The sequence below is a fragment of the Paenibacillus curdlanolyticus YK9 genome (genome assembly GCF_000179615.1).
Classification (GTDB): Bacteria; Bacillota; Bacilli; order Paenibacillales; family Paenibacillaceae; genus Paenibacillus_T; species Paenibacillus_T curdlanolyticus.
In genome coordinates this window covers 171308-282891 of the sequence record NZ_AEDD01000012.1, presented here as the reverse complement: position 1 = coordinate 282891, position 111584 = coordinate 171308, and the positions used below count along the sequence as shown (strand labels likewise).

The 111584-nt window shown below is 53.0% G+C and carries 91 protein-coding genes, 1 pseudogene and 1 riboswitch (1 of these 93 cut by a window edge); of the genes and pseudogenes, 69 read left to right on the top strand and 23 right to left on the bottom strand.

What is annotated here, in order from left to right:
* The 13 genes from PAECUDRAFT_RS26485 to cyoD form a co-directional block, all read left to right on the top strand.
* Nucleotides 1-1213: YhgE/Pip family protein (locus PAECUDRAFT_RS26485; protein ID WP_233516796.1), on the top strand; the 1213-nt coding region annotated here is incomplete at its 5' end.
* Nucleotides 1214-1428: 215 nt separating this feature from the next.
* Nucleotides 1429-2745 (top strand): deoxyguanosinetriphosphate triphosphohydrolase family protein, encoded by a 1317-nt coding sequence (locus tag PAECUDRAFT_RS21175; RefSeq protein WP_006040198.1) that lies wholly within the window; start codon nucleotides 1429-1431, stop codon nucleotides 2743-2745.
* A gap of 250 nt (nucleotides 2746-2995) precedes the next feature.
* A complete protein-coding gene (locus PAECUDRAFT_RS21170) occupies nucleotides 2996-4327 on the top strand; it encodes an extracellular solute-binding protein (protein ID WP_006040197.1) in 1332 nt (443 codons plus the stop codon).
* Between the two features lie 99 nt (nucleotides 4328-4426).
* A complete protein-coding gene (locus PAECUDRAFT_RS21165; protein WP_006040196.1) occupies nucleotides 4427-5317 on the top strand; it encodes a carbohydrate ABC transporter permease in 891 nt (296 codons plus the stop codon).
* A gap of 34 nt (nucleotides 5318-5351) precedes the next feature.
* Nucleotides 5352-6233, top strand: coding sequence for a carbohydrate ABC transporter permease (locus tag PAECUDRAFT_RS21160; protein WP_006040195.1), 882 nt, complete (start codon nucleotides 5352-5354; stop codon nucleotides 6231-6233).
* Nucleotides 6234-6403: 170 nt separating this feature from the next.
* Nucleotides 6404-8317: a cache domain-containing sensor histidine kinase gene (locus tag PAECUDRAFT_RS21155; protein ID WP_006040194.1), complete on the top strand. Its 1914-nt coding sequence runs from the start codon at nucleotides 6404-6406 to the stop codon at nucleotides 8315-8317.
* A gap of 50 nt (nucleotides 8318-8367) precedes the next feature.
* Complete coding sequence (locus PAECUDRAFT_RS21150) at nucleotides 8368-9552, top strand: response regulator transcription factor (RefSeq protein WP_040713770.1); 1185 nt, start codon at nucleotides 8368-8370, stop codon at nucleotides 9550-9552.
* A 133-nt stretch (nucleotides 9553-9685) separates the two neighbouring features.
* Nucleotides 9686-11092 (top strand): glucuronate isomerase, encoded by a 1407-nt coding sequence (gene uxaC, locus PAECUDRAFT_RS21145; RefSeq protein WP_006040192.1) that lies wholly within the window; start codon nucleotides 9686-9688, stop codon nucleotides 11090-11092.
* Nucleotides 11093-11234: 142 nt separating this feature from the next.
* Entirely contained in the window at nucleotides 11235-11510 is a 276-nt protein-coding gene (locus PAECUDRAFT_RS21140; RefSeq protein ID WP_006040191.1) for a hypothetical protein, read from the top strand.
* Between the two features lie 279 nt (nucleotides 11511-11789).
* Nucleotides 11790-12677 carry a ubiquinol oxidase subunit II gene (cyoA, locus tag PAECUDRAFT_RS21135; protein WP_006040190.1) on the top strand — a complete coding sequence of 296 codons (888 nt, stop codon included), beginning with the start codon at nucleotides 11790-11792 and terminating at the stop codon, nucleotides 12675-12677.
* A 29-nt stretch (nucleotides 12678-12706) separates the two neighbouring features.
* A complete protein-coding gene (locus PAECUDRAFT_RS21130) occupies nucleotides 12707-14680 on the top strand; it encodes a cbb3-type cytochrome c oxidase subunit I (RefSeq protein ID WP_006040189.1) in 1974 nt (657 codons plus the stop codon).
* Nucleotides 14680-15300, top strand: coding sequence for a cytochrome o ubiquinol oxidase subunit III (cyoC, locus tag PAECUDRAFT_RS21125; protein ID WP_006040188.1), 621 nt, complete (start codon nucleotides 14680-14682; stop codon nucleotides 15298-15300). Before PAECUDRAFT_RS21130 ends, cyoC begins: the two co-directional genes overlap by 1 nt.
* A 1-nt stretch (nucleotide 15301) precedes the next feature.
* A complete protein-coding gene (cyoD, locus tag PAECUDRAFT_RS21120; protein ID WP_006040187.1) occupies nucleotides 15302-15631 on the top strand; it encodes a cytochrome o ubiquinol oxidase subunit IV in 330 nt (109 codons plus the stop codon).
* Nucleotides 15632-16207: 576 nt separating this feature from the next.
* On the opposite strand, the gene PAECUDRAFT_RS21115 is transcribed toward cyoD, so the two are convergent.
* On the bottom strand, nucleotides 16208-16981 hold the full coding sequence (locus PAECUDRAFT_RS21115) for a class I SAM-dependent methyltransferase (RefSeq protein ID WP_006040186.1): 774 nt from the start codon (nucleotides 16979-16981) through the stop codon (nucleotides 16208-16210).
* Between the two features lie 137 nt (nucleotides 16982-17118).
* Entirely contained in the window at nucleotides 17119-17406 is a 288-nt protein-coding gene (locus tag PAECUDRAFT_RS24970; protein ID WP_006040185.1) for a helix-turn-helix transcriptional regulator, read from the bottom strand.
* Nucleotides 17407-17582: 176 nt separating this feature from the next.
* Here PAECUDRAFT_RS24970 and PAECUDRAFT_RS21105 point away from each other — a divergent pair, with 176 nt between their 5' ends.
* On the top strand, nucleotides 17583-17960 hold the full coding sequence (locus PAECUDRAFT_RS21105; protein ID WP_006040184.1) for a helix-turn-helix domain-containing protein: 378 nt from the start codon (nucleotides 17583-17585) through the stop codon (nucleotides 17958-17960).
* Between the two features lie 77 nt (nucleotides 17961-18037).
* Here the strand turns inward: PAECUDRAFT_RS21105 and PAECUDRAFT_RS21100 are convergent, their stop codons facing one another.
* Nucleotides 18038-19144: a stalk domain-containing protein gene (locus PAECUDRAFT_RS21100; protein ID WP_006040183.1), complete on the bottom strand. Its 1107-nt coding sequence runs from the start codon at nucleotides 19142-19144 to the stop codon at nucleotides 18038-18040.
* A gap of 267 nt (nucleotides 19145-19411) precedes the next feature.
* Between PAECUDRAFT_RS21100 and hmpA the strand changes: the two genes are divergently transcribed.
* Entirely contained in the window at nucleotides 19412-20650 is a 1239-nt protein-coding gene (hmpA, locus tag PAECUDRAFT_RS21095; RefSeq protein ID WP_006040182.1) for an NO-inducible flavohemoprotein, read from the top strand.
* A gap of 1046 nt (nucleotides 20651-21696) precedes the next feature.
* Here hmpA and PAECUDRAFT_RS21085 read toward each other — a convergent pair.
* A complete protein-coding gene (locus PAECUDRAFT_RS21085) occupies nucleotides 21697-22200 on the bottom strand; it encodes a Crp/Fnr family transcriptional regulator (protein ID WP_006040180.1) in 504 nt (167 codons plus the stop codon).
* Between the two features lie 151 nt (nucleotides 22201-22351).
* Between PAECUDRAFT_RS21085 and PAECUDRAFT_RS21080 the strand changes: the two genes are divergently transcribed.
* The 5 genes from PAECUDRAFT_RS21080 (at nucleotide 22352) to PAECUDRAFT_RS21060 (ending at nucleotide 27911) form a co-directional block, all read left to right on the top strand.
* Nucleotides 22352-22747 carry a Fur family transcriptional regulator gene (locus tag PAECUDRAFT_RS21080; RefSeq protein WP_006040179.1) on the top strand — a complete coding sequence of 132 codons (396 nt, stop codon included), beginning with the start codon at nucleotides 22352-22354 and terminating at the stop codon, nucleotides 22745-22747.
* Entirely contained in the window at nucleotides 22720-23592 is an 873-nt protein-coding gene (locus PAECUDRAFT_RS21075; RefSeq protein WP_006040178.1) for a winged helix-turn-helix domain-containing protein, read from the top strand. Before PAECUDRAFT_RS21080 ends, PAECUDRAFT_RS21075 begins: the two co-directional genes overlap by 28 nt.
* A 203-nt stretch (nucleotides 23593-23795) precedes the next feature.
* Nucleotides 23796-25250, top strand: coding sequence for a catalase (locus tag PAECUDRAFT_RS21070; protein WP_006040177.1), 1455 nt, complete (start codon nucleotides 23796-23798; stop codon nucleotides 25248-25250).
* A gap of 216 nt (nucleotides 25251-25466) precedes the next feature.
* Nucleotides 25467-27347, top strand: coding sequence for an S-layer homology domain-containing protein (locus tag PAECUDRAFT_RS21065; protein WP_006040176.1), 1881 nt, complete (start codon nucleotides 25467-25469; stop codon nucleotides 27345-27347).
* Nucleotides 27348-27440: 93 nt separating this feature from the next.
* Nucleotides 27441-27911 (top strand): CcdC family protein, encoded by a 471-nt coding sequence (locus tag PAECUDRAFT_RS21060; protein ID WP_006040175.1) that lies wholly within the window; start codon nucleotides 27441-27443, stop codon nucleotides 27909-27911.
* Nucleotides 27912-28255: 344 nt separating this feature from the next.
* On the opposite strand, the gene PAECUDRAFT_RS21055 is transcribed toward PAECUDRAFT_RS21060, so the two are convergent.
* Nucleotides 28256-29257 (bottom strand): FecCD family ABC transporter permease, encoded by a 1002-nt coding sequence (locus tag PAECUDRAFT_RS21055; protein ID WP_006040174.1) that lies wholly within the window; start codon nucleotides 29255-29257, stop codon nucleotides 28256-28258.
* Nucleotides 29244-30263 (bottom strand): FecCD family ABC transporter permease, encoded by a 1020-nt coding sequence (locus PAECUDRAFT_RS21050; protein ID WP_006040173.1) that lies wholly within the window; start codon nucleotides 30261-30263, stop codon nucleotides 29244-29246. Before PAECUDRAFT_RS21050 ends, PAECUDRAFT_RS21055 begins: the two co-directional genes overlap by 14 nt.
* 246 nt (nucleotides 30264-30509) lie before the next feature.
* On the opposite strand from PAECUDRAFT_RS21050, the gene PAECUDRAFT_RS21045 reads away from it, so the two are divergent.
* The 3 genes from PAECUDRAFT_RS21045 (at nucleotide 30510) to PAECUDRAFT_RS21035 (ending at nucleotide 32617) form a co-directional block, all read left to right on the top strand.
* The gene (locus PAECUDRAFT_RS21045) at nucleotides 30510-31484 is read left to right on the top strand and encodes an ABC transporter substrate-binding protein (RefSeq protein ID WP_006040172.1); all 975 of its coding nucleotides are present in this window, start codon (nucleotides 30510-30512) and stop codon (nucleotides 31482-31484) included.
* Between the two features lie 152 nt (nucleotides 31485-31636).
* The gene (locus PAECUDRAFT_RS21040) at nucleotides 31637-32092 is read left to right on the top strand and encodes a MarR family winged helix-turn-helix transcriptional regulator (protein WP_006040171.1); all 456 of its coding nucleotides are present in this window, start codon (nucleotides 31637-31639) and stop codon (nucleotides 32090-32092) included.
* A 27-nt stretch (nucleotides 32093-32119) separates the two neighbouring features.
* Complete coding sequence (locus PAECUDRAFT_RS21035) at nucleotides 32120-32617, top strand: glutathione peroxidase (RefSeq protein ID WP_006040170.1); 498 nt, start codon at nucleotides 32120-32122, stop codon at nucleotides 32615-32617.
* A gap of 161 nt (nucleotides 32618-32778) precedes the next feature.
* On the opposite strand, the gene PAECUDRAFT_RS21030 is transcribed toward PAECUDRAFT_RS21035, so the two are convergent.
* On the bottom strand, nucleotides 32779-33360 hold the full coding sequence (locus tag PAECUDRAFT_RS21030) for a hypothetical protein (protein WP_006040169.1): 582 nt from the start codon (nucleotides 33358-33360) through the stop codon (nucleotides 32779-32781).
* Entirely contained in the window at nucleotides 33361-33891 is a 531-nt protein-coding gene (locus PAECUDRAFT_RS21025) for a hypothetical protein (protein WP_006040168.1), read from the bottom strand.
* Between the two features lie 210 nt (nucleotides 33892-34101).
* On the opposite strand from PAECUDRAFT_RS21025, the gene PAECUDRAFT_RS21015 reads away from it, so the two are divergent.
* The 5 genes from PAECUDRAFT_RS21015 to PAECUDRAFT_RS20995 are packed head-to-tail and all read left to right on the top strand — an operon-like array spanning nucleotide 34102 to nucleotide 41255.
* Entirely contained in the window at nucleotides 34102-34557 is a 456-nt protein-coding gene (locus PAECUDRAFT_RS21015) for a DUF6385 domain-containing protein (protein ID WP_006040167.1), read from the top strand.
* Between the two features lie 47 nt (nucleotides 34558-34604).
* Nucleotides 34605-35456, top strand: a complete 852-nt coding sequence (locus PAECUDRAFT_RS21010; RefSeq protein ID WP_006040166.1) for a DUF6385 domain-containing protein — start codon at nucleotides 34605-34607, stop codon at nucleotides 35454-35456.
* Between the two features lie 25 nt (nucleotides 35457-35481).
* Nucleotides 35482-37773, top strand: coding sequence for a glycosyltransferase family 2 protein (locus PAECUDRAFT_RS21005; protein WP_006040165.1), 2292 nt, complete (start codon nucleotides 35482-35484; stop codon nucleotides 37771-37773).
* Nucleotides 37724-39709: a tetratricopeptide repeat-containing glycosyltransferase family 2 protein gene (locus PAECUDRAFT_RS24965; protein WP_006040164.1), complete on the top strand. Its 1986-nt coding sequence runs from the start codon at nucleotides 37724-37726 to the stop codon at nucleotides 39707-39709. Before PAECUDRAFT_RS21005 ends, PAECUDRAFT_RS24965 begins: the two co-directional genes overlap by 50 nt.
* A gap of 4 nt (nucleotides 39710-39713) precedes the next feature.
* Nucleotides 39714-41255, top strand: coding sequence for a tetratricopeptide repeat-containing glycosyltransferase family 2 protein (locus PAECUDRAFT_RS20995; protein WP_006040163.1), 1542 nt, complete (start codon nucleotides 39714-39716; stop codon nucleotides 41253-41255).
* Between the two features lie 556 nt (nucleotides 41256-41811).
* On the opposite strand, the gene PAECUDRAFT_RS20990 is transcribed toward PAECUDRAFT_RS20995, so the two are convergent.
* The 3 genes from PAECUDRAFT_RS20990 to PAECUDRAFT_RS20980 are packed head-to-tail and all read right to left on the bottom strand — an operon-like array spanning nucleotide 41812 to nucleotide 45218.
* A complete protein-coding gene (locus PAECUDRAFT_RS20990) occupies nucleotides 41812-42936 on the bottom strand; it encodes a glycosyltransferase family 4 protein (protein WP_006040161.1) in 1125 nt (374 codons plus the stop codon).
* Nucleotides 42937-42945: 9 nt separating this feature from the next.
* Complete coding sequence (locus tag PAECUDRAFT_RS20985; RefSeq protein WP_006040160.1) at nucleotides 42946-43671, bottom strand: glycosyltransferase; 726 nt, start codon at nucleotides 43669-43671, stop codon at nucleotides 42946-42948.
* Between the two features lie 38 nt (nucleotides 43672-43709).
* Nucleotides 43710-45218, bottom strand: coding sequence for a hypothetical protein (locus PAECUDRAFT_RS20980; protein ID WP_006040159.1), 1509 nt, complete (start codon nucleotides 45216-45218; stop codon nucleotides 43710-43712).
* A gap of 253 nt (nucleotides 45219-45471) precedes the next feature.
* Nucleotides 45472-45547, top strand: a riboswitch (cyclic di-GMP riboswitch).
* A 138-nt stretch (nucleotides 45548-45685) separates the two neighbouring features.
* Between PAECUDRAFT_RS20980 and PAECUDRAFT_RS25975 the strand changes: the two genes are divergently transcribed.
* The 7 genes and pseudogenes from PAECUDRAFT_RS25975 to PAECUDRAFT_RS24960 all read left to right on the top strand — a co-directional run bounded on the left by PAECUDRAFT_RS25975 (nucleotide 45686) and on the right by PAECUDRAFT_RS24960 (nucleotide 57141).
* A complete protein-coding gene (locus PAECUDRAFT_RS25975; RefSeq protein WP_040713625.1) occupies nucleotides 45686-54136 on the top strand; it encodes an RHS repeat-associated core domain-containing protein in 8451 nt (2816 codons plus the stop codon).
* A 15-nt stretch (nucleotides 54137-54151) separates the two neighbouring features.
* Complete coding sequence (locus PAECUDRAFT_RS20970; protein WP_040713618.1) at nucleotides 54152-54523, top strand: hypothetical protein; 372 nt, start codon at nucleotides 54152-54154, stop codon at nucleotides 54521-54523.
* Between the two features lie 130 nt (nucleotides 54524-54653).
* A pseudogene (locus PAECUDRAFT_RS26600) lies at nucleotides 54654-54770 on the top strand (RHS repeat-associated core domain-containing protein); the annotation flags it as partial.
* Nucleotides 54771-54782: 12 nt separating this feature from the next.
* Complete coding sequence (locus tag PAECUDRAFT_RS26670; protein ID WP_158306261.1) at nucleotides 54783-55628, top strand: polymorphic toxin-type HINT domain-containing protein; 846 nt, start codon at nucleotides 54783-54785, stop codon at nucleotides 55626-55628.
* Nucleotides 55628-55939 (top strand): hypothetical protein, encoded by a 312-nt coding sequence (locus PAECUDRAFT_RS20960; RefSeq protein ID WP_006040156.1) that lies wholly within the window; start codon nucleotides 55628-55630, stop codon nucleotides 55937-55939. Before PAECUDRAFT_RS26670 ends, PAECUDRAFT_RS20960 begins: the two co-directional genes overlap by 1 nt.
* 80 nt (nucleotides 55940-56019) lie before the next feature.
* Entirely contained in the window at nucleotides 56020-56601 is a 582-nt protein-coding gene (locus PAECUDRAFT_RS20955) for an NADAR family protein (protein WP_006040155.1), read from the top strand.
* Nucleotides 56602-56643: 42 nt separating this feature from the next.
* Entirely contained in the window at nucleotides 56644-57141 is a 498-nt protein-coding gene (locus PAECUDRAFT_RS24960) for a HEAT repeat domain-containing protein (RefSeq protein ID WP_006040154.1), read from the top strand.
* A gap of 98 nt (nucleotides 57142-57239) precedes the next feature.
* Here the strand turns inward: PAECUDRAFT_RS24960 and PAECUDRAFT_RS20945 are convergent, their stop codons facing one another.
* Entirely contained in the window at nucleotides 57240-58259 is a 1020-nt protein-coding gene (locus tag PAECUDRAFT_RS20945; RefSeq protein WP_006040153.1) for an aldo/keto reductase, read from the bottom strand.
* A gap of 123 nt (nucleotides 58260-58382) precedes the next feature.
* On the opposite strand from PAECUDRAFT_RS20945, the gene PAECUDRAFT_RS20940 reads away from it, so the two are divergent.
* Entirely contained in the window at nucleotides 58383-59234 is an 852-nt protein-coding gene (locus tag PAECUDRAFT_RS20940; RefSeq protein ID WP_006040152.1) for a helix-turn-helix domain-containing protein, read from the top strand.
* 97 nt (nucleotides 59235-59331) lie between these two features.
* On the opposite strand, the gene PAECUDRAFT_RS20935 is transcribed toward PAECUDRAFT_RS20940, so the two are convergent.
* The 5 genes from PAECUDRAFT_RS20935 to PAECUDRAFT_RS20915 all read right to left on the bottom strand — a co-directional run bounded on the left by PAECUDRAFT_RS20935 (nucleotide 59332) and on the right by PAECUDRAFT_RS20915 (nucleotide 66982).
* The gene (locus PAECUDRAFT_RS20935; protein ID WP_006040151.1) at nucleotides 59332-60612 is read right to left on the bottom strand and encodes a TraB/GumN family protein; all 1281 of its coding nucleotides are present in this window, start codon (nucleotides 60610-60612) and stop codon (nucleotides 59332-59334) included.
* 147 nt (nucleotides 60613-60759) lie between these two features.
* On the bottom strand, nucleotides 60760-62511 hold the full coding sequence (locus tag PAECUDRAFT_RS20930) for a pre-peptidase C-terminal domain-containing protein (RefSeq protein WP_006040150.1): 1752 nt from the start codon (nucleotides 62509-62511) through the stop codon (nucleotides 60760-60762).
* A gap of 214 nt (nucleotides 62512-62725) precedes the next feature.
* Nucleotides 62726-64597, bottom strand: coding sequence for an ABC transporter ATP-binding protein (locus tag PAECUDRAFT_RS20925; protein ID WP_050794406.1), 1872 nt, complete (start codon nucleotides 64595-64597; stop codon nucleotides 62726-62728).
* Between the two features lie 107 nt (nucleotides 64598-64704).
* Nucleotides 64705-66444 carry an ABC transporter ATP-binding protein gene (locus PAECUDRAFT_RS20920; RefSeq protein ID WP_006040148.1) on the bottom strand — a complete coding sequence of 580 codons (1740 nt, stop codon included), beginning with the start codon at nucleotides 66442-66444 and terminating at the stop codon, nucleotides 64705-64707.
* 43 nt (nucleotides 66445-66487) lie between these two features.
* Nucleotides 66488-66982, bottom strand: a complete 495-nt coding sequence (locus PAECUDRAFT_RS20915; RefSeq protein WP_006040147.1) for a MarR family winged helix-turn-helix transcriptional regulator — start codon at nucleotides 66980-66982, stop codon at nucleotides 66488-66490.
* A gap of 184 nt (nucleotides 66983-67166) precedes the next feature.
* Between PAECUDRAFT_RS20915 and PAECUDRAFT_RS20910 the strand changes: the two genes are divergently transcribed.
* The 3 genes from PAECUDRAFT_RS20910 to PAECUDRAFT_RS20900 all read left to right on the top strand — a co-directional run bounded on the left by PAECUDRAFT_RS20910 (nucleotide 67167) and on the right by PAECUDRAFT_RS20900 (nucleotide 70505).
* Nucleotides 67167-68831, top strand: coding sequence for a glutamine--tRNA ligase/YqeY domain fusion protein (locus PAECUDRAFT_RS20910; RefSeq protein WP_040713740.1), 1665 nt, complete (start codon nucleotides 67167-67169; stop codon nucleotides 68829-68831).
* Between the two features lie 242 nt (nucleotides 68832-69073).
* The gene (locus PAECUDRAFT_RS20905; RefSeq protein ID WP_006040145.1) at nucleotides 69074-69850 is read left to right on the top strand and encodes a YveK family protein; all 777 of its coding nucleotides are present in this window, start codon (nucleotides 69074-69076) and stop codon (nucleotides 69848-69850) included.
* Nucleotides 69831-70505 carry a CpsD/CapB family tyrosine-protein kinase gene (locus PAECUDRAFT_RS20900; RefSeq protein ID WP_006040144.1) on the top strand — a complete coding sequence of 225 codons (675 nt, stop codon included), beginning with the start codon at nucleotides 69831-69833 and terminating at the stop codon, nucleotides 70503-70505. The genes PAECUDRAFT_RS20905 and PAECUDRAFT_RS20900 overlap by 20 nt, the downstream gene beginning before the upstream one ends.
* 102 nt (nucleotides 70506-70607) lie before the next feature.
* Here the strand turns inward: PAECUDRAFT_RS20900 and rocD are convergent, their stop codons facing one another.
* Complete coding sequence (gene rocD, locus PAECUDRAFT_RS20895) at nucleotides 70608-71810, bottom strand: ornithine--oxo-acid transaminase (RefSeq protein ID WP_006040143.1); 1203 nt, start codon at nucleotides 71808-71810, stop codon at nucleotides 70608-70610.
* 105 nt (nucleotides 71811-71915) lie between these two features.
* Here rocD and mobA point away from each other — a divergent pair, with 105 nt between their 5' ends.
* The 11 genes from mobA (at nucleotide 71916) to PAECUDRAFT_RS20840 (ending at nucleotide 84753) form a co-directional block, all read left to right on the top strand.
* Entirely contained in the window at nucleotides 71916-72566 is a 651-nt protein-coding gene (gene mobA, locus PAECUDRAFT_RS24955; protein WP_006040142.1) for a molybdenum cofactor guanylyltransferase, read from the top strand.
* A 30-nt stretch (nucleotides 72567-72596) separates the two neighbouring features.
* Nucleotides 72597-73478: a UTP--glucose-1-phosphate uridylyltransferase GalU gene (gene galU / locus PAECUDRAFT_RS20885; protein ID WP_006040141.1), complete on the top strand. Its 882-nt coding sequence runs from the start codon at nucleotides 72597-72599 to the stop codon at nucleotides 73476-73478.
* Between the two features lie 177 nt (nucleotides 73479-73655).
* Nucleotides 73656-74372 carry a sugar transferase gene (locus tag PAECUDRAFT_RS20880; protein WP_006040140.1) on the top strand — a complete coding sequence of 239 codons (717 nt, stop codon included), beginning with the start codon at nucleotides 73656-73658 and terminating at the stop codon, nucleotides 74370-74372.
* A 28-nt stretch (nucleotides 74373-74400) separates the two neighbouring features.
* Nucleotides 74401-75600 (top strand): glycosyltransferase family 4 protein, encoded by a 1200-nt coding sequence (locus PAECUDRAFT_RS20875; RefSeq protein WP_006040139.1) that lies wholly within the window; start codon nucleotides 74401-74403, stop codon nucleotides 75598-75600.
* Nucleotides 75557-77116, top strand: a complete 1560-nt coding sequence (gene murJ, locus PAECUDRAFT_RS20870) for a murein biosynthesis integral membrane protein MurJ (protein WP_006040138.1) — start codon at nucleotides 75557-75559, stop codon at nucleotides 77114-77116. Before PAECUDRAFT_RS20875 ends, murJ begins: the two co-directional genes overlap by 44 nt.
* Entirely contained in the window at nucleotides 77116-78270 is a 1155-nt protein-coding gene (locus PAECUDRAFT_RS20865) for a glycosyltransferase family 4 protein (protein WP_006040137.1), read from the top strand. Before murJ ends, PAECUDRAFT_RS20865 begins: the two co-directional genes overlap by 1 nt.
* Complete coding sequence (locus tag PAECUDRAFT_RS20860; RefSeq protein ID WP_006040136.1) at nucleotides 78267-79436, top strand: glycosyltransferase family 4 protein; 1170 nt, start codon at nucleotides 78267-78269, stop codon at nucleotides 79434-79436. The genes PAECUDRAFT_RS20865 and PAECUDRAFT_RS20860 overlap by 4 nt, the downstream gene beginning before the upstream one ends.
* Nucleotides 79433-80566: a glycosyltransferase family 4 protein gene (locus tag PAECUDRAFT_RS20855; protein ID WP_006040135.1), complete on the top strand. Its 1134-nt coding sequence runs from the start codon at nucleotides 79433-79435 to the stop codon at nucleotides 80564-80566. The genes PAECUDRAFT_RS20860 and PAECUDRAFT_RS20855 overlap by 4 nt, the downstream gene beginning before the upstream one ends.
* 13 nt (nucleotides 80567-80579) lie before the next feature.
* Nucleotides 80580-81947, top strand: coding sequence for a hypothetical protein (locus tag PAECUDRAFT_RS20850; RefSeq protein WP_006040134.1), 1368 nt, complete (start codon nucleotides 80580-80582; stop codon nucleotides 81945-81947).
* Between the two features lie 17 nt (nucleotides 81948-81964).
* On the top strand, nucleotides 81965-83413 hold the full coding sequence (locus PAECUDRAFT_RS20845; protein ID WP_006040133.1) for a sugar phosphate nucleotidyltransferase: 1449 nt from the start codon (nucleotides 81965-81967) through the stop codon (nucleotides 83411-83413).
* The gene (locus PAECUDRAFT_RS20840; protein ID WP_006040132.1) at nucleotides 83410-84753 is read left to right on the top strand and encodes a UDP-glucose dehydrogenase family protein; all 1344 of its coding nucleotides are present in this window, start codon (nucleotides 83410-83412) and stop codon (nucleotides 84751-84753) included. The genes PAECUDRAFT_RS20845 and PAECUDRAFT_RS20840 overlap by 4 nt, the downstream gene beginning before the upstream one ends.
* Nucleotides 84754-84800: 47 nt before the next feature.
* Here PAECUDRAFT_RS20840 and PAECUDRAFT_RS20835 read toward each other — a convergent pair whose 3' ends face one another.
* Together PAECUDRAFT_RS20835 and PAECUDRAFT_RS20830 are read right to left on the bottom strand one after the other, a co-directional pair.
* Nucleotides 84801-85121 carry a hypothetical protein gene (locus tag PAECUDRAFT_RS20835; RefSeq protein ID WP_006040131.1) on the bottom strand — a complete coding sequence of 107 codons (321 nt, stop codon included), beginning with the start codon at nucleotides 85119-85121 and terminating at the stop codon, nucleotides 84801-84803.
* Between the two features lie 139 nt (nucleotides 85122-85260).
* Nucleotides 85261-87732, bottom strand: a complete 2472-nt coding sequence (locus PAECUDRAFT_RS20830) for an O-antigen ligase family protein (RefSeq protein WP_006040130.1) — start codon at nucleotides 87730-87732, stop codon at nucleotides 85261-85263.
* 179 nt (nucleotides 87733-87911) lie between these two features.
* On the opposite strand from PAECUDRAFT_RS20830, the gene PAECUDRAFT_RS20825 reads away from it, so the two are divergent.
* From PAECUDRAFT_RS20825 to PAECUDRAFT_RS20760, 14 genes are all read left to right on the top strand, one after another.
* A complete protein-coding gene (locus tag PAECUDRAFT_RS20825) occupies nucleotides 87912-88712 on the top strand; it encodes an ABC transporter permease (protein WP_006040129.1) in 801 nt (266 codons plus the stop codon).
* 20 nt (nucleotides 88713-88732) lie between these two features.
* Nucleotides 88733-90106 carry an ABC transporter ATP-binding protein gene (locus PAECUDRAFT_RS20820; protein ID WP_006040128.1) on the top strand — a complete coding sequence of 458 codons (1374 nt, stop codon included), beginning with the start codon at nucleotides 88733-88735 and terminating at the stop codon, nucleotides 90104-90106.
* A 47-nt stretch (nucleotides 90107-90153) separates the two neighbouring features.
* Entirely contained in the window at nucleotides 90154-93300 is a 3147-nt protein-coding gene (locus PAECUDRAFT_RS20815) for a glycosyltransferase (protein ID WP_006040127.1), read from the top strand.
* A gap of 2 nt (nucleotides 93301-93302) precedes the next feature.
* Nucleotides 93303-94535: a glycosyltransferase gene (locus tag PAECUDRAFT_RS20810; RefSeq protein WP_006040126.1), complete on the top strand. Its 1233-nt coding sequence runs from the start codon at nucleotides 93303-93305 to the stop codon at nucleotides 94533-94535.
* Nucleotides 94495-95502: a glycosyltransferase family 2 protein gene (locus PAECUDRAFT_RS20805; protein WP_006040125.1), complete on the top strand. Its 1008-nt coding sequence runs from the start codon at nucleotides 94495-94497 to the stop codon at nucleotides 95500-95502. Before PAECUDRAFT_RS20810 ends, PAECUDRAFT_RS20805 begins: the two co-directional genes overlap by 41 nt.
* On the top strand, nucleotides 95502-96332 hold the full coding sequence (locus PAECUDRAFT_RS20800; RefSeq protein ID WP_006040124.1) for an Ig-like domain-containing protein: 831 nt from the start codon (nucleotides 95502-95504) through the stop codon (nucleotides 96330-96332). Before PAECUDRAFT_RS20805 ends, PAECUDRAFT_RS20800 begins: the two co-directional genes overlap by 1 nt.
* Before the next feature lie 23 nt (nucleotides 96333-96355).
* Nucleotides 96356-96952: an adenylyl-sulfate kinase gene (cysC, locus tag PAECUDRAFT_RS20795; RefSeq protein WP_040713611.1), complete on the top strand. Its 597-nt coding sequence runs from the start codon at nucleotides 96356-96358 to the stop codon at nucleotides 96950-96952.
* A gap of 60 nt (nucleotides 96953-97012) precedes the next feature.
* The gene (locus PAECUDRAFT_RS20790; RefSeq protein WP_006040122.1) at nucleotides 97013-97756 is read left to right on the top strand and encodes a sugar phosphate nucleotidyltransferase; all 744 of its coding nucleotides are present in this window, start codon (nucleotides 97013-97015) and stop codon (nucleotides 97754-97756) included.
* Nucleotides 97757-97783: 27 nt separating this feature from the next.
* The gene (gene rfbC / locus PAECUDRAFT_RS20785) at nucleotides 97784-98341 is read left to right on the top strand and encodes a dTDP-4-dehydrorhamnose 3,5-epimerase (RefSeq protein ID WP_006040121.1); all 558 of its coding nucleotides are present in this window, start codon (nucleotides 97784-97786) and stop codon (nucleotides 98339-98341) included.
* A 5-nt stretch (nucleotides 98342-98346) separates the two neighbouring features.
* Nucleotides 98347-99369 (top strand): dTDP-glucose 4,6-dehydratase, encoded by a 1023-nt coding sequence (rfbB, locus tag PAECUDRAFT_RS20780; RefSeq protein WP_006040120.1) that lies wholly within the window; start codon nucleotides 98347-98349, stop codon nucleotides 99367-99369.
* Nucleotides 99366-100238 carry a dTDP-4-dehydrorhamnose reductase gene (gene rfbD / locus PAECUDRAFT_RS20775; protein ID WP_006040119.1) on the top strand — a complete coding sequence of 291 codons (873 nt, stop codon included), beginning with the start codon at nucleotides 99366-99368 and terminating at the stop codon, nucleotides 100236-100238. The genes rfbB and rfbD overlap by 4 nt, the downstream gene beginning before the upstream one ends.
* Before the next feature lie 138 nt (nucleotides 100239-100376).
* The gene (locus tag PAECUDRAFT_RS20770; protein ID WP_006040118.1) at nucleotides 100377-101345 is read left to right on the top strand and encodes a glycosyltransferase family 2 protein; all 969 of its coding nucleotides are present in this window, start codon (nucleotides 100377-100379) and stop codon (nucleotides 101343-101345) included.
* A gap of 127 nt (nucleotides 101346-101472) precedes the next feature.
* Nucleotides 101473-102888, top strand: a complete 1416-nt coding sequence (locus tag PAECUDRAFT_RS20765; protein ID WP_006040117.1) for an undecaprenyl-phosphate glucose phosphotransferase — start codon at nucleotides 101473-101475, stop codon at nucleotides 102886-102888.
* Complete coding sequence (locus PAECUDRAFT_RS20760) at nucleotides 102878-103825, top strand: glycosyltransferase family 2 protein (RefSeq protein WP_006040116.1); 948 nt, start codon at nucleotides 102878-102880, stop codon at nucleotides 103823-103825. Before PAECUDRAFT_RS20765 ends, PAECUDRAFT_RS20760 begins: the two co-directional genes overlap by 11 nt.
* A 165-nt stretch (nucleotides 103826-103990) precedes the next feature.
* Here the strand turns inward: PAECUDRAFT_RS20760 and PAECUDRAFT_RS25965 are convergent, their stop codons facing one another.
* The 3 genes from PAECUDRAFT_RS25965 to PAECUDRAFT_RS20750 all read right to left on the bottom strand — a co-directional run bounded on the left by PAECUDRAFT_RS25965 (nucleotide 103991) and on the right by PAECUDRAFT_RS20750 (nucleotide 106292).
* A complete protein-coding gene (locus PAECUDRAFT_RS25965) occupies nucleotides 103991-104137 on the bottom strand; it encodes a hypothetical protein (protein WP_006040115.1) in 147 nt (48 codons plus the stop codon).
* A 63-nt stretch (nucleotides 104138-104200) separates the two neighbouring features.
* Nucleotides 104201-105433 carry a nitrate/nitrite transporter gene (locus PAECUDRAFT_RS20755; protein ID WP_006040114.1) on the bottom strand — a complete coding sequence of 411 codons (1233 nt, stop codon included), beginning with the start codon at nucleotides 105431-105433 and terminating at the stop codon, nucleotides 104201-104203.
* A 304-nt stretch (nucleotides 105434-105737) separates the two neighbouring features.
* Entirely contained in the window at nucleotides 105738-106292 is a 555-nt protein-coding gene (locus tag PAECUDRAFT_RS20750) for an ANTAR domain-containing response regulator (RefSeq protein WP_006040113.1), read from the bottom strand.
* Nucleotides 106293-106663: 371 nt separating this feature from the next.
* Here PAECUDRAFT_RS20750 and nirB point away from each other — a divergent pair, with 371 nt between their 5' ends.
* The 5 genes from nirB to PAECUDRAFT_RS20725 form a co-directional block, all read left to right on the top strand.
* Nucleotides 106664-109111 carry a nitrite reductase large subunit NirB gene (gene nirB, locus PAECUDRAFT_RS20745; protein WP_006040112.1) on the top strand — a complete coding sequence of 816 codons (2448 nt, stop codon included), beginning with the start codon at nucleotides 106664-106666 and terminating at the stop codon, nucleotides 109109-109111.
* A gap of 117 nt (nucleotides 109112-109228) precedes the next feature.
* The gene (nirD, locus tag PAECUDRAFT_RS20740) at nucleotides 109229-109561 is read left to right on the top strand and encodes a nitrite reductase small subunit NirD (RefSeq protein WP_006040111.1); all 333 of its coding nucleotides are present in this window, start codon (nucleotides 109229-109231) and stop codon (nucleotides 109559-109561) included.
* Between the two features lie 32 nt (nucleotides 109562-109593).
* Nucleotides 109594-110526: a uroporphyrinogen-III synthase gene (locus PAECUDRAFT_RS20735; protein ID WP_006040110.1), complete on the top strand. Its 933-nt coding sequence runs from the start codon at nucleotides 109594-109596 to the stop codon at nucleotides 110524-110526.
* 158 nt (nucleotides 110527-110684) lie between these two features.
* Nucleotides 110685-111278: a TetR/AcrR family transcriptional regulator gene (locus tag PAECUDRAFT_RS20730; RefSeq protein WP_006040109.1), complete on the top strand. Its 594-nt coding sequence runs from the start codon at nucleotides 110685-110687 to the stop codon at nucleotides 111276-111278.
* Between the two features lie 6 nt (nucleotides 111279-111284).
* Nucleotides 111285-111584, top strand: partial view of a DMT family transporter gene (locus PAECUDRAFT_RS20725; RefSeq protein ID WP_006040108.1) — the 5' portion only. 120 nt of this gene lie beyond the right edge of the window; the window shows 300 of its 420 coding nt (coding positions 1-300); the start codon lies at nucleotides 111285-111287; its stop codon lies off the right edge, out of view.

The following is a 111584-nucleotide window of genomic DNA, read 5'->3' as shown; positions in this document are numbered from 1 at the left end:
GCTGCCAGCGCTGGCCGCGCAGCTCGAAGCGGCCGCCGCCGCGGGCAAGCCGCTGCCGGCGGCGGCGCTCGCGAAGCTGCGCGAGCGCTCGCGCCTCGCGGCCGATGCGCTGGCTCAGCTGTCCGACCGCTATGCGTCGGACATCGCGCCAGCCGTGCGTGAGGCGCTCGGCGAGGCCGCGCGCACGGCGGCGAGCGCGCAGCAGCTGCTCGCCAAGGCGGCAGCGGAGCTGCCTGCCGTCGGCGATGCGCTCAGCCGAGCGGCGAAGGCGCTGGACGCCGGCGCGAAGGAAGCCGCCGCCATCAAGCGCGCATTCCCGAGCGCGAAGGCGAAGCTGCTTCAGGTGAATCATGATATTCGCGAGCTGGAGAAGAAGGCGGATATTCAGACGATTATCGATCTGCTGCGCAATGATTACGCGAAGGAGAGCGCTTTTTTTGCCGAGCCTGTCATTTTGCAGGAGCATAAGCTTTTCCCGATTCCGAATTATGGCTCGGCGATGTCACCCTTCTTCTCGACATTGTCGCTATGGGTGGGAGCGACGCTGCTCGTATCGCTGCTTTCCGTAGAGGCGCACGATGCAGGCGGGCACGGAGGCAGCGAACACGCTGAATCAGCTCGTAATCCGTCTTCGTCCGTCTCCAGCTTATCTGCGGAACCAACGCCGTCCCGTCCGCGCCCAAGGCAGGTGCGGGCAGCTAGATGGCACGAGGACAGCATCGTGTTTCTCGGACGGTTTCTAACCTTCCTTACGATTGCGCTCGTTCAGTCTGCGCTCATTACGATTGGCGACCTCTATCTGCTCGGCACTTACGCGGCGGATCACCTGATGTTCATTTTGTTTGGCTTGTTCATTGTAACGGTGTTTATGTTAATGGTTTATACGCTTGTGTCGGTATTCGGCAACGTCGGCAAAGCGATGGCGATTATCTTGCTGGTGCTGCAGCTGGGGGGCTCCGGCGGAACGTTTCCGATTCAAGTCGCTCCGCCGTTCTTCCGCCACATTCATCCCTATCTTCCGTTCACTTACGCGATCAGCATGATGCGCGAAGCCGTGGGCGGCGTGATATGGGATGTCGTGTATCGGGACATGCAGCGGCTCGTCATCTTCGTAGCGCTGTTCCTTGTCATTGGACTGGTGCTCAAATCGCCTGTCAATCGGCTCGCGAAGGGGATGCTAGAGCGCGCGAAGCGGGGAGGCCTGCTCCATTAGCTTCATTAAAGGGCATCTTGATTCGGCTATTGCTTGCGTCGAACAGTCGCTTGTATTTGCACAGTCTCCCCGCGTTCATTTTATATGGAGGAATGCCCTTCGCGATGTTCGGAAATCGCCTCCTCCGCACCTTTGACAATGTGAACATTAATAACATAGAGTAGATGAAACAAGATGAGACCACACTGGGGTGGCAGAGGCGGGAGGCGAAACGCATGGACTTGCGGAAGCTGCGGTTGGATGAGCCGGCAATCGGTACATTCAGCGAGGAACGAGAAGAATTTGAGAGAGACTATGCGAGATTAATTCAATCCCCGGCATTTCGCCGGCTGCAGGGCAAATCGCAAGTGTTCGGCGCTGGCTCGGGCGATTATTACAGGACCCGATTGACTCACTCATTGGAAGTGTCCCAGATCGCACGGGAGGTTTCGAGGCGGCTCGGCAAGCAGTACCCGTTTCTGGACCGTCGCGAGCATCCGGGGCTATTGCTGGAGCCGACGGTGGTGGAGTGCGCGGCGCTGGCCCATGATTTTGGCCATCCTCCGTTCGGACATAAAGGGGAAGAAGTGCTGCATCAGCTGCTCTCCGAGTCGTATGGGATGAAATATGAAGGAAACGCGCAAAACTTCCGCATTCTGATGTTTCTTGAAAAGCGCGCAGGCAGCGGAAGCGGTCTTGATCTGACAGCATCGGTGCTGCTCGGCGTTAATAAGTACCCGTACTGCATTGATGATACGGGACGGCTGAAGGGTGTATATAGCGAAGAATGGGCGCGCATCAGCTATATCCGCGAGCTTTGGGAAATGCCTGTAGGCTGCTCGACGCTCGAGGCCCAACTGATGGATTTATGCGATGACATTGCGTATTCCACCCATGATATCGAAGACGGGATACGCGCGGGTAAAATTCAAATGAATCGGACGTTTTTCGAGGATGAGCGGCTGATCGACCATCTGATGCACGAAATTACGGTAGATCAGGGCAACAGCGAGCTGCGTTGGCATGAGGTCGACATGCGCGCGATGTGCCGCAAAGCGATGGATGATTACCTTGAGCAATGGGAGGAGCTCTATCTGCAATGCGAGCGCGAATCCTCCCGAACCAGACGAGAGATGAAGGCAAGATGGGTCAGCACATTCGCCGGGAGAGTCGGCATTATTGATGATGCTGCGAAAGGCTGGAAGCGGGTGACGTTCGTGCGCGACGGAGCGGAGGATCTTGAATTGCTGCGAACGATGGAAATTTTGAAAAAGCTGGCATGGGTGACGTTAATTAAAGATTTTCGTGTACAAAGGCTCCAAATGCGCAGCGAAATTATGATTCGCCGATTATGGGACAGCTTCCAAGATCCAGATCGCGGGCGATTAATATTGCCTCCCGATTGGATCGAAAGCTTCGAGCGGCATGCGGCACATTGGTCCTGGCCAAGGTTTATTGCTGATTACATCTCCGGGATGACGGATGCTTACGCTTCCAAAGTGTACAATGAATTATATGCTAGCAAGACGGGCTCCATCTATGAAATGGATTAGTTCCAAAAGCCCGCAACCCTTAGAGCGTCAATGGTTCCACGGTCAGATTCAGCTGACTGAGCGGGACCTTTGGCGCTCTTTTTCTGTTCGCGTGATTCGGCTTTATTTTGCATCAAGTGTGCCATTTCGTATGTAAAATCTAGATTTCACCACCTTGAAAACACAAACCTATGTCCTTAAGTTCGCACATTGTATGCCATTAGGGCTAAAAGGCATAATAAAGACACACCAAACAAGGGGGAATCAACAAATGCGTAAAAGCTTGAAATGGATGAACCTTGCACTAGCCGGCGCCCTGACGCTGAGCCTCGCAGCTTGCGGAAGCAGCTCGAAAGAAGACGAAAACAAAGGTACGGAGACGGGTACGGAAACGACGCCTAAAGCTGAGAACGTAACGATCACGTTCCAGAATATCTACCCAGACCCAGAAACGCCTTCGTACAAAATCATGAAACAAATCGTGGATCAGTACACGAAGGATCATCCGAACGTGAAAATCGAGCTCGACTCGCTGAACACGGACCAACAAAAGCTGAAGCTCAAAACGCAAGCCGCTTCCAAAGAAGTTCCGGACATCACGATCGTGAACCCGGCAGCTCAAATGAAGCCTTTCGTTGACGCTGGCCTGTTGGCGCCATTGAACGACATGCTGGAAAAAGACGACCTCAAAGGTACGTTCCAAGAAGGCATCCTCGACTTCTACAGCTTCGACAACAACACTTACGCATTGCCAGACGGCAACAACGTAGCGGTAGTGTTCTATAACAAAAAACTGTTCGAGCAAGCTGGCGCTAAAGTGCCTACAACGTTCGACGAGCTGCTTGCAGACGTTAAACTGCTCAAAGACAAAGGCATCACGCCACTCGTTATCGGTGAAAAAGATACGTGGACAGGCTCGTTCTTGTTCATGAACACGCTGCTCCGTACGAACGGCGGCCCAGGCTTCCTGAAAGACGTAGTTGACGGCAAGAAAACGTTCAACGACCCAGCATTCGAATCCGCTGTAGCGAACTTCGAGAAACTGGTTCAAGCAGGCGCATTCCAAGATGGCGCAACGTCGATGGACTACAACGCTGGCGAGAACTTGTTCAAAACCGGCAAATCGGCAATGTACTTCATGGGTACGTGGGCAACGGGCGCAATCGACGCATCCTCGGTTGGTCCTGACGTAGGCGTGTTCCAATTCCCAACTGTTGATGGCAAAGGCGACCCTAACGAGTACATGCTTGCACCAGGTTCCGCATTCGCAATCTCGGCTAACAGCAAACACCTGCAAGAAACGAAAGACTTCCTGCATTACTTCATGCAGCAGTACCCTAAAGTATCGTTCGACATGAAAAATGCAGTTACGGTTGCACAAAAAGTTGACGGCGACTTCAAAGCGGCTGGATACTCGGATCTGCAAATGGAAGTAGCAGCACTCAAAGGCAACGTTAAAGGCGGCGACCTGTCGTTCGATAACACGATGAACCCTAGTACGTCCCAGGTTCACTTGACGAGCATCCAAAACCTGTTCGTACAACAAGTTGATCCTAAAGCAGTAGCTAAAGAACACCAAACGGCGTTTGAAAGCAACAAATAAGTGACGGAGTAATCCGCACTCGCATAGACGCTTGCGAAAGGGAGCGCTAGTCGTTCCCTTTCTTCTATGCGCAACACTTGATTCAAGGAGGCGAACCCCATGAATGCGCTCAAGGTGCCCGCACGGACAATCGCCGTATTCGTGCTCCCATGCTTACTGATTTACGTGAGTCTTGTATTTATCCCGATAGCCGTTAACTTGTATAACGGTACGTTGGACTGGAACGGAATCGGAGCAAAGAAATTTGTCGGTATGGACAATTTCGTAGAACTGTTTACTAAAGACAAAGTGTTCTGGCCAGCAATACGCCATACGCTGTTGTTCTCGGTATTCTCCATGCTTGAGATTCCATTCTGCTTAGGATTGGCTATCCTGCTCAACCGCTTTATTAAGAAGCCGAATTTCTTGGTTTCGAGCTATTTCGTACCTGTTATTTTATCTGTCGTCATCATTGGTCAGCTTTGGAAAACGATTTACAACCCGGCTTCACTCGGCGGTATGATCAACCAAACGTTAGATTCGCTCGGCTTGCACAGCTGGACGCACAATTGGCTCTCTGATCCGGATTTCGCGATGTATGCTCTTTACTTCGTTGCTTTGTGGCAATACCTGGGTTATCACTTGCTCATTCAATTTACAGGTATTCAAAACATTCCGTCTGAAATTTACGAGGCAGCCAAGATTGATGGAGCGGACGGTTTCAAAGCAGACCGTTACATTACGTTCCCATTGGTGGTCCCGATATTCAAAATATCGATTATCCTTTCTTTCATCGGTTCCCTTCAGTCCTTCGATATGATCATGGTCATGACGGGCGGCGGTCCAGCGCATGCGACGGACGTAATCGCAACTCATATGTACAACATGTCCTTCCTGTCGATGAGATACGGTTACGGCAGCGCAATTGCAACAGTGCTTGTTCTCGTATGCTTAATTGCTACTGTTGTCATTAACCTTCTGTTCCGCGGAATTGAAAAAAAGGTTAGCTAACGCCAAGAACCGCTCGTGAAAGGAGTTATGTATTATGGCTGAAGTGCTCAAATCGGCTGCGGCTAGCCCAGCATCCGCTGGTACGCGCAAACGGCGCGTAACGGTCGGCAAAGCGATTGCCTTCGCACTATTTGGCATCCTGCTCGTGACGCAACTGTACCCACTATTGTGGCTCGTCATATATTCCTTGAAAAACAATGAGGAAATATTGTCCGGGAAATTTTTCTCGCTGCCTCACACGCTACAATGGGGCAACTATAAGTCTGCAGTCGAAGCGCATTACTGGGACTACCTGAAAAACTCGGTTATCGTCACTGTCGTAACGATGGTTTCGGTTATCGTACTTAGCAGCATGGTCGCTTATGCGATCACTCGATTCAAATGGAAGTGGGGCAATGCGGTGCTGCTGATCTTCCTCGCAGGCCTGACGCTGCCGCTTCAATCGACATTGCTGCCGCTGATGATCATCTTCAAAAACATTCATATTCTGAATACGCGTTGGGCGCTTATCTTGCCTTATGTGGCTTATCAAACGCCAATTGCCGTATTCATTCTGACTGGCTTTATGCGGACGATTCCGCATGAAATTGAAGAATCGGCACATATGGATGGCGCTTCGGTTTATAAGACATTCCGCAGCATCATCTTGCCAATCACGGTTCCTCCGATCATGACCGTATGCATTCTGACGTTCATTACGATCTGGAACGAGTACATCCTTGCTGCGACGTTCATCTCTTCCGAGAAGCTCAAAACGTTGCCGTTCGGTGTAAACAGCTTCGTTAGCCAGTACTCGGCGAACTATGGCGCAATTGGCGCTTATCTCGTACTGGGCGCATTGCCTGTTATCATCATGTACTTCATTCTCTCCGAGAGAATTACGAGCGGCATGGTTGCAGGCGCAGTAAAAGGTTAATCTTTATTCGCAATTTGATTCCCCAATCGAATCGTAATTCAAGCCTCCGGGTCGCAGCTTTTGCTGCGTCCGGAGGTTTCCTGCTGTTCGGCAGGGCGCATAAGCGCCTATTATTTTTCTGTTCTGTGATATGATGAAAGCAATGTTAACTAATTCACGGGGGAAATGTCATGATCCGCGGTTTTCGTTCCATACGCACAAGACTGTTTATTTTACTGCTGGTCAGCATGGTGAGCTTGCTTTCCGTTGTCAGCTACTTATATTATCAGCGCGCTACCGACCAGTATCACGATAAGGTAACGGAGATTGCCGAGAAGAATGTGCGGCAGACGATGCAGGTGTATGATCTGCTGCTAGACAGCTATAACAGCCTTTCCAAGTCGCTAATCGGCAACTCCGATCTGCTGCGGAAGCTGCCGGAGACACATGAAGACAATCCCGCATTGGCTTTCATCAACGAGCGGGCAATAACCAACATACTAGGCACTTTATTTTATTCTCGAGAGGATATCGTATCGATTCACGTGTTCTCCCCATCGGGCGCCGTCTATAGTTACGGGAATTACATGAATACGGTGGACCCTTATTTTAGCTATAGAGACTGGTATAATCGCATTAAGAAATCGGATGGCGATATGGTTTGGCTTGGCGTGTTTAAGCATTCGTTGACCGATCAAACGGTGAATCAGCCTGTTTTCGCATTCGGGCGCCAGCTGTATGATCTGACCGAGCACAAACCGATTGGCGTACTGCTGTTTCAAATGAACGTTCAACCGGTTGTTTCTGCATTAACGAATATGCGGCTTGGGCCGAACAGCGAAACCTACATTTTATCCGAGGATGGTCGACTGCTAGCTTCTGATAATCTTGAAACGGCGGCAGAGGTGCCATGGAGCATCCATGCGGAGATCGGGACGCGGACGCCGAATTCCTCGGAAGCCGCGATAGCGCGTGCTGCCGATTCAGGCACAGGCGCGGAGACGGATAATTATACGACGGCAAGCGAAGCAATTGAACTGCTTGCGACGATGCATAATAATATTAATGCCGGGGAAGTTGCTTTTGAGAATCGCAAGCAGGATCTTGTCGTCGCTTCCAAAGCGACCGAGGTTGATTGGACTTTCGTTAGCCGGACGCCGAATAAGGATTTGAACGTCGAGCTCGATCAGACCAAACATTATTTTGTGATCGTCGTGTCGGTGCTTGTCATTGTCTCGATTGCGATAGCAACCTTCATCTCGCGCACCATTACATCGCCCGTGAAGCGGCTTGTTCAGGAAATGCGGCAAGTAGAGGTCGGCAACTTCCGAGGCTCGGTGAAGGCAAAGTCCTCTTATGAGGAAATTGACATTCTTGTTGCGTCCTTTAACCAAATGGTGCATCGTATGGACGACTTGATCAACCGGGAAAAAGAAACCTCGGCGCGCGAGAAGCAAGCCCAGCTGCAGGCGCTTCAATCGCAAGTGAATCCGCACTTCTTATATAACACGCTCGATATGATTTATTGGATGCTGGACGAGCAGGAGAACAACCGATTAGGCAGTATTGTGCTTTCGTTGTCCCATATGTTCCAGTACAGCAGCCATTGGAACGAGGATTTGCCTACGACGCTCGGGGAAGAATTAGAGCAAATTCGGCATTATCTCACGATCATTGAAGCTCGGCTGGAGGATCGGTTGACGGCAGAGATTGAAGTGGGCAACGAGTGGCTCGATGTGCCAATGCCGAAGATGACGCTTCAGCCAATCATCGAGAATGCGGTGAAGCATGGTCTGGAACCAGCGCTGCGGCCTGGAAAGCTGACGCTTCATACAGAGGTTGATGGTCAGCGATTATATATTACGATTGCAGATAATGGCGTAGGCATTGAGCATAACGCACTGGTTCAGCTGCAAACAGCGCTTGGGCAAGAAACGAATAACGCCTCGGCAGTCGCGTCCAAAGGACGAAGAGGAATTGGCATTGCGAATGTGCATCATCGGCTCGTGCTTATGCATGGAGAATCGTACGGCCTGACCGTAAATAGCGTACTGGGCAAAGGTACGACCATTAAAGTGACCCTTCCGCTGCCGCCGCGCGCCTAAGAGGTAAGGAGCAGCAGCACGCGTAGGATAGGAAAGGATGAATGACGGCGATGAATATTTTGATCGTGGACGATGAGAACATCATAAGAAGCGGTATAAAGCGAACAATACAGAACCGTTTCCCTAACTACCGGATCTGGCTCGCTGCTTCTCCTGATGAAGCGGTGCAGCAGCTGCGTAATGAATCCATCGATCTGGTGCTTAGCGATATTATGATGCCTGGCATGACGGGGCTTGAGCTCATGAAGGTGTCGAAGCCGCAGCATCCGCATGTACGATGGGTGTTTATTTCGGCCAAGTCAGAGTTCGCTTATGCACAGGAAGCGCTTCGACTAGGGGCGCGTGACTATTTATTAAAGCCGATCGGCAAGGAACGTGTAATCGAGCTAATCGAGCTGGTAGGCGAAGAGCTGCGCCGCGATTCGGAGCAGACGCGCGAAGCAAGGGAGCTGGGCTCAAACATCAAGTATTTGCGAGAGGCTGTGTTCCAGCGTTGGGTAGCGGGCTTGGACATTGGCAACTTCGATATGAAGCCGCTCTCCGACGAGTATCCGTCCTTTAATCTCATCATGGTGAAGATGGATGCGGATCGCCAGGTTCACTTGGAGCATTTTATTATCGAGAATGTGATGTCGGAGCTTATTGAGCGGTTCGGTCACGGGTTTGTCGTCAGCTATGACGCACAAAGCTTAATCGGCGTAGTCTCAATGGCGGACGATAATAATCTTTCGCCGCTTCTAACAGAGCTGAAGACGCATCTTCGCAAATATTTACGTGTTCCGTTCCAAGTGATGCACTCAGGACTGATCCTCGACTTCCGCAATGTGCCAGCAGAGATTCGCCGGCTTCGCCAAGCGTCCGATACGCAAGTGTACGAGCAGGATGAGCGTGGCAGTGATCGAGCGATTGAGACAGCTATCCAATATATCAAGTCCCATTTCCGAGAGGACTTATCGCTGGAGAAGGTGGCATCAGTCGTCTTTCTTAATCCGGTCTACTTCAGCCAACTGTTCAAGCAGAAAACGGGTCAGGGCTATAAGGATTTCGTCATTCAGCTGCGGATGGAGCAGGCCAAGCGGCTGCTGCACAATCCGAGCCTGAAGCTGGCCGAGGTAGCAGAACGAATCGGCTATCAGGACATGCGCCATTTTTCCCAGCTGTTCCGCAAGCGGTTTAATGTGACGCCAACCGAGTTTCGGCAGCAAGAAATCGTTCAGGGGGAGCCGATTCAATAGTTTCCCGCAAAAGCCTCAGCAACGCGATGGCGAAGCAGAGGCTTTTGATTATAACTAAATAACAACGTTGTTATTTATCAGTGAATAAGGTACACTAGCATCAATTAATGATTTAGAAGGGACGGCATATATAATGAAGCCTTTCTTGAACGAGCAGTTTTTGCTCTGTACGGAGACATCAGTTCGGCTTTACGAGCAGCATGCCAAGGCGTTGCCCATCATCGATTATCATTGCCATCTGAGTCCGCAAGAAATTTTTGAAAACAAGCGGTTTAACAACCTGACCGAGGCCTGGCTGAACGGAGATCACTACAAGTGGCGTGCGATGCGGGCGAACGGCGTGTCTGAGCATCTCGTAACGGGCCCGGCTGACGATTACGAGCGTTTCCTGGCGTATGCGGGCACGGTTCCGATGGCAATCGGCAACCCGCTGTACCACTGGTCTCATTTAGAGCTTCAACGATACTTCGGCGTTCATGAGCTTATTAATGAGAAGAACGCGCCAGCAATTTGGCACAAGGTGAATAAACAGCTTAGCGGCGACGGCTTTGGCGCTCGCGACCTGATTCGCAAATCAAAGGTTAAAGTAATCTGTACGACGGACGATCCGGTTGATTCGCTGGAATACCATATTAAGCTGCGGCAGGATGGCGACTTTAATGACGTGAAGGTGCTGCCTTCCTTCCGTCCGGACAAAGCACTGGAGCTGAATCGCGACTCATTCATCGGCTGGATCAGCCAGCTGTCTGATGTTGTGGGCAGTCCAATCGAGTCGTATGAACAGCTGCTGGGTGCATTGGATGCGCGAATCGCCTTTTTCCACGAAACAGGCTGCCGCGTTTCCGACCATGCGATTGATGTGATGATGTATGCCGACTCCACGCTGGAGGAAGCGTCAGCGGCTTTCGCTGCTGCACTGCGCGGGAAGCAGGTAAGTAAGGAAGCCGAGGCTCGCTACAAAACGTTTACGCTGCTGCACATCGGTCGGCGGTATGCCGAGCATGGCTGGGCGATGCAGCTGCATATTAACGCCGCGCGCAACAATAATCCACGCTCGTTCCGCCAGCTAGGGCCGGACACGGGCTTCGACTCCATTAACGACAGCTCCGTCGCTTATGGGCTCGTGCATCTGCTGGGCGGTCTAGCTGCAGACGACAAGCTGCCGCGCACGATTTTGTATTCACTCAATCCGAGCGATTATTATCCGATCGGCACGATTATGGGCAGCTTCCAGGGCGGCGGCATCCCGGGCAAAATCCAGCTTGGCGCCGCATGGTGGTTCAACGATTCGAAGGATGGCATGAACGAGCAGATGAAGACGCTGGCCAACCTAGGATTGCTTAGCCGCTTCGTTGGCATGCTGACCGATTCGCGCAGCTTCCTATCGTACACACGCCATGAATATTTCCGGCGTATACTATGTGATCTGCTCGGCGAGTGGGTTGAAAACGGTGAAGCGCCGGATGACGATGAGCTGCTTGGCCGTATTATTCGGGGGATTTGTTACGAAAATGCCGTACAATACTTTAATTTTGAGTAATGATCGCATTGAACTGGAAACCGCTCCAAAAACTTTGTCTGAACTTTGATCAAATATTGAACAAAATATGAACACTTTTTCCGATTATGTGGTATACTACGAGTAAGTAAGCACTTTCATTCGGATTAGGAGCGTGTTCACCATGACGACGAAGAATGCATCGATCTCAAGCCATAAGGCAACGGAACGCGGGTTCCGCCCACTTGTATGGCTGATGACAGTCGCCGCTTGGGCCGCACTGACCGTAGGCGTTGTTCTTTGCTTGATGTACCTGCAGCCGTTCAATGACCAGAACTGGGGATTGATGATCGGCATTGGATTCCTGGTAGGTAGCGTCAACATTTATGTTATTCGCACAGCGATTCATCTTGTGAACGAGCGTCGGGAGCAGAACGCTAACGACCAGATCGACCGTTAACGGGCGATTTCGTCATAATTTGACCAAGCCAACGGTTTCATAACCTTAGCGGTTTTCCTTTTAACCCCTCGCATGAGGGGTTTTTTGTTTGCAAATAGTAAACAATCGTCAATCTCGTGAACTTTGTTTTACAGATTGGAGAATAATAATTGACGTATTTGCAAACATAGGTTTAAAACGCAACGTTATCTGCTATCGTATGGATACGGATACGAACGACTCGGAAAAGTCCTCCGAACGAGGACGGGTTCGGGGCGGATGAAGGAGATGAAGACTAACATGCGGAGAAAACTAACCAAATACGCGGTTCCGCTGCTGTTCATGATGATGATGATCCTGTTATCGGGATGCGACACGTCGATGATGGTGCTGGATCCAAAAGGGCCGGTAGGCGCTGATCAACGGGATTTGATCGTCATATCGACGGTATTGTGCCTGATCGTGCTCGTGCCGGTGCTCATTCTGACCGCGTGGATCGTATGGCGTTATCGTGATAAGCCAAACAATAAAGCGGCTTACATGCCGGTCTGGTCGCATAACACGAAGGCCGAGGTAATATGGTGGGCGATTCCGATCATCATTATCGGCGCGCTCGCTGTTGTGACGGTCAAATATACTTATGCGTTGGAGCCATCCAAGCCGCTCAAGTCGGACAAAGAGCCATTGGTGATTCAAGCAACATCGCTCGACTGGAAATGGCTGTTCACTTATCCGGAGCAAGGCATTGCTACGGTTAACTACATTGAAATACCTGAGGATCGTCCGATTCGATTCCAATTGACGTCGGACGCGCCGATGAACTCGTTCTGGATTCCACAGCTGGGCGGTCAAATGTACACCATGTCCGGCATGGACATGACGCTTAACCTGCAAGCCGATGAGCCGGGCGTATACTTTGGTTCCGGCGCTAACTTCAGCGGCCCGCAATTCGCAGACATGCGATTTGAAGTGAAGGCGACAAGCGATGCCGACTTTGACCAATGGGTCAATGAAGTGAAGAGCAAAGGCAGCGAGCTGACGCTCGAAGGCTATGAGAAGCTGGCTGAGCCATCTTCGTCGGATCGTCAATACTTCTCCTCGTTCCCAGAGGGACTGCATGAGAAAATCGTTAACAAATATGTCGTCGGCAAGGGACATCACCACGGCGGCAGTGAAGAATCCAAATAATACGGACTGAATGAAAGGAGGCGGCAACTATGTGGGGGAACTTACACAGTTTCTCGGATTTCTTCGTAACCGGAGACCCAATGATTCTCGGTGCGCAGGTCAGCATAGCGCTCGCCATGATCGCGATCGTATTCGTCCTCACCGTTTTCAAAAAGTGGGGATGGCTCTGGCGCGAATGGCTCACCTCGGTCGATCATAAAAAGATCGGCATCATGTATATCATTGCATCGATTATGATGCTGTTCCGCGGCGGTGTCGACGCCTTGCTCATGAGGCTTCAGCTCGCAATGCCGAATACGGAATTCCTGCACGCAGAGCACTATAATGCGATATTTACGACCCATGGCGTCATCATGATTTTGTTCATGGCCATGCCGTTTATGTTCGGTTTGTTCAATATCGTCGTACCGCTCCAGATTGGCGCGCGCGACGTCGCTTATCCATTCTTGAACTCGTTAAGCTTCTGGCTGTTTTTCTTCGGTGCAATGCTGTTTAACGTATCGTTCGTTATCGGCGGTTCGCCGGATGCAGGCTGGCTCGCATACCCGCCTTTATCGGAGCTTTCACATAGTCCGGGCGTCGGCCAAAACTTCTACATTTGGGGGATTCAGATCTCGGGTATCGGTTCCCTTGCAACAGGCATCAACTTTGTCGTCACCATTCTCAAAATGCGCGCGCCAGGCATGAAGCTGATGAAAATGCCGATGTTCACATGGTCGGTATTGTCCAGCTGTCTCATGATCCTGTTCGCCTTCCCGATTCTGACGGTAACGATGGCGCTGCTATTCCTGGACCGGTTCCTGGGCGCGCACTTCTTCACCTTAGATGCGGGCGGCAACCCGATGATGTACATCAATATGATATGGATGTGGGGCCATCCGGAGGTATATATCGTCGTCGTACCGGCGTTCGGCATATTCTCGGAGGTTGTCGCCACGTTCTCCCGCAAGAAGCTATTCGGTTACGGCTCTATGGTATTCGCCATGATCGGCATCGCCGTACTGTCCTTCTTCACCTGGGCGCATCACTTCTTCACGATGGGCTCTGGCGCAGACGTAAATGCCTTCTTCGCCGTAACAACGATGATTATCGCGATTCCGACAGGGGTCAAAGTATTCAACTGGCTATTCACGATGTTTAGAGGGCGTATACGCTTCACGACGCCAATGCTCTGGACGATTGCTTTTATTCCATGCTTTATCGTTGGCGGTATGACGGGCGTGTTGCTGTCGGTCGCGCCAGCTGACTTCCAGTTCCATAACAGCTACTTCCTGATCGCTCACTTCCACCAAGTGTTGATCGGCGGCGTAGTGTTCGGCTACTTCGCAGGCTTGTACTACTGGTGGCCGAAAATGTTCGGCTTTGCGCTCGACGAGCGTCTTGGCAAATGGGCGTTCTGGCTCTGGAACATTGGCTTCTATGTGTGCTTCATGCCGCAATATTTCCTCGGCCTGGATGGTATGACTCGCCGGGTGTACACGTACGACTTCGATATGGGCTGGGGACCGCTTAACCTGGTTTCGACCATTGGCGGCTTCATCATGGGTATCGGCTTCATCTTCCAGGTGTGGCAGATCGCTTACAGCATCAAGGTGCACAAACGGGATACGACGGGCGATTACTGGGATGCTCGTACGCTGGAATGGTCGATTCCATCGCCAGCTCCATTGTATAACTTTGCAACAGAACCAACGGTGAAGGATGTCGACGATTGGTGGGAAACGAAGCAGAAGCTTGCTAAAGGCGAGAAGCTGCCGGCAAAACCGCCGCTCGAACCGATCCATATGCCGAAAAACTCGGCTATTCCGTTCATTATGTCGGTATGCTGGTTCGGCGCAGGCTTTGGTTTCGTATGGGATTGGCTGTGGATGGCCATTCCTTCGATGGTCGGCGTTGCAATCTGCATGCTAGCAAGATCGTTCTCGTACGATACGGATTACTATATCCCGGTCGATGAGATCAAACGAACGGAAGAAGCGGCAATGAAGGGAGCGTCGGTCTAATGGCAAATGCGAATTCGCACGCGCATCAAGCGGGCGATCACCACGATCATGGCCATCATGATCAGGAATCGCTTAAGACGCTAGGTTTCTGGATTTTCCTTATGACAGACGTTATCATCTTCGGTTGTTTGTTCGCCGTCTACGTCGTATTGCGCAACAATACGGCAGGCGGGCCAACAGCTGAAGAGTTGTTCAAAATGCCAGGCGTTATCGCTGAAACCTTCATCCTGCTGACGAGCTCGTTCACGAGCGGGCTCGCGGTACTCGCGATGCATGCTGGCAAGAAAAATCAATTGATCACTTGGCTCGGCGTTACCGCCGCGCTGGGTGCAGCGTTTATTTTCCTTGAAGTATACGAGTTCGTCGACATGGTCAACCATGAGGGCGCAACGATTGCAACAAGCGGCTTCCTGTCGGGCTTCTTCACGCTCGTCGGAACGCACGGCTTGCACGTTTCGATCGGTCTCGTATGGATGATCGGCCTTATGCTGCAGCTTCGCAAACGCGGCATTACGCCAGTTACCAAACGTAAAGTTGAAGTGCTCAGCCTGTACTGGCACTTCCTCGACGTCGTGTGGATTTTCGTCCTGACGGTCGTTTACTTGATGGGGGTGATGTAAGATGGGTCAACATCACGATCATGGCGCAGGCCACGAAGGCGGCCACGGCTCGCTGAAGTCTTACGTCATCGGCTTCATCATGTCGATCGTCCTGACGATCATTCCGCTCGTCGTCGTTATGAACGACATGATGAGCAAGAATGGCACGATTGTGCTCATTCTCATTCTCGCTGTGCTTCAATTTGCGGTGCAGCTGTGGTTCTTCATGCACTTGAAGGAAGGCGAGAACGCCAAGTGGAACATCGCAGCGTTATTGTTCGCCATCTTGATTCTCGTTGTCGTCGTAGCCGGTTCGATTTGGATTATGGCTTACAACACGGTTGCGAGTTAAGGCATATCAGTTTATTGCAAGGGGCTGTCCCGAAAGTCGTTTCCAATGACTTTTGGGACAGTTTTTTATTGTTCAATATGTGAACATGCGCCGTATGATGCGGTGGTCCTGCATGCTGCTGCATTTTGTACAACGGGAAAGGCAGGAATGGTCTGCGTCGAAGGTTCCCATTGCAGTTCGTGCAACGAGATGCAGTCTAAAAGGCTACGATGTCCCCAAAACATGGAAAGCCGCCTTTTCCGCTGTACGAAATGCAATGATGTCCTCTTACTCCCGCGCTCGCGTTGTTTCTATTGTATAAACTGCAATGAGCAGGCGGATGCACTTCCTCAGCCAAGGCGAGAAAGTGACGTTCCACGCAGCTGACTGTGCAATTCTAGTGCCGAAAAACCTGTAGCGCATCGTTGATGCAGGAGGTGGTAGGCGACAGAACGGCAGAACTGTGTCAATTATTAATCCGTACGCGAAAGGGCTTCCTGCTGTCAAGGCAGGCCACGTGTTCCAATTGAATCCGAAGGCAGATCGGGTATAGAAGAAGAGGCTCTGGCAGCGATTCGTCGTTTGCTGGAGCCTTTTTTATTGTTTTTGGCATACAAATATAAACTCATGACCGGCTTCGACAGGAGAGCCGTCATACCAGCCGTATTCTTCGATAATCGTTAGTCCGGCTTGCTGAATAAGGGCGCGCAGCTCATCTCCGTAGAAGTATCGCAGCCTCAGGCTGTCATGGAACGCCTCTACGGCGCCGTCCTGCTTATGCAGGCGATAGATAAAGTCTGTATACAGCAAGCGGCGGTCGGTGTCGCATGCCTTCTTAATGGAATGCCGCGTTACTTTCTCACGGGTAGGAAGGTAAGATTCAAAATCCAGCTGTTCTTCCCGTTGAATCCAAGCGTCGCTGATCTCCCCGTATGGCCTGAACACGTTCAGAATGAATTGTCCGTTGTCGGCAAGATGGCTGACGACGGCATGGAGGCATTGCAGCGCTTGTTCATCGGTTTCTAGCAGCTGAAAGCTGCGGAAGGGGATGAAGATGAGCGAGAAGGATTCGGACAGTGAAAAGCTGGTCATATTTCCTTGCGCGATGCGGATATGCTGCTTCGCCAGATCGGGCTTTGGCTGAAGCTTCTCTTGCAGAACCTCCAGCATTTGGGGAGAGTAATCGAGCTCGGTGACTGAAATGCCTGCTTCTGCGAGCGGAATCGTAATTCTGCCGGTGCCGCATGCGAGCTCAAGCACTTGACCGCCAAGCTGCTGCGCTCTGGCGATGTAGAATGGAATATCCGCTTGGAAAACGGCCCGATTATCGGCATCATACCATTGGGCTGTACTTGCATATCGGTTATCCATCGAACCACCTCGCGACATTTTCTTAGCATAATATATCGGCAATCGAGAGGGTGTCAACTATATATTGGAAATTGTGTTGAGTGTGGGAAAACAAAGGGCAGGCACTTATGTAAGTGTCCGCCCTTTGTTTGACTTAACTAACGTTTCATGGAAGATACGCTTTCCAATGATTCATTGAGGGAATCGATCAAGCGATCGCGATCCGCTTCCAATAAAGGATTGAAGAAGATGTCTCCGATTGGTAACTGGAAAAAATCAGAAAGCTTGCGAATCGTTTCTGCACGTGGGGAGTACCGGCAAGTTTCAATCTGAGAGAGGGATGCGCGATCGATGCCGAGTGCATCAGCCAACTGTTGCTGCGTAATGCCACGATGCTTGCGGATGCGAGAAATGCGATTGCCGATCGCGGCTTCTTGAGTAGACACATAATCACCGCCAAATTTAAGTAGTAAACGTCATTAGTTCCATAAATGCCCATGTGTATAATATACAGGAATTTGTGTTGAATGACAACACGTTTGTTTCGAAAATGGGCACATGTTTTGCTGATAGGATTGTGTTTTGTAAAACAAAACATGTAAGATAATGGTGGGTGATTGATTTGGGCGAGTTGAAAGATAAGAACAAGCTTGGACAGACGATTCGGCTGCTGCGGCTGACGAACAACTTATCGCTTCGGGATTTGGCCGAGAAATCCGGCATCAGCTACTCGTTCATTAGCTCGGTGGAAAAGGGCAGATTCGCTCCATCCCGAGAAACGACGATTGCGCTTGCAGAGGCTTTGAAGGGCGCTGACCTGAACGAGCTGCTCATGCTTGCGGGCTTTGCCCCGATATCGGGCATGGTCAAGGAAGAGAATGCGCTTTACGAGCCGGAGGTGCAGTTCATCCTTCGTGCGAAGCGGGATTTGTCTCCTAAGGCGTTCAAGACGTTCATGCGCATTGTAGAGCAGACGAAGAAAGTATTGGAAGACGAATAAAGGGCCGTTCCTCCTAGCAGGCTGCTAGAGAGAAACGACCCTTTATTTGTTTTGCGCAATAGCATTGCGACTTGAGATTACCCTTTAATGGTAATGGTTCCCGTTTTGGAATCCTTCGTCACGTTTAGTTTTAGAATAGTGCTGAAGAAATCAACGGGTACATAAATCGTTCCTTTGAATTGGTTAGGAGCAGCACTCAGCTTAATCGGCGCCATTTTATTGAGCGAATAGCTGTTTTTATTCAGGGTGACAGAAGTCCACTGCGCGTCGCGTGAGACCTCGGCGCTACGCGTTTTGCTGTTCCAAGCAACTTTGTAGCCAAGGCTTGCTGCCGTTTGACGCAGAGGGACGAGCACCGCGCCGCCGTTGCCAGGAACGAACTGTTTGCTGGTGATCGATACCGAAGGGCCGGCTGCCGCCTTGTCGGTCACTGCAATTTTGAGTATTCCGGCAGCGTATGGGGCAATCTCATATTGTTGGAAAACAACATGGACGATTCCTTTCTCGATGAAGAATGCTTGATCTGCAGATACGCCTTGGAAATCCACGATTTCATTGTAAAAGAACATGTCCGGATTCGCTTGAATTTGCTGGCGGACGGCATTGTTTGCTTTGGCTAGCCCTCCTTTGCCAAGCGCTTGCTCCAGCGTAATGCGCGTCGCTTGCGGAGTGGCCTTCACGTTATAGGAGGTAGCTAGCGTACCGCCGTGCGCGCCGCCGGTATATTGATACGTGTAGGTGACCAGCGAGAGCACGCTGCCAGCTGCTGCGCTGCCATCCGATTTCACTTCATATGAAAATTCGAGATCGTAAGGACGGAACTCATAACCGCTTTCCTGCGCGAATTTCTGGTCCTCGGCCGCTTGCTTCTTCAGCTTATCGATATCTGCCATCGCGCGTCGCTCGATGTTGCCGTTAAGCGCGGCTTGATAGTTCGTATCGAGCATGCCTGCTATGACGGGGATGCTCAGCTTAACTGTTAACGTGTCGGATTTTTCTTCCACGAGCTTGGCCGTGACCGTAATGTGCTGGGACTGAGCGGTACTAGCGGTCGGTGCAGCAGCAGCCGTACTAGCGTTGACCGTATAGGGATCAGCGGTTTGCGCCAATGCAAGAGGAGCGGAGATGGCGAGCAGGCAGGAGCCGGCAACTGCGAGCGTGAGCATTTTGAATGGGGATTTCATTAGGGTAACCTCCCGAATTAGAACTAATTTCGTTATGACCTCATCATAGACGACGGACCGGGTGAAGAAGTTACAAAATAGTTAAAGACTTGGGCGATGCCACGCGGCATGCGTGACGAGTGGTGCTGGATGCGGATGCACTTCGAATTGTGAGTATTGTCACATGGCGTTCACGGCTGGTGTGATTGTAATCACAACGGGAAGCAGGGCAATAGCGTTATACTTCGGTTAGCAATTCCAAATTGAATCGGTAGAGGAGCGGGATTTATGTTATCTGAACAAACCATCGCAACGATTAAGTCGACAGTGCCCGTGCTGGCTGAGCATGGCTTGGCAATCACGCAGCAATTTTATAAACGATTGTTCCAGCAGCATCCAGAACTGCTGAATGTGTTTAACCAAGCGAATCAAAAGCAGGGCCGCCAGCAGCAGGCGCTGGCTAACGCGGTATATGCAGCCGCCGCGCATATTGATAACTTAGGAGCGATTCTGCCAGCTGTTCGCGTCATTGCGCATAAGCACCGCAGCTTGGGCATTCGTGCCGAGCATTATCCGATCGTCGGCGAGAATCTGCTGGCGGCGATCTCGGAGGTGCTGGGCGATGCGGCAACGCCGGAAATTTTGGGCGCATGGGGAGAAGCGTATGGCGTCATCGCCGATGCGTTCATCGGCGTAGAAGCGGAGATGTATCGCGAAGCAGAGGAGGCTCAAGGAGGATGGGAGGCGTTCCGGCCTTTCGTCGTCGAGCGCAAGCAGCCGGAGAGCGACATTATCACATCGCTGTACCTCGTGCCGCAGGACGGCGGAGCGATTGCGGCGTTCAAGCCGGGCCAATACGTGACGGTGAAGCTGGACATTCCAGGCTACCCGTATACGGTAAACCGGCAATACAGCTTGTCGGGTGAACCGGGCAAGCCGTACTATAGGCTGACGGTGAAACGCGAGGATAGCGTTGTCGATGGTCCGAAGGAAGCGGGCATCGTATCGACCTATTTCCATGAGCGGCTGCAAGCAGGCGATGTGTTAGAGCTGTCGGCGCCTGCGGGCGACTTCTATATGGATCGTGAAGACAGCCGTCCGGTCGTGTTGATTAGCGGCGGCGTTGGATTAACGCCGATGGTCAGCATGCTGCATGCAGCGGCTGCCGATGCGGAGAGCGGGCAGCATCCGCAGCGAACCGTTACGTTCCTGCACGCGGCGGTGAACGGCAATGTGCATGCGTTGAGGGACGAGGTGCTGGAGACAGCTAAGCGGCTGCCTGGCGGCGGAGCGAAAGTGCGCTTCGTATACGAGCATCCGACGGCAGAGGATCGGGCAGAGGAGCGGTTCCATCATGAAGGCCGGATTGACGCGGCGTACTTGGCGGCGGAGGCGCCGGTCGATGGCGTGTTCTACATTTGCGGGCCGGTAGCCTTCATGCGATCGATTGTCGAGTCGCTGCGGGCGCAAGGCGTGGCGGATGAGCGGATTCGGTACGAGTTTTTCGGTCCGGCTGGACAGCTGTAACGATAGGGCGAAGCGGGGAGCGAAGCAGAGAGGGGCGAAGGCGAGATGCGCTCTCTGCTTCGCTCTTTTTTGTTGCGGATACGTTCGAACGTGAGCGCCTCATTGCAAAATGTGCAAGCAGAGCGGCGTTTTGACGGTGGTTAGGGATGCGTCGTTGTAGTCTGTACAAGGACCAAAGGTTGATTATACGAGTTAGCTGAAGCGAGGGCTCTAATTGCGTCGTGTCATTGTACGAAATACAATGGCAGATTGCTTAAGCGCACCAGTTGGGCGTTACCGTTGTACAAAGTGCAACGGCGGGCGGGTGAGCGAGCGGGTGGGAGCCGAGGATATTCCGCAACGCGGGCGCCGCGATGGCACGAATTGCCCCCGGCTCGTGGTGTCATCGCGACAAGTAGTGCCGCCGCTGTTACGCTCTTTTTGTTTGCGGACACGATCGAACGTGAGCGCCTCATTGCAAAATGTGCAAGCAGAGCGGCGTTTTGACGGTGGTTAGGGATGAGTCATTGCAGTCTGTGCAACGACCAGAGGTTGATTATACGAGGTAACTGGAGTGAGAGCTCTAATTGCGTTGTGCCATTGTACGAAATACAATGGCAGGTTGCTTAAGCGCAGCAGTTGGGCGCTATCGTTGTACAAAGTGCAACGGCGGGCGAGCGGGGGTGAGTGCGGGGGATATTCCGCAAAGCGAAGGCCGCGATGGCACGCGGTGTCAACGCGGAACGAAGCGCTACCGCGGAACGCGGTACTATCGCGGAACGCGGTGCTATCGCGGAACGCGGTACTATCGCGGAACGCGGTGCTATCGTGGAACGAGGCGCTATCGCGGAACGCGGTGCTATCGCGGAACGCGGCGCTATCGTGGAACGAGGCGCTATCGCGGCACGCGGTGCTATCGCGGAACGAGGCGCTACCGCGGAACGCGGTGCTATCGCGGAACGCGGTGCTATCGCGGGCCGCGACGCCATTGCGGCCCGCGGCGCCAAGTCTCACGTCGGCGATCAAGCCGCGCTATCATATAGCTCGACCTGCACGCCAGTACGGCTTCAGCCTTGTCCGCCGCGCAGCAGGCGATTGACAGTTTCGCGGCGGATCGCGAGAAACTGCCCAATTTCCTCCTGCGTGAGCAGATCCGTTATTGCCGTATCCGGCGGCAAATAGGCTGCGATCCAGCTGCGGAAGGCATCGAGCTTCTCGGCAGGACTGCTCATAGCGAGCTGATCGATGCGCTCCTGCATCATGCGCAGCTTGCTCTGGAGCAGGCGAGCCACCTCTAGCGCTGCGGGGGCATCGACGGCAAGCCGCGCGTACCATTCGGCGGCAGCGACAGGCTCGACCTGGCAGGTTGTGAGCGCGATTGCGGTGCCGTGATAGGCTTTGGGCGAGATCAGCGAGTGGTGAGGAATCATTTCTCCGGGAACGATGAAATTAAGCAGCAGCTGCTTTCCGTCCTCTTGGACGCGTACGATTTTGAGCAAGCCGCTTTCCATTCGATAGAGGGGGCCTGTCTCCCCTTGCCTGAACAGAATATCATTGCGATGAAGCAGCACGTTGCAGCACCTCCGCCTTTTAGCATAGCATATCCTGCTTTTACCGGGCAGCGTCCGCGATAAGAGAATTGACTTGAATTGATTCTAATTTTATAATAATTATAAATTAATACTTAGTTCAACTATTAACAGCAAAGGATGGCGCTCAATCATGAAACTGAATCTGACAATCCAACGTAAGGCGGTGCTCGACATTGTCCAGCATGCGGATGATCACCCGACGGCAGCGGACGTCATGGATCGTCTGAAGTCGAATGGTTATGCGTTCGCCTATGGCACTGTATATAACTCGCTGCGGTATTTGACGGAGGTCGGACTGGTCAAGGAGCTGAAGCTTGGCGAGGCGGCCTCCCGCTATGACGCGCGGACGGAGGATCATCACCACATCGTATGCGTGCGCTGCGGCCGCGTGGATGAGGTTACAACGGAGCTGCCTGCCGATTGGCTTGGCAAAGCTGCGCAAGAAACGAACTATCACGTGCATCACGCTTCCGTGGTGCTAGAAGGAGTGTGTGCGGCATGTACAGCAGCTTCGAGCAACGAATAAAGACAGCGGCCGGCGCAGGCTTCCTCCCCGAACGGACGGGGCAGCCGAATCGGCGAATGATGATGGTGTCCAAAAATACGGCCGGCATCCACGAAGCTGTGACGCTGCTCATGGACGACGGCTTTGACGTCTATCTGTCGCAACAGCTTCCTAGCCGCGAGCAGGTCACGCAGCTCGCGATCGAGCTGCTGATCTGCGACTTGTCGCCGCAGAAGGCAGCGGCTGCCGATGCCGTGGCCGCTGCTGCGCAGCTGCTCGTCGACGCAGGCGTGCAGGCGTCCCGCATCCTGTTCCTCGTCGCTGAGCCGACGCTTGCCGACTGCTTAACGGCAGGCATATCAGCGGAGATGCTCGTATGGCCGGGCCATGCGCGAGAGGCGCTGCTGCATGCTCGCCGTTTGATGCGCAGCGGAGCTTCGAGCGAAGCCTCCCTTGCTCAGACAAGCGAGGCGAGGCATGTAGATAGCGGTGGAAATGCGGCGGCGGCCAACGGTGTGCGCCAGTTTAAGGATTTGGACATCGACTTGGGCCGAATGGCGGTGTATCGGGATAATCGACAGCTTCGCCTGACGCGGACGGAATACGAGCTGCTGCTCGTGCTTTTGAACGCTGATGGCAGCGTGCTCACGCGCGATGCGATTACGGAGCGCATCTGGGGCTGCGCGATGTTCGGCAACAGCAATACGGTGGATGTGCATATCAAAACATTGCGTAAAAAGCTCGGCGACAACGCCATTTTTCCGAAGTATGTCGCAACTGTCCGAGGAGCGGGTTATCGGCTAGCCGATGAACGCCCAGGCCAGCAGCCTCGTTATTCAGCGCCAGCGAGCGCCGTTTCCGTCTAACGGAAACGGTGCTTTTTTTATTGCATTGCACGGTCATGAAAACTTCATTGGATCTTCATCGGACGTTTATGGCAGGCTCATGCAGGGCCGAAGGCGCCGCCCTATACTTGAATTAGAAGCAGTCTAAATCTAAATCAAACATAGAGCGAATAAGCGGCCGAATTGCCGCATAACCGTTAGCGAAACGAGAGGAGAAGATGACGATGAGCGATCATTTGACAACGAACCAAGGGGCGCCTGTAGGCGACAACCAAAACAGCCGGACGGCGGGGCAGCGAGGGCCGACCGTACTGGAGGACTACCATCTGATCGAGAAGCTCGCGCACTTCGACCGGGAGCGCATTCCGGAGCGGGTCGTACATGCGCGGGGAGCGGGGGCGCACGGCGTATTCGTAACCGAGCATGCGATGGGGGCTCACACCAAAGCACATTTCCTGCAAAATGCGGGGCAAGAAACGCCCGTATTCGTCCGGTTCTCGACCGTTATCCATGGCCAAGGCTCACCGGAGACGTCGCGCGATCCGCGCGGCTTTGCCGTAAAGCTGTACACGCAGGAGGGCAATTACGACATCGTGGGCAACCATTTGCCGGTTTTCTTTATTCGCGATGCGATCAAGTTCCCGGACATGGTGCACGCGCTCAAGCCGTCGCCGGACACGAATCTGCAGACGCCGAGCCGCTATTGGGATTTCATGACGTTGACGCCGGAGTCGACGCATATGCTGACTTGGCTGTTCTCGAATGCTGGCACGCCAGCGAATTATCGGCAGATGGACGGCTTCAGCGTGCATGCGTTCAAGTGGATCAATGCGGAGGGCAAGCTGACCTACGTCAAATATCATTGGAAATCGAAGCAGGGCGTCGTGAACTTCACGCCGGACGAAGCGGCAGAAATGCAGGCGCGCGATTTCAGCCACGCGACGCGCGATTTGTACAGCGCGATTGAACTGGGCAGATTCCCGCAATGGGAGCTGTACGTGCAGCTGCTTGCGCCGGAAGCGGAGGATACGCTGCCATTCGACTCCCTCGACCCAACGAAGACATGGCCGGAGGATCAGTTCCCGCTCGTGAAGGTCGGCACGATGACGTTGAACCGGAACCCCGTCAACTATTTCGGTGAAGTCGAACAGTCGGCCTTCTCACCGAGCGCGCTGGTGCCGGGTATCGAGCCTTCCGAGGATAAGCTGCTGCAGGGCCGCCTGTTCTCGTATCCGGATACGCAGCGGTATCGGCTTGGAGCCAACTATTTGAATATACCGGTCAATTGCCCGTATGCGCCTGCGCGGAACCATCAACGGGATGGCGCGATGACGATCAATCCTGATCCGTCCTCGGTTAATTACGAGCCGAACAGCGATGCGTCCAGCCCGAAGGAGGCGCCGGCCTATGCGGATAGCACAGCGCCGCTGCAAGGGTCTGTGGCCCGGCAGAAGATAACGAAGACCGATGACTTTACGCAAGCCGGAGAGCGATATCGCTCGCTGCCCGAAACCGAGCAGGAGTGGCTCGTGCGCAATCTGATCGGCGAGCTGCAGCAGACGCCGGAGCAGACGCAGCTGCGTGCGGTGTGCAATTTCTTCCGGGCGGATGCAGGGCTAGGAGCAAAGCTTGCGACAGCGCTCGGCGTTGACCTTGGCGGACACGCGCCGCGAGAATAATTTTATGATAAAAGCAGCAGTGAAAGCGGTGCAGGAATCCCCTGCACTGCTTTTTGCTATTGGGCGAACGGTATGACGTTCTGATGAAGCCGTACAGGCATGCACTGCTTAATTGGAATTCACTAGGAGGAAAATGGCTGTTGCTGTCGAATGGGAGCAGTAACGACTAGGATAAGGATCTGGAATCGGATCCATTGAAAGGATGTTCAGACTTCCGTGACACGCCAACTTAACAAGCCGTGGATGCTCCTGCTCGCCTGTCTAATGATCGCGCCGGCGATGACAACGGCGGGAGCCCCGGTACACGCAGCTGCGAACGATGTCCAGCAGTTAACCGCAAGCCGTACGAAGCAGCAAATCGTTGACCAGTGGCTGCAAGACCGTCCGATGGCCACCGGCCATTATTACATGCCGTCGACTAGCATTTACGCTATACAGCCTAAGCTGACGGCCCCCTATGCCGCGGGCAAGCTGAAGCCAGCTTATATTGAAGACGGCATCAACGCCGCGAATTTTGTTCGTTATTTGGCGGGGCTTCCGAATGATCTCGCCGCAGATTGGACGCTGGAGCAGCAGGAGCAGACGGCAGCGCTCGTCAATGCCGTTAACGATCAGCTGACGCATTTTCCGAGCAAGCCGGGCGATATGGAGCAGTCGATGTTCGAGCTGGGGTACGAGGGCGCAAGCACGAGCAACCTGTTCAAAGGCAGCCCGACGTTCTATGATAATGTGCTCGGCTATATGTCCGACAGCGATCCGAGCAACATCGATCGCGTAGGGCACCGCCGCTGGATTTTGAATCCTGCAATGAAGAAGACGATGTTCGGCATGGTATATGCAGGCGGCAATAACGACTACTCGCCGCCCTACGCGTCGATGTATGCATTTAATCGGGAACGTGCCAGCTCCGAGGTGAGCTATGACTATATCGCTTGGCCGTCGGCAGGTTATTTCCCGGAGGAGGTGTTCGCGCCTTCGGACGCATGGTCCATTTCGTTAAATCCGGCCCGTTATGATAAAGCGAGAACGGAAGCCATACGCGTGCAGCTGACGCGCGAGCGAGACGGCAAGTCATGGACGCTGGATCAAGAGGATCGCGATCGGAGCGGCGAATATTTTAACGTGGAGACGGGCGGCTACGGCATTCCGTTTGCGATCATTTTCCGTCCCGGCGGCATCGAGCAGTTTAAGCCGGAGGATACGTTCCGCGTTCATGTGAACGGGCTGTATGCCGCAGGCGGGCAAGAAACGGCGATAGATTATCGAACAACCTTCTTTAATCTTTTGCCTGATCCGATCGCGCGATATGCCATTCAGCTTCGCAAAGGCGAGACGCTTCCGATCGGGCTGCGGGCGGGCGCCCAGACGAAAGGCAACACGTTTGTTAGCGGCAACGCCGGGGTGGCGGCCATCGACGGGAGCGGCGTTATTCGAGCGGTAGGCAAAGGGAGCACATGGGTATCCGTAGACGATTATTTGGGCAGCCGGCAATCGATCAACATACGCGTTGTGGACGCTGACCCAGCTGATCGAGTGAGCAAATGGGCGATCGAGGATTACACGCTGGCCAAAAGCAATGGATTAGTCGACGCATCGTACGACCATTCGTATTTGAAGCCGATATCGCGGTATGATTTTGCCGGATTGGCTGTACAGATGGCCGAGACGATTATTGGCCGCAATCTCTATAGCGATGACGTCGCATACGGCAAATCGCCGTTCCGGGATGTGGATGATTGGCGCGTCACATGGGCGAATCGGAATGGGATTATTAAGGGCACCTCGGCGAATACGTTCTCGCCTTATGATACGATCACCCGAGAGCAAGCGGCGATGCTGCTGTTGAACCTGTACAATAAGCTAGGCCAGCTGACGGGCCAGGATGACAAGCAGGCTGCCGCGGGCGGCAAGGGCAAAACAACGCTGTTCGAGGACGACAAGCGCATCTCGGCTTGGGCGAAGGACAATGTGTATAAGGCAGTTGCGCTGTCCTTGATGGATGGCACGGGCTACAATCAGTTCGGGCCCAAAGGCAAGCTGACGTATGAGCAGACGTTCGTGCTGCTGGAAAAAGCGTTCGAGGTGATTGAGCAATAGCGCTCTCGCTTGCAGCACACTGGGATTTCAAGTACGATAAATTTATTCGTGCAAATCGGACTAGTACGTTCGCAGGCGGAGGGGGAGTCAGCGTTGCTGGCATCGGCACAGTTGATTAAGTATGGATCGTTATTGATGTCAATCGTCGTAGGCGCGGCGGTCATCATGGTGAGAATGAGGGCATCGAAGCAGCCGACGACGCTGCGCAAAATCATCATGCCGCCGATCGGCATGTCGACGGGCTTTCTCATGTTCATTTCGCCGCTGACGCGCGTGCCGTTCACATGGGCGCTCGGTGCGTTAGCCGCGGGCATGCTGCTGTTCGCGCCGCCGCTTATTGCGACCTCGAACTTTGAGCGGGTAGGCGATGAGGTGTTCCTGCGCCGTTCGCGCTTGTTCATTTACATCATCATCGGGCTGTTCATCGCGCGTATCGCGCTTCATGATGTCGTGGAACGTTACGTCAGCGTCGCGCAGACAGGCGCACTGTTCTTCCTGCTGGCATTCGGCATGCTGGTGCCTTGGCGGTTGGCGATGATGCAGCGGTATCGCCGGTTGCTTTGAGAAGGCGAATAGATAGGGCAGATTTTTCTGCCCTATTCGCGTGTGACGGCGTCGGGGGTGAGAATAAGGCAGGTTTTTCTGCCCTATCCGCATGTGACGGCGTCGAGGGTGAGAATAGGGCAGATTTTTCTGCCCTATCCGTGTGTGACGGTGTCGGGGGTGAGAATAGGGCAGATTTTTCTGCCATATTCGCGTGTGACGGCGTCGAGGGTGAGAATAGGGCAGATTTTTCTACCCTATTCGCCGCGTATGACGGCGGCTTCGAGGGCCGCATGGGCAGCGACAACGAAAAAGGCATTCCCCATCGCGTAAGCGACTGGCGGAATGCCTTTTTGTGTGAGAGCTTAGCCCCTGACGCCGCCGCGCTTGGCGAGCAGCAGGTAGAGGAAGAACGGCGCGCCAATCGCGGCTGTGAATACGCCGGCCGGAATGTCGCTCGGCAGAAACAGCGTTCGTCCGGCGAGGTCCGCAACGAGCAGCAGCAGGGCGCCGACCAGCGCGGCGATTGGAATCAGCCGGCCGTATTTCGGGCCGACGATCCGGCGCGCGATATGCGGCGCCATCAGGCCGATGAAGCCGACGCCGCCAGCCATGCCGACGGCAGCGCCCGTCAAGCCGACGCTGAGCGCGAGCATCAGCAGCCGAGTGCGCTGCACCGGCGTGCCGATGCCTACGGCCAGCTCGTCGCCGAGCTCCAGCACGTTCAAATAACGAGACAGGTAAATGCTCAGGAAGAGCAAGATGACAGCCCATGGCATGAGTGTCCATACATGCATCCAGGATGAGCCGTAGAGCGTGCCGGTCATCCAGCCGAGCGCTTGCACGGCGAGATAGGCCGGGCCCGTCTTCAACGCGAATGTCGTCAACGCGCTCATCGCTGTCGCCAGCGAGATGCCGATGAGGACGAAACGGAGCGGGGAAACGCCCTTGCGCCAAGCCGCCGCGTAATTAATTGCCGCGGTAATGAAGGCGCCGACGATGGCGACGAGCGGAATCCATTGAATGCTGAACCTGCCCGCCGAGAAGGTCAGGAACAGGACGGATGCAACGGTTGCGCCGCCGGAAATGCCGACGAGATCCGGCGATGCGAGCGGGTTGCGCACAAGCCCTTGCAGGATAGCTCCAGCAGCAGCGAGCGATGCGCCGACGAGCACAGCCAGCAGGATGCGAGGGAGCCGGAGCTTCAGAATAATAAGCGACGATTGGTCATCGCCCAGCCCGAGCAGTGTTAGCGCAACTCGGCCTACCGGAATATACGTGCTGCCGATCGCCGTGCAGACGACGACAGCAGCGAAGACGAGAACCGTTAACAGCGAGAGCATCGTGGTGAATTTAAGATTGCGCATAGCTTCTCCTTCTCGCGACATAGATGAAGAATGGCACGCCTACCAGCGCGGTCGCTACGCCGACAGGCAGTTCCTCTGGCTGCAAAATAAACCGGCTGACCGTGTCCGCCACCAGCAGCAGAATGCCGCCGAGTACGATGCAGTACGGAATAATCCAGCGGTAATCATGGCCGACTAAGAACCGGCTGAGATGCGGAATAATGACGCCTACGAACGCGATTGGGCCAGCGATTGCGACCGAAGAGCCGGCGAGCAGCACGATGAGGACCGCCAGCAGAAAACGAACGAGACCGATTTGCTGTCCAAGGCTGCGCGCGGTATCTTCGCCCATGCTCAGAATGTTCACCGACTTGGTCATCAGCAGCGATCCTGCCAACCCGATGAGCGTATAAGGCAGAATCGCTGTTAGATGATGCATGTCCCGTCCAGAGACGGAGCCGACGAGCCACAGCAAAATGTCGTCGAGCATTTTGTCCTGCTTCAGCAAAATGCCCGACGTCCATGCGGAGGCGAACGCCGCTACCGCGGATCCGGCAAGCGTCACCCGAATTGGCGTTTCGCCCTGGCTCTTGCCGATGTTGCCGAGCGTGAAGACGGCGAACGCCGTGATCGCTGCGCCGACGAAGGCAATGAGAATAAGCTGCGCGCTGGAGAAGACGCTGCCTGCCGCGGCAAGGGCAATAACGACAGCGAGCGCTGCGCCTGCGTTGATGCCCATGACGGACGGCGATGCGAGCGGATTGCGCGTCATCGCTTGCATGAATGCGCCGGCGATGGCCAAGCCGGCGCCTACAATAGCTGCGATTGCCATGCGGGGCAGCTTGACGTTCCTTATAATGAGAGCTTGGTTTGACCCGTCGAAGTGGGCAAACGCTTCGTATGCCTGCGCCGGCGTGTACGATTTGCCGCCGAGCAGCAAGCTCGCGGCCGCTGCGAGCAGCAGCAAGACGACGCCAAGGACGAGGAAAGCGGCCTTTTGGCCGGGGCTTTTGAGATAATGGTTCATGAGACGGTTGCTCCTGCCTTATAGAATAATGTCGATTAATCGAACCGAACATGCTGCTTTCATTCTAGGGAAAGATAGAAGCGGCGTCAATGAGGGTGAGAATCATTTTCACAAAATCGTTGACAGCGGCAAAGCAGGTGTACTATGATACGGGGGTCGGTGAAAATGAGAATGGTTATCACTCGATTGGCATGTTTTCTAATTTTTGCTACATACAACTAGAAGTGAAGGGGACGAGATTCTACAATGAAAAACAGCAGAAAACTTTGGCTCAGCATGTTCGCGATGCTGCTCGTATTCTCTATGGTAGTAGCGGGCTGCGGCTCGAAGGAAGAGAAGAAGGAAGACGGCGGCGAGGCTTCGACGGCAACGAAGTCGGAGGATGTGCGTGAAGTGACGCATGCAATGGGAACAACGAAAATTACAGGTACGCCGCAGCGCGTCGTTATTTTGACGAATGAAGGAACTGAAGCGCTTCTTGCTATGGGCGTTAAGCCGGTAGGCGCAGTGAAGTCGTGGACGGGCGACCCATGGTATGCACATATCAAGGACCAAATGGAAGGCGTTGAAGTCGTAGGCGACGAGTCGCAGCCGAATATCGAGCTGATCGCAAGCCTGAAGCCGGACCTCATCATCGGAAACAAAATGCGCCAAGAGAAGGTTTACGGTCAACTGAGCGCAATTGCGCCGACGGTGATGTCCGAGACGCTTCGCGGCGACTGGCAGATCAACTTCAAGCTGTATGCGGAAGCGCTCGGCAAGAAAGCGGAAGGCGATCAATTGCTCGCAGACTTCAGCAAGAAAATCGAGGACGCGAAAGCAACACTCGGCGACAACCTGAAGAAGAAGGTTTCGATCGTTCGCTTCATGCCTGACAAAACGCGTATCTACTATAACGAAACGTTCTCCGGCATGCTCTTGGACCAGCTCGGATTCGCTCGCCCGGATGCGCAAACGAAGGACGGCTTCGCAGATGACGTGAACAAAGACCGCATTCCAGACATGGACGGCGACATTATGTTCTACTTCGAATACAACCCGGACAAAACGGATGCGGTAAGCAAGCTGGCAGAAGAGTGGATGAACGATCCGCTGTGGAAAAACCTGTCGGTTGCAAAAGCAGGCAACGTTCACCTCGTTGACGATGCGATCTGGAATACGGCTGGCGGCTACATTGCCGCTAACAAAATGATCGACGAGCTGCTTACGTATTTCAAATAAGTAGGATGGAAAGACTGCTTGTGCAGAGATGCGCAGGCAGTTTTTTTATGCGGTTTGACACTGTGCGCTTAACTATGGTATCGTTAGTCCATAAAGATTTTATACAATTTAATTGCAGGCGTTCTATCGATGCAAGGAGGTGAGGATCGGGCGTGACGGATTATCCGGTTCAACTTAAGCTAGAACATCAGATCTGTTTTGCTCTGTATGCATGCTCGCGGGAAATGACAAAGCTGTATCGGCCGTTCCTTGATGAGCTAGGCATTACGTATACGCAATACGTAACCCTGCTCGTTCTGTGGGAGCGCGACAATGTCAGCGTGAAGCAGCTAGGCGAACAATTATTGCTCGATTCCGGAACGCTCACGCCATTGCTGAAGAAGCTGGAGGCTATGGGTCTTATCACGCGGGTGAGAGACGCGAAGGATGAACGAAGCGTATTAGTGCAACTGACGGAGGAAGGGAAAGCGCTCCGCGAACAAGCGGTATGCATTCCTGAGAAAGTATATAGCCTGACGGGGATGGACCTTGAAGAAGGACAGCAGCTCCGCGAACGGCTGCAGCAGCTTGTCCAAGACATGCAGCGGCTGCAGGGCAGTTCATTTTAATTCATCTATTATTAGGAGGAATCAGTAATGAGCGTATACGATTTCACAGTGAACAACGTTAAAGGTGAACCAGTCAGCCTGTCCGCATACAAAGGCAAGGTGCTCGTCATCGTCAATACGGCAAGCAAATGCGGTCTGACGCCGCAATATGAAGGGCTTCAAGCGTTGTATGCAAAATATCAATCGCAAGGACTCGAAATTCTCGGCTTCCCATGCAACCAGTTCAATGAGCAGGAGCCGGGCTCGAACAAAGAGGTAGAAGCGTTCTGCAAGCTCAACTACGGCGTGAAATTCCCGCTGTTCGAGAAATGCGACGTTCGCGGCGAAACGGCGATTCCGCTGTTCAAATATTTGTCCGCTGAGGCGCCATTCGAGGGCGAGTCGGATGCAGCCGAAGTCGACAACGATCCAAAATGGAACTTCACGAAATTTATCGTCAGCCGTGACGGACAAGTCGTCGACCGCTTCGAGCCGCGCGATGAGCCAGCCGTGATGGAAGCGACGCTGGCGGAGATGCTGAAGTAAACAAATGAGAAAAAGCGTTAGCAGAGGGATGCCCTGCTAACGCTTTTTTTGTGCTGTGCGGGGGGAATGGTCGGGAGGAGTACCCAATTACTGTTGGCAGCCTGTGTGGGAGCGAATAGGGCAGGGAATTCTGCTCTATTCCCATACACGCTGATCGCCCCTTAAACCTCCCACCACACCACGCTCGCCGTGGTGGATAGCACGCCCGCCACGGACAGCGCGGCGCTGACGTTCATCGTGTAAATCTGGTTGGGCGGCACGATCAAACCGCCCTGAAACGGAAACTCAAACAAGCCGGGACTGAGGGCGAAGGACATGAACGAGGTCGCGCCCGACGGCGCGGAAGTGGAGGAGCGGGCGGTCATGCTGCTCGTCGCGGCGCTGCCGAATTTGGCGTTAAACGGGGTGAGCGTCGAGGGCGAGGTTAACGTGCCTCCCCGATACAGCGTCACGCTGGCGCTGAAGCTGGACAGCAGGCTGAGCGAGACGCTAACGCCGCCGATAATGTCAGCTATGTACATCGTTCGGCCGCTGCCCGACGGGTTGCTGATTTGCAGAGTGAGGTTAACCGTACCGCCTAGAATGCCAAGACTGGACGAGTTGCTGGCACTGGAAATGAAAGACCGATCATTCGTTGCAGCGCCCGCGTCCGTTGGCGCTACGATACCGGGATCGCTGTACACGTTCGTGAGCCTGCCATAGAAGGAGCTGTTTGACCGATCAAAAATAAAATGGTTAGGCATCTATACCTCCCACCAAACAAGGTTAATGGAGGCCGTCAATGAACCCGTGCCGACGGTAACGGACAACGTTTGATTCGCTGGCACAATAAGGGCTCCCTCGAAATCGACGCTATAGAGGTCTGACGCCATCGCTGTGAAAATCGAAACCGGGCCGCCGCCGAGCGTGCCGGTATTTTGCTTTGTGGTTACAACGGTCGCGGTGGCGCTGCCCAGGTAGCCGTTGATTGGCGTTGGCGTGGTGCCTCCTGTGATCGTCCCGCCGGAATACACCGTAAGCGTAATCGAGTTCGAAGCGCCTCCGGCAATTCGGGAGATGTAGATCGTTCGGCCGCTGGCGTTTGGGTTGGTGATCTGCAGCAGAAGGCTGGAGCCCGAGCCGATGCTTACATTGCCTGTTGTCAGATAGAACAAGCGTTGGCTGCCTGCGGCATCGTATTGGGAAGGCGCTACGATAGCCGGCGCTGTATAGCCGTTGTTCGCCTGCATGTAGACGGGGTTATTTTCATTGTTAAACACAGAGTAGTTGGTCATGGCGGATGATTGCTCCCCTCTCGGCCTGCCTATGCCTTCTAGTCAATCGATACAAGCTAGTCATACAGCTTATGCGCACCAACCGGTCAGGTTGAGGGCTCGGACGGATGCCGAAGCGAATCGGGCCAGAGCGGGGTCCGACAGACGCCGTTACAAGCGGCGAAAGGAGCTCATACACTATCGGAGCATGGACGCCGAGGGGAAGATGGTATGACGATCGCATCAAGCCGCGGGCGCAAGGGGAGGAAGCCATCATCGTGCCTTTCCCCGAAGCCCCGCAAGCGCCGAGACAGCTGTCGACCGAAAAAGCATTGCCATAATAACAAGCATCGGCAAAAGGGCCGGAGCCTTTTTATCGAGCAGCTTTATTCCAATGTGCACACGACGGATACGTTGACGCCGCTCCCGACCCAGGTCACGACTCATCTGACTGTTTACTCCTATGCGGTAATTAACGAAGGCGATGCGCCGGCAGTCGTGCAAGTGCAGGTCGGCCCCGACGGGCAGCATTTTGCTAAGGATGTCGAGGAGACGATTCCGCCTGGCGAGACGGGCGTCATTGTCGTTTCCCGATTTTTGCGCTTCACGCGGCTGGCTGTTCGTTCCAAAATCGAGGATCGGCCGACGGCGCTTACGGTCTATTTTCAGGCACAGGCGTTACGTTAGAGGCTTCCCGGATGCTCCGTCGGATTTTAAGGTAAAGGTGATGAGACATGCCAAACTTTTCGTCGTTTAACCCGAACCCGGACAATTTGCGTACGCTTATTTTCGGCCGGGATGCAACGTTGGAGCCGCAGGCGCTGGCGACAGACACAAGCGGAAATTTGTTAAGCGTCATTATGGACGGTACGATCAGCAACATCTCGATTCAAAGCGCGACGATTACAGCAGGTACGATCACGAGTGTCATGGGAGCGACAATCACGGCGGGAACGATCAACAGCGTGCTGGGAGCGACGATCACGGCGGGAACGATCGACAGCGTGCTGGGAGCGACGATCACGGCGGGAACGATCGACAGCGTGCTGGGAGCGACGATCACGGCGGGAACGATCAACAGCGTGCTGGGAGCGACGATCACGGCGGGAACGATCAACAGCGTGCTGGGAGCAACGATCACGGCGGGAACGATCAACAGCGTGCTGGGAGCGACGATCACGGCGGGAACGATCAACAGCGTGCTGGGAGCGACGATCACGGCGGGAACGCTTAGCAGCGTGACGTCCATTTCGCAAAAAAGCTTTACCGAAATCAGCAACGCCGGACTTGTGACAGCTGATGCGTATACCCCCGTGGCGACGGTTACGACGAGCGTGTTCGGCACATACTCCTTCTTTGTATACAACACGGGACCGGGGACTAATAGGGCGGATGCCCGAGTGGAAATCAGCGCGAACGGCACGAACTGGTACACCGACACGACCACGACGACGGGCATTGCGGTGGGCTCGGTTGATGTGCTGGTACCGCAGCGTTTTCTGAAATATACACGGCTGTCGTATCGTTCAAGCTTAACGGGCAACCCGACGACGCTAGACGTGTTCTTCAACGGACAGGGCACTTAATCGCCAACAATGAAGGGGTGACGGCATGCTGCTCGGCGTTCATCTAATCGTACGGAACGAAGCGGAACGGCTAGGCGGTTGTCTGGACAGCGTTTGGCCATGGGCGGATGAGCTCGTCATCGTGGACACAGGCTCTACGGATGCGACGGTCCAACTGGCCGCGTCTTATGGCGCTCGAATCGTGACGTCGGCGTGGGCGGACGATTTTGCCCAAGCGCGCAACATTGGTTTGGGACAAGCGCGCACACGTTGGGTGCTTGTGCTGGATGCGGATGAGCGGGTCGGGGCAGAGACGGATTGGGCGAATGTGCGCAAAATGCTGCTGGCCTCCGGCGAGACGGCGTATCGCGTCATGATCGAAAATGCACTGGGCGGCGCAGAGGGAGACGAGCAGCCGCTGCTGCGCAGCGAGGCGATTCGGTTGTTTCGCGCGGATCTGGGCTATCAGTATGTGGGCGCCATTCACGAGCAGTTGGCTGCAATGGACGGGTCCGGCAGGCTGCGTGACGTGGACGGCCCGTTAGCTGCGATTCGCCTCATGCATACGGGATATTCACCAGCGCTTATGGCACAAAAACGAACCGCCGAACGCAACGGCCGAATCATTCGCGAGCAGCTTGTCGAGCGGGCGGACGACCCTTTTTATTGGTACAACTTAGGCGTAACCTGCTGCCAGCAGGGGGAAGCGGCGGAGGCATCCGTCGCTTTTGCACGGGCGAGGATGCTTGCTGCGCCGGATGCGCCATATCGGCCATCGCTTATACTGGATAGCGCACGCGCAATGCTGGCGCAGGGGAAGGAAGAAGAGGCGCTGGCGTTGCTCGGCGACGGGGTGCAGCGTTATCCCAATTATGCGGATATGCAGCTGCTGCATGGACGGCTGCTGGAGCGTCATGGCGCATGGGATGAAGCGAAGCAGGCCTATTTCGCTGCAATCGCGGCGGGGGCAGGTGAGGGCAGCGAGCCAGAGACTGCTCTAACGGGAGGGCCCGCGGCGATCCGTCCCGCGGCCTATATAACGGAAGCGGGTGCAGGCGGGTATCAGGCGTGCACGGCATTTGCAAACCTGGCGCGCCGCAGGGGCGATCGGCAAACGGCGGCGCACTATTTTGAGCGAGCGCTAGTCGAGCAGCCTGGTTGGCAGGAGGCGTTGGACGGATTAGCGGAGCTGCTGCATGAAGCGGGCGCTGAGGATGCGGCGATCGCCCGGACGATTGTGGCATATGCAGGAGAGGAAGTACAAGCGGCATACGAGGAGTGCCGCGAGCAGCAGCGGGGGCATGGAATGAGCGCTGCCGATGGGAAGCGGACAGAAGCAGGGCATGGTGACATTAGGCGGCAAGAGCGAGCGGCGGCCGTCGCTCAAGCGTTGACGGGAATCGGCGCGTATTCCGCTGCATTGCCGCTTTGGCGTTTGGCTGGCGTGCCTTTCGGCGCGAATGGGGCGGTAGATACGGAGGGGGCAACGGCGGGGGGAAGCGTTGCAGTCGGCGAATCGGCGAAGCAGCCATTGCACGGGGTGAGCAGGCAGGAGCTGTATGCGGCTTGTTTGATTCGTTCGGGACAATACAGGGAAGCAGCGACATGGCTGTATGAGCAAGCTTATGAAAACAATAGGTGCCTGTCGCATAGCTTAGGGTTGGATGCGGCGTTGTGCTGCTGGATGGAAGGCACTCGTCTATCTGAGTATGCAGACTTGTTCCTCGAGGAGGGGACATTGGCGCTGTGCATGCTGGCAGAGCGGGTGCTGCTCGGGCATAGCGAGGAAGCGGGAACGGATATGAGCGGCGGAGAGTCGAATACTGAACTGGCTGAGCTCATGGACCGGGCGGTCTCTCACGGCCTGCTGCGCTTGGCGTTACGCTGGGCGGCAGCGCGGGAGGAGGCATTCGCCGTGTCCTTGCATCGGCACGGTTACACGGAAGCGGCTGCTGAACGGCTGCTGCAACGGATGGCGGAAGGGCGGCTTGCCGCGCCCGGTTACGCCGCCTTGGGCGAAATGTTATACGATCGCAAGCTATACGGCGAAGCGCTCGCTCTGTTCGAGCGTGCGATAGAGACGGCTCCTGCCGATGAACGGGCGAGATTGGGGGCGGCGGCGGCTTGCATGCAGCTTGCGACCGAGGCGCTAATCGAGCGGGAGGCGGACCGTTCTGCCGCTGCTTGGCTGCAGGAGGATCGGCGGCGGCTCGCATCCTCAGCGGCGCGGCTGGAGGGACTGGGCTGGCGAACGGTACGGACCGGAGCCCAAAGGAGGCGAATGCGCAGTGGCGGCGCACACGAAGCTGATTTCCTTATGCATGATCGTCAAGAATGAGGCTGCCTGTATCGCGCGCTGCCTGCGCAGCGCCATTGGCACGGCGGATGAGTTCATCGTCGTCGACACGGGCTCGACGGACGAAACGATCGCCATTGCGCGTAGCTTCGGAGCGAAGATCATCGAAGCGGAGTGGCGAGGCGATTTTGCCGCGGCACGGAATGTCGGGCTGGAGCAGGCGACCGGCGAATGGATTTTGTTTCTTGATGCGGACGAAGAGCTGTCGGCTGGTGCTGCGCAGGAGCTGCGCACGCTGGTGCAGAGTCAGGCGTCGCCGGGCATTTTGCTGCCGATATGGAACCTGCTCGGCGAGGAAGAGGAGACGGCGACCATCAATCCGGTGCTGCGCCTGTTCCGCAACGATCCCCGCCATCGGTTCGAGGGGCGGATTCATGAGCAGATCGCAGCTTCTATTCTACGCGCAGCGCCGGATGCCCAACTGCGTCTAGGCGAAACGGTTATCCGCCATTATGGATATCGACCGTCAACTGTTGCGGAGAAGGATAAAATCGAGCGCAATACGAGGCTGCTGCTTCAAGCGATAGAGGAGGAGCCGGAACAGCCGTTTCATCGGTTTAATTTGGGCGTGGAATATCTCCGTGCGGGAAGGCCTGCTGAGGCGCTTGCTTCCTTTCGCTCGGCGAAGGGCGCTGCGTCATTTGAACGGTTAAGCTACGCTCATCTCGTGTTCAAGTATGAGGTGCGAAGCTTGCAAACGCTGGGGGCGTGGCAGGAGGCGGCTGCTGCTGCACGGGAGGGAGCGAAGCTTTTTGCCGATTATGCGGATCTGTGGCACTGCCTTGCGGAATCACTTTGTTCAGCCGGGCGTTGGCGTGAAGCGATAAGTGGCGCCTGTTCTGCGCTGCGGGCGGGTCCGCCTACAGGGGTGTACCATACGGAGGACGGGATGGGTGCGCACCGAACGGCATTTTTGCTTGGCAGTCTCTATGAGCGGGGCGGGCGTGTGGATGCGGCCGTGCATTGGTACGTGGAGTCGGTGCGGATGAAGCCGAGTCTGCTGCCGCCGCTGCTGCGCTTGTGCCGGTTGCTGCGGGTGAACGGGCGAGGGGATGAGCTTCCTGCACTATTGGAGCGGCGGTTTGCCTTCAGCACGGAGGAAGGATCGCTGAAAATCGCTTCGCTGCTGCTGGATAGCCGCTGTTATGCTGAAGCTGTGCAGTGGCTGCGCCAACGGGCGGCGGGACCGTGTTGGGGGGAAGCGTCGGCGGCGTGGCTCATGCTGGCGGAAGCGGAGCTTGCCGCATCGGAAGGGCGGTTTGCGCAGGCGCGCCGATGGGCGGCTAAGGCATTGGATGACGGGCACGGGTATTGGCATGAACCTGAACCTGAACCTGGACATGGACATGGGCTGGGGCAAGCGGATGGTGAAATGCCGGTGTGGCTAGGGGGACGGCATCCGGAACAGGGAAGCCCGCTTGGCGAGGTGACAAAGCCGGGGGTGGAAAAGTCTCAGACACAGGCGTCTGAGTATGCGAAGGACCGACGGCAGTCGTATTCGATGGGGGAAGCCAAATGTCGACTGAGGCTGCTATATGCTGCGGTGCTTCAGATAACGGAGGGTGCGGAAGCTGCTGCGGCTTTTTGTCAGGGATATGGAGCGGACGTTCGGGGCAGTCTGGCGCAGGAGCTGGCGGCGTGCGTGGCGGGGATTTTAAGGGAAGAGAAAGCGGAACAGGCGGCAAGCAGCGGAGCGTCCGGCGACCGATTGGCACGCGTGCTTCAAGCTGTGGGCGAAAGCATTCGCCATGGTAGCGACGAAGCGGCACACGGAGGCGTCGAGGGGCTGGCTGCTTGGGCGGATGCAAGGCTTGAACAGCTGGAACAGAGCTTACAGTCACGTTCAGCGGGGGCGACGGTCCAGCGTGTTTTGCGCTCGGCGCGGCTGCGGTTAGCGGGTTGTGAGGGGGAGGCATAAGGAGATGGAACTGAGGGAGAGTCCGGGCGTTTCCTTGTGTATGATCGTGCGCAATGAGGAAGCTTTTATTGAGGAGTGTCTCGCTTCTGCTGCCCCATACGTGTCGGAGATGCTCGTATGCGATACCGGCTCGACCGATCGAACGATGGAGATCGCGCACGCATGCGGTGCGCGGGTAGTTTCGATTCCGTGGGACGATGATTTTGCAGCGGCCCGGAATCTGTCGCTGGAGCTTGCGGCGCATCCCTGGATTTTAGTGCTGGATGCAGATGAACGGCTGGAAGCGCCAGAGCCGTCGCAGTGGCGGGAGTTATTGTGCGATGAAACGGCTGCTGGGTATTATGTAAGGCTGATTAGCGTATTGGAGCGGACGGGCGGGGAGCAAGGGAGCGGCACGCTGGTAACGGACGCGGTATGCCGGTTATTTCGCAATGATGCGCAAATTCGTTTCTCGGGCATTATACATGAGGAGTGCGCAACGGCAGTTGCACTCGCGCAGAGAGGGCCTGTGGCGATTGCCCCGGTAACCGTCCGCCATGAAGGCTACCGGGCGAATGTGATCGAAGAACGCCGCAAACCGGAGCGAAACGCGCGCTTGCTTGCGAAGGCGCTGGCCAAGGAGCCGGATAATATAATGCTTCGTTATGCAGCAGGAACGGAGCTGTTTGGAGCGGGGCGTTGGCTAGAAGCAATCGAATGGCTTGCGCCGCTGGCTGAAGGGGAAGGGCTAGGGGAGACATGTGGCTTTGCCTCCGATGTTCGGCTGAAGCTGTCGCATGCTTATCGGCTGGCAGGTCAGCTGGAGGCGGCGATTGCGCATGCAGAAGCGGGCGTGCGGGAATATCCGGATTTTCCGGATATGTGTGAGGCGCTAGCCGCTGCTTATATGGCGCGTGACGATGCGCCATCTGCGCTGCGTGCGTTGGAGCAGGCCATTGCAATCGGGCCGGCAGCTCCATATTATTCGTCCGTCGCTGGCGCGGGCGGCTTCCGTTCGCATTATGCAGCGGGCGCGTCTTGCGAGCGCCTGTACCGCTGGCGCGAGGCGGCGGCGCATTATCGCGCTGCTCTCGGCGAGCATCCTGCCTATGAGGCGGCAGAGATGCGTTTGCGGCTGCTGGCTTGCGGCGAAGCAGGGCTGATGGTGAAGATGGCGAGAGCGATGGCGCTGCGAGCTGCGGGAGCGGAAAGCGATGTAGGTTCGCCCGCAGGTTTATACGACTTGCTGCTGCCAAACGCTCTTGCTGCGGCTCGGCACCTGAAGGCCACGACAGCTACGCAGGCGTTAGCGGTTGGACTGCGAGCCAGCGAAGCTGGCCGTTGGGCGGAGGCGGCGGAGCATTTCGCCGTCGCCCGCAGTGTAGCGGCGTCGCCGGTGCAGGCTCGCGCGGCCGCTGCAGGGCTTGCAGCGGCGTTCGCAGCGCGCGCCGCCGCCGCGCTGGAGGCTCCAGTGACACGCGCCGAAGGCCGTGGCGCGAAAGCGGGGCTCCCGCGCTGCTTTGCAGAGCTGAGGCTCATTGTTCTTGCGGCGATTTATGAGCCTTGAGCGAGAGTATTGCCCGCGCCAGGTAAACAATCGCGGTATGCTGCGCGCCCCCCGGTCGCCTGCCCCAAAAGTGCGCTAACCGCCCGCCCCACGCCGCCGGATGCGAATAGGGAAGGAAAAAGTGCGCTAACCGCCCGCCCCGCACCACCGAGGGCGAATAGAGAACAAAAAAGTGCGCTAACCGCGCGCCCCGCGCCACCGGAGGCGAATAGGGAACAAAAAAGTGAGCTAACCGCGCGCCCCGTGCATCCGGGCGCGAATAGGAAACAAAAAAGTGCGCTAACCACGCGCCCCACACCTCCTGATGCGAATAGGGAAGAAAAAAGTGCGCTAACCGCGCCCCCGCGCCACCGAGGGCGAATAGGAAACAAAAAAGTGCGCTAACCACGCGCCCCGTGCATCCGGACGCGAATAGGAAACAAAAAAGTGCGCTAACCACGCGCCCCGTGCATCCGGACGCGAATAGGAAACAAAAAAGTGCGCTAACCGCGCGCCCCGCGCCGCCGGAGGCGAATAGGAAACAAAAAAGTGCGCTAACCGCGCACCCCCAGCCGCCCTACGCTTCGCCCAGCTGCTCCGCGAGCACCGCCGTCCAACGCGCCCGCCATAGGCTCGCGTCGAACGTTCGCGCGGTCTCGCGCGCGAGCTTGCCGAGCTTGCGGCGCTGTGCGGGATCGCCCAGCAGCTCGCGAATCGCGGCGAGCAGGGCGGCGGAGGCGGGCGGGACAAGCCGCCCGTTCAGCCCGTCGATGATCAGGTCGTTGAGCCCGCCGACATTCGTGGCGACGACCGGCACGCCGCAGCTCATGGCCTCCAGGCATGACAACGACGTGCCTTCGGAGAAAATCGTAGGAATGACCACAATATCGGCCTTCCCATACGCGGCATGCATGCCGTCCATCGGATAGGTCCGCTGTTCGATTCGCTCCTTCGCCGGATGGGTGCCGTACCACAGCCTGAATGCATCCGCGATGTCCGTTCCTTCCACTAGCTCTCCCGCGAATTCAATCACCAGATCGCTGCGCTCGCGCAGCAGCTCGTCAGCAACGAGCATCATCGTAATGACGCCTCGCTCATAGCTGAGCCTCCGCGGGACGAGCACGCGCAGACCGCGCGTGCGGGGTCTGCCGGAGCCATGCGCGGCCGGGAGATAGCGGCTCGTATCCACGCTATTGGGAATACGGATCACTTTGTCCGTATCTTCGTAGACGCATACGGATCTTGCATAAGTCAAAAAATGCGAATCGACCGAGACGACGCGCTCCAGCGAACGCATCGCCTGACGGAGCGCAGCGGCAACGCCATCTTTCGTTTCAGCTGCAATCGCGCAATGATCCCAGTTAATCCCATGGCTGATGCCGATGCTGCCTGGCCGATACTGAATCGGATGCCACAGGCAGCTCGCATAGACGATCAAGCCGTCCGCTTCAGCTGACATCGCGTCGAATGCTTGCCCCAGTTTACCGAGCTCATATGTGTAGCCGATGACCTCCGTCCCCTCGAACATCGTGCGAAACGGTTCGAAGTAAGACAGCTGATGCACAACGGGACGCCACCCCGCCGCATGAATGACGCCGCACAAATCCCGAATATATCGCTCTAATCCGCCGCCGAACAAGCGATTGAACTGCCGATTATATCCGTCTACATAACTGTGGGTCAAAATGCTAACCGTCCGCATCGTCAGCCCTCACTCCTCCTCGATCCACCGAACGAGATTCGGCGCAGGATCCAGAATGGATTCGTATTGGTCGATACTCCCCCAGCGTCCGTCCGGATCAAGTCGTCTATACCGCTCGTATTTGGCCAGCCGATCCGAAGCGTCGCCCGCCCAGCCCCAATGCTTTGCCCGCAGCTCCGTTCGCAGTCCTGGCAGTGCGGCGCAAGTTACAGGGAGCCGGGGGACGTGATGATCCCATTTGGGATAAGCATAGTGGTATCCGGGCAGATAGCGGACGAGCATCATCGTATGCCGCCGATGCAGGTTCCACCACAGGTCGTCGCGATAATGCGTTACCGAACCCCAGAAATCGAACATGCGGAACGCCGCCCAGTCATACTGATCCTGATCGATGAGCTCCCTTAGCTGACGTGCCGTCCGCCGTTCCAAGCACTCGTCCGCATCGATGGCCAGCAGCCAGTCCGGGTCGGTCGAGACCGCCGTCTCCCACAGCAGGGACCGAAGCTTCCACTCCTCGGCAAAAAGGGGGCGGCGCAGCTCCACGAGCCGCACCACCTTGGGGAACGTCCGGCATAGCTCCGGCGTGCCGTCCGTGCTGGCATCGTCGACGATGACGATCTCGTCCGCGAGCTCTGACAGCTGGGCGAGCGACGATTCCAGATAGCGTCCTCGTTCATTGCGAACCTGCATCATAACCGTTAGCTTGTTGCCGGATGCTTTACGCAAGCGCCGCATGGGAACGCCTCCTAATGAAAAATCATCGGCTGGCCTATTCATGAGCCGCCGCCGCCCGGGGTCCCGTCCGCGGCAGCCTTGCCGTCCGAGCCTCGGCTGGGCGCATCCTCGACAGTCCCATTTGCCAGCCTCTGAACCGCAGCGTCGAGCCGAACGAGCTCGGTCAGCGAGCCAATCGCTTCATGCTGAAGCTCTGTCGCTCGGAGCAGCGCGGTGATGGCTCCGCGACGGTTGCCGTCCACCAGCTGTACAATGCTTTGCAGCAGCGCATACTCGCAGCGGTCCTTGACCGACGCAAGCGTCTCCGGCGCGATTCGTTCATAGGCCGCGCGCATCTTTCCCGCTTGCAGCAGGGAGTCCAGCAGCATCCGTTCCGCCAACTCGCGTTTTGCCGCGAGTGCGCTGCTGTAATCCTTACGCCGCACAGTTTGGTTCTCCGTACCTTCTTGAGCCGCATTCCCGCCAGCTGCTAGCGGATGGCTTTCAATCCCTTGGCGCTCCGTCGCAGCTTCGCTTGCCCCTGTCCCTGCTTGTCGCCCTGCTGGCCGCACCGCTCGCTTAATCGTCTGCCCAGCATCCTCTGGCGCATCTGCTGCGGCACGCAGCTCCTTGGCTGCACTATCCCATGTAGCGCATAGCCGTTCCAGCCGTTCAATCGCCTGTCGATGGTCATCGTTCAATCGGAGCAGCGCGGCAGCCGCCATTGCAGTTTCCCCGTTCGCAATCAACTGCCTCAGCTCGTCGGCCTGCATGCGCTCGCTATCTGTCGCAGCGGACGATTCATAGGTGAGCGCCGCTTTCTCTACGTTGCCTTGCGCAGCCTGAATCGCAGATCGGCACCGGTAGACCCCCGCCAAGGCATGGTCTCCGCCACCCAGCACCGCCTGCTCAAATGCAGCGAGCAGCTCCCGCTCGGCTTGCGCCATATCTCCCAGCAGATAGAGATAGACGCTCCGGTAAAAGGCGAGCGTAGCGTCCGCCGCTGTCGCCAGCCGCTCGCGATAAGCCGCTTCCCGCCGCTGCTGCTGCAAGCGGGCAAGCGAGCAGGGATCGGTGCCGTCGGCAGCCCAGAGGACGGCCTGCAAAGCGAACCAATCCGATGTTTCGTCGGCGCCATCGAGCACGAAGACGCCATCTCTACGAAACGATAGGTCCAAATAATAAGGCTCCGATAATGACAGCACGAAGGAGGCTTCTCCTGTTAACACGGCACGCCATTTGGCCGGCAGGCTACCTTCCTGAGCATCGATTGCCATCCATGCGCCGATCAGCCTCGGGCGAAGCGGAAGGGCGGTCACCGTCCAGCACGGATGCAGCAGCATCGCGGACGTCTGGCCCCAAGGCACTTGGTCGAGCTCCTGAAGCGCTAATGCGGAGACGGAGGCGGGCGCCCCTTGAAGCGCAAGCTCAGGCTGGTCCGTTACCCAGAGCAGCGGATGCTTGCTCGCCAGCTGGGCTATTAGCGGCTTGAAGGCAGAGGAGCGCCATGGCGCATCCGGGAAAATAACGACGGCAGAGCGTTCCGCAACGATAGGCGCGGGCTTCATCGGCAGCCTCCTTCTTGCACGCCGCAGAGTCTGGGCGGCGGTGCGTAACCCATCATATGGGCGGATGACCGGATTGGTGCAGGGGCAGGGAGCACATTCATTAGTCATTTATATAGCCCGTTGTTCCTGCGAAGGGATAACGGGTTTTTAGTGTTAAAGTAACAAAATGCGACAATTGACCTATATAAACTTCCAACTTCTGTCGATATAATCCCAGTAAGTAGAAGTGTATTACTAGATTACTTGAAGCTATGACCGATAATGGCAAACTCGTCGCGAGGCGAGGACGCAAAGTCATGGGTCCCTAGATGGATCGCCAGACTGCCGAAGCAGCAGCTGTCTTATACTGCCCACTCTTCCATACGGCTCTGCCGGATGGGGGAGATGGCGCAGGGAGGAACCGCATGCCTGTTTTAGGCATGCGGTTTTTTGTCATTTTGGTCGAAATGAGAGAGAGGTTATGGGGGATGAAGAAACGGTTAGTGAGAGGGATCGCAGCGCTGCTGACAGCCACGATGGTTGCCGGGCTTATGCCTGCGCCGTCATGGCTTGCTATCGGGCAAGGCGCGGCAGAAGCGGCTGGCACCGCAGCGGGGGCAGTCACGCGAGCAGCGGCGAGTACGGCCAATCTGGTCCGCTCCGCGGCGACGACATCAGGCGGTTCCCAGACGGGAACGGTTATTCCTGCTGGATGGACGGATCAAGCTGATGCAACGGAGGCGCCGACGTATTTTACGTTTGACGGCGAGCAGATTTTACAGGGCAAGGCGGATATAGGCGATGCAAAAGGGGGCGCAGGCGGCCCTTATTTGTCGCTCTCAGATACGATGAAGACGATATTCCCGGTCGTCGACGGCAAGCTGGCGATCGAATGGAAGGACCAGCTTGGCCAGTGGATCGCAGCGCAGGACGGCACGGCGATTAACCCGCCGGCAGGCTATAAGGTGACCTTGAAGGTGAAGGATGCCGTCAGCGGACGCGTCTATCCGTTGTTCGAAGACCGCGTGTCCCAGCCGGGGACGAACCGCTATGACTGGAATGGCAAGGATGCTCAAGGGCAGCCGCTGCCGGATGGTTTCTATTATGTGCAGCTAAGCGCGGATGGGGGCTCGGTCTCCTTCAAGGTGGATGCAGCCGACCCTAACGATCCGCCGACGATTGTACCGAAGAGTATTCCGTCGTATTACGGGGAGTTCGTCCGTGTCGCGCTGGACCGTACCGCGCCGGTGCTCGCGGCCGTGCATCCGCTCGGCAACGGCAAGATTGCAATAGAGGCGCGTGACGGCGTAACGGGCGTTAAGCAGTTGGTGGCGACGGGCGGGGCGCAATCGGCGACCCATGCGTTCAGCGATCAGCCGCAGCAGGCGGCCTATGCATTCAAGCCGGGTGACGGCGAGAAGCTTAGCGTGACGCTGATGGACGAAGCCGGCAACAAGCAGACCGAGACGGTTCCGCTGAAGCCATTCGTACCGGATACCGGAAAGCAGGATTATCAGCCGCAGGCGGAAGCAGCCATTGCGGGCCAGACGGTTACGGTTGGCTTGGCTCAGGGCAACGGATATCAAGTATTCCAGGGCTTTACGCAGCAAGGACCGGGCGTTGATCTGGATATCTCCTTTACTTATAACCATCAGAATCGGGTAAACGGGACGCTCGGGTACGGCTGGAGCTTTAATTTGGATTCCCGTTTGCAGAAGTGGAATGACGGCAACGATATCACATGGCTTGGCTTGGATGGCGCGTCGTATTGGTTCCACAAGGAAAACGATAAATTCGTGACGTATGTCGGCGGGCAGAAGCAGGCTTATCCGCAGCTGACGTTCCATCCGAACGAGTCGAATCCGGATGACCTGAACGCTTATGTGCTGGAATGGCCGGATCAGCTTCGCTATCGGTTTAAGAGTGACGGACGGTTCTGGCTCATTCAAGACCGTGACCAGAACGAGGTCTATTTCTCGTGGATTTACTGGCCGACGTCGTATGGTTACGACTACCGGATCCAGCGAGTAAAGGACACGGCGGGGCATGAGGTGACGTTTGCCTATACGCCGGATTCGGGTGACCTTTTCTCGACAACAATTACTGAGCTCGACGGTATCGGCAATAAGCCGGGTACGTTGAAGAAGTTCTTCTTTATGTATAACAGCAAGGGCGAATTCGTCGGATACCGCGATCCGTCCCAGAAAATGACGCGTTTCGTCTATGACAGCGTTCATCGACTGAAGCAAGTGATCGACAACGGCAACAATGTCCGCGAAGAGAGCGGCGAGACGGCCGACTCGGTCACGACGCAGTGGGCGTATGATGCGGACAACCGCGTGACGCGCATCGGCATGACGCGGAAGCAGGACAATGTGCAGGAGTTCGTTGCAGTCGCTTATGGCAACGGCGAAGCCAAGGTAGACCGGCCGTCGGGCAGCTACACGCTGCGCTGGAACGAGGCGTTCCGTCCGACGGAGAAGGTGCAGACGGTCACGACGCCAGATGGCGATAAAGAGGCGGTCACGACCTATGCGTTCAGCGGCAACCTGAAGACGGCAGAGACGGATCCGCTAGGCCGAACGCAGCGTTTCAACTATGACGCGAATGGCCGGAAAACGTCTGAATTGAAGCCGAACGGCTCAATTATGGCCTACACGTACGACAGCCAAGGTGATTTGTTATCGGAATCCGGTCCGAACGGCTATAAGATCGATTACGCTTACGTGAAGAATGGCCGCAACATTCAGAGCGCGACGAAGACGACGCGTGTTAGCGACCCAGCAGGCATTAACGCTCCGTACTCGGTTGTGACGAAGGAGCAGTTCAATGCTAAGGGGCTTCTAACGTCCAGAACAGACGGAGCGGGCAACACGTTTGCCTATGCTTATGATGCTAACGGCTTCGTGATCTCCGACGGTACGGATACGACTTATGAGAACGATCAGAACGGCAATGTCGTGAAGCAGACTGAACTTGCAGGAACGTCAGATGAGGCATCCTCGGTTAGCGAATACGATGCTGTTGGTCGTGTGACACATCGCGAGTCTGCGGCGGGTCTTATTGAGGATTTTGAATACGACATTTATGGCCGCGAAGTGAAACAAGTCCAAAAGGATGACAGCGACGCAGCGCGGGCCGTAACGCGTACGAAAGCTTATAATGACGGCGGCTATCTCGTTCGCGAGTCGGATGGATTGACGGAGACGTCTTATACGGTCGACGGTGAAGGACGCGTCACAGCAACGAAGACGAAGCCGCTGGAAGCGGGCACGTCTGGCGAAACGTTGGTGACGACGGCGTATGATTCGCGCGGCCTGACGACGAAGTCGGTCGATGCACGCGGGCTGGAGACGCGCAGCTTTTATAACGAAGCGGGCGATTTGGTCAAAACGGTCGTATCGCCTGATGATCAGCCGCTCGTGACGCTGAACGAGTATGACAACGCAGGAAGATTGTTGGCTGTTACGGCGCCGGAAGGCGGACGCACGGTATATGGCTACGACGGATTAGACCGCGTAACGACGGAAACAGTGACCGCCAAAGCGATCCAACCGGATACGTTCCCGGTTGCGGTGGGCGAGTTGCCAGACCAGACACTGACGACATCCTCGGTATTCAATACATTGGGACAGCTCGTCCAGCAAACGCGTCCCGATGGTTCGTGGAGCCGCTATGCTTATGATGGCAACGGCAATCGAACAAGTGAATCTTCAGGCGGCCCCATTCCCGTATATGAAGCGGAAGAATTAGGGGACGGTACGCCAGATACGGTCAATGCCGGGCAAGAATTGCTGCGCAAGCGCTCCTTTGTGTTCGATAAGCAGGGGCGGATTACGCGCGAGATGGACGGCAATGATGAAGAGACATCATATAGCTACGATGGCGCTACGACGGAGACGCAAGAGAAGGCGATCGACGAGTCAGGGCAGTTGGTTACCGTTACAACCTCCGAGAAGGTTGATTCGGACGGCAACGTTGTGGAGACGGTGAACGAAGCGGGCGAACGAGCGACTGCTGTGTTCGACGCTTTCGGTATGCAAACGGAAGCTGTGAATGAGGACGGTCAGCGCGTTGCGAACCATTACGATGCATTCAGCCGACTGACCGAGACGATTGAGACGATTGATGCGTCTGGCACAACCCAGACGGTCAAGTACGAGAACGATGCTTGGGGTAATATCGTGCAAGAGAAGCGTCAGCTCGGTGATAACGAGTGGGTGACAACGCAGCTTGAGTATTCCTCAAGTAGGGATTTAGCGCAGATAGCTAGCTCGTCTGGGCTTATTACGCAGTACGCCTATGATGACCAAGGACGTGTGACGGAGCAGACGGAGCGCAATACGCTGCCTGGCGGCGCGCAGCAGGTCCGCACGACCCGCATGGTTTATGATGCAGCGGGTAACGAGATTGAACGCCAGCTTCCGGATGGAAGCTCGGAGCGATATATTTTCGATACAATTGGTAATCGGTTGATCGCGCTGGACGCAGAGGGCAACGCTGCTCGAATGGTCTATGCCAATGGCGCAGGCATGACGGAGCTGATCCAGTATCAGGCAGGCGCAGCGTCGCTGACAGCTGCGAATGAGGCCGCGCACTCCCGGTTCGTGCTGGACGGTCTTGGCCAAGTAGCGCTCATGGAGGATCCGAACGGCAACCTTGTTCGCATGACATATGACGGTGAAGGGCGCACGTTGACGGAGACGCATACGGGCCCTGACCTGCATGGGGATTCCATCACGGAGCGCAGCGAATATGATCCGCGGGGTTTACTGCTCCAGGAAATCGACGGCAATGGGCAGGCGACGAAGTATGCGTACGATTTGAAAGGCCAGCAGGTTCGGGTGACCGATCCTTCCGGCCAATGGACAGCTTATACGTACAGTCCGGGCGGTTATACGACAGCGGAGCGCCATCCGCTTGGACGGGATACGCAGACGACGAACAACTACCGCGGGAATGTATTGGAGGAGCGCGATGCGCTCGGCAATGTTAGCAAGTTCACCTATGACGTGGACGGCAGAAGGCTGACTGAAACGAACAAGGTAGGCGATAAATCGATTTTCCGCTACGACAAAGCAGGCCGTATGACGGAGAAAACGACGCCAAACGATGGCACGCATACGTACCAGTATGATGCAGTCGGCAATACGAAGGTCGAGAATCGTCCGGAAGGGATCGTCGTCCGCAATGAGTATGATCTCCGGGATCGGCTGACAGCTGTTACGGAGCAAGGACCGACCGGTAAGCTCATTACCAAATATACGTATGACAAGGTCGGCAACCGGATTTCGCAGCAGGACCCGAACGGCCAGACGACGCTGATCGAATATGACGAATCCGGCCAGAAAACGCGGGAAATTTACAGCCGTCTGACGTCGCAAGGGTTTGTGCAGGATATTTTCGAATATGCGTACGATCCGAACGGCAACCTGACGATGGAGAAAAAGCCCGGCGGCTTGACTACTGTCTATACGTACGACTTCATGAATCGCAAAACAAGCGAGACGTACGGCGACGGCAGCAAAATTACGTATACGTACGATAAAGCCGATAACGTATTGACGATGACCGGAGCGGAGGGAACTGTCCACTACGAGTATTACGAGAATAACCAACTGAAGAAGACAACCTATCCGAACGGCGACACGCTGGAATACGTTTATGACGAGAACGGCGATGTGAAATCCGAGATCGTTAATGGCAAAACGACGGATGTCGAGCGTGATTCCGCAGGCAGACCGACGAATTATACGGATACGAAAGGCTATAAGTACTCGTTCGTCTATGATGCGGATGGCTACGTGAAGTCGCTTATCTACCCGAACGGCACTGCGACGAACACGACGTTCAAGCCTGGGCATGTTATCGGGATGCGCGAGACGGTGAAGAAAGCGGATGGCGCTGTTCTTCAGACGGCGAAATACGAGCATGACAAGCGTGACTACGTAACGGGCGTGACCGAGAATGACCGTAAATCGGCCTATGGATATGACGCTCGGGAACAGATGGACCGCGTTACCACAGCAGCGGGCGATATTATTGCCTACGAATACGACGGCGCGGGCAACCGGACCGTTCGCAAAGCGATTATTCAAGGCGGCGTGGTAGCCGACAAGCATAAAGAAATTGATATTGAGCAGCTGCTTGAGCTCGTGCTGGGCAAGAAGCTGGAAGATACAGTCGATCCGACTAATCCGACCGATCCGTCTGATCCGGGTGACGGAACAGATCCTGAGGTGCCGGTCTGTACGCCGGATACGGGAAGCAGTACCGATGCCGATCAAGGGAATGGGAAAGGGAATAACGGTAATGGAAACGGTAATAACGGTAATAACGGTAACAATGGAAATCATGGTAATGGGAATAACGGCAATGGGAACGGAAACAACGGAAATAACGGTAACGGAAATGGCAACAGTGGGAATAACGGAAATGGTAATGGCAATGGTGGTAACAATGGCAACGGTAACAGCAAAGATAATGGCAGCAGTGGTAGCGATAGTAGTGGCAATAGCGGTAATGGTAATGGTAATGGTAATGGTAATGGTAATGGCGGAGGCAATGGCAAGGGGAACAACAAGGTTGCGTCTTCTTCGATTGTCGCAGGGCCGTCTAACTATTCGCTAGGCGCAGCCACGCCTCTCAGCAATGGCAAAGGCAGCAGTACTGCTGGAGGCAAAGACAACAACGGCGACGGCCCGGGCAACAATGGTCAAGGCAATGCCAACGGTCATGATAAAGACAAAGGCAACGGCAATAGCAAAGGTAACGGAAACAGCAGCAATTGCAGCAATAACGGCAATGGCAGCAGCAATGGTGAGGGTAACGGTAATGGCAATAGTAATGGAAAAGGCAATGAAAACGCGCTATCCAATGGCAATGGCAAGAAGCTAGGCTTGTATAAGAAGCTTGGCGAGAAGCTCGGCCAAACGTACGGCGAAGAGTATGCAGCAGCCGTGATTGGTACAGATACGACAGGTAAAGAAACAGGACAAATCGAGCATATCCTTGCCGCAATCGACCAAATCGTCAATGGCGAAGTTAATTTGCCGCCGGGCGAGCATCCGAAGCTGTTCAAGCGCATTCGAGAGGTCGGAGCGGGCTACACCATCATTGGCACGAAATGGACGTATAACGCGAAGAATGAAATGGCAACACGCGCCAACCTTATTCGTCTCGAAGACTACACGTACAAGTACGATACTGACGGCAATCTGCTCACGGATGGCCGCAGCAAGTATGAGTGGAACGCTCGCGGTCAATTGACGAAGGTAACATTCCCGGACGGCTTCGGCGAGAAGTACACCTATGACTTGTTCGGACGCCGCATGACGAAATCGCAGTTTAATCACCAAGGCAACATACAAGAAACGACCACTTATCATTACAAAGGCGATACGTGGGTCATTACGGACGAGAAGGATGGCGCAGGCAATACCGTCCTGTCGTATACGTTCAATGAGGAAGGCCGTCCGTTGTCCGTAACGTTCAAGGGACAAACATTCTGGTACGTCTATAACGGACATGGCGATGTCACGGCGCTAACCGATAAGAACGGCGAAGTGGCAGCGCGTTACGAATACGACGACTGGGGTCTCGTCAGCAGGATGTACAACCGCTTTGGCGAGCGAGTACGCGAGGGAATTGGCTGGATCGGTGATCTGGAAAGCGGCAACGGCAGCCCAGGTTCCCTGCAGGGACCGGAGGATAGCAGCGGCAACACCGTGCCGGACTACCATCCGGGCACCGGCAACGCGCCAGCGGACGGAACGACTGCATCGACCGATTCGGTAGAAGCAGCAGTAACGACAGATGTATTGCCATGGCTGGAAGGCGAGTCGTTAGCTGCAACTGAGACTGAGCCGACCGAAGACATCACGACAGAGCTTACGAAAGTTAATCCGTATCGTTATGCGGGCTACTATTGGGACCGCAAAACGCAAATGTACTATTTGCAGGCGCGGTATTATGACCCTCGGGAAGCGCGGTTTATTTCAAAGGATGCTTATGTAGGTGAGATTGAGAATCCTAAAAGTCAAAATGGATTCATCTATGTTGAAAATAATCCACTGTTTTACTTTGATCCTAGCGGGTTTCATAAAGAGATATCCGAGGCGAATGTTAAATATTTGGTAGAGGTTGCAAAGAAAAATGAGGGAGCGTATTACTGGTCATTAAAGCAATTACTAGAAAGTGTTCACTTCTACGGGTCATTTAATCATAATCAACTGAAATACCTGTTAAGAACAGCGACCCAGAATTCCGGTAAAGGTAAATGGGCATTACAAGAACTAATTAAAAACGTAACACAAGTTACGGTTGATGATTTATTTTATCTTTACTATTACTTTGATGATCGAACGGTTGGGGAGAATGATTATGATATTGAGTTAGAGGTTAAGAGAAGGGTCCTTGCTCCAGTATTTAAAGATGGGCCTGCTATATTTGCAGCAGGTGTTCTATCGGGTTTTGAAGCAATAGAATATTTTTATCTAGCAGCAGCAACAATAGCTCAACTTAGATATTATGTTCCAAGAGGGATGGGGAAAATCCCTCAGGGTTTGACGGCAGAAAACTTTATTAATGTATCCTCGATGATTAGACAAAAGGTCGGAGCGATAAGTAACGATATACAAGTACAAGGGAGCCGTGCAAAAGGGACAGCACGACCCGATTCTGATATTGATTTTGCAGTAAGGGTGTCGCCTGCAAAGTTTAATGAACTAGTAAAACAACGGTTTGGAACGCCTAATCCAGGTTCGGCTAAAGAAAAAACTATGCATCATGCTGTTAATACTGGTAAGATTCAAGCTGGAGAAGCGGGATTGAGTGGTTTAAGAAAACAATTAGAACAGGAACTTAATATCAAAGTGGACATTTCAATAATTAAGATAGGTGGATCTTTTGATAAGGGTCCATATATACCTATAAACTAGAGTTGGGGTGATAACGTGCCTTTAGATGAGATTGATCTATTTTGTAAAGTGTTCATTGATACAGATGCTAGTTACGAAGAAATTGCTCATTATGTGTCGAATAGTATAATTGGGACTGTAGAAAAATGGAATATTTCGAGCCCTTACTGCGCTATTTACTTGAGGGAAAATGATGAATTTGATGAATTCAAGCGATTAGAGAGTGTAGGTGGATTTCTGTATTCAAGGTATTACCTTGATATTGAACCAAATGATGGGGTGGATTCAAGCCAGTATATATCTTGTATTTCAAAACTGTTGACTGACTTGTGGGACGGTCGATATACAGCAGTCGCCGCATGTGATTTTGAGCAAATGTTGCCTAATAAAGATCAAGGTATATCATGAGGCTCTTTTGAAGTAAACAAGAATCAATGGACAGCCATCGACCGCCTTGCTAATGTAATCGCAAGGCGGTCTTGGTGTTTAAATATCCGGATTCTTTGGAACGCAAATGTACTATTAGCAGGCGCGGTATTATGACCCTCGGGAAGCGCGGTTTATTTCGGCCGATAGCTACCGCGGCGAAGGCGAGCATCCGCTGAGCTTGAACCTGTATACGTACGCGCTCAACAACCCAGTAAACTTCGTTGACCCGACGGGTCATATGAGCTGGTGGCAGGTCGACGACTTGGCGAAGGGCATTTTGTCCTCGCTAGGCGATATTTCAGGCCTGTTCAGCTTCAAGACACTCGACGCGTTGTGGAAGACGGGCAAAGCGATTGCGAAGGGCAAAATCTCGTTCAAAGATATTGCACGCTCATTCATATCCTCGGTAACGGGACCGTTTATGTACCTCTACAACAATTCGAGATACGTATGGAAAGGAGATCCGAGCAACCGAGAGGTGAAAGAGTACGGCAACCAGCTGGGCACGGCGCTGCAGATGGTCGTCGGCAACGGCGGTGCAATGAAGGCGGTTCTCCGTGTCATACCGAAGCTGGAGAAGCTGCTGAGCAAGATTAAGCCGAAGAAGAGCAGTAGTAATAGTAGTAATAACCACCGGAGCAAGGGATGTAACTGCTTTACTGCAGGTACCTTGATCCTAACCGATAATGGAGATAAGCCAATCGAAGAAATAAAGATTGGAGATAAGGTTCTTTCACGGAATGAGAATACAGGTGAAGAAGCTTATAAACCTGTCATTCGTTTATTTGAGAGGGAAGCTTATGAAATTTATAATATCCATGTTGGCGATCAGGTTATTGAAGCAACAGGTAACCATCCTTTTTGGGTTCAGGGTGAGAAATGGGTACTGGCAGCGGAGCTAGAGGTTGGAGACTCGCTTCTTCAGACGGGCGGTCGTACATTAAAGATTGATTCTATAACTATTGAGAAGCGCCAAGAAACCGTTTATAACTTCGAAGTGGCCGAATTCCATACTTACTTTGTAAGTGGGTTAGGCGTATGGGTTCATAATGAAACTTGTCCTCGACCGGGATCTTATACTTAATGGACTACCCTTTATACAAGGATAAGTTATTAGATTTATTGCCAAGCATTTGTATGGCTGCCCATGCGGATAAAAAGGTGGATATTAAGCAGCAGGAAAAGTTGTTTGGATTATTAAAAGAGATTGCTAGGACGTATCATTCGGAAAGCTGGATCCCTAAAAATATTATTGCTACGTTGTTACAAACTTATCTAATGATAGAGCCGGAAATACAATATGCTCAAGGAACAGATAAGGAATTTTTAATAAAGTTTTGCTGGGAACTACAAGAAAATATTATGAATATACTAAATGCTAGCTTAATTAGATAGTTATGTGCTGTGCTTAACCTTGAACGGCTGGTGCTGTTCAAGGTTTTTTAGATAACCCATAAAAAAAGGAGCTGTCACACATGACCCAGATCAAATTTTATGAGACAAACAAACCCTACGGCTGCTTTTCTAATTTCTCGAAGCATCCCATTGAGCTGAACAATAAACGATGGGCCACTGTTGAACATTATTTTCAAGCGATGAAATTCGAGAACACCAGCTTTGAAGAGGAAATAAGATTACTGCGAACGCCTATGGAGGCAGCTATAGCAGGCCGCGATAGAAACAAGCCGCTCCGGAAAGATTGGGAAGAAATGAAAGAGATCATAATGCGGAGAGCGATTGAAGCCAAATGTGAACAACATGAAAGCGTAAGGGATATCCTAGTTTCTACTGGAAATTGCCTGCTAATCGAACATACCAAAAATGATTCTTATTGGGCTGACGGCGGGGATGGCAGTGGCCAAAACAAACTGGGTCAATTGCTTATGGAGGTAAGAAGCGAACAACCAGAGTTTAATGGAGTATTTTATCCTCCTTTGCAGTGCATGGAGCATGTTGCTGATAAAGAAGCTTATTTAAGCGAACAACAAAGCTGGTTGATGAGTTTAAGTGAGGAAGCACGAAATGAATATTCCCGTTATTTTAAAGAAAATAGATAGCAGAATCGTAGATGTTGGTGCAGGGAGCAGGTCAATGTTGCCATGAAAAATGATGACAGAGAATTGGTCAAGAAGCTAATGAGACAGTCCATTTCTAAGGCTGAATTCAATGGCTTGTTTAGCGAAAATATTGAAGAGAACCCTAAGTACATCATTCAACTCTTAGAAGAGGCTTATGAGAATCGAGAAGCGGATGATGTAGATTATGCTTTATTTGTTGGTTTCACGTTTGACGTATTTACAGAAGATGTTGTAGCGGTTTTATGTAAGCTTATCGAGTCTTCCTGGCATTATCAGCATGAAAATATAGCGATGATTCTTCAAAGGTTAAAATCGCCGGAAAGCATTCCGTACCTTTATCGTACCGCATTGATGAAATTTAATTATTTGGACTTTGATGAAAGCTATGCTTTAGCTGTGAAATGCATCTGGGCATTAGGGGACATCAACACTATAGAGTCGCGGGAAAAACTACAGCTGCTCGCGCAATCAGAAAACGATGTTATTCGGTCCAATGCTACTAAACAGTTAACAAGATAGTGTTCACCGACCGGCCAAGAGGGGACTTTTGCTTACGAACAGCAAGAGTCCCCTCCTCCGTTTCGGCGGAAGGGATCGTTTCAGCTTCCAAGCTGCTTTTATTTGAGAGCCTGCACAACCTGCGGATCTAGCAGCATGTCTGTAAACCAGTTTGGATAAAGGGGCTGAGGACGGGTCAGCAGATTAAGCTTTGCAATTTCCTCTGTTGTCAGCTCGAGCTGTGCAGCTTGCAAATTGTTCGTTAGCTGAGAAGGATTGCTGGCTCCGATCAATACACTGCTCACATGGGATTGAGCCAACAACCATGCGACGGACACTTGGGCAGCTGTTGCTGCATGCGCTTTAGCAATTTCTTGGACGGTATCTAGGACGGTGAAGCCCCATTCTTTGTCATGGGGGAGAAAATCAAAGCCGCTCAGTCTATGACTTGGATCTTTCATATTTTCACGCGTATACTTGCCGCTCAGAAAGCCGCCAGCCAACGGACTCCATACCGTAAGGCCGATTCCGTTACTCTGCATGAAAGGCGTTATTTCGTGTTCAATATCCCGTCCAATCAATGAATAGTACATTTGACCGTTTATAAATGCAGCCCATCCACGGTCCTTTTGCATTTGAACGGCTTGAGCAGCCATCCAGGCAGGCCAGTTCGAGTAGCCGATATAGCGCACCTTTCCTTGACGAACAACATCATTTAATGCTTCCAATGTTTCTTGGAGCGGGGTGAACGGGTCGGTTTTATGAACAATATACAGATCAATATAGTCCGTGCCTAACCGAGTCAAACTGTCTTCTACAGAGCGAATAATGTGCTTGCGGGATAACCCGGTTTGGACAAGTCCGGAGCCGACGCGGTTCCCGACTTTGGTAGCGATGATGGTCTCATGTCGACGCGAACGAAGGAGGCGGCCTAGAATGACTTCACCCTGTCCGTCAGCATACGCATCTGCTGTATCAAAGAAATTAATGCCTGCATCCAGCGCTTGGTCAACCATTGTCTGTGCTTCATTGTCCGCTACTTTGTAGACACTTGGGATATTGCCTGAACCGAAAGTCATTGAACCGAATGCGAGCTTCGATACGATTAAACCCGATTGTCCCAGTTGGGTATATTTCATTTCTTCCAGCCTCCATTATTAACTTTATGTGGTAAAATCATTTTATAGGAAAACGGCGGTTTATTTCTTGTTCAAAGCAATCAGAAAGTTGTACAAAATGCGCTAACCATTGGAGGGTTTCACTTGCCGGATACTCCGATTATTGCTAGCAGTAGCTTTGGTTCGTCTTCTATAAAATTGTCGGGCTGGAGAGACGTATCGCCGCAAGAAGCGTTTGAACCGGCGCTATCCGATCATTTGATCGTTATTCATACGACACCCAAAGCGGTAAGGGTCTTGGAGAAAGCGGATGGGTATCATCAGGAAGGGGTAGCGAAGCCTAATGATATCAACATTTTTTCTGCTGGCGATATGTCGTTCTGCAGATGGGAAGAAGACCTCTCCTTTCTCCGCCTCGATTTGCCGCCGTCGTTGATCGAAAAGGTGTCTAATGAGCTCGAGCTTGCTTCCAGAGGTGCTGATGTCGATTTTGGAAGGCATATTCGGTTAGGCGATGAGCGCGTCGTTCAGTTAGCCCGGTGGTTGTTTGAGGATTTGAACAATGGCAGCTCAGGCCAAATATATGTCGATTCGCTTATTCATATGCTGGTTGTCCATTTGCTTCAACAGTATGGAACCGCCTCTGTGAAACAGAGCGCAAGCCCGCAGCAGCTCGCTCGCAGCCAAATCGATCGGGCTTTAGATTTTATACATGAAATGCTAGAGCAAGATATTGCTTTAGAAGATATTGCAGCAGCTGCGAATGTCAGCCCCTCTCATTTAGTGCGGCTTTTTAATAAGGCTACAGGGCTCCCGCCGCATCAATATATCCTTCGAGAAAAAATACGCAGGGCGCAAAAGCTGCTGCTTAGCGGGAAATCGGCTCACGAGGTTGCTGCATCGCTTGGCTTTAGCGATCAGAGTCATTTGCACCGCCATTTTAAACGTATTGTGGGGGTAACCCCTCGCGCGTATGTCCTTCAATTCCGATCGTAGGCGTAATATGCAAAAAAGGTACCCACATGCTAAACACTTTTAAGTGTCCAGTGTATGGGTACCCGCTTAACGCCCTTATTCTTTGGTTTTCCTCACGTTAGTAGTTCTCCACCGTAAATCCGCCAGCGCGCAGCTTCGTCACGACGCCGTCCTGACCTAACATATGGAGTGCTCCCACGACAACAAAGTACGTCTTTTTGTCCGGACTGTTCAGGAAACCCGTTACTTTCTCCGCCATGCCGGCATTGCGATCCGCCAGCATCGCTTTGTAGTACTCCTCGTTTGAGGATATCTGCTGGGCTAGCGCGGACAGCGTGTTCTCGTCGCCCTCTTTCCACATCTCCGTTAGCTGATCGATTCCGCTCTCGTCTGTGCTCGGATTGTTGTATTCAGCGATCGTTTCATTCAACTGGCTTTCTTGAAGGCCGTCCGAGAAGCTGGCGAACATCTGGATTTGCTGCTCGTATGTCTCCAGTCCGATAATGGGCTTCTTCGTCTGGATTGCGTTGTTTAAGAAGTATTGGTCGATGCCGAGGGAAGGATCGTACCCCTCGTCACTTGTTTGGAACGTCGAAAAGATTTGGCTTACGACCCAAGGCTTGTAGGTGTCGAGCGCATTTTCCTTAATATTGCGGGATTTCAGAATGGCGGTCACTTGCTTGTATAAATCGGCCGAAATATGATCCTTCAGCGTCGTGCCGTCCGTATAGACGCCATATTTGGTGATAAGGCTGTTAGCTGTCGCCTGATCGACTTGGGTCAAATCAACCTCAAGGGCGAGGTAATCCGCAGCTTTGAAAGCTTCCTCATATTCCTTGCGCAGCGGATACATCGCTTTGTCGGCAACATGGATGGAACCAACGAGATAAACGGTGTTTCCGTTGTTTTGGACTTTCCACATGAAGCCTTTGCTTGCTTCGGCTTGCGGTACCTTGGAGGTCAGTGTAATCGTATTCGTCGATTGGGACCAACCAACGGCATATCCGGTAGCTTCCCCAACGAACCGGAGCGGTACGAAGGTTGTGCCGTTTACGATGCGCGGGGCGGCGGTCAGTTGGACGGCGTTGCCATTTACGTTGGCGGTGGTGCTGCCGATTTTCAGCGCGATGGTGAGGTCGCCTTTAATGCCGGTTAACGTTTTGGCGGAATTGTTCCATTGGAGTGCGATGTGCAGCTCGTTAAACAGCGGCTTCAGCGGAACGAAAGAAGTGCCTTTGTCGACGAACGGCTGCTCCCCGCTGATCTTGATGGGGTTGCCGTCTACCACGACGGTGGCGGAAGGCGCTGGTTTCGTAGGGGCGGCGAAGGCGGAGGTGGCGAAGGAAGACAGGATGAAAGCGACGGTGACGAATAAGGCACTGAGTTTCTTGAATCTCATTGCAGGCATACGCTCCTTGTTCAGATATTGGTATAAGGAAACAATTCGAGGAATACCCATAAATCCCTTTTAATAGGCGGTTATTATTTTGCAAAAAAGCCGCCAGGACATCGTGCCCTGACGGCTTTTCACTTACTATAAGCTTGGTTACGATTCTTTCCCGTACTTCACCGCAATCTTGCCGCTCTCTTGCAGCCCTGCGCTCGTTAATGAAACGTACAGCTCGCCGCCAATGCTGCTTAGCGCAGTAAGCTTAAGCGTAGCTTTCGTTCCCGATGCAACAGTCGTCTGGCCGAGCAGCTTGCCTTGCTTGCTGTACGCTTTGATGACGTCGCCCTTCTTGATGCTGGAGACGGTCACGGTGTCGCTGGACGCGCCTTTTTTGTTTACAATCGTTACTTGCTTCGTGCTCAGCGGAAGCGTAGCGGCGTTCACTTTAAACTTGTAGTCGCCGGCATTGCCGCTGAAGGTGAGGTAGTAGGTTCCGGCAGCGAGTGTTGTTTTACCGCTCGACGTATCGAGGTAATTGCCCTTGCTGTCCAGCAGATTGAGGTATAGGCTCTGGTCGGCGTACCCTTTAATCTGGCCAATCGAGATCACCGACCGGGAAGTCAGGGTGAAGCGGTAGTAGTCATAGTCGCTATAGTGCTGGAGACCCGACTCATATAGCTTGTTTACGGCAATAGGCGTAGCTGCTGACAGCTTGTCATTGTTTTCTTGCTCATAGGTGCTGCCTGGCGTGAATTTCAGCGTTAGCGAGTAAGGCGAGCCGCTCACATTGCCGTCGTAACGGCTGATTCGCACATAGTATTCGCCGGCAGGAAGGCCGACGTTTGACACGGTATTGCCCTTCGCGAGTTCACTGTAGTTGGTATAGCCATACCAAGGGAATGCGTTGCCTTCGCTGTCATACAGCTGATAGCGCCAGCTGATGCCGCTTACGTTCGGAATGACCAGGGAAAGCTTGCCGCTTTGCGCCAAATTGAACTTATAGAAGTCGACGTCGCTATAGTACTGCAATGCAGTGTCATAGGTTTTATTCACACTGACAGACGTGGCTGTCGACAAGGTATCGTTGCCTTCCTTTTCGTACGTGTCGCCGGCCGTGAATTTCATTTGAAGCGTATACGGCGCGATATCCACGTTGCCGTCATAGCGGCTGATGCCTACGTAATAATCGCCAGCCGGAAGGCCAACGGTCGAGATGCTGTTGCCCTTGGCAAGCTCGTTTGACTCGGTATAGTTATACCAAGGGAACGCGTTGCCTTCGCTGTCATACAGCTGATAACGCCAGCTGATGCCGCTTACGTTCGGAAGAATAATCGATGCTTTGCCGCTCTTCGTCAGGCTGAACTTGTAGTAATCGACATCGCTATAGTACTGCAAGCGGGACTGGTAGTTTTTGTTGACCGAGATGATCGTCGCAGTCGAGAGCGTGTCATTGGCTTCTTTCTCGAACGTGTCGCCCGGCGTGAATTTCAGCTGAACGCTGTAAGGCGTCTTGGTTAAGTCGCCATCGTAACGGCCGATACGCAAGTAGTAATCGCCAGCTGGAAGGCCCACGCTGGAAACGGAATCGCCTTTGGCCAATTCGCTATAGCTGGTATAAGCATACCAAGGGAACTCTTTGCCTGTGCCATCGTAGAGCGAATAACGCCAGCTCTTGCCGCTGACGTTCGGCATCGTAACGTCGAGCTGTCCGGCCGTATCCAAGCGGAAATGATAATAGTTTGCATCATTGTAGTCCGATAGAAGACCGGCATACGATTGATTCACTTGGATGTGTTGTGCCTGTTCGATGGAATCGTCGCCCTTATCGGCGAAAGCAATGGCTTGCGTCTGCAGCAGGCCGATGATCGCGAGCAGGCTGAGCAGCTTGTAAAAGGTTTTTCTGGACAAAACAAACGCACCTCCGACTAATAAATGGAATAAATGAAAATAAATCAAGCTGTTTCGTTGCTTTTGGACTAAGTCGATATTCCTAGATCGCGTCGATCATTATACTTGGAGAATTATGGGGTTGTCCATTAAAATTTTGCCAAAAAAACGGTCCGCCTTCCTCTAAATAGGGGATGGCGGACCGTTATCGTTAAATGCAATATGGATCGGAATGCTAGATCGCTTCCGTCTGTTTCTTCGATGCAGCGAATTGGCTTTCGTACAGATCAGCGTAGAAGCCCCGCTGCGCGAGCAGCTCCTCGTGGGAGCCTTGCTCGATGACCGCGCCTTGGTTCATGACGAGGATGCGGTCAGCGTCGCGAATTGTAGATAGCCGGTGCGCGATGACGAAACTGGTGCGGCCTTCCATCAGCGTGTTCATCGCCTGCTGGATATGCACCTCGGTTCGCGTATCGACGCTGCTCGTTGCTTCGTCAAGAATAAGGATTTGAGGATCGGCAAGAATAGCTCGCGCGATCGTAAGCAGCTGCTTCTGCCCTTGCGAGATGTTCGACGCTTCTTCATTGAGCACCGTATCGTAGCCGTCCGGCAGCGTACGGATGAAGTGGTCGGCATAAGCCGCTTTCGCTGCCCGCACGACATCGGTTTCCGATGCCCCAGTGCGGCCATAGGCGATGTTGTCGCGGATCGTGCCGTTGAACAGCCATGTATCCTGAAGCACCATGCCGAAGCTGCTGCGCAGCTCGGCGCGCGACATTTGCGTAATGTCGGTGCCGTCGACGGTAATTCGACCGCCATTCAATTCGTAGAATCGCATGAGCAGATTGATGAGCGTCGTCTTGCCGGCGCCCGTAGGACCAACAATGGCGATCGTTTGGCCGGGTTGAACGTTGATGTTCAAATCGTCCATGAGCAGAGCATCGGCTTTATAGCCGAACTTCACATGCTCGAAACGAACCTCGCCTTGCGAAGCGGATTTTTTGTGCAAATCCACGCTGCGCTCTGTTCCCGGCACTTCCTCTTCTTCATCCAATAGCTCGAATACGCGCTCGGCAGAGGCGATCGTCGATTGGATGATGTTCGCGATTTGCGCGGTCTGCGTAATCGGCATCGCGAATTGGCGCGAGTAAGAGATAAATGCTTGCACATCGCCGATCGTGATCGCTTTATGCAGGACGAGAATGCCGCCGGCAACGCTGACTAGCACATAGCCGATGTTGCCGATGAAGCCCATAAGCGGCATGATGATGCCGGAGATGAATTGGGCGCGATAGCCGGATTGATAGAGACGTTCGTTCACCTCATCGAACTTGGCGATGGACGTCTGTTCGCGGCCGAACGCTTTGACGATCGGATGGCCGGTGTACATTTCCTCAACGTGTCCGTTCAATTCGCCAAGCGCCTTCTGCTGTCCGGCAAAATGCCGCTGCGACCGCTTCGCAATCATCTTGATGACAACAAAGCTGAGCGGTAGCGTGATGATCGTAATGAGCGTCATCAGCGGACTGATCGTCAGCATCATGACGACAACGCCGATCAAGGTGACGATGGCCGTAATGAATTGGGTTAAGCTTTGCTGGAGCGTACCGCTAATATTATCGATGTCATTGACTGCGCGGCTGAGCACCTCGCCATGGGAGCGCCCGTCGTAAAATTTCAGCGGCAGCTTCGCGAGCTTCGCATTGACGTCCTCGCGGATGCCGTACACGGTACGCTGGGCTACGCCAGCCATAACGTATTGCTGAATGTAGCTGAACACCGCGCTAATGACATAGAGCACGACGAGCGTGAGCAGAATCTTCCCGATGGCGTCGAAGTCGATGGCTGCGCCTGCGATGCCATTTTTTTTGGCCATCAAGCCCTCGAACAGCTTCGTTGTGGCATTGCCTAGAATTTTCGGGCCGAGAATCGAGAACACCGTGCTAAGCACGGCAGTTAGCAGAACGACGAGCAGTGCGCCGCGATGCGGATGCAAGTACCGAATGAGACGGCGGAACGTTACTTTGAAGTCCTTCGCTTTCTGTCCTGGCCCCATCATGCCGCCTGGGCCGCCACGCGGGCCAAAGCCCATCGCGCTAGGATTCATGCCGCCGCCGGGAGGTCCGCCGGGACGAGGGCCAGCGCCGCCCGGGCGGGGTCCGCCTTGGCCTGCGCCTTGATCAGCCGCCATAACAGGCATCTTCATCGATTTGCTCATGCGATCTCCTCCTCTGACAGCTGTGACGTGACGATTTCGCGATAAATTTCGTTATTCGCCAGCAGTTCGCGATGCGTGCCAATGCCGGCAATGCGGCCTTCATCGAGTACGATGATGCGATCGGCATCCATGACGGTGCTTACGCGCTGGGCAACGATGAGCAGCGTTGATTCGGTCGTCTCTGGCCGAAGGGCGGCGCGCAGCTTCGCGTCTGTTTTGAAGTCGAGCGCGGAGAAGCTGTCGTCGAACAGATAAATTGACGGCTTCCGGACGAGGGCGCGGGCGATGGATAACCGCTGCTTTTGCCCGCCGGAAACGTTGGTGCCGCCTTGCGTGATGAGCGATTGGTAGCCATCGGGCATTTTGCCGATAAAGTCTGCGGCTTGTGCGACTGTCGCCGCATGCTGAACCTCTTCATCGGTCGCCTCTTCATGGCCGAATCGGATGTTCTCGGCGATGGTGCCGGTGAACAACGAAGCCTTCTGCGGGACGAGACCGATCGCTCCGCGCAGCGCATGCTGCGTCATCTCCCGGACGTCTACGCCATCGATGAGGACCGTGCCCTCGCTGACGTCATAGAAGCGCGGAATGAGGTTGATCATCGTCGATTTGCCAGAGCCCGTGCCGCCGATAATGGCTGTAATCTCGCCAGGGGCAGCGGTGAACGAGATGTCCGACAGGGCGTGCATCTCGGCGCCGGGATAACGGAACGAGACATTGCGGAACTCGATGAAGCCTTTTGCCTCGCCTTGTCCGGCTGCAGCAGCAGCGCGCTTGGCAGGATCGACGATGTTCGGCTGCATATCGAGCACCTCTTGAATGCGTGCCGCGGATGCGGAGGCGCGAGGGACCATGACGAACATCATCGATGCGAAGATCAGGGCGAACATGATTTGCCATGCATATTGGATGAATGCCATCAGGTCGCCGACCTGCATGCCGCCATTGTCGATTCGGATACCGCCGTACCAAATAATCGCGATGCTCGCGAAGTTGACGACCAGCATCATGACCGGCATGAGAGCCGCCATCATCCGATTGACCCGGATCGCCGTATCGGTCAGATTCGTGTTTGCATCTGTGAAGCGAGACTGCTCATGGCGAGTCCGGTTAAACGCGCGGATGACGCGAATGCCGGTCAGATGCTCGCGCAGCACGAGGTTAAGCTTGTCGAGCCGTTTTTGCTGCAGCTTGAAAAGCGGGATCGTACGCATGGAGACGATTAGAATGACCACTGCGATGATTGGAACAAGCCCGATAATGACGAACGAAAGCTTAACATCGCGCGACAGGGCCATAATAATGCCGCCAAAGCACATGAGCGGAGCCATGACCATGACGCGCATCATCATTGTCAGCACTTGCTGAACCTGCGTGATGTCGTTCGTTGTTCTAGTAATTAAGGAAGCGGTGCCGATCTTGTCGAATTCATTGAGCGAAAATTTCTCGACGTGGGCGAACAGCTTGCTGCGCAGGTCGCGCCCGAAGCCGCCAGCCGATTTGGCTGACAGATAGCTGGCGCCGACCGAGCAGATTGCTCCGCCGAGCGCGATGAGCAGCATGAAGCCGCCGATGCGCCAAATATAAGGGGTGTCGCCGGTTACAATCCCTTTGTCGACTATGTCGGCCATTAAGGTAGGCAGATAGAGATCGGACAACGATTGCAGGAAGACGAACAGCAGAACAAGCGTTACAGCAATTCGGTAAGGCTTCAAATAGCGTAATAGCTTAATCATCCTCTGACATTCACCTCATTTTAATAATTGTAGGGGGCCGCCATTAACGCTTAGGCGCAGGGGGCTCATGGTTTTCGGGCGTGCAGGACGCAGCTCCGTTATCGGCATAAAACTGGAAGATATCGTCCAATAGGCCGATCAGTTGCTGGCTCCGTTCCAGACCTAGATGCTCGACGACGCCCCCGATTGTTCGCAGCATGGTCGCTTCGGCATCCTGCGTCATCTGTTCGCCTGCGGCTGTCAGCCGAAGCAGGACGGCACGCCGATCGGAAGGGTCCCGGTGGCGTTCAATGAGCCCCCGAGCCTCAAGTACGTTGACCGTTTGGGTTACCGTAGGAAGCGTCACGTTGAGCGAACGGGCAAGATCGGAGGATTTGAGCCCATGATCGGAGCGCTGCGTGATGTGGCGCACGTGGAATAGGGTCATAATTTCGCTTTTCGTATAACCGCCGCTTGGTTTAAATCCGGTCCAATTCATATTCCGCAGCTGTCGGAATGCTCGGATAAGTTCGCTGGTTGTTTGCTTATGCTCCGACAAAGGCATCAGCTCCTTTATGATTTATAGTTTACTTAGCTAACCTAATTATATGTATGTGAATTAAAAGCGTCAACGCATCCCTGCTTGCACGCCATTGGATTATTTCATGAAGACTATTTATAAAAGGCTAGTAAATTGTGTATTATAAGAGGATAGATATTTGTCGCAGGAAGGGTTGATCGGAATGGACAATAACAAGACATCATCCTCGAATTTTATCCGCAATATCGTCGTTGAGGATTTGAAGAACGGCGCTGTTAGCGAAGTAGTTACGCGGTTCCCGCCGGAGCCCAATGGGTATCTCCATATCGGACATGCCAAGTCGATCTGCCTGAACTTCGAGCTGGCGGATGAATTCAAGGGGCGGACGAATCTGCGTTTTGACGATACGAATCCGCTGAAGGAAGATACGGAATACGTTGATGCGATTAAGGAAGACGTGCAGTGGCTGGGCTTTAACTGGGACGAGCTTCGTTTCGCATCGGATTACTTTGAAGAAATGTACGATCGCGCAGTGCTTCTTATTAAAAAGGGCAAAGCGTATGTATGCGACCTGTCCGCGGAGCAAATGCGCGAAACGCGCGGCACGCTGACGGAGCCGGGTCAAGAGAGCCCGTACCGCAACCGCAGCGTGGAGGAGAACCTCGACCTGTTCGCGCGCATGCGCGCAGGCGAGTTCAAGGATGGGGAGCGCGTGCTTCGCGCGAAGATCGATATGGCTTCGCCTAACATGAACTTCCGTGACCCGGTTCTGTATCGAATTGCCCATGCGCATCATCACCGGACGGGCGATGCATGGTGCATTTATCCTATGTACGACTATGCGCATCCGCTGGGCGATGCCATTGAGGGCGTGACGCACTCGATCTGTACGCTCGAGTTCGAGGATCACCGCCCATTGTACGATTGGACGATCGCGGAATGCGAGATGGAGGCTGCGCCTCATCAGTACGAGTTTGCGCGCCTGAACATTACGAACACGATTATGAGCAAACGATACCTGAAATCGCTCGTCGACGAAGGCATCGTGGACGGCTGGGACGACCCGCGCATGCCGACGATCAGCGGCCTTCGCCGCCGCGGCTTTACGGCTGAGGCGCTTCGCGCATTCTGCCGCGAGATCGGCGTTGCCCGTGCGAACAGCTTGGTCGACGAGCGGATGCTGGAGCATTTTATCCGGGAGGACCTGAAGCTGAAGACGCTTCGCTCGATGGCTGTCGTGCGTCCATTGAAAGTAGTCATTACGAACTACCCGGAGGGGCAAGTTGAGCAGCTCGAAGCGGAGAACAACGCCGAGAACGAAGAGATGGGCACGCGCTTGATTCCGTTCTCCCGCGAGATTTACATTGAGCAGGACGACTTCATGGAAGACCCGCCGGCGAAGTATCACCGTCTGTTCCCTGGCAATGAGGTGCGCTTGAAGCATGCTTACTTCGTAAAATGCGAAGAGGTCATTAAGGATGAGGCAGGGCAAGTGATCGAGCTGCGCTGCACATACGATCCGGAGACGAAGAGCGGCTCCGGCTTTACGGGGCGTAAAGTCAAAGGAACGATCCATTGGGTAGAGGCTACGCAAGCGAAAGCGGCGGAGTTCCGCCAATTCGAGCCGCTGCTCGTCGATGATGAGAGCAATGCGGACAAGCCGTTCCTTGAACGGATCAATCCGAACTCGCTCGAGGTGCTGCAAGGCTTCGTGGAGCAAGGGATGGCCGACGCGGCCGGACAAGATAAGTTCCAGTTTTTCCGCCACGGCTACTTCAATGTAGATCCGAAGCTGTCGGGAGCCGATAAGCTGGTGTTTAACCGGGTTGTATCGCTCAAGAGCTCGTTCGATCCGAGCAAAGCTTAGTATTATAACCGAACAATGCTGGAATTATGGTACGCAATCGTACGATAATTCCAGCTTTTTTTATGGTAAAGACGGCTGGGAAGCCAGCAATTTCTATGGGATTGACGATGTAAATTTTGCAATGATAGAATAGGCTCATATTCGTAGGATCGACAATATGTGTCAAATTAACATTAATTTCTACTATTTTTGGTTAAAAATGGTGTCGACAGCTTGATGATGGGGAATGAGGGACATCGCCAGTGCCGGAAGAGCTTGAATTGCTTGATTATTGGCGCATTTTGCGTCATCGCTTGTGGATTATGATCGTGATGGTCGTATTCGGTGTAAGCATCGCGTTTGGCTATGGCCAATTTATGCAAAAGCCGAACTATGAGGCGAATGCAAAGCTGGTCATTCGACATTCGGTTGACGATGCTTCGGCGCTTGCTTCCGAAATCGATGCGATAGAAGCCAATCTGAAAATGATGGATACGTACAAGGAGTTTATTCGAACGCCCGTCGTTATGGACAAGGTGGTAGCGGAGCATCCCGAGCTGGGGCTGCGTTCGGGCGAGTTAGCAAGCCGAATCAAAGTAAACGCGGGGCTAAACTCGCAGTTGCTTACGATTGTGGCGCATGACGGGTCATACAGTCGCGCAGCACAAATTGCGAATGCGGTGTCGGAAGTATTCCTAAGCGAGGCGAAGCGAGTGTTTCGCGTAAGCAATATGGACTTGTTATATAAAGCGGATCCTGCACCTAAGGATTTGCCGGCTCCTGTCGGGATGAATCTGAAGATGCTGCTCGCGATCGCGTTTATTGTATCGTCGATGCTGGGAGCGGGCATTTGTGTGCTGTTGGCTTATTTGGACCGATCGATTCGCAGCGAGCGAGACATTCAGCGTGTGCTGCAGCTGCCGACGTTCATTGAATTGCCTTTGTACATGGAAAGCAAGAAACGGATGGGCGGTCGGAAAGCAAGCATGCCAAAACGCGGGAGAGCGGGGGAAGACCGGGATGTCCCGTTGGAGAAATAAGCTAATCATGCTTGGCGGCGTAGAGTCGCCCCATATTGATCTGTATCGCTCGCTGCGCGCGCAGCTGGACTACGCCGCATCTGCGTCGCGCAAGAGCATAACGATTGTAGCTGTAGCGGCTCCCCACAGGGGCAATGGCGTGACCGAGACGGTTGCGAATCTGGCAATCGCTTACGCCCAGGCGGGACGGCGGACGCTGCTCGTAGACGGCGATCTGCGAGAGCCCATGCTTCATAAGCTGTTCGGCATCAGCAATCGGGTCGGATTAAGCTCGATCCTGGTCTATGCGAATGAAGCGGATGAGGCGGTGCAGCACGGCGTTCTGCCGAATTTAAGCATCGCGCCGGCAGGGCCGAAAGCGACTGGGGGCGTTGACCTCGTCGCTGCCGGGCAGCTGCAAACGCTGTTTAAGCAATGGCGCGAGGAGTACGACGTCGTCCTGCTGGACACGCCGCCGCTTTTGTCCTCCGCAGCTGCGCAAATGCTGGCGGGGGCATGCGATGGCGCGCTGCTTGTTCTGCGAAGCGGAGTAGCGAAGGAAGAGGATGCGCTGCGCGTCAAGGCGTTGCTGGAGACAGCGGAGGTAGCCGTATTAGGCACAGCGTTGACGCACGGCAAGCACAAGAAGCTTCCGAAGCGGTACAGCCAAAGATAGGCGGCCGCAATGCTTGCCTGGCTGTCGCCCCGTGCGGCAATTGCAAGCGAATTGCCAGTGGCAAGGATTGCTTAAGCCGATGAGGGTATCACGTAGCGCAGATCAGACAAACAGGGCTTCAATGCGCGTAATCGCCCATTCCAGCTCTTTGCTCGAGATAGTCAGTGGCGGTGCAAGCCGGATCGTATGCTCATGCGTTTCCTTGCACAACAACCCAAGCGACATGAGACGTTCGCAATACGGGCGGGCGGGAACGGCTAGCTCAATGCCCACGAACAATCCGCTTCCGCGAACATCGCGGATGAGCGGATGGCTGATGCGGCTAACCGCTTCAAGCAACCTTGCGCCGAGAGCGGCGGAACGGGCGTCGAGCTGCTCATCCTCGATTACGGCGATCGATTCGGCTGCCACGGCACAGGCCAGCGCATTGCCCCCGAACGTCGAGCCATGCGAACCTGGATCGAATACGTCGAGAATGCTGCGGTCGGCGGCAATCGCCGAAACCGGCAGAATGCCGCCGCCGAGCGCTTTCCCCAGCACGTACATGTCCGGCACGACCCCGTAATGGTCGCAAGCGAATCGTTTGCCCGTTCGTCCGAAGCCCGTCTGAATCTCGTCCGCGATAAACAGCACATTATGCGCTCGGCATGCCGCAGCAGCGGCCGCGAGGTATCCGTCAGGCGGCAAAATAATGCCGGCTTCCCCTTGGATCGGCTCGATGAGGAAGGCAGCGGTGTTGGAAGTGATAGCGTCCTCCAGCGCCTCGATGTCGCCGTAAGGGATAATGCGGAAGCCGGGCGTGAACGGCCCGAAGCCGCTGCGGTAGGCCTCCGTGGAAGAGAAGGAAGTGGCAGTCACGGTGCGGCCATGAAAGTTGCCCTCGCATACGATGATTTCCGCTTGCTCCGCGGGAATGCCCTTGTGCATGTAACCCCATCTGCGGCTCGCTTTTATGGCTGTTTCAATCGCTTCGGCGCCAGTATTCATCGGAAGAATGGCTTCTTTGCCTGTATAAGAAGTTAGCTTGGCGCAAAGCCGGACATAAGGCTCGTTATAAAAGGCGCGGGACGTCAGCGTTACCTGCATCGCTTGATCCAGCAGGGCCCGAATGAGGCGGGGATGGCGATGGCCAGCGTTTAAGGCCGAGTAGGCGCTGAGCATGTCCATATACCGATTGCCGTCCGCATCGGTTACCCATACGCCGCTGCCTTCGACGATGACGATTGGAAGCGGGTTGTAATTGCGGGCTTCCAGCGGCAGCACCTGAGCGAGCAGCCGGTCGGTAGCAGTTGGCTGTTGAGCCATAGCTGATCATCTCCTCTTGGAATGGCGGTTTCATAAGAGTGTATGCATAAAGCGGATCGGGATATGTACAGCTGCAGCGGCAGATTAGGAAGGGGGAGGAAATTGATGGAGTCACGGCGAGGAGCGGCTTCACCGTTAACGGAGGCGATTGTGCTTGCGGGCGGAAGGAGCACCCGTATGGGGCAGGATAAGGCGCTGCTGCCTGTCGATGGCCGCCCCCTTCTTGCGAAGCTAAGCTTGGAGCTGCAGGCGCTAGGCATGCAGGTTACGATTGCGGCTGGAAGTGAAGAGCGAGCGGATGCCTACCGCGAGGTTCTTGCTGCATCCGGGATCGAAATCGGGCAAATGCGTTTTGTTACGGATCAATACCCCGATTGCGGCCCCATGGCGGGGCTGCATGCAGCTTTAACGGCCATCTCGCAGAGCGGCTGTCATGATTATGTTTTCGTTATCGCATGCGACATGCCGAGTCTATCGACTGGTTACGCCGCTCGGCTGGCCTCGCAGACCGGCTTCGCCAATGCGCAGGGGGCAGCCTTTATTGGCGCCTCGAGCCAGCCTTTTCATGCGTTGTATCATACGAGGGCAATTCCCATTCTTGCTGCGCTGCTGTCAACAGAGCGTTATCGCATGATGGATTTGCTGGAGCAATTGCAAAGCATCATTATCGAGCCGCAAGGCGCTTCGGAGGAAGCGGCCTTCATGAATGTGAATACACCTGGAGCTTATCGGTATTATCTTGCTAGGGAACTGTAAGCGGGAGCTAAATGAGAAAGGATGTTAATCATGAAAACCATTCGTAAAGCGCTAATTCCAGCAGCAGGGCTTGGAACGCGATTCCTGCCCGCAACCAAGGCGATGCCGAAGGAAATGCTGCCGATTCTGGCGAAGCCAACGATTCAATATATCGTGGAGGAAGCGGTTGCCGCTGGCATTGAGGATATCATTATCGTAACGGGCAAGCACAAGCGAGCGATCGAGGATCACTTCGATAACGCCTTTGAGCTGGAAGAGATGCTAAAGTCGCAAGGAAAGCTGCAGCTACTGGAGCGGGTGCAGCAATCCTCGCGGATGGCAGACATTCACTATATTCGGCAAAAGGAGCCGCTAGGGCTCGGGCACGCGATCTGGGTTGCGCGCAAATTTTTTAATGACGAGCCGTTTGCCGTGCTTCTCGGCGATGATATCGTGCAGGCTGAGGTGCCTTGCATCCGTCAGTTGATTGATACCTATGAGAAGGTGCAAAGCCCGGTGATTGCGGTCAAGCATGTGCCTGATGAGGAGACCAACCGGTACGGCATTGTAAAGGCGAGGAACGAGGAAGGGCCGCTCTATCAGGTGGAGCGCCTTGTGGAGAAGCCGCCGATAGGGCAGGCGCCATCGAATTTGGCGATTATGGGCCGATACATTTTGACGCCGGAAATTTTCGAGCTGCTTGAGCGCCAGGAACGCGGCGTTGGCGGGGAAATTCAATTGACGGATGCCATCCAATCGTTGAATGAGCTGCAGCAGGTATACGCTTATGCTTATGAAGGCACGCGGTACGATGTCGGCGATTTGGGCGGATTTATCGATACGACTTTGGAATTTGCAATGCGCAATGACGAGCTGCGGGAGCAGGCAATCCAGACGATGGAGCGGCTGCTGCGGCAGTATGGAAGAGCGTAGTAGCAGTCAATCGGCTGATAGACTTGCAGATTTGTATGTAGCATAAGGGAATGACAGCAAGGGGCGACACCACGCTTGTTCGGAACCACGAAGAACGGGCTATGCTTTTCTACGTATGTGCAGAAAAGGATAGCCCGTTTTTTTGATAAATAGATAAAGCAGTTGGGAGAGCGAGAGATGACGATAGCCGGCCATACTGAGGGGGACTTAGCTGCCGTTGTGACCGATGAAAGCGGGCCAGGGGGCTTAACCACGGTCTCAACCGTAGACAACACAGCAAGGCGAAGGACAAGGTATCACGCAGTGAAGCGGTCGATGGATTTGGCAGGCGCAGGAATGGGTCTGCTGGTGCTGAGTCCTGTATTTCTCCTGCTCGCCGTTCTCATTAAGCTTGAGGATGCGAGAGGCCCCGTGTTCTTCCACCAGACGCGCGTCGGGAAGGACGAGAAGGAATTTCGAATGTACAAGTTCCGATCGATGATCGCGGATGCGGAGAATCAGTTGGACCATTTACTCGGTGAAAACGAGATTAAAGGCGCGATGTTCAAAATGAAGGAGGACCCGCGCATTACTCGAATCGGTCGCGTTATTCGCAAGACCAGCCTGGACGAGCTGCCGCAGCTGCTTAATGTGCTTCGGGGCGAGATGAGTCTTGTCGGACCGCGTCCGCCGCTGCCGCGCGAGGTCGCGACGTATACCGAGTATGACAAGCAGCGCTTGGCTGTTACGCCGGGCTGCACAGGCCTGTGGCAGGTAAGCGGGCGCAACGGGCTGACCTTCGATCAGATGGTTGAGCTTGATCTGTCGTATATTAAGCGGCGGAGTATATGGCTGGATTGCTGGATTGTGCTGCGTACGGTTGCAGTGTTGTTCGGTTCGAAGAATGCCTACTAAGAAGAACAGACGAGAAGGGTGAACCGCATTGAAAGTTGCAGTCGTACATGATTGGCTTGTAACCTACGCAGGCGCAGAGAAAGTGTTGGAACAAATTTTGCTGCTCTATCCGGAGGCAGACTTGTATTCGTTGGTCGATTTCCTGCCGGAGAACAAGAAAGGCTTCATTCTGAACAAGAAGACGAATGTCTCCTTCATTCAAGACATTCCTTTCGCGAAACGCATCTATCGCAAGCTGCTTCCGCTTATGCCTCTGGCGATCGAGCAGTTCGATATGTCCAAGTACGACCTCATCATCTCCAGCTCCTACGCGGTTGCCAAGGGCATTGTGACCGGCCCGCATCAATTGCATGTGTCCTACGTGCATTCTCCTATGCGTTACGCTTGGGATTTACAGCATCAGTATTTGAAGGAAAGCAGGCTGGAACGGGGACTCAAAGGGTTTATGGCGAAGTGGATGCTTCACCGCATTCGCATGTGGGATTATCGGACGTCGAACGGCGTGGATTATTTCATGGCCAACTCGAATTTTATTGCGAATCGGATTTGGAAGGTATACAGACGCGAAGCGAAGGTAATCTATCCGCCGGTTGATATTGAAGGCTTCGAATACTCGGAGGACAAGCAGGACTACTACATTACGCTGTCGCGGATGGTACCGTATAAGAAGATGGACCTGATCGTAGAGGCATTCGCAACGATGCCTGACAAGAAGCTGATCGTCGTCGGCGATGGACCGGATTATAACAAAATCAAGTCCAAAGCGACGTCGAACGTTGAGCTGCTCGGCTACCAGTCGCAGGAAAATGTACGCAGCCTTCTGAAGCATGCGCGTGCATTCGTATTCGCGGCGGAGGAGGACTTCGGCATCTCGGTAGTCGAAGCGCAAGCGGCGGGGACGCCAGTCATCGCCTTCGGCAAAGGTGGCGCGCTGGAGACCGTGATCGATATCGCTGCGGCTGAAGAAAATGCGGCTGTGCAGCCGACGGGCGTCTTTTTCAAGGAACAGACGGTGGCCTCGCTTGTGGAGGGTGTCCTGCGATTCGAGGAGCATGCGGCGCGCATTAGCTCGCAGGCTTGCTTGGACAATGCGAAGCGCTTCTCGACGGAGCGGTTCGTAACGGAGTTTAAGGCGTATACAGAAGAGCTGCTGCAAGAAGCGCACGGAAGGGAACGGAGCCTTCGTGAAGAGAAATACGATTATCGTCGGAACCCTGACTTTAATTAGTTTGCTGCTCGGCTTCGGCCGAGAGTCCTATATTGCGTATCTATTCGGTGCAACAGATGCGACGGATGCCTATTATGTGGCGATGATCGTACCCGATCTGGTCGCAGGCTGGATCGGCTATACGGTAACCAATGCGCTGATTCCCGTGCTGCGCAAGGAGTGGGATCGGTCGCTGCGGTCAGGAGAGCAGCTGATTACGACCGCCTTCTTGTACGTGGGAGCAGCCTCATTGGCGCTTGCCGCAGGCGTTTATGTGATGGTGCATCAAGTGGTGGGGCTGCTGGCGCCGAATTTTAGTGCGATGCAGCATGAGACGGGGGACGATCTGCTGCGCATTATGGCAATTGCCATTTTATTTTCGGCTTTATCGGGCTTGTTCTCAGGCATTAACAATACGTTCGAGCAATTTGTTTATTCCTCGCTTGTCGGCATTATGTATAACGCGTTCTTTTTCCTGACTTTGCTCGTGCTTTATCGATGGTTAGGCATTCAGGCGCTCGCGTATGGTTTGCTGGCTGGCGTCGTTGGCCGATGCCTTGTGCAAATGGTGCCGCTGCTCCGGTCGCGGAAGCTCAAGCTGGAGCTGCAATTATGGCATCCTTCGATGAAAATCGTCGTGAAGGCGATGGTGCCGATTTTTCTGAGCCAAGCGTTAACGCAAATCAATCAAATCGTGGACCGGATACTCGCCTCGGGGCTGCCTGCCGGGCAAATTAGCAATCTGAACTACGCCTCCAAGCTAGGGCAGCTGCCAACGGGGCTGATTGGCGGGACAATCGCCACGACAATGTACATCCGGTTCGTGCGCAGCCATAACGAGGGCAACCTCGGGGAGATGGGGCGGTTGTATCGCAAAGGCGTGTCATGGATTATCTTCGCAGGGCTGCTCGTTAGCAGCGGGCTGATTTTTTATGGCGATTCGCTTGTAGCGGTGTTCTACTACCATGGCAAGTTTACGCTTGGCGACCTGCATGTGACGGCCTCGCTGCTGCAAATTTACGGCGGGTTCTCATTCTTCTACATGATGCTGCCGATTACCGTGCAGTTTTTCTTCTCCTTCCATGGAGGCCAGAAAATTATCCTTGCTTCTGTAGGCGCAGTCATTGCCAATCTTGTATGCGGTTATGCGCTTGTCCAGTCGTATGGCGTGAAGGGGCTCGTCGTCGCCAATGGCCTATCCGTCGCGGCTAATGTACTCATTTTGTATACGCTCGCGATGCGCAAGCTGCAGGCGGGGGTGTTGCGCCACTCGCTGCAGGTGCTGCAAGCTGTCGCTCCTGGCGGAGCGGTGCTGCTGGCTGCGCTGATCGGCTACGCGCTGGTTGTACCGTCCTCAGTTGAAGCAAGCAAGCTGCTGCTGATGGCAAGGGGCGGCGGAGCGCTGCTCGTTACGGGCGTGCTGGTGCTGCTCGTGGCGAAGGCGATTTTCCGGCACAATGATATTTTATCGACGCTGTTAAAAATGGTTGAACAGGCCGTGAAGCGGCTCATTCCAAGGAAGAAGGTACAGATGTGATGCAGCACAATGCCAACAAGCTGGCGATTATGCGGGGGAGCTCGCAGTATGTCAATCCTCGCCATTATAACGTACAGGAGATCGGCTTGGGCAAAGCGCTTGCCGGGCTCGGCTGGCGCGTCACCGTGTACTCGTCTGGTCCGAAGGAAGAGGTCATTCCGGTACAGGAAGGGCTAGTATGGCATGAGCTGCCCCGCATTGGCGGTCGTCTCACCGGCTGGCCGCACCGTGGCTATGGCAGCTTGCTCCGTGAAGGTGCGGATGTCATTCAATGCCAGGATTTAAGCAACCTCGGGATCGTGTCTGCACATTACGCGGCCAAACGCAGCCGTGTTCCGCTTGTGCTCTCTCTCGGTGAATACGAGTCTAACCGCCGTTTGAAGACATGGCTGACCCAAGGCAACGCAGCGCTTATTCGCTCGCAAGTGCAGGGAGTCCTATGCAAAACCAAGGCAGCGATGCGCTATGCGGGGGAGCTGAGGCTGCAGCCCGCGCATTATGCTCCGGTTGGCATAGATCCGGATGCGTATGACGCGACAATACAGGAAGAAACACGGGAACGCATCTCGGCAATCCGTGCGGCACAAGCCGAAGGATACACGGTGCTGATGCACATCGGGCGAATGGACAAGGAGGACAACTTGTCGTTCTTGCTGGATGTGATGCAGCGCGTCAATGCGCGAGTAAAGCTGGTGCTTGCTGGAGAGCCGAAGGCGTTCGTCGAGGCGCTTCCTTCATACGGGCAAGTGCGTGACCGCGTGTGGCTGCTTGGCCGCGTGCCGAACAGCCAGATTGGCCATTTGCTGCAGGCGTCGGATGCTTATATGACGTGCTCGTCGTATGAGCCATTCGGAATGGCTGCTGCGGAGAGCATCTATCACGGCTGTCCGGTTCTCGGCTACGCCGCGGGAGGCATTGCCGAGATCGTACGCCATGACGAGAGCGGCTGGCTGCTGGAGGAGCGCGATGCGGAGGCATGGGCAAGGCAACTCGATGAATTCATCGAGCGGGGCCAGCTTCGCGCGTGGCGGGACGGCTGCTTTGGCCAAGGTAGGTCGCTGCTCTGGGCCGAGCGCGCGAAGGCGTATCACTACGTTTACGAGGCGTTGCTCGCGCAGCAGCGTGCAGCTGCTGGGAGAGGAGTGAGCCGATGAGTATGAATAGACCGATCAAGAAGGCGCTGTTCGTTAATCAAACGGGCCGCTTCGGCGGCGCGGAGCGGGTGCTGCTGGATTTGCTCCTGCATCTGGACCGTTCCCGTGTGGCGCCTGTTCTGGTTTCGCCTGAAGGCGCCATGCAGCAGGAAGCGATAAAGGCCGGAATTTCATGGATCGAGGCGCGAGAGTTCGAACGGATGGATACGACGCGGGGCAAGCTGAGCGGCCGCGATGCGGGACAGACGATTCGGCTGTTCCGCAAGCTCAACGCAATAATCAAGGAACAGCAGCCGGATTTGATTTACTCCAATTCGGTGAAAGCGCATTTGCTCGTCAACCTCATGCGCCGCAAGACCCCGACGTTCGTTCGGCTGCATGATTTTCCAAGCAGCTTCGGCGGAATGGCTAAGCGCATGTTCCGCTACGCGCTTTGCCATGCGGATCATATCAGCTGCGTATCGCAAAGTGTAGAGAGCGATCTGAGGACGTTCATCAACGATGCAACCGGTGCGAGCATCAGCCATGCGCATAACGGATACGAGCTGAAGCCGGCTGCCTCATCGGTAGCGGAGCAGCGCCATACGGAGGAGAAACGCATCATTATCGCCGGCTGGCTGCTAGCGTGGAAAGGGTTCGACGTATTCGTCGAAGCGATGGAGCGCATTGCGGCGCAGCTGCCCGATTGGCAGTTTGTCATTGCCGGAGCTGCCGCTGAGGACGCGCAGGGAAGCATGGCGTATGCCGAGCAGCTGCGCGCTCGCGTGGCAAGGTCGCCCTTTGCACGGCAGTTCCTTATGTATGGCGGCTACAAGTCGCTGCATGAGCTTGCCTGCTGCGCGGCCCACAGCGTTTTCGTCCATGCATCTATTCGACCGGATCCGCTTCCGACGGTGCTGCTGGAGGCGTCTGGCGCCAAGCTGCCGATCGTCTGCTCCAATCTGGGAGGAAGCCGGGAAATTATTCGCCACGGCTGGTCAGGATTGGTCGTGCCGCCGACAGCGGAGGCGCTGGCAGAGCATGTGCTCAAGCTAGCCCAGAACGAAGCGCTGCGAGTGGGAATGGCAGAGCATGCGTATACGAGCTGCGGCGAGCGTTTTCGGATGCAAGGGTACGTGGATCGAATGACAGATCGCATGATGGCGACGATGGAGCGTGTACGATGAGAGATCGCAGTATCTTATTTATTAATTCCAGCAGCTTGCCGATACCTGCCGCTTCCGGCGGCGCGATTCAGCAGGTGCTGGGCCAAATTGCAGCGGAGCTGGCCAATCGAGGCTGGGACGTCGGGATGATGACGATGACGACCGAGCAGTCGATCGCCCGGCAGCCGTCGTTTGCAGAGAAGCCGCTGCGCTGGCATGCGATCGATACGCCGATTCAGTCGGGGGGCTTGCGCGGCATTTGGAATGCGCGCAGGACGATTAGGCGGCTGCTGCATAACGTGGACCCCGCGCTTTATGCCCATGTGGTTGTGTTTGATCCCTACATAGCGCCGATTGTTCGGCAGTGGAGCGCGGATGCGAAGATCATTTGGAGCGCCCATAACGTGAAGAAAAAGACGAAGCATGCACTTCGGTGGTGGTGCAAACCGATGGATGGCATCATTAGCGTCAGCGCATTTTTGCAAGCGTCGCTTGAAGAAACGATACCGCGCGCGCTGAAGCTTACGCATGAGGTGATTCATAACCCGCTTGGCCAGGAATGGCTGGAAGCAGGCGTTCAAGTAACGCGGCAGCCGAACTCTATTTTATATTGCGGACGGATCGTAGAAGAGAAAGGGCTGCACTATCTTGTGGATGCGCTGGCACAGCTGCCAGAGCCGTTAAAGCAAAGCGTTAAGCTGAGCATTGCAGGCGGTAGCCATTTTCTCGGATCGGCGGACAGCCCTTACATTCAATCGGTCATCCGCCAACTGGAGCAGAGCGGTGTATCGTATGAGTCGCTCGGGTTTATCTCGCATGATCAGCTGATTGCGGTATATGACCGCCATGATGTGCTGGTCATTCCGAGCAACTGGGATGATCCGGCCCCAGTCGTGGCTTCGGAAGGGCAAGCCCGCAACTGCCGGATGATCGCGACGACGGCAGGCGGATTGCCTGAGATCGTTGCCCCCTATTGGCGAGACTACCTCGTGCCGCGCGGCGACGCGCAGGCGCTCAGCTCGTCCATTGCACGGATGCTGGAGAGCAGGCAGGAGGCGGCAGCCGCATCGGAGGTTCGGCTATGGCTGAACCGTGAATTCAGTACACCAGAGATCATACAACAATGGGAGGCCATGCTGTTATCCCGCTAGAGGAGCCAGCCTTATGCTCGAACATTCGCCGGCGATAGGCGCCTATATGCTTAGTATTATTGTGATGCTTATGATGGCGCGCAATCGCCAATCGACCGGCCCGATCAATATTATTTTTATGTTTCTTGCGGTTGGGGAGTTTCTCGGCGTCTTCGTCCGGTTTTTGCTCATTATAAGCGGAACCGATCTGGTTTTCGGACCGACGGGCGATTATTTTCCCGATGGCCGGCTGATTGACCGTTCGCTGCTCTATTTGGCGTTGTTTAACGGGACGTTTACAGCAGGGGCGCTGTTCGTGCAATGGCCTACGCGCATGATTGCCCAGCGGATGAACTACACGCGAGTCGAGACGGGCGAAGCGAGTTCCTACGGCGGCAAGTGGATCCTGCGCATTTTGCTCGTGCTGTCCGGTCCCGGCCTGCTGCTGACGCTCAAGTCGATTGCAAGCGGCAATACGTTGATTGCCAACGCGCAGCTAGAGAACAGTCGCGTAAGCGTAGCGGGGGAAGGGCCGTCGATTATGCTGATTGAGATGCCGTTCGTCAATTTGCTGCTCTGGTACTCGTATCGGAGAGGGCGAGTCGGGCGGCTGTGGTGGCTATCGCTCGTAGGGTTGTTAGGCACGTCTCTCGTCACGGGCAACCGGACCAAAATGGTCACGATATCGCTTATCCTGCTTGCGCTTGTTATTCAGCATAAGGGCTATAAGGTGCTGTATCGCCAGCTGCCGATCTTTGCGATCCTCGGCACGATTGTCTTCTACATCGGATATATGATTTCGTTCGTTCGGGGCTCGCTGCTGCGGCAGGGAGGATCATTCCTATACTGGGCGAAGCAAGCGCTGCTGTCGAACCCGGCGGACATTTTCAATCATATCTATCGCAGCTCATTCAATGGCTATGACGGCTTCCTGTCGGTCATTAATCGCGTGCCGGACGAAATGAGCTACAAGTTCGGGCATTTTTGGTTCGAATCGCTCACCATTCTAATCCCTCGGGCAGTATGGAAATCGAAGTGGGATCTGCCTGTTACGAATATTTTTACATTTGAAGTGTGGGGCTGGAGCAAGGGCGGGATTTTCGTAACCGGACCTGGCGTCATGTATCTCGATAGCGGCGTAGTCGGCATCGCGTTGGGCGGTCTTGCCTTAGGCATGATTTCGATGGCGGGGCTCATGCTGCTGGATCGGTATTTGAGGGATCATCGGTGGGTGTATGGCTTTTGCGTAGCTAGCATGTGCTATTTCCTGGCTCGTTTCTCGTTTGCGGGCGGGTCGAATGACGTCGTATTGATGCAGCGTCTGCTACTGGAATCTTTATTGGTCGGCGTCATTGTTAAGTGGATGGATAAAAAACAGCTGCTTCGCGTAAGAGGCGAATGAGCGAGGGAGGCAACGTCATGCACGTTATTCTGCTTTCTGGCGGTTCTGGCAAGCGGCTGTGGCCGCTGTCCAACGATGCGCGGTCCAAGCAGTTTTTAAAGTTGTTTCGCAACGATGCTGGCGAGCATGAATCGATGGTCCAGCGCGTATGGGGGCAGCTGTCGCAGGCGGGACTCGGACATCAGGCCTATATCGCGACTGGGCGCGCGCAAGTAGAGGTTATCCAAAGCCAGCTCGGCGAGGAGCCAGCCATAATTGTGGAGCCAGAACGGCGGGATACGTTCCCTGCTATAGCGCTGTCAGCGGCCTGCTTGTACGCGGTTCACGGCGTGCCGCTTGATGCAGTCGTTGCTGTGCTGCCAGTCGATCCTTTCGTAGGGGACCATTTTTTTGCGAAAGTCATGGAATTGGAAGAGGCGCTGCTCTCGTCCAATGCGGACATTGGGCTGCTCGGCGTGAGCCCGGCTTACCCGTCTGCGAAGTACGGATATATCGTGCCGATAGCAGATACGCCGGTTGATGCAATCGGCGGGAAGAATAATGATCCAAGTTTGCCCTATCGGCTAGTCAGCCACTTTGAAGAGAAACCTGATGAGGAACGCGCGCTCCAGCTCATGGAGCAGCAGGCGCTGTGGAACTGCGGCGTATTTGCCTTTCGGCTTGGATATATGGTGCAGGAGCTTGAAGCTAGGGGGTTGCCAACCGACTATGACCGACTGCTGGAGCAGTACCAGCAGCTTCGAAAGATCAGCTTTGATTATGAGGTGGTCGAAAAGGCGGAGCGGGTCATCGTGCTACCCTATGCGGGTGATTGGAAGGACCTTGGTACTTGGAATACGCTCACGGAAGAGATGTCCAGCTCATTGATCGGTCATGCGATCAAATGCGACGAATCGCTTAATACGCATGTCGTGAACGAGCTGGACCTTCCAGTGATTGTGTTGGGTGTTTCTAATGCCGTCATTGCGGTCAGTCCGGATGGCATTCTCGTAGCCGATAAAGCGGCAAGCCCGAGGATCAAAGAAGTGATGCAGCATCGCGAATACCGCCCGATGTATGAGGAGCGGCGCTGGGGACGGTATCGCGTGCTTGATTATACGAAGCATCCCGAGTGCGGCGAGGTACTGACGAAGCGCATTCGCATTTCGGCTGGGCGTAATTTAAGCTATCAATATCATACTCAGCGGCGGGAAGTTTGGACGGTTATTGCGGGACAAGGAGAAATGGTGCTCGACGGCAGCTTGCATACGATAGCGGCAGGCGATGTTGTCATTGTGCCGCCGTTGATGAAGCATAGTATCCGTGCAACTGCGGAGCTGGAGATCATCGAGGTGCAGACGGGAACGGAGCTGACGGAAGAGGATATCGTTCGGTTGGCGCTGGACTGGGAAACGATTGTTCGCGAGCATGTCGCGGACGGTCTGAATGAAATGAAAGCGATGGCTGCGGTGGAGGTGCCAAGGTGAAAATTGCGGTAATCGGAACAGGTTATGTAGGACTGGTGTCGGGCGTATGCTGGGCAGAGCTTGGCAACGATGTGACATGCGTGGACAAGCTGCAATCGAAGATCGATCAGCTCAATAGCGGGAAGGTGCCTATTTACGAACCGGGGCTTGAGCAAATGATGAACGCTAATCGAACCGCTGGCAAGCTTCGTTTTACGACAAGCTTGGCAGAAGCGGTGCAGCTGGCGGACCTTGTGGTCATTGCGGTTGGAACACCTTCATTGCCGAATGGCGAAGCAAACCTTTCCTTTATTCAGCAAGCGGCAGAAGAGATCGGGCAGGTGCTTGCAGGCTATGCGATTATCGTGACGAAAAGCACGGTGCCCGTTGGCACGAATGAACGCGTGGCTGCCTGGGTAGGAGCGCATACGTCACAGCCGTTCGATGTCGCTTCGGTGCCTGAGTTTTTGCGCGAAGGCTCGGCAGTGCGGGATACGCTGCACCCTGACCGGATTATTATCGGAACGGATAGCGAGCGTGCAGCTGCTGCGCTGGAGTCGCTTCATCGTCCGTTGACCGACCAGATCGTGAGGACGGATATCCGCAGCGCAGAGATGATCAAATATGCGTCCAATGCGTTTCTGGCGACCAAAATTTCGTTCATCAACGAGATTGCGAATCTGTGCGAGAAGGTTGGGGCGAATGTCGAGGAGGTTGCTACTGGCATGGGGCTAGATCAACGCATCGGAGGCTCTTTCTTGCGGGCTGGCATTGGTTATGGGGGCTCCTGCTTTCCGAAGGATACGCAGGCGCTTATTCAGATTGCGGGCGACGTCGCATACGATTTTAAGCTATTGAAATCCGTCGTCGAGGTGAATCAGCTGCAGCGTCGAAGCGTGCTGGAGAAGTTGGCCGACTCGCTCGGTCATTTGAACGGGAGGACGATCGGGCTGTGGGGACTGGCCTTTAAGCCGGGAACGGATGACGTGCGTGAATCGCCAGCGGCAGATATTATGGCGGCATTGATCGAAGCGGGGGCTGTGTTGAAGGTATATGATCCGATTGCGATGGTGAACTTTAAACGGACATATTACAACGCTGCAGGTTCGGATGACAACATTATTTGGTGCGAGGAGCAATGGGAAGCTGTGTTGGGCAGCGATGCGCTATGCTTGCTGACGGAATGGGACGCATTCGTCCAAGCAGATCTGCAGCGTGTGGAATCGCTGCTGCGCGGTTCCGTGCTTATCGATGGCCGTAATGTGTTCCGGTTAGAGCAGGTGGCTTCTACAGGATTACGCTATTATTCCGTTGGGCGGCCTGCACTCAAGCGAGAACGTTCAGAAACGGCATCACTGTAATAAATAAGCTGATGAGGCTGTTAGTCGCTTGTCCTGCGAAAGTGTTATTATGAGCCGCGTAGAGTGAGCGACGCCACCTCTTGCCCGTAGCCGTGAATGCCGATAAGCATGACCGCAGCATCCGCTATGAGCACCGTCGGAATAATCATAACGAGCGAGCGCGGCATGCGCGCCATGCTGCGCATGCCGATCGCGTGGGACATAATAAACAATGATGCGTATACGGCGATGCTAGAAACGGATATGGCTGTAAGCGATCCTGTGCTTAAAACAGAAGGTACGATGAGAGCGAACAGAATCGGGATTATGACGTGGATGCAAGTAAAACAATCGGCTGCATACTGAGCAGCAAGCTGAGAGAACGACATGAAGGATGCGCCTCCGGAAGTTTTTTAGTCTATATGATACGAATTGTATCATAACTGCTACAGCTTTCCTACTACAAAAAAATAACGCGATCGCATGCGATCGCGTTATTCGTTATTGGTATTCTTCAATAATTGCAGATTATTTGGTTCGACCTGCAATTAATGCTTTCAACATTGCTTCTTCATCCGGGTTGGCCGCGAAGAGCTGGTTTTTCAGTTCGTCATTGGATTGTCCTGTCGCATCAAGTGCTGCCAGATAAGTACGGACAGCATACTCAAGAGTAGGGTCTTCCTTCAGCTTAGTCAGGTCGCCAGTCGCAAGCGGCTGCGTCCATTCAATCGCTTTGGCATAGTCGCCGCGGCCGTACGCGACAAACCCCAGCGCTTGGCGAATCGCAGGCACGATGTCGAACTCGCGCCCTTGCAGCTGGCCTTCTGGCAGTTTCTTGAGCTCTTCCATCCGGCGGAGCACTTCCTTGTGGAGCTCATCGACTCGGCCCCACAGCTGTTGGCGGCGTTCCTTTTTGTCGGAAGTGCCAGCGTTCCAGCCGCTGAGTGAATAATAGTGCATAGCATCGCTATACGCGCTAATGTTCCAGTTAAACTTCGCAATGCGCTCTTCCAACGTCGCGAGAGCGGCGTCCTCCTGCCCGATCGCCCACTCGTTTTGATATTTTGTGCTTATTATAGCTTCATCATATGGATTCGCATGATAAACATGGTCAATCAGCTCGCCGGCTTCCTTCGCATACGATTCCGTCTTCGTTTGCTGGTATACCTGCATAAGCCATTGGCTTTTCACAGTCGAGAAGGTCGGATGGTCTGGACTCGATTTGATCGCTTTATCCAGCGGAACCATTACTTCGTTGATCGGCTTGCCTTGTTGGGCGAGCGCAATCGCTTTGTCATAGTTGCTATGCGCGCTAAGCTGCTGTCCGGTGTAGACGATCGCGACAACAGCGATTACTCCTGTGGCAACCGGAGTGATCCAGGAAGGCCAGCTGGCAGCGAACGAAGCCTTTTCCGCTTCTAGGGCTTTAGCCCGGCCCGTTGTCGGCGCAAATGCGGTTGCTGACGCTCCTAAGCAAGCAAATACGACTGCGATCATATATACAAAACTCATATCAAAATCCAGCATGCTGTGCGCGAGAATGGCAAATGCCATTATGAACAGAACCAAATGACTGCCGCGACGCTCTGGATAACGAATGTGGCCTCGAATATAGAGAACGAGCAAGCCAATGAAGAAGGCCAGGTGTGCGAGTAAGCCCACCCATCCGGTTTCAACGAGCACTTGGATGAAGTAGTTGTGCGCTTGACGGCTGGTATACGGGTTGTGCTGGTATTGCTGATACAAATCGGCCCACCCGCCGCCGCCAGCGCCAAGCACTGGATAGTCGGAGGAAACCTTCATTGCATCTTTGTAAAAGGTTCCGCGTTCCAGCACGCTATGCTGCTGGAAGTTAATGTTCTCGATACGATCAGCGATCGATGCCGGAAGTATGCCTCGTATTGCGCTGCTGCCGAGTACAAGGGCTGCACCAAGGGCGAAGAGTACAATAAGCACTGCCGGCACGGCAAACAGCGACCATTTTCGGCCAATGATTCGTGCTAGACGGCCATCCAGCCAACGCTCCAATTTCTCATGCAGGTAACATGCACAGAGTGCGACAACAGCGGAAACGCCAAGCATTGGCAGCCAGCCCGACCAGGACAAACGATCGAATGGAGAGAATAGCATGGCATCTCCTTGTAGCCCGCTAGGCACGACTTGTAGTGCAATTTCGAGCATATTCGTGTCGATTTGACTCAAAATGATAAGGGATGCACCGATCGACACAATCATGTACAATAAAAGCAGAATTTGTTTCGACAAGCGGAGAAACGGAAGCAGGCAAAGCACCAACACTGGTAATAGCAACAATGCGGCCCGCGACAACGTCAACATAAAGGAAACGAAAATCGGAACGAGCATAAGCGCATGCAGCGCGCGCCAATAGCGGTTTGCCGCATGTGTCGAATAGTAGAGTGCTACTAGGAACAGTGCAATCAGCAAGGCTGCGTAAGTATTGGAATATTGAAAGACTGACGTTAGGCGATATTGGCCAGGCTGCGCTTCCCATAGGGCATCGCGGCTATAGGCAATACCGAATGCGTTCAACAGTCCCCATGCGACAATGATGTAACCGGAAGCGACGATGGACCATTCAATCATGTTTCTACCTATTGCGTGGCGGGAGCCGATAACAGCTATGAAGAACATTGCGGCAGCTAACGCATTAATCAAGATCATCCAGTGCGCATAGTAGCTTGAGACGGCGCCGAACGATGAAATGACGTAGCACAACGGAATAACCCACACGGCTGCGACAACTCCTAGAGTTGACGCCTCGGTCTGCTTCCGCTGCATGACGGCAACGATCGAGGTGCCGAGCAGCAAAATGACCAAGTACAGGGCAGCTTGAAGGATCGAATTCTCAAAATTGAAGAGTAGGGCGTTGAATAGGCCTGTTTGGTACGGGAAAATGATAAACCAGAGACCGAGTAAGAGCGCTATTACTGTAAACGGTGATGACAGTAAGGAATTATTGGTTGACGCATACTTCTTCATAACTAGCAGAACTCCTTAAAAGTTAGAATTAATGACTGCATAATATCACCATTGTAACAGGTTGAACTTTTATGTAAAAGTGAATTTAGCAGAACACGCATTAATTTCTCCCAGACATGAATCATTAGTCTGAGAATTAATTAATGGCGAATAAATAGTTATTTTAGGAGAAAAATACAATGCTAATCCCAGCCCTTAAAAGTTTTTGGAAGTACCGTGATTTAATTACACAGTTTGTTAGAAGAGATGTTGTGGGGCGATACAAAGGCTCGTTTTTAGGTTTATTTTGGACTTTTTTGAACCCTTTATTAATGCTCACCGTCTATACCTTTGTGTTTAGCTCGTTGTTTAAAGCTCGCTGGGGGACGGGCGGAGAAAATAAAGTTGAATATGCATTGGTTTTGTTTGCAGGTTTAGTTGTATTTAATATTTTCTCTGAAGTGATTGTCCGATCACCAGGACTCATTTTGTCCAATACGAATTATGTGACCAAAGTTGTATTTCCCTTGGAAATATTGCCGGTCGCTGTTCTTGGATCCTCCCTCATACATGCAGCTATAAGTATGAGCATATTGCTCGTTGGGCTGATGCTGTTCTTGGGTGTGCTGCAATGGACACTCTTTTTATTGCCTATCGTCATGATTCCCTTGATTCTTATGGCTTTGGGATTAGGCTGGATACTTGCTTCTCTTGGGGTGTTCTTGCGAGATTTGAGCCAAATCATTGCAATATCGGTACAAGCGTTGATGCTGTTAAGTCCTATTTTTTATTCCATTTCCTCCATTCCGAGTAATATCAAATTTATTTATTATATCAATCCTATGAGCTATGTGATCGAAGATACGAGACGGGTCGTCATTTGGGGGCAAATGCCGCAATGGACATGGCTTGGAATCGGTACGGTTATCGGTGTATTCATTTGCGCCATAGGATATGCATGGTTTCAGAAATCCAAAAGCGCGTTCGCTGATGTTCTGTAGCGCGGCATTCGGAGGTTTACGTGAATAATATTAGTATATCCGTTAGAGATGTAAGCAAGTGCTTTAAAATATATAAGCAGCCGCAGGATCGATTGAAACAAAGTTTGATGCGCGGTAAGAAGGATTATTTTCAGGAGTTTTGGGCATTGAATGATATTTCATTTGATATTTATAAAGGTGAAACGATCGGCATTATCGGCAGGAACGGCTCGGGGAAAAGTACATTATTGCAAATTATCGCAGGCACATTGAAGCAAACAAGCGGCAGTGTTGATATCAGGGGCAGAGTGGCTGCTTTGCTAGAGCTTGGTAGCGGATTTAATCCAGAGTTTACAGGGCGAGAGAACATTTTAATGAATGGAACAATATTAGGATTAAATAGCGCGCAAATTAATGAACTCTATGATGAAATCGTATCGTTTGCTGAGATAGGAGAATTCATAGATCGGCCAGTCAAAACGTATTCCAGCGGCATGGCCTTGCGCTTGGCATTTGCAGTCCAAGCGGTTGTGCCTAAGGAAATACTTATCGTCGATGAAGCGCTAGCCGTAGGCGACGAGCTTTTTCAACGAAAATGTTTTTTGAAAATCGAGGAGTTTAAGAAACAAGGTGGAACGATACTTTTTGTTTCCCATTCTGCTGCAGCAATCGTAGAACTGTGCGATCGGGCGATATTAATTGATTCCGGGGAACAGCTTATCATGGATACGAGCAAGCGGGTAGTCAATCTGTATCAAAAGCTTGTATTTGCTCCTGCTGACAAGATTGCTGCGCTTAAGAATGAGATCAGAAGCCTTCGTGAGACTGGTCAAGGAGTGTCGCAGGCAACCGATAGAATAGATGAGGCTTATGAGTCTACCGGAATCAATGACGCCGTGGCGTCGAATGAACCGAATTTTAAAGAAGCGATGTATGATCCTCACTTAATCCCAACCGAGATGGTAGCTTATGAAACGCGCGGCGCCCAGATATTCGATGCGGAGATTGTTAATATCGAAGGGGAAAAAGTGAATATATTATTGGCTGACCAAAAATATATCTATCGTTATTATGTCCGATTCGATAGGACTTGTGCAGACGTTCGATTTGGGATGCTGATTAAAACGGGCAGTGGTTTAGAGTTAGGCGGGGCGCAGTCTGCTTTACTGGGACGTGGGCGACCGATCGTTGATGCGGGAGAAGTATGCAAGGTAGAGTTCTCATTCACACCCCGTTTGACGCAAGGCGTATATTTCTTGAATGCAGGCGTGTTGGGAGTCGATGGGACGAGCGATGTATACTTGGATAGAAGAATTGATCTCCTTGCGTTTAAAATATTGCCGAATGAATCCTCATTCATGACCTCTATCGTGGATTTTAATGTAATGCCTGAAGTTGTATCAATTGAACGGTAGTATTGCCAGAAGAGTAATGGGAAATTAAAAGCGTTAGGAGTAGAAAGATGAAAGCAGACGAGCAAGTTGTCATTTGCGTACTAGGAATGCATAGAAGCGGCACGTCGGCCATAACTAGAGCCATTAACATTGCCGGCGCGTATGTTGGAGAGTCTAATGAGCTTGTTCAACCACTGGTCGATAATCCAAAAGGGTTTTGGGAGTACCAGGAGTTTGTTGATATTAATGACCGGGTATTGAATCAACTTGATTCGGCATGGGATACAGTCGATGTTTTTCCGGACAAGTGGTGGACGCGCGAAGAAATCGTTTCAATAAAAGAAGAAATTAAATCAATCATTTCTGATAAGTTTATGGATAATCGTTTGTGGGTGTTTAAAGACCCGCGAACTTGTATTCTGCTTCCGCTATGGAAAGAAGTCTTTTCTGAGCTGCAGATGAAGGCGAAGTTTGTGCTTTCGATTCGAAATCCGCTTGATGTGTATGCCTCGTTACATAAACGAGACGGGTATTCTGAATCTAAATCGATTGGCTTATGGGCACATTACACGGCATCGGCTATTCATTGGACTGCATCAGATGAAAGGTTATTTGTGCAGTATGATGCTTTTCTTGATCACCCCGTACCCTATATGCAGCGTTTATGCCGGTTTATTGGCTCCGAAATGGAATATGAGCGTATGGAAGCGGAAGTAAAGGAGTTTTTGAATCCATCCTTGCGCCATTCCAATTCCGAATCAACAGCGTTTACAAGTAATCTTCAATATCCATTTATATACCGTGAGTTATATCGTGTTTGTTTAGCTATGGCTGCAGAATCCGATGTCATTAGCGCTGAGTTGCAGGCGGAGGTTGATCAAATTTATTCGGATTTGAAGCAACTGCACGAGACATGGGCCCGTTCACGTAGGCATGCTAAGCTTCAAGTCTTTTACAAGACATCGCCTGAACAACCGTTTGGCGAGGAGCATTCTAAGATCGCTCACATTGAGGCGGATGGACGGTATATAACGTATTCATTCCAATTGCCGCCACGTGTCTATGCGCCTCTAAGAATTGATGTGTCGGATACGCCGGGTGCAGTAATTATTCGCTCGATTCGTTTAACGGACTTGGACAGCGGTCGATTGATAGGAGAGTGGAGTGCCGATCAATCGTATGATCATGTTACGGCTAGTGAAAATATGCTAACGCTGGGGAAAAACCAAGGTTATGTTGGTCTATCTCTTAATCATGATCCGAGTTTGCTCATTGAACGCTTCGAAATGAGTCATTCGCCTAGTAAACTTGAGATTACAATGGTCCATTATCGGCTAATGGATGCATTAGTAGAAGAAATACAGGGTCGCTACAGCAATGCTCAAATTGCACAGGAGAAACTCGAAGCTGCATTGAAGGCAAACCGTGAAGAAAATCAAGCAATAAGCATGCAATTAGACGAGTATCGGTTAGCTGAGCAGACTAGCCGAGCGAATATCGACCAGTATAAGGATCAGGTTTCTCAACTGCAAGAGAAGATCTCACAACTGGAACATCAAGGATCTATGCTGGAATCTAGATCATCGGAGCTTGCTAATCAAAATAAGAGGTTAAATGAGAGTTATGGACAGGCTCAAGCAGAGGTTCAACAGCATCGTATTGAACAAGCGCGTTATCAGGCAGAGCTGAATCATATCTACGGTTCCGGCGGCTGGCGAGCGCTGTTGAAATATTATAAGGTAAGGGATCGCAGTTTTCCCGTTGGAAGCACACGCAGAAAAGCAATACAGTTGACTAAGCGAGCGCTAAAATTAGCAAAAACTGTTGCTAGGAATCTAAAATCATATGGCGTAAGTACTACGATCCAGAAAGCGAAAGGCAAGTTAGTAAGAAACGTAGGCTCGTCTAATGTGCATGTTCCTGTATTGACTTTAGATAAAGCGTTAAATGCAGGTGCTGTTTATGATTTTTCAAAATCCTCCAATTTAACGGTATCTATCGTAATCCCAACGCTTAACGCGGGGCAGGATTTTGAATTGTTATTAGCCATGCTTAATCGGCAGCAAGGATTTAAGACGATTGAAATTGTAGTTGTTGACTCGGGGAGCTCGGATGACACAGTAGATCTAGCCGAAGAATACGGTGCAAAAGTAGTGAAAATCTCGCCCGAGCAATTTTCACATTCTTATGCAAGAAATCTTGGAGCAGAGCATGCGTCCGCCGAGCACTACTTACTGATCATGACACAGGATGCAATGCCTACCTCAGACCATTGGTTATATGAGTTGTATGCTGCTGCAGAAGCTAATGATTTAGTGGCAGTTTCATGTGCGGAGTCCTCGAGAGAAGACGTTGATTTATTTTATAGAATCATTTGCTGGGCACATTATAACTTCTTAGGTGTAGAAGATTGTGATCGTATCATGTCAATGCCGAAGGTGCGGAATTACGAGAACTTGCGATGCAATGCACAGTTATCCGATGTCGCTTGCCTATTAAGAAAAGATATTTTCATGCAATACAAATATCGATTTGATTATGCCGAAGATTTGGATCTGGGCTTGCGATTGATTGCCGATGGTTATCGAATAGGGCTTCTTGGTCAAACGAAGGTCATTCATTCACACAAGCGGCCGCCATACTATCATCTTAAAAGAGGTTTTGTGGACAACTTGTTCATGCACCAAATGTTTGATGACTATAGTGTGCCGAATTTAAAGCCTGCCGCAATGAAGAGGGATATCGTATATACCTTCACTGTCATTTCTAACATAATTGAGGAGATCTCTCGAAACCCTGATCATTATTCGGGCATTGATGATCTCAAAAATCTGATTCACCGAATGCTGGACGAAGCGATTGTAGTGCCTTACGCTGTGCTTGCCCATTTGCCGGTGAGTGAGTATGCCGACGAGAAGACACAATTGTTTGTTGCAAAACTGCTGGATGAATATAAACAAATGGAAATTTATCCTCAATACAATGGGGATGGCATACTTCTTCATGCACTTAAGGGCTTCTCGACTACCATTTTCGATTATTTGAAAAGATCCTATGAAGTAATCGACCGGCATACACTCGAGGATTTCAAAAGCGCGCTTATGAAGGCATTCGCTATTCAGGCAGGGGCGCATCTATCCCTGTGCTACGTTAGTGACGAGCAGCACAAGAGCATTTTGGCTGAAATCCATGGAGAGTTAACTAAAGGGGTTTAGAAATGAAGATTATTTACTTGGTTCACCAATTTTATCCTGAATTTTACACGGGTACGGAAAAGTTTGTACTCAATATCGCCAAAATGTCGCAACGAAATCAGATGCAGGTTAAGGTGATTACGTATAGCTTTAATCCGATTGAACAGTTTGATGAATCGTATGGCAATTTTGTCTTTAGAAGATATGTGCATGAAGGAATACCGGTCATTGCGTTTAGGCATTTGGAAATTCCCCCCCACATCCATTATGAAATTGTGAATGAAGAAATGAATGATTTCAGCGAGCACATATTGAAAGAAGAAAACCCTGATCTCATCCATGTGGGGCACCCTATGCGCGTAGGCGGATTCATTGCAGCAGCACAACGGCTTGATATCCCCTATACGCTAACATTGACTGACTTTTATTTCATGTGCCCGAAATGTATCTTGCTTCGCCCCAATTTTGATTTGTGCGATTCGCCAAAAGAAGGCTTGGCTTGCCAGGCACATTGCGGTGAAATTCCTGTTGAGAAGGAGCGGAGAGCAAAGGCGCTTCGTTTATTGACGCCAGCGCAAGGCATATATGCTCCGTCACAATTCGTGGCTTCAATGATTAATAAAGAATATCCGGGTATCAACGTACAAGTTATTAATCATGGTATGAGCTACGGTAAAATCAAAAAGAATAAAAGGGTATACCGTTCGGGCGACCACCTTACATTCTTTTACGGTGGGGCGCTTACCGTTCATAAGGGTGTTCATTTAATTATCGAGGCGTTCACTAAAATAAAATCGGATCGTATTTCTTTGAATATTTATGGTTCGAGTCATACTCCGGATTACATGAACCGCTTAAAAAGTATGGCGGAGAATGACTCGCGGATTACATTTTGTGGGGTTTACACAGAGAATGATGTAAGCCGTATATATAGTGAGACAGATGTTGCGATCGTTCCGTCCATTTGGTACGAGAACTATCCGCTTGCTCTACACGAAGCGTTAGCTTCAAATATTCCGCTTATTGTTACGAATTTGGGCGGGATGTCAGAGAAAATTATAGATGGACACAACGGTTATACTTTTGGTATTGGTAATGCTGATGAGTTGAGAGAAGCAATTGAGAAGCTTGTTGAGATGCCGGAGAAGCTGAATGAGCTGAAAGATAATATTAAAAAGTTTATGATTCCTACCATAGAACAGGAAGCATTCATATATGAACGAATTTATAAAGCTATCGCCAAAAAGAAATGCTGAGATTACAATCCTCCTTTCGATATTTAATGGCGCTGCGTATCTTAGGGAGCAACTCAATTCAATCGTGGAGCAGACATATAAGGATTGGATACTGCTCGTACGTGATGACGGATCGGAAGACAATTCCGTTTCAATTATTTACGATTACCAGGCAATGTATCCAGACCGGATCATTATTGTTCCAACGACAACAAGACTCGGTGCTAGCTTGAGCTTCGGGTCTTTGCTAGAAGTCGTGGATTCGCCATATGTCATGCTGTGTGATCAAGATGATGTATGGATGCGTGATAAAATTGATGTTACGTTAGAGGCTATGAAAACTGCAGAATGTGAGTATCCTAGTCAACCTATTCTTGTGCATAGTGACTTGATTGTAACGGATAGTAAACTGCAACCAATTAACCGTTCCTTTTGGAACTTTCAAAATATTAATCAAAATGCAGCGAGAATGAATCAATTTCTCATACAAAACCATGTTACAGGATGTACGATGATGTTGAATAGAAAACTTGTTGCTGCTAGCGTTCCAATTCCGCAAGAGGCTATGATGCACGATTGGTGGATAGCGTTGACGTGTGCTGCATTCGGGAAAATTGTTGTCGTGAACAAAGCCACTATGATGTACAGACAGCATGACAAAAATGTAGTGGGTGCTAAGTCATATGCATGGGGAAGTTATTGGAAGAGACTGGATAAAATTAAAGAATCAGAAACGGCGAATCTCTCCATCATAAGGCAAGCAGAAGCGTTCAAGCGTAGGCATTTGGATGCTCTATCTCAGCCGAATTATGATGCGTTAAATGCTTTTTGTCAGCTGCTGCAAACTAGCAGGTTTACCAGGGTAAGTCGTTTACTGAGGTTTCGAATATTAAAGCACGGTTTTGTTAGAAATGTTTTTTTTATTCTCATGATGCTGGTCTTTCAGAAGTCGAGACATCAGAGAAGTGCAAGTGGGAGTGAAATTTAATGAAGTACATGGGTATTTTTTTGTGTGTGATATTGGTTAGCGTAATTTTATCGGTTTCATCTGCTCACGCTGTTTCTGAATTTGATGGCCAACTGGAATCATTAACGGATCAAGCGATTGTAGAGGGTGATTCACTTGACATAAGCGGATGGGCAGTTCATACAGAAGGAGTAGAGGCTGTAGACGTTTATGTTGATGGGCGATTAGCAGGGCGCGCAGAATATGGGGCAGTTCGCAAAGATGTAGCGGAGGCGCTGCCAGCTTATTCGAATTCAGTAAACAGTGGATTTCGGTATATGCTAGACTTAACTGGCGTACCGCAAGGGCCCCACAATCTGTCCATTAAAGGCGTATCCAAGCAAGGAACTTCGTTTCTGGTTGCTCGTAAGTCGTTTAAAAGGGAACGATCATTTCAGGGCAAGCTTAATATGCCGTCAACTGATCGCATCTCGTTGAGTGGGCATGTACTTAAGATGGCAGGGTGGGTTTCATCGGACAAGCCGTTGAAAGCGGTCCAGATCTGGCTTGACCATTATTATATTGGGGACGCGAGAATTGGATTGCCGACAGCGGCAAACGATAAGAGTGATCGAATCCCTTCCGATAGCAAATTTGAGTATGACCTTGACATTACGAAGTCGTATAAAGGTGAGCACCTAGCGCAAGTAATTATACAATTTGAAGATGGTACAACAGCCGAGTTGGGCCGGGTTACCTTCGCCAAACCATTTAATTATGCTATGTTGTTCGTTTTGTTCTTTATCATCATTATTGGGTATGCACTGCATCGAGTGAAAAAGAGAAAGTCTCCGCGGCCGTCTAATGTATAAAAAAAGGAAGGTAGTTGATATGCGTGTCGGAGAAAAATGTAACTTGGCATGAGAGTAAGGTCACGCGAACGGACCGGATGCGGTTAAACGGACATAAGAGCTTCGTTGTCTGGTTTACTGGCTTGTCGGCTTCTGGAAAATCAACGTTGTCGGTTGAGTTGGAAAAGGTGCTTCACATGAGAAAGCACCTGACTTATATTTTGGATGGTGATAACATCCGTCATGGATTAAACCGTAATTTAGGATTCTCCGAGGCGGATCGCATCGAAAATATCCGTAGAGTTGGAGAAGTGTCTAAGTTGATGGTGGATGCTGGTGTCGTGACATTATCCGCTTTTATCTCACCTTATCGGAATGATAGGGAGATGATAAAGGAGCTGTTTGAAGCAGGAGATTTTATTGAGGTCTATGTAAAATGCAGTCTCGAGGAATGCGAGAAACGCGACCCGAAAGGATTGTATAAGAAGGCAAGAGAAGGGTTAATTCCCGATTTTACAGGTATCTCCGCACCCTATGAGCATCCATTGAACCCTCATATCACTATTGATACGGAACAGTTGTCCATTGAGGCAGCTGTAGGGCATATTGTACAATTCCTTGAGGAAAACGAATACCTGTAATGCCAGATTTCTGTTTTTATTTTTTGTGTATTTATAAAATGAATAGAAAGAGGGCTCTCAATGAAAGGCATAATCCTAGCCGGAGGTACAGGCTCCCGCCTGTATCCTCTTACGAAGGTAACCAACAAGCACTTGCTTCCAGTAGGAAAATATCCAATGATCTATCACGCAGTGGCTAAATTAAAAGAAGCAGGCATTACGAACATCTTGATCGTGACGGGAAAAGAACATATGGGAGACGTTGTTAACCTCCTTGGCAGCGGATACGAGATGAATGTGGAATTTACATACAAAGTACAGGACGAAGCCGGCGGAATTGCGCAAGCGCTAGGGCTCGCAGAACAGTTCGTTGGCGATGATCAAATGGTAGTCATTCTTGGCGATAATGTATTCTCGGATTCGATTGCGCCTTACGTGGCAAACTTCGAGAGTCAGAAGAGCGGCGCTAAGATTTTGATCCAAGAAGTGCATGATCCGCAGCGTTATGGGGTGCCGGAGCTGTCGGGCGAACGGATCATTTCCATTGAGGAAAAGCCGTCACAGCCGAAAAGTTCGTATGCGGTAACGGGCATCTATATGTATGACAGCCGCGTATTTGAAATCGTCCGTACACTCGTACCTTCAGGCCGAGGAGAATTAGAGATTACAGATGTTAATAATGCCTATATTTCTTCGAATGAACTTACATATGATATGTTGCAAGGATGGTGGACTGACGCAGGTACGCATGCATCGTTGACGAAAGCGAACGAGCTGGCGAAGGACCTGTTGTTCGGTGAGGAATTTGGCAAGCTGAAGCTTTAATGCAATAAGATAGGTGGTGAATGGTTAATGAGAATACTTGATACGAAGTTGTCTGGCGTTAAATTAATCGAGACAGCCGTGTTCGGCGATCATCGCGGATTTTTTACAGAGAGCTATAGCGAGCAGCGCTTCGTAGAGAACGGGATTACGCATCGGTTTGTGCAGGATAATCATTCTTTATCTGCAGAGGCGGGCGTACTGCGGGGCATGCATTACCAGCTCAACCCGAAAGCGCAGACGAAGCTGGTGCGCGTGACAGCGGGTGCAATTTATGATGTTGTGGTAGACATTCGGCGCGGGTCGCCAACGTTTGGGCAATGGCAAGGCTTTATTCTTTCAGCAGACAATAAGCGGCAATTGCTTGTGCCGCAAGGGTTTGCGCATGGTTTCTGTACGTTGGTGCCGAACTGCGAAGTGCAGTATAAGGTTGACGAATATTATTCACCTGAGAACGACCGAGGCATTGCGTGGAACGATCCTGCACTGGCCATTGACTGGCCGACGAATTATCCGATCCTCTCGAATAAGGATGGCAAGCATCCTGTGCTGGCGGACGCAGATATTAACTTCGATTATAAAGGGTGAATAGGATGAAAATTTTGGTGACCGGCGGTGCCGGCTTTATTGGCAGCAATTTTGTATTGTATATGCTTGGCAAATATGCGGACGTTACGATTGTTAATGTTGATGCGCTTACGTATGCAGGCAATCTTGAAAACCTGCGTTCCGTAGAGAATAACGCGAATTACCGTTTCGTTAAAGCGGATATTGCCGATCGCGCGGCGCTAGAGCCGCTGTTTGCGGAAGGCATTGACGTCGTGGCGAACTTTGCGGCGGAGTCGCATGTAGACCGCAGCATCTTGCATCCTGATATTTTTGTGCGTACGAACATCCTTGGCACGCAGACTTTGCTCGATCTGGCAAAGCAATATGGCGTCAGCAAATTCGTGCAAGTCTCGACGGATGAGGTATACGGTACGCTTGGTGAGACAGGTTTGTTCACAGAGGAGACGCCGCTGGCGCCGAATAGCCCGTACTCTGCAAGTAAAGCAGGGGCTGACCTGCTCGTACGCGCTTATCATGAGACGTTTGGCCTGTCGGTCAACATTACGCGCTGCTCAAATAACTACGGGCCCTACCAATTCCCTGAAAAGCTGATCCCGCTCATGATCCAAAACGCGCTTGATGATAAGCCGCTCCCTGTATACGGAGATGGGCTAAACGTGCGTGATTGGCTATATGTCGAGGATCACTGCAGTGCGATTGACCTCGTTATTCGGGGCGGACGCAATGGCGAAGTATATAATGTTGGCGGACGAAATGAGCGAACGAACGTACAGGTTGTCGGAACGATTCTTGCCGAGCTTGGCAAGCCGGAATCGCTCATTACGTATGTAAAGGATCGCTTGGGTCATGACCGTCGTTATGCAATCGATGCGGACAAAATCCGGAACGAGCTCGGCTGGTCGCCGAAGCATGATTACGAGAGCGGCATCCGCGAAACGATACGCTGGTACTTGAGCAACCGCGATTGGATGAATGGCGTAACGAGCGGCGGTTATCGGGATTATTATGAGAAGCAATATGGCGATCGTCTGAATGGTGAAGCATGACGGGCGCAGCTGAAAAATTCCGCGTGCTTGTGACTGGCGCTAACGGTCAACTGGGCCGTGAGATTGCGCTTTGGGCTACAGCAGAGGCGGAAGGGCTTGATATTCGCGGCTATGGTCGTGATGAGTTGGATATTACGGACTTGTCGCAATGCCGAGCGGTAATCACAGCTTTTGCCCCGCATGCAGTCATTCATTGCGCTGCTTACACGGCTGTGGATCAGGCCGAAGCAGATCCGGATAGCGCGTTTGTTGTCAATGCAACGGGCACGCGCAACATTGCGCTTGCTGCGCGCGAAGCAGGAGCGAAGCTGGCTTACGTCAGTACGGATTACGTATTCGATGGTTCGTCGGCCGTGCCTTACAATGAATATGATCGGCCGAACCCGCGGACGGTATACGGAAAATCGAAGCTGGCGGGCGAGGAATTGGTTCGGACGCTTCATGACCGGCATTTTGTCGTTCGAACATCATGGGTGTACGGCGCTTATGGCGCTAACTTTGTTAAGACGATGATTAAGGTTGGCGCAGAGCGTGGCGCGGTGAAGGTGGTTCATGACCAGATTGGTTCGCCGACATGCACATTCGATCTAGCGGCTATGCTGCTGGAATTGGTTCGTACAGATGCATACGGGGTGTATCATGCTTCCAACTCAGGGACTTGCTCGTGGTACGAATTTGCTGTTGCGATCTTCGAGGAGAGCGGCATGCAAGTGAGCACAGAGCCGTGTACGACGGAAGAATTCCCTCGGCCGGCGCCTCGGCCGGCATTTTCAGTGCTCGATCACAGCGCGATCCGGACGAATGGTCTCACGCCGATTCGCCATTGGCGCGAAGCGCTTCGTGATTATTTGGCGAAGCAGCAGGAATAGTCGTATTGTAACTATAAGACAGGAGAGGCGGCGTCCGCTCCCCCAGGCGATATTTAGTCAAATGGGAGGGTGGGGGCCGTTCTTAACGATTAGCGAGTATAGGAGTTGCGTCGACGAGAATTGGAAAGGAAGAGAGGTATGATCTCATTGTTGCATTCTGATAGCAGAGACGCGGAGGGCGCTATCCCAACATTAGGCGTGTGTATTGTAACTTACAACAGCGAGAGTGATATTGCAGACTGCCTGCAGGCTGTGCTTGCTCAGACTTATCCAATCGCTCGCATCGTTGTGGTGGATAACGCATCGGCAGATGGGACGCTGAACGCGTTGGCTCCTTATGCGGATAGCATTACCCTTATCGCCTCTTCGACCAACACTGGTTTTGCAGGTGGGCAAAATATAGCTATCAAGCAAGCTGGTACCGACTATGTGCTCGTATTAAATCCAGACGTTCGGCTGCAGCCGCATTATGCCTCACGCATAATTGAAGCGATGGAAGCTGATTCGGGAATCGGAAGTGGCTGCGGGCTTCTTGTTCGTGCAGACGATAATGCAGTCGTCGATAGTACGGGACTTGCGATGAGCCGTACGCGGCAGGCAACTGACCGGGGAGCTGGAGAAGCGGTAAACCGCTGGCAGACGCAAGATGAAGTATTCGGCGTTTCAGGTGCAGCCGCTCTTTATGCCTCGCGGATGATTGCCGATATATCGGTTGATGGGCAATTTTTCGACGAAACTTTTTTTGCTTACAAGGAAGATGTAGACGTTGCATGGCGTGCTCGCGCACTTGGGTGGCGCGCGGTTTATATTCCGACTGCCATGGCGGTGCACGGAAGAGGATGGAAACAGGGGGGGCGCCGAGCGATCTCGATTTGGGTCCGGCAGCACTCTTACCAGAACCAATGGTTCTTGCTGTTTAAGAACGAGCAAATGAGTTGGCATTCATTTTATGCATGGCCTTTAATCGCTGCTAAGGAATTAGCTAAGCTTGGTTACATTATCCTGAGAGAGCCAGGGCTGTTGGGGTGTTGGCCTCAAATCGTAAGGGTTTTGCCCGAAATGCTGCGAAAACGGCGGATAATAAATAAAAAGAGAAGCAAAGGGTAGATTGTCCAATATTAGATTAATTGGGCAATTTGTATGTTTATGGTTATTGAGATTGGTTTTCGGCAGTTTATTTGATAGAATGATAGACGATAGATTCTTCGAATTATCGAGATTGGAGTCGGATAAGATGATTCGACAAAATCAACGCTTCCTTACGCAGGTTTATGTGCTTACCGACTTAGTATGCGCACTGCTCGTATTTTTAGGCGCCTATTGGCTGAAGTTTCATAGCGGGCTTCTGTCCCATTATTCGGCGCTGCCCTTCAAGAGTTATCTGATTTGGGGAACGGTATATGCTTTCGCGGCTGTTATCATCGGCTTCTATATTGGTCATTATGCACCCAGACGGCGTAAGCGGTTTTCCTTTGATGTGCTGAAAATCGTGCAAGTTCACTGCATAAGTGGATTGTTGGTGCTGAGCTTGCTCTATATAACGAGAGAAACGCATATTTCACGCGAGTTTCTGGGGCTGTATTTCGCGGCGTCCTTCGTATCCAATATCGGATACCGGTTAGCGGTCAAACGTTTGCTATTTATACTGAGACGCAAAGGATACAACAAGCGTTACGTGCTTATTTTGGGCGCAGGCTCCGTTGGGCGCAGATTCCACAATAGGGTTGCTAGCCAATCCGAGCTTGGTTATGAAGTCTATGGCTTCTTGGATGATTATCAGCAAGAGCCGATGGATGCGGACGGCGCTGGCGCTTACAAGCCGATCATCGGCAGGCTTGATGAGCTGGAGAAAACGTTGGCGGACAATCCGGTCATTGATGAGGTAATTGTCGCTCTGCCGCTTGAGGCGCATGCGAAGTATGCGGAGTTCATTCAGATTTGCGATAAAGCAGGCGTAAAGACGCTCATTATCCCGGACTTTTTCGATCTGCTTCCAGCACGACCGTTTTTTGATAACTTTGCGGGTATGCCGCTAATTAATGTAAGAGATATTCCGCTGGATGAGCTTAGCAATCGTCTGCTCAAGCGTACCTTCGATATTTTGTTTTCTTTGGTTGCGATCGCAATCACGTCACCTGTCATGCTCGCGATCTATTTGGGCATTAAGCTGACCTCTCCAGGCCCGGTGTTGTTTAAGCAGGAACGCGTGGGATTTAATCGAAGATCGTTTATGATGTTCAAGTTTCGTTCCATGCATGTGTCAACGGGCGCGGTTTCGGACACGCAGTGGACGGTGGAGAATGATCCGCGTCGTACGGCGTTCGGTTCTTTTCTGCGCCGGACTAGCCTAGACGAGCTGCCGCAGTTTTTCAACGTCTTATCGGGTCAAATGAGCATTGTCGGGCCTCGTCCCGAGCGTCCCTTCTTCGTGGAGCAGTTCAAGGAAGAAGTGCCGCGATACATGGTTAAGCATCATGTGCGTCCTGGTATTACGGGGTGGGCGCAGACCAACGGTCTGCGTGGCGACACCTCCATTGAGGATCGGATCGTGCACGATTTGTTCTATCTAGAGAATTGGACATTCTTATTCGATATAAAAATTATTATGAAGACCATTGTGAAGGGGCTCGTGAACAAAAATGCTTATTAATAGCGGAGTTCCTCGTCTATCGGTTATTATCCCGACCTTGAATGCCGGTGAAGCATTCGAGGAATTGTTAACCCGCATAGGCCGACAGTCGATTAAGCCTCACGAGGTTATCGTAATAGATTCCTCGTCCACAGATGGGACGGCGGAGTTGGCGCGCCAGGCTGGCGCAATCGTCATGACGATTGCAAAGCAATCGTTTGATCACGGCGGCGCCCGGAACCGGGCGGCCTCCGTTGCCACAGGCGATATATTGGTGTTTATGACACAGGATGCCCTGCCAGCGGATGATAGCTTGCTAGAGGCGCTCATTCGTCCGCTTGCTGCGGAGGAAGTGGCTTACGCTTACGCAAGGCAGCTGCCTTATCCCGATGCCAATCTGCTTGAACGAACGGCAAGGGCGCATAACTATCCGAACGAATCGATGATAAAATCTCGGCACGACATTCCTCGTTTGGGCATTAAGGCTTTCTTTTGCTCGAATGTTTGCTCAGCTATGCGCAGGGAAACATTCGAGCGGATGGGAAAATTCGATGAGCCGGTCATGTTCAATGAGGATCTATTGTTCTCCGCGCGCTGTGTCTTGGATGGCGGGTTAATTGCGTATGCGGCGGATGCCAAGGTGCTGCACTCGCATACATTCACGTTGAAGCAGCTTTACCGGCGTTTCTATGACAATGGCGTTTCGATTGGGACGCATCGCTGGATTGCTGTGCATGCACAGGCGGAGAAGGCAGGCTCAGGCTTGCTTCGCACCCAACTTCGCGCAATTTGGCAGCACCGCAAACCATGGCTTATCGTGCGGCTTGTCCTTGAGTCGGCAAGCAAATATGTGGGATATAAGCGTGGGTTGCGTCGTGGGCTGGGCCTTAGTGTGCCTGATTCGGCAACGATCCCGAAGGGCAGCGGCGAATCAAGCTCATCAACGAAGTCAATGTAACGACGAGTATAAAAAAACGGCCACGTTCCGAGGAGGGTAACGTGGCCGTTTTTTGTTTTAATGATTTGCGGGCGCAGGCGGCGCTGTCGGGGGCGGAGGGAGTGGGTGGTGGGACCGCGCCCGTATGCCGCGCGCTCCGCGCCCGCATTGGTTTTATTCGAATATCTATTCGAATATCTCGAACATATCCGTAACGTCCAGCCAATCCCCTAGATCAGTCATATCCCAAGCGGAATCGAAGTCGACGGCGGAGGCGAACGTCTCCGGTAATCCTGTTGCCAAAGCTGTATCTGCTGTATTCCATGTGAACATATGCGATCATCCTCTCAAATTTAAGGTAGTGTCTGAACGATTGCGAAATCGAGTGTTTTGTGATTAGGAGTTAAGTGCAGCGTTGTTCTCTACGCGGGCTTTACCGCCCGTTCCGAGCCAACTCCGTTTCCAGCTGCCTTGTACGACCAGCAGCGTTACGACACATAGTGCTGCAATGGCGCTTGCGATAAGGAAGCCAGTCGTATAAGAACCTGTCGATTGCTTGATGTTGCCCAGAAGCTTAGGCAGGAAGTAGCCGCCTAATCCGCCCGCTGCGCCTACGATACCGGTAATCAGGCCGATTTCCTTTTGGAACCGCTGCGGTACGAGTTGGAATACGGCGCCATTGCCCATGCCTAGCGACATCATCATAACGAAGAGGAGTACAATGATAAGTCCCATCGATGGCAAAGTCGAAATGCCGAGCAGCATAATCGCCGCGATGCTGTATAGTCCGATCAGCATATTGATGCCGCCGACTTTATCGGAGAGCCATCCGCCTACAGGGCGGAAGAAGCTGCCTGCGATGACACATAGCGTTGCGAAGTCTGCAGCGCGTACTGGGCTTAGATCGTACTGTGTATTGAAGAAAATCGTCAAGTAGTTAGCCATGCCGACGAATCCGCCAAATGTTACACCGTACAGTAAACAGAACAGCCATGTATCGCGGATCGATAATACTTTGGCGTAGTCAGACAGTTTTCTTGGAGCCGGCTGGTTCGGGCTGTCTTTGGCCAAAATCGAGAAGACGATAAAGACAATCACGATTGGAATAAGTGCGAGACCGAATACGACATGCCAGGAGTCGTAGTGCGTTGCAATTCGGTTGGCGAAGAGCGTCGAGAATACCGTGCCGCTGTTGCCAGCTCCGGCGATGCCCATTGCTAGCCCTTGATACTGTGGCGGATACCAGCGACTTGCAAGTGGCAGTGCCGCAGCGAACGAAGCGCCTGCAAAGCCGAGCAGCAGCGCTACAATATATAAGCCGTCTAACGAGTCGATGAACTTCCAGCCAAGCACTAACGGGACCATCGTGATGAGCATGCCGAGCTGTCCGGTGCGTTTTGGGCCGATGTAGTCGGTCAAGAATCCGAACACGAGGCGAAGGATGGAGCCTCCGAGTACAGGCAATGCAACCAAGTTCGCTTTTTGCGAAGCGTCCATTGGGTAGTCGCTCATAATGACGACGGATAGCGGTCCGAGCATGCTCCAAATCATGAAGCTGATGTCGAAATAGGCGAATGAGCTGAACAGCGAGGGCGTGTGCCCGCTTTTTAAAAATCCTTTACCTGCCATAGTGCAAAACTCCTCTCCAAGTGGCGAATCAGTTGTCTTTGTTGCTCGAGCAGTTGCTCTCTCTCTGTCTGTAGGGTTCCTTTTCGTGTAACGTACATGTTAGGTGTTCGTTTTTTGAAAAAGAAGAGGCCAAACTGCGCTCCGTTTCGGATAACAGTTTGGCCTCATTGCCATCGGAGACACGACATTGTGTCAACCGTTGATTGATCCACGACTTTGTGAATGTAATTGGATTATATGATACACGTTAATTTCATGTCAATATACCTGACACAACTTTTTTAGATGTCAGCTTAGTTGTGTCTTAACCGTGAATGAGCTGATAAACCTTCACGATTGAAGCGGCGACCTCGCCTATTCGTTTCCGATCGTTCATTGCCTGTTTGCGCAGGAAGTCATAGGCTTCTGCTTCATTAATGCCTCTGATCTCGCAAAGCACTGCTTTTGCTTGATCGATCCATTTGCGTTCCTCGATCCGCTGCAGCAATTGCTCGCGCTCATCCGTCCATCGCTTGCGTTGCTGATGTACCCGGGCTCCAAATTGCAGCATATGTTGGATGTCAGTAGAACTCATGGAAGGGAATATGACGCCGTCCAAGGAAAAGCCCCAGTCCATTTGCTGCGGCAGCCGCTGTTCCGTGCAATACCAAAAGATCGGGAGGCGGCGCATTGCGGCGAGTGAGGCCTGACAGTCTGTCATGCGCTCCAGCTTTACGGCCATTACAGCGGCGTCCGCAACGGCGATCAGACTGCACGCATCCTTGTCGGATGCCACGTGGTGAACGGTTCTTCCTCCCTCCCGCATTCGCGAGAGCAAATCCGAATTATTGCCTTCATCAATTACTAAGATGGTCTTCACTAGGACGGTTCACCTCGCTTAAGAAACTAAAAGCTTTCTTCTAATACCCGACTGTATACTTATTTGTTATAAAATATAACATAGCATTAGAGGGCTGTCGACGATAAAACGTCATAACGAAAAGATAATCGTAGTACGACATTTTTTTATGTCAGGATAGTTGACATATCGAAGGATGTTTAATATACTGGGAACAGTTAAAGGAATAGCAGACGGCACAATGGCGTGCCGCAAACGATGGCAATGGAGCCTATCACTTCCGTGGATGAAGACACACTCACTCACGCTAGGGGTAGGCTCTTTATGTTTTCATACAGGATCCGAGGCGATGTGAGGTTATCGACCACGGTGAAACGTCAGGAGGAGAGACGATGAAGAAATTAGTCATGATCGGTAACGGTATGGCCGGCGTATCGTTCGTAGAACAGCTTTTGAAGCTGAATCCGAATCGTTACGAAATTACGATTATTGGTGCGGAGCCGCATCCCAACTATAACCGGATTATGTTGTCCTCGGTGTTGGCTGGCGAAGCGACGATGGAAGATATCGTATTGAACAGCTGGGAGTGGTATAAAGAGAACAATATTCAGCTGCATGCTGGTCAAACAGCTACAGCAGTAGATACGGCGAATCGGACGGTAACGACTGATCAAGGCGTCACGGTAGCGTATGACGAGCTCGTATTCGCAACGGGATCGCTCCCGTTCATGCTGCCGCTGCCTGGTGCCGATAAGGAAGGCGTTATTGCTTTCCGTGATATTAAAGACTGCGAGACGATGCTTGACGCATCGAAACGATATAAGAAAGCTGTTGTCATCGGAGGCGGCTTGCTCGGGCTAGAAGCGGCGCGTGGACTCATTAATTTGAATATGGAAGTTAGTGTTGTCCATATTCATCATTATTTAATGGAGCGCCAATTGGATGAGACGGCAGCTAAGCTGCTGCAAGCGGAACTGGAACGTCAAGGCATTAAGTTCCTGCTCTCCAAAAACTCCGATACGATCATTGGTGGAGATCGCGTCGAAGGGCTGACGTTCAAGGATGGCACGACGGCAGAGGCTGACCTTCTTGTCATGGCTGTGGGCATTAAAGCTAACGTAGGCGTTGCGAAAGAGGCGGGCGTTGAAGTAAATCGCGGTATCGTCGTTAACGACTACATGGAAACGAACACGCCTAACGTATATGCGCTTGGCGAATGCGCAGAGCACCGTGGAATGGTTTACGGTCTCGTCGCTCCATTGTATGAGCAAGGCGCGATTCTGGCGAAGAAGCTTGCGGGCGTGGATTCCGAGGGGTACAAAGGCTCCGTATTGTCGACTAAGCTGAAGATTTCGGGCGTAAACGTGTTCTCGGCAGGCGATTTCAGCGATTCACCAGAGACGCGTGCGCTCCGTGTGCAGGACGATCTGGATGGCGTATACAAGAAAGTTGTATTCCGCGACGGCAAAGTGCAAGGCGCGGTGTTGTTCGGCGATACGGCAGACGGCTCCAAGCTCTTCTCTTATATGAGAAGCGGGGAGGACTTCACTGGTCGTGAGAAGGAAGTGTTGTTCGGCGCCTCTGGCGGCAAATCCTCGGGTCCAGAGGATCTCGTAAAAGCGATGAGCGGCGATGAAATCGTCTGCGGCTGCAACGGGGTAACGAAGGATACGATCGTTGAGTCGATTACGGAAAAAGGCTGCGTTAGCGTACAAGAGATCAAAGCGTGCACGAAAGCTTCCGGCTCTTGCGGTGGTTGTAAACCGCTCGTAGAAGCAATCCTGCTTGCTACGGTTGGTGCGGATAACGTGTCGGCTGTCAAAGAAGGCATTTGCGGATGTACGTCGCATTCCCGCGATGAGGTTGTGGAGTCCATTCAGCGCATGCGCCTGACGACTTCCCGTGAAGTGATGGCTGTGCTGGATTGGAAAAATCCGGAGGGATGCTCCAAATGCCGTCCTGCGCTTAACTACTACCTCGGCATGGTATGGCCGGCAGAGCATGAAGATGAGCAAGAATCGCGCTTCGTTAACGAACGCAACCACGCAAACATTCAGAAAGACGGTACGTTCTCGGTCGTGCCTCGTATATATGGCGGCGTAACGACGCCGGAAGATTTGAAACGGATCGCAGAAGTTGCAGAGAAGTATGAAGTGCCGCTCGTTAAGATTACGGGGGGACAACGGATTGACTTGCTCGGCGTGAAGAAAGAAGATTTGCCAAAAATGTGGAAGGATCTCGACATGCCATCGGGTTATGCGTACGGCAAGTCGCTCCGGACTGTAAAAACATGCGTAGGCAACACGTTCTGCCGTTTCGGTACACAGGATTCGATCAAGATGGGTATCGACATGGAGAAAAAATTCGAACGGTTGAATACACCGCATAAAGTGAAGCTTGCCGTATCGGGATGTCCGCGTAACTGTGCGGAATCGACGATTAAGGACTTGGGCGTTATTGCGATCGATGGCGGCTGGGAGCTCTATGTAGCAGGTAACGGCGGTACGAAGGTTCGCGCTGCTGAGCTGCTCGTTAAGGTGAAAACGGAAGAAGAGGTTCTGGAATGGACCGGCGCTTACCTGCAATATTACCGTGAAGACGCGCACTACCTGGAGCGTACGAGCGAATGGGCGCAGCGCATCGGCTTGGATACGGTGAAGAAGGCGCTCGAGAAGAAGGAAGACCGCGATGCGTTGAACGCTCGTATCGATAAGACGCTCGACCTGATGAAGGATCCATGGCAGCAAATTATTGAAGATGATGGACTCCGCAGCGCGTTCGATGCGCTTACGGCGCCTGTTGTGACGGAAGCGGCTGCTGCTGGCGAGCCTAAAGCATAATCGGACGGATGGGACGACAGGCGCATCAGAGAGTATAGAGTGATGCGCCCCGTGGAGAGAGCCTGTTCGGATGGCAAGTTTAATGATGTGGTCGGATGTAGAAGGGAGAGGGCATGGATGGAGCAATATATCGTAGGTCAGATTTCGGAGTTTCCGGAGCGTCGGGGCAAGATTTTTAAAATGGGCGAGCTGGAGCTGGCGATGTTCAAGCTGAGCGACGGCACAATCAAGGCGGTTGAAAACAGCTGCCCGCATAAGCAGGGTAAGCTATCCGAAGGTATCGTATGCGATGGGCATGTATATTGCCCGCTGCATGATTGGAAAATCAACCTAACCAATGGCGTGGTGCAAGAGCCTGATGAAGGCTGTGTGAAAACGTTCGAAGTAACGGTGGAGAGCAACGGCGATGTCGTTCTTCATATCGATGCATCTCGGTTAATGGTATCATAGAGTAGCAAGCTTGCGTCGAGGGGGGATCGCCAATGGTGCGGTTAGAGGGGAAGAAAATCGCAATTACAGGGCCGCGCAAAGCGGAGGATATGGCCCGAATGATCGGCAAGTTCGGTGGGGAGGCAGTCGTTCGTCCAGCGCAGGGCACGGTGTTTCTGGATGATTCGCAATTTGCGGAGCAGCTGCAGTCGCTTATCGAGCAGCCGGTCGACTGGCTCGTCTTGACGACCGGAGTCGGAACAGAAGCGTTGCTGTCCACGGCTGAGAAGCTAGGGCAGCTTGATCGCTTCATTGAGACGCTTCGTGGCGTGAAGCTTGCTGCACGGGGCTATAAGACCGTTAATGTACTGCGCCGACTAGGATTGACGCCGCTCGTTCGAGACGAAGATGGCACGACAGCAGGGTTGTTGCGGCTGATGGAACCGCACGATCTGTCGGGTCAACGTGTCGGGCTGCAGCTGTACGGCGATCCGGCGCCGCGGTTGAATGCAGTGCTTCAATCGTGGGGAGCTGAATGCGAGGAAATACTCCCTTACCGCCACATTCCCCCTGAGGGCGACGTGGTTAGCCAGCTGCTTGGCGAGATCGTTGCTGGTGCAGTGGATGCCGTTGCTTTTACAAGCACGGTGCAGGTTCGTTACGTCATGGAACAGGCCACAACGGCGGGCATGCGGCAGCAAGTGCTTGACGTGTTTGCTGGACCGGTGCTGGCTGTAGCTGTTGGTAAAGTGACGGCGGAAGCGTTATATGAGGAAGGCGTGGCGCGCGTGCTGTTCCCGGAAGAGGAACGAATGGGCAGTATGGTCGTCGCGATGTCCAAGTATTACGATTCGGGCGCAGCTGATGGAACGCTAGGCATAGGTTCCTCGGATGCGACGCTCGATCCTTCGACCGCTGATGAAGCGATCATCGACGCTGCGAATGCAGTGGGTGAATGCGCTGGCGGCATGGCGAATAGGACATGACGGCGAACTTAATTAAATGACGTAACAAGAGGCGGTTCTTCGGAACCGCCTTTTTTTGTGCTGTTGTTCGTTGACTTTGTGTCGCGTTTTCGATAGAATGGTCGGTAATTAATTAACTAACTAACGTTCGTTAGGCGAATGGAACTGAGGTGTATCGCATGAATGACACGGCGCTTCGAATTAAGCAGACCGCATTGCGGCTATTCACGGAATATGGATTTGAAGGAACTTCAATGTCAGATATCGCCAAGGAGGTTGGGATTAAAACGCCATCGATCTATGCGCATTATGAATCCAAGGAGCAGTTGTTCATTCGGCTGATCGAAGAGGTCATTGGTGAAGAGCAAGCAAGCTGGATGGCGATGATGGAAAGAAGCAACGCGCTTGAGCAGTCTGCCCAAGCGAAGCTGAAACTATTTTTCGAGTTTTTTACCGATTTCAATCAGCTGTCCATTGGACAGACGTTTCTAAAGCGAACGGTGCTTGTGCCGCCTCGCGGCTTAGTGGAACGAATACGGAAGGATTTGCTCGCCTATGAGGACACCATCTCGGCTCATTTGCTCCTTTTGCTGCAGGATGCGGCGGCTGAAGCGGGTGCGGCTCGGGTGGATGGTAAGCGGCTGCTTGCGGTTTTCTATGCGCTGATTGATGGTTTGCTCGTGGAATATCAGCTTTATGATACGGATACGCATCGGGAGCGGACGCGACTGGCTTGGGAGTGGTTCTGGGACGGCATCAAGAGAGGGGAGTGACGAATAATGTCTTGGATGTATTTGATCATAGCGGGCTTTCTGGAGGTTGGATGGGCATTTGGTTTGCAGGAGTCGCACGGCTTCACGAGGCTCGTGCCGAGCATTGTGACGATCGTGACGCTGGCGGCCAGCTTTATGCTGTTTGCGAAGGCGATGAAGACGATCGAGATTGGTACGGCTTATGCCATATTCACGGGATTGGGAACGGCTGGTACGGTACTGGTCGGCATGCTGTTTCTCGATGAACCGGTGCAGATTGGCAAGCTGTTCTTCGTGACGCTGTTGTTGTGCGGAATCGTCGGATTG

Bases quoted from the DNA above. Each gene is read 5' to 3' on its own strand.
- PAECUDRAFT_RS21115 (WP_006040186.1), bottom strand. From the start codon at position 16,981: ATGGATAACCGATATGCAAGTACAGCCCAATGGTATGATGCCGATAAT.
- PAECUDRAFT_RS21175 (WP_006040198.1), top strand. From the start codon at position 1,429: ATGGACTTGCGGAAGCTGCGGTTGGATGAGCCGGCAATCGGTACATTC.
- PAECUDRAFT_RS20865 (WP_006040137.1), top strand. From the start codon at position 77,116: ATGCAGCACAATGCCAACAAGCTGGCGATTATGCGGGGGAGCTCGCAG.
- PAECUDRAFT_RS21055 (WP_006040174.1), bottom strand. From the start codon at position 29,257: ATGCGCAATCTTAAATTCACCACGATGCTCTCGCTGTTAACGGTTCTC.
- uxaC (WP_006040192.1), top strand. From the start codon at position 9,686: ATGAAGCCTTTCTTGAACGAGCAGTTTTTGCTCTGTACGGAGACATCA.
- PAECUDRAFT_RS21130 (WP_006040189.1), top strand. From the start codon at position 12,707: ATGTGGGGGAACTTACACAGTTTCTCGGATTTCTTCGTAACCGGAGAC.
- PAECUDRAFT_RS20955 (WP_006040155.1), top strand. From the start codon at position 56,020: ATGACCCAGATCAAATTTTATGAGACAAACAAACCCTACGGCTGCTTT.
- galU (WP_006040141.1), top strand. From the start codon at position 72,597: ATGAAAACCATTCGTAAAGCGCTAATTCCAGCAGCAGGGCTTGGAACG.
- PAECUDRAFT_RS20985 (WP_006040160.1), bottom strand. From the start codon at position 43,671: ATGCGGCGCTTGCGTAAAGCATCCGGCAACAAGCTAACGGTTATGATG.
- PAECUDRAFT_RS20925 (WP_050794406.1), bottom strand. From the start codon at position 64,597: ATGAATCCTAGCGCGATGGGCTTTGGCCCGCGTGGCGGCCCAGGCGGC.
- PAECUDRAFT_RS21050 (WP_006040173.1), bottom strand. From the start codon at position 30,263: ATGAACCATTATCTCAAAAGCCCCGGCCAAAAGGCCGCTTTCCTCGTC.
- PAECUDRAFT_RS25975 (WP_040713625.1), top strand. From the start codon at position 45,686: ATGAAGAAACGGTTAGTGAGAGGGATCGCAGCGCTGCTGACAGCCACG.
- PAECUDRAFT_RS21155 (WP_006040194.1), top strand. From the start codon at position 6,404: ATGATCCGCGGTTTTCGTTCCATACGCACAAGACTGTTTATTTTACTG.
- PAECUDRAFT_RS20765 (WP_006040117.1), top strand. From the start codon at position 101,473: ATGATTCGACAAAATCAACGCTTCCTTACGCAGGTTTATGTGCTTACC.
- PAECUDRAFT_RS21100 (WP_006040183.1), bottom strand. From the start codon at position 19,144: ATGAAATCCCCATTCAAAATGCTCACGCTCGCAGTTGCCGGCTCCTGC.
- PAECUDRAFT_RS21015 (WP_006040167.1), top strand. From the start codon at position 34,102: ATGACGATCGCATCAAGCCGCGGGCGCAAGGGGAGGAAGCCATCATCG.
- PAECUDRAFT_RS20835 (WP_006040131.1), bottom strand. From the start codon at position 85,121: ATGTCGTTCTCTCAGCTTGCTGCTCAGTATGCAGCCGATTGTTTTACT.
- PAECUDRAFT_RS21010 (WP_006040166.1), top strand. From the start codon at position 34,605: ATGCCAAACTTTTCGTCGTTTAACCCGAACCCGGACAATTTGCGTACG.
- rocD (WP_006040143.1), bottom strand. From the start codon at position 71,810: ATGGCTCAACAGCCAACTGCTACCGACCGGCTGCTCGCTCAGGTGCTG.
- PAECUDRAFT_RS21005 (WP_006040165.1), top strand. From the start codon at position 35,482: ATGCTGCTCGGCGTTCATCTAATCGTACGGAACGAAGCGGAACGGCTA.
- hmpA (WP_006040182.1), top strand. From the start codon at position 19,412: ATGTTATCTGAACAAACCATCGCAACGATTAAGTCGACAGTGCCCGTG.
- PAECUDRAFT_RS20755 (WP_006040114.1), bottom strand. From the start codon at position 105,433: ATGGCAGGTAAAGGATTTTTAAAAAGCGGGCACACGCCCTCGCTGTTC.
- PAECUDRAFT_RS21150 (WP_040713770.1), top strand. From the start codon at position 8,368: ATGAATATTTTGATCGTGGACGATGAGAACATCATAAGAAGCGGTATA.
- PAECUDRAFT_RS20860 (WP_006040136.1), top strand. From the start codon at position 78,267: ATGAGTATGAATAGACCGATCAAGAAGGCGCTGTTCGTTAATCAAACG.
- PAECUDRAFT_RS20760 (WP_006040116.1), top strand. From the start codon at position 102,878: ATGCTTATTAATAGCGGAGTTCCTCGTCTATCGGTTATTATCCCGACC.
- PAECUDRAFT_RS25965 (WP_006040115.1), bottom strand. From the start codon at position 104,137: ATGTTCACATGGAATACAGCAGATACAGCTTTGGCAACAGGATTACCG.
- PAECUDRAFT_RS20830 (WP_006040130.1), bottom strand. From the start codon at position 87,732: ATGAAGAAGTATGCGTCAACCAATAATTCCTTACTGTCATCACCGTTT.
- PAECUDRAFT_RS21045 (WP_006040172.1), top strand. From the start codon at position 30,510: ATGAAAAACAGCAGAAAACTTTGGCTCAGCATGTTCGCGATGCTGCTC.
- PAECUDRAFT_RS20805 (WP_006040125.1), top strand. From the start codon at position 94,495: ATGAACGAATTTATAAAGCTATCGCCAAAAAGAAATGCTGAGATTACA.
- PAECUDRAFT_RS20945 (WP_006040153.1), bottom strand. From the start codon at position 58,259: ATGAAATATACCCAACTGGGACAATCGGGTTTAATCGTATCGAAGCTC.
- cyoC (WP_006040188.1), top strand. From the start codon at position 14,680: ATGGCAAATGCGAATTCGCACGCGCATCAAGCGGGCGATCACCACGAT.
- PAECUDRAFT_RS26670 (WP_158306261.1), top strand. From the start codon at position 54,783: ATGAGCTGGTGGCAGGTCGACGACTTGGCGAAGGGCATTTTGTCCTCG.
- PAECUDRAFT_RS20880 (WP_006040140.1), top strand. From the start codon at position 73,656: ATGACGATAGCCGGCCATACTGAGGGGGACTTAGCTGCCGTTGTGACC.
- PAECUDRAFT_RS21075 (WP_006040178.1), top strand. From the start codon at position 22,720: ATGTACAGCAGCTTCGAGCAACGAATAAAGACAGCGGCCGGCGCAGGC.
- PAECUDRAFT_RS21160 (WP_006040195.1), top strand. From the start codon at position 5,352: ATGGCTGAAGTGCTCAAATCGGCTGCGGCTAGCCCAGCATCCGCTGGT.
- PAECUDRAFT_RS21070 (WP_006040177.1), top strand. From the start codon at position 23,796: ATGAGCGATCATTTGACAACGAACCAAGGGGCGCCTGTAGGCGACAAC.
- PAECUDRAFT_RS20910 (WP_040713740.1), top strand. From the start codon at position 67,167: ATGGACAATAACAAGACATCATCCTCGAATTTTATCCGCAATATCGTC.
- PAECUDRAFT_RS20735 (WP_006040110.1), top strand. From the start codon at position 109,594: ATGGTGCGGTTAGAGGGGAAGAAAATCGCAATTACAGGGCCGCGCAAA.
- rfbB (WP_006040120.1), top strand. From the start codon at position 98,347: ATGAAAATTTTGGTGACCGGCGGTGCCGGCTTTATTGGCAGCAATTTT.
- PAECUDRAFT_RS20960 (WP_006040156.1), top strand. From the start codon at position 55,628: ATGGACTACCCTTTATACAAGGATAAGTTATTAGATTTATTGCCAAGC.
- cyoD (WP_006040187.1), top strand. From the start codon at position 15,302: ATGGGTCAACATCACGATCATGGCGCAGGCCACGAAGGCGGCCACGGC.
- PAECUDRAFT_RS20800 (WP_006040124.1), top strand. From the start codon at position 95,502: ATGAAGTACATGGGTATTTTTTTGTGTGTGATATTGGTTAGCGTAATT.
- rfbC (WP_006040121.1), top strand. From the start codon at position 97,784: ATGAGAATACTTGATACGAAGTTGTCTGGCGTTAAATTAATCGAGACA.
- PAECUDRAFT_RS24960 (WP_006040154.1), top strand. From the start codon at position 56,644: ATGAAAAATGATGACAGAGAATTGGTCAAGAAGCTAATGAGACAGTCC.
- PAECUDRAFT_RS20730 (WP_006040109.1), top strand. From the start codon at position 110,685: ATGAATGACACGGCGCTTCGAATTAAGCAGACCGCATTGCGGCTATTC.
- PAECUDRAFT_RS20810 (WP_006040126.1), top strand. From the start codon at position 93,303: ATGAAGATTATTTACTTGGTTCACCAATTTTATCCTGAATTTTACACG.
- nirD (WP_006040111.1), top strand. From the start codon at position 109,229: ATGGAGCAATATATCGTAGGTCAGATTTCGGAGTTTCCGGAGCGTCGG.
- nirB (WP_006040112.1), top strand. From the start codon at position 106,664: ATGAAGAAATTAGTCATGATCGGTAACGGTATGGCCGGCGTATCGTTC.
- PAECUDRAFT_RS20855 (WP_006040135.1), top strand. From the start codon at position 79,433: ATGAGAGATCGCAGTATCTTATTTATTAATTCCAGCAGCTTGCCGATA.
- PAECUDRAFT_RS20815 (WP_006040127.1), top strand. From the start codon at position 90,154: ATGAAAGCAGACGAGCAAGTTGTCATTTGCGTACTAGGAATGCATAGA.
- PAECUDRAFT_RS20995 (WP_006040163.1), top strand. From the start codon at position 39,714: ATGGAACTGAGGGAGAGTCCGGGCGTTTCCTTGTGTATGATCGTGCGC.
- mobA (WP_006040142.1), top strand. From the start codon at position 71,916: ATGGAGTCACGGCGAGGAGCGGCTTCACCGTTAACGGAGGCGATTGTG.
- PAECUDRAFT_RS20770 (WP_006040118.1), top strand. From the start codon at position 100,377: ATGATCTCATTGTTGCATTCTGATAGCAGAGACGCGGAGGGCGCTATC.
- PAECUDRAFT_RS21035 (WP_006040170.1), top strand. From the start codon at position 32,120: ATGAGCGTATACGATTTCACAGTGAACAACGTTAAAGGTGAACCAGTC.
- PAECUDRAFT_RS20825 (WP_006040129.1), top strand. From the start codon at position 87,912: ATGCTAATCCCAGCCCTTAAAAGTTTTTGGAAGTACCGTGATTTAATT.
- PAECUDRAFT_RS20900 (WP_006040144.1), top strand. From the start codon at position 69,831: ATGTCCCGTTGGAGAAATAAGCTAATCATGCTTGGCGGCGTAGAGTCG.
- PAECUDRAFT_RS20850 (WP_006040134.1), top strand. From the start codon at position 80,580: ATGCTCGAACATTCGCCGGCGATAGGCGCCTATATGCTTAGTATTATT.
- cyoA (WP_006040190.1), top strand. From the start codon at position 11,790: ATGCGGAGAAAACTAACCAAATACGCGGTTCCGCTGCTGTTCATGATG.
- PAECUDRAFT_RS20845 (WP_006040133.1), top strand. From the start codon at position 81,965: ATGCACGTTATTCTGCTTTCTGGCGGTTCTGGCAAGCGGCTGTGGCCG.
- PAECUDRAFT_RS20790 (WP_006040122.1), top strand. From the start codon at position 97,013: ATGAAAGGCATAATCCTAGCCGGAGGTACAGGCTCCCGCCTGTATCCT.
- PAECUDRAFT_RS20920 (WP_006040148.1), bottom strand. From the start codon at position 66,444: ATGATTAAGCTATTACGCTATTTGAAGCCTTACCGAATTGCTGTAACG.
- PAECUDRAFT_RS21030 (WP_006040169.1), bottom strand. From the start codon at position 33,360: ATGCCTAACCATTTTATTTTTGATCGGTCAAACAGCTCCTTCTATGGC.
- PAECUDRAFT_RS21080 (WP_006040179.1), top strand. From the start codon at position 22,352: ATGAAACTGAATCTGACAATCCAACGTAAGGCGGTGCTCGACATTGTC.
- rfbD (WP_006040119.1), top strand. From the start codon at position 99,366: ATGACGGGCGCAGCTGAAAAATTCCGCGTGCTTGTGACTGGCGCTAAC.
- PAECUDRAFT_RS20980 (WP_006040159.1), bottom strand. From the start codon at position 45,218: ATGAAGCCCGCGCCTATCGTTGCGGAACGCTCTGCCGTCGTTATTTTC.
- PAECUDRAFT_RS21140 (WP_006040191.1), top strand. From the start codon at position 11,235: ATGACGACGAAGAATGCATCGATCTCAAGCCATAAGGCAACGGAACGC.
- PAECUDRAFT_RS21025 (WP_006040168.1), bottom strand. From the start codon at position 33,891: ATGACCAACTACTCTGTGTTTAACAATGAAAATAACCCCGTCTACATG.
- PAECUDRAFT_RS20990 (WP_006040161.1), bottom strand. From the start codon at position 42,936: ATGCGGACGGTTAGCATTTTGACCCACAGTTATGTAGACGGATATAAT.
- PAECUDRAFT_RS21165 (WP_006040196.1), top strand. From the start codon at position 4,427: ATGAATGCGCTCAAGGTGCCCGCACGGACAATCGCCGTATTCGTGCTC.
- PAECUDRAFT_RS20935 (WP_006040151.1), bottom strand. From the start codon at position 60,612: ATGAGATTCAAGAAACTCAGTGCCTTATTCGTCACCGTCGCTTTCATC.
- PAECUDRAFT_RS21170 (WP_006040197.1), top strand. From the start codon at position 2,996: ATGCGTAAAAGCTTGAAATGGATGAACCTTGCACTAGCCGGCGCCCTG.